We start from the raw sequence: 115343 nt of genomic DNA, 5'->3' as shown, positions 1-115343 counted from the left end.
GTCCACCCCCACCAGTTCCTGTTCAAGCCCCCGGCCACAACTAGGGCATGTTGATGACGTATGAGGCTTTAGAGACACGCCCTAGTCCTCCGGGGGAGGGGGCTCTTCGGCGCCTTCGCGGTCGTCTCGGTCGGCCCACTCCAGGAGTGGGGCGAGGTTGTGGGCCTTGTCGTCGATGGTGGCGTGCAGGTCGCCCAGCTCGGCGAAGCGGGCGGGGACGGTGGCGATGGTGAAGGCCTTGGGGTCGACGGCGTCGATCTCGTCCCAGTGGATGGGCGTCGAGACGGTGCCTTCGGGGTTGCCGCGGACCGAGTAGGCGCTGGCGATCGTGTGGTCGCGGGCGTTCTGGTTGTAGTCCACGAACAGCTTGGTGGGGTCGCGGTCCTTCCGCCACCAGGTGGTCGTGACATCGTCGGGCGCGCGCCGCTCGACCTCGCGCGCGAACGCGAGCGCAGCCCGTCGTACGTCGGTGAATCCGTACTCGGGCTCGACCCGCACGTAGATGTGGATTCCGGAGCCGCCGGAGGTCTTGGGGTAGCCGGTCATGCCGAGCTCGTCGAGAACCTCATGGACGGTGTGGGCAACGCTGCGGACGCGGTCGAACTGGCAGTCCGGCATCGGGTCGAGGTCGATCCGCCACTCGTCGGGCTTCTCGGTGTCCGCGCGGCGCGAGTTCCACGGGTGGAACTCGACCGTCGACATCTGCACCGCCCAGGCGACGTGGGCGATCTCGGTGACGCACAGCTCGTCGGCAGTCCGGTTGTACCGCGGGAACTTGACCTGCACGGTCTCCATCCACGGCGGGGCGCCGTTCGGCAGCCGCTTCTGATGCACCTTGTCGCCGGAGACCCCGGACGGGAACCGGTGCATCATGCACGGCCGCTCCCGCAGCGCGCGAACGATGCCGTCGGCCACCGACAGGTAGTACTTGACCAGGTCGAGCTTCGTCTCGCCGCGCGCCGGGAAGTACACCCGGTCCGGATTCGACACCCGGACCGTCCGCTCGCCGACCTCCAGCTCGATCGCCGGAGTCTTCTCCTTGGCCATGCGATCAACCTAACCGCCACCACAGACAAACGGCAGGTACTACGCCAGTCGCGTCAGCCAACCGCGCGTGTCGGGCACTCGCCCGTACTGAACGTCCAGTAGCGCGGTGCGGATCTTCTGGGTGATCGGGCCGGTGTCCTCGCTGATGGTGAGGTCGCCGTCGGGCCAGGCCAGCCGGCCGATCGGGGTGATGACGGCTGCGGTGCCGGAGGCGAAGACCTCGGTGATCTCGCCGCTGCGGACACCGTCCTTCCACTCGTCGGCGGAGATCTGGCGCTCCTCCACCTCGTGCCCGAGGTCGGCGGCGAGCTCGAGAACCGAGGCGCGGGTGACGCCGGCCAGGATCGAGCCGGACAGCTCCGGGGTGACGATCCGGCCGTCGGCGTACACGAAGAACATGTTCATGCTGCCGATCTCCTCGAGCCACTTGCGCTCGATGGCCTCGACGAACGCGACCTGCTCACAGCCGTTGGCGGTCGCCTCGGCGAGGCCGACCAGGCTGGCGGCGTAGTTGCTGCCGCACTTGGCCGCTCCGGTCCCACCTGGCGTCGCACGGACGGTGGAGGTGGTCAGCCAGATCGAGACGGGCCGGGGGCCGGTGTCGAAGTACGGGCCGGCCGGTGACGCGATGACACCGAACAGCACCTCGTGGGCGGGCCGAACGCTCAGCGCGGCTTCGGTGGCGATCATGTAGGGCCGCAGGTACAGGCTCGTCTCGCCGTCCATGGCGGACGGCACCCACACCTCGTCCACTGTCACCAGCGCTCGCAGCGCGGCGATGAACGCGTCTTCGGGGACCTGCGGCAGAGCGAGACGCTGGGCGCTCGCAGTGAACCGGGCGGCGTTGCGCTCCGGCCGGAACGCCCAGACCGATCCGTCGGCATGCCGGTAGGCCTTCAGGCCCTCGAAGATCTCCTGTGAATAGTGCAGTACGGCGGCGGCCGGGCTGACGCGCAGCGGTGCATACGCAGTCACCTTCTGGTCGTGCCAGCCACCGTCGACCGTCCAGTTTGCTACCACCATGTGGTCGGTGAACGTCAGCCCGAAGGTCGGCTTGGCCAGGATGGCCTCCCGCGCCTCAGCACTGGCCGGATCACTCCGCAGCTCCACCGCGAAGTCCCACACGTCACTTGCCGTCGCTTCTGCAGTCACCCCGGCACGCTACTCCCGACCGCGGCCCCACGACGACCCGCTGCCCACACTGCGGCCGATGCCTGCGCGCCGCGCCACCAGACGCTCGAGGTCGTGCAGACCGATCAGCCCTGGCTCGCATCGCCGCACACCGGCCAGCACTCGCTCTGCTGCGGCATATAGATACGTCGTGTGCCACTCATCCGGCAGCTCGATCAGCACGCGCAGCGCGGTGGCCAGCGCTGCCGCGCCTTGGCTGTCCCGGGCGAAGCACTCGGCCATGGCCAGCTCCAGCAAAGCCCGCTCGTCCAACCTGTCATCAGGGCAGAGCTCCAGCGCCCGCGCGAACATCAGACAGCCCGCAGTCCAATAGCCAAGGCTCGCGCAGACACTGCCTTCCAGCGCATGCACCTCGTACGGCGTCGGTCCGCCGCCGGTGCTTGCCCAGGGCAACTCGTTGGCGTGGCTGAGCACCTCCGGCAGCAGCTCGTGAGCCTCGACGACTCGGCCGAGCTCGGCGAGGATGCGTGCCCGCGCCGAGCGTGCCCTGAGCACCTGCCCCGGGTTGCGCGGCTCCTGCAGTGCGAGTGTCAGAGCTTCGTCGGCCAACTCCAGCAGTGGCTGTGCTGCGCGCCCTTCAGCAAGGTTGCTGATCGCCCCGCGACTGCGCACGCTGCTGCGCAGCGCAGGCTCGCCGAGCGCGTCGGCCAGCTGACGAGCGGCCCACCACCAGCGCCGAGCCTCGACGGCCCGCCCGCAGGCAGTCAGGGTCTCCGCGACCAGCAGGCTGAGCTCTACCTGCCGGGTGTCGTGCGCGGCCCGATCGCCGGTCTGCGGTTCACCCAGCTCGCGCACCAGCTCCGGAAGCCGCCACGCGGCGGGGAGGCTCTGCAGGCCACCGAACCGCTCGCTCTCATCGCTCTCCGGACCGGTGATCGCAAACGCACCCGGCAGCGCGGATGCCAGTTGCGCCCAGGCGGTGTCCAGCGAATCCGGCCGGGTGGTGGCGGCGACCGTGCGGGCCTTGGCGGGTGTCCGGCGATAGGTCTCGGCCAGCCGGTCGCCGGTGCCGAGCTCGCCGTCGCAGCGACGCGCCAGGTCGTCCGATCCCTGGCGTTGGCCGCGCTCGATCTGGGACAGGTAGCTGTGGTCGTACCCGAGGCGGCCGGCGAGTTGGCGCAGGCTCAAGCCGGCCGCCTGCCTGCACTGTCTCAACTGCACGCCGAATGGAACGGATTCGGTTTCGGTTCGGGCCTCGGTCACAGGATCGCCCCCGTTCGTGGTGCGGGCCCTCCGGCCCGCTCACTGCTACGCCTGGTGGTTGCGGTGCGTGTCGTGCAACCTACAAGGCCCCTCCGACAAAACCGGTGGTGCTGGAGCCGACCGCTGGTGGGTGCCTTGTTTTGTTGGGGTGTGGGCTGTTCGGGGAGCCCACTGCTCACACCTGGTGGGGCAGGTCGCAGGTGGGCAATTCTTACGGGCATGAACACGATGCGGCGGCAGGCTCGGCTCTTCCGGCTGGTGCGGCATGCCGACGCGTCCGGGCTGCGGGGGACCGGCACGCTGGCCGAGGGCGTCGAGTGGTCCGACGGCTCCGTCGCGCTGCGGTGGCGGGGGCCCTGGGCAAGCACCTCCACCTGGGACCGCGTCGAAGCGCTCCTCGCCGTGCACGCCACGGACGGGCGCACGCTGCTGCACTGGTCGTCCGACGCGGTGTCTCCGGCGCCGATCGAGCGGGTTGCCACCGCACCGCCCGGGTCCCAGAGCCCGGCGAGCCGAGCCGACCAGCCGCAGGCGGTGGTGTGGCTGCCGGCGCCGGGCCTCGACGGGCTGTGCCTGCGGTGCGGTCAGGGGTGGCCGTGCCTCAGCTGCGGGCCCTAATGTCCCCGCCGCCGCTGGCGGTGATCGGACAGCGGCGGTAAGCCGACAGGCCCGGAGCATTGACCCCGGAGTTATAAAGCCTCTCTACTAAATGCACCCCAACCGCCCCCGGGAGGTCCATCATGCGGTCCTGGCGTTCACGGTTCCTGGCTGTCGTCGTCGGTTTGCTGTTGATAGTCGTCGGCGGGGCCCAGACCGCGCAGGCGGCGAACATCTTGACCAATCCGGGTTTCGAGAGCGGTTCGCTGAGCGGCTGGACCTGTTCGGGCGGCTCAGTCGTCAGCAGTCCGGTGCGCAGCGGGGGCTTCGCGCTGAACGGCGCAGTGTCGAGCGGCGACTTCGCCCAGTGCAGCCAAACAGTCACGGTGCTGCCCAACACGGCGTATTCGCTGTCCGGCTGGGTGCGCGGGTCCTACGTCTATCTGGGAGTCACCGGGGGCTCCTCCACCTGGACGCCGTCGGCCGCGAGCTACACGCAGCTGAGCGTCTCCTTCACTACTGGCGCGAGTCAGACGTCGGCGCAGATCTACGTCCACGGCTGGTACGGCCAACCGGCGTACCAGGCCGATGACATCAACCTGGATGGGCCGGGTGGGCCTTCCAACCCAGGTGCACCGGGTGCTCCCGGCACGCCGAGCGTGACCAGTACGACGAATGCCGCGATCGGACTGAGTTGGGCCGCCCCGGCCGGCGCAGTCACCGGCTACCGGGTGTACGAAGGCGCAACCGTCGTACAGACGGTGACTGGGACGACGGCGACTGTCAGTGGTCTCGCCGCATGCACCAGTCACAGCTACACCGTTGCCGCGTACAACAGTGTGGGCGAGTCGCCCAAGTCAGGTGCTGCCTCTGCCACAACAAGTGGGTGCACCAGCACCGGGCTGCCGAAGCATGCGCTGATCGGTTACCTGCATGCGAGTTTCGCCAACGGCTCCGGGTATGTGCGGATGGCCGACGTGCCGAGTGAGTGGAACATCATCAACCTGTCCTTCGGAGAGCCGACGTCGGCCACGTCCGGCGACATCCGGTTCAACCGCTGCCCGGTGAGCGAGTGCCCGAGTGTGGAGAGCGATGCGGACTTCCTGGCCGCTATCAAGGCCAAGCAGGCCGCGGGTAAGAAGGTCCTGCTCTCGATCGGCGGACAGAACGGACTGGTCCAGCTGACCACTGCCGGCGCCCGGGACACGTTTGTGAGCTCGGTCAGCGCGATCATCGACCGCTGGGGTCTGGACGGGCTGGACGTCGACTTCGAGGGCCACTCGCTCTATCTGAACGCCACCGACACCGACTTCCGCAACCCGACCACTCCGGTCGTGGTGAACCTGATCTCCGCGCTGAAGTCGCTCAAGGCGAAGTACGGCACGAAGTTCGTGCTCACGATGGCGCCGGAGACGTTCTTCGTCCAGATCGGCTACCAGTTCTACGGTCCGGGCACGAACGGCGGTGACGCCCGCCGGGGCTCCTACCTGCCGGTGATCCACGCGATGCGGGACGCACTGACCGTGCTGCATGTCCAGGACTACAACTCCGGACCGGTGATGGGGCTGGACAACCAGTACCACACCATGGGTGGAGCGGACTTCCACATCGCGATGACCGACATGGTCAAGGCCGGCTTCCCGGTCGGGACCACCGGACAGACGTTCCCCGGGCTGCGTGAGGATCAGATCGCCTTCGGCGTACCGGCCGCGACCAGTGCGGGGAACGGCTACACCTCGCCGGCGGACGTGCAGACGGCGGTGAACTGCCTGGTCAAGGGCCAAAGTTGCGGCGGTTACACGTTGCGCGGCGGCATCTCACCGGCGTTCCGTGGGCTGATGACGTGGTCGATCAACTGGGACAAGTACTACAACTGGGAGTTCCGGAACAGCCACGCACCGTTCCTCGCGGCCCTGCCGTAACGGGGTCGAGGCGACAGACCCCGACGTTCGGTCCGCGCCCCGCCCCCGCGGACCGAACCGGGGCCTGTGGACAACCGATCCCTTGAGGGGATGTCGCCTCGTCCTGTGCGTGCTGCGCTGCACTCGACGGCGCACCTCGCTGCACTGGTGCAAAGACCACGATGCTCCGCATCGAGGCCTTCGCCCCAGCACACCGAGCTACACCCCCGAGCACATGCTCGCGACTGCACAGGACAAGGCGACATCCCCTTTTGTGGGTTTTCGCTGGTATCAATGAGGCATGACAGCGTCGACTTCCCGCCCGGTGATCCTCACCGTGGACGACGACCCGGGCGTTTCCCGGTCGATCGCCCGTGACCTCCGCCGGCGCTATGCCGAGGAGAACCGCATCGTCCGGGCGGAGACCCCGGGCCAGGCCCTGGACGCCCTGAAGGAGCTCAAGCTCCGGGGTGAGCCGGTGGCGCTCCTGCTGGCCGACTACCGGATGCCCCAGATGTCCGGCATCGAGTTCCTCGAGGCCGCCATGGATCTGTATCCGCTGGCCCGCCGGGTCCTGCTGACGGCCTATGCCGACACGGACGCGGCGATCCAGGCGATCAACGTGGTCGACCTCGACCACTACCTGCTCAAACCGTGGAACCCGCCGGAGGAGAAGCTCTACCCGGTGGTCGACTCGATGCTGGAGCTCTGGAAGTCGACACCGGCGGTGTCGTCCGACGAGACCCGGGTGATCGGTCACCGCTGGTCCGCGCCGTCGTTCGCGGCCCGCGATTTTCTGGCCCGCAACGCCGTGCCGTACCAGTGGCTCGGTGTGGACGACGACGAGAGCAAGCGGCTGCTCGAAGCGGCCGGTGTCGACGGTGCGACGCTGCCCGTGGTCATCACGCCGGACGGGTCCGTGCTGGTCGCGCCGACCGAGGCGGAGCTGGCAGACAAGGTCGGTCTGGCGACAAACCCGGCCAAGGAGTTCTACGACCTGGTAGTGGTCGGCGGTGGTCCCGCCGGTCTCGGTGCAGCCGTGTACGGGGCTAGTGAGGGACTGCGGACCGTTCTGGTCGAGCAGGTCGCCACTGGTGGTCAGGCTGGTCAGTCGAGCCGGATCGAGAACTACCTGGGCTTCCCGGACGGAGTGTCCGGTGCGCAGCTCACGGACCGGGCCCGGCGGCAGGCCGTCCGGTTCGGGGCCGAGCTGCTGACGGCCCGGCAGGTGGTGGGGTTGGAGACGATCGGTTCGGCCCGGCGACTCACGTTCTCCGACGGTAGCGAGATCTCCGCGCACTCCGTCATCCTCGCGACCGGAGTGGCCTACCGGCAGCTCGCAGCACCCGGTATGGAAGACCTGGCCGGCCGCGGCATCTACTACGGCGCGGCCACGACCGAGGGGCCGAGCTGTGCCGGCCAGGAGGTCTACATCATCGGCGGAGCCAACTCCGCGGGGCAGGCTGCGGTCTATTTCTCGAAACACGCTTCGCGCGTGCATATGCTGGTAAGAGGTCCCTCACTCGAGGCGACCATGTCGTCGTACCTGATCGATCAGATCGCCGGCATCGACAACATCGAGGTGCACACCTGCACGCAGGTGGTCTCCTGCAAGGGTTCGGAACACTTGGAGCGCGTGACGCTGGTCGACAGCGCGTCCGGGGAGAGCCGGGAGGTGGACACGGAGTGGATGTTCGTGTTCATCGGAGCGGCCCCGCGGACGGACTGGCTGCCCGGCGACCTGCTGCGCGACGAGCGCGGCTTCGTGCTGACCGGACCGGACCTGCGGGGACGACCACCGGGCTGGGCGCTGGACCGCGACCCCTACCACCTGGAGACGAGCATGCCCGGCGTCTTCGCGGCCGGGGACGTGCGGGCCGAGTCCGTCAAGCGGGTCGCCTCGGCGGTCGGTGACGGCGCGATGGCCGTGACCTTGGTGCACCGATACCTGGAGATGCTCTGATGACTGTGCCCAACACTGCTGCCGATACCGAGGCCGGCGAGCTCCGCCGGATGACTCGGGACGAGCTGCGCACGCTGTTCCTGTTCGAGGCACTGAACAACGAGCAGCTCGACTGGATCGCCCGCGAGGGCTACGTCATCCATGTCGAGGAGGGCCGGGTCTTCCAGGAGGGCGCGGAGGCGACCTGCTGCTTCATGCTGCTCTCCGGGACGCTCAGGATGTGCAAGCTCCTGCAGGGCGAAGAGGTGGAGACCAACCGCAGCTCGCAGCGCGGTGTCTACTCAGGTGCTTTCAACGCCTTCTTCGGCGACAACGAGAGCAACACCTACAACGCCTCGATGTATGTCCTGGAGCCGTCGGACTTCTACGTGATCGACGCCAAGGTGATGGCCGCCATGGTCAGCACCTGGTTCCCGATGGCGATGCACCTGATCGAGGGCTTCGTGATGGGCACGCGCCGCAGCAACGAGACCATCGGGCAGCGTGAGCGGCTGCTGGCGCTCGGGTCGCTGTCGGCCGGTCTGACCCACGAGCTGAACAACCCGGCCGCCGCCGCGGTCCGGGCGGCGGCGACGCTGCGGCAGCGGGTGGCCGGTATGCGGCACAAGCTGGCGATGCTCGCCGACGGGACTCTCGACGCGACCAAGCTGCACAAGATCGTCGCGATCCAGGAGGACGCGGTCGAGCGCGTCGCCAAGGCCCGCGACATGTCCGTCATGGAGCAGAGCGACGCCGAGGACGAGCTGTCGGACTGGCTCGACGACCATGGCGTCCGTGACAGCTGGGATGTCGCGCCGGTGCTCGCCGCGGTCGGCCTCGACGCCGACTGGATGGAGGGCGTGCGCGCAGCGGTCGGCGACGAGTATCTCGAAGGTGCTGTCCGCTGGCTGATGTACACGATCGACACCGAGTCGCTGATGAACGAGATCGACGATTCGGTGACCCGGATCTCGACGCTCGTCGGGGCGGCCAAGCAGTACTCGCAGATCGACCGAGCGCCGTACCAGGTGGTTGATCTGCGCGAGCTGCTGAAGTCGACGCTGGTGATGATGTCGGGCAAGCTCGACGGGCTGACGCTCGTCAAGGAGTTCGATCCCGAGCTGCCGCAGATCCCGGCGTACGCCGCCGAGCTCAACCAGGTCTGGACGAACATCATCGACAACGCGGTCCAGGCCATGAACGGCTCGGGGACGCTGACCATCCGGACCCGTCGCGACGGTCAGTACGCCGTCGTCGAGATCGGCGACACCGGGCCAGGCATCCCCGCCGACATCCGGACCCGCATCTTCGAACCGTTCTTCACCACCAAACCGATCGGCGAAGGCACCGGCCTCGGCCTGGACATCTCCTGGCGCATCGTCGTCAAGAAGCACCACGGTGACCTGCGGGTCGAGTCCAAACCCGGCGAGACCTGGTTCAAGATCGTCCTCCCGATCGACCCCGAAGCCGAGATCCAGGCCCAGGGCGACCTGATCTCCTGACCCCGGTACGGCGCGCGCTCCGAGGGCGCGCGCCTATCCGTGGTCGGCGACCTGGCGCAAGGTCGCGCGCAGGGCGCCCGAGTCGTCGCCGAAGACGGCGCGATCGATGTCGCGGGCGAGTTGAGTCGCTTGCCGGACGAGGTCGCGGCCCTCGGTGGTGAGCTGCAGTCGCAGCATGCGGGCGTCGGTGTGGTCGCGCTCGCGCGTGAGCAGAGCGCGTTGTTCGAGGGTGCTGATGACCTTGGACGTCATCATCCGGTCGGTCCCAGCCTCGGCGGCGACCTCCTGCTGAGTCGGCGCGGGGCCGACGTGCGCGAGCCAGCCGACCGAGGCGAGCAACAGGAACTGGGTGTGGGTCAGCCCGAGCGGCTTGAGCGCCTCGCTGAGCCGTGCGCGCCAGGCGAGCGCGGCGTGATGGAGCCAGAAGCCGGTCGAGACGGTGGGCCCTGAATCAGGACGATCTGTCATGCCGTCGGCACGCGTCGGCGAGCAATCTCCTGCTCGAGGGCGGACCACGTGAGCGTCAGGTCGGCTCGGATGCGACGCCCGAAGTACAGGGCGAACAGTGGGACCAGGGGCCCGGTGACGGTGATCAGCTTGTGGCAACGAATCTGCCCGGAGCCGGCGGTCGTGAAGGTCGACGTGCCGCGCATCATCCCGCCGGGGAGTCGGCACTCGGAACTCCACCGGTGCTCGGGCTCGACCTCGGTGATCGTCCACTCCGTCCCCGGCCCGGATCGCGGTTTCGACCAGCCGATCGAGCCCGCCTCGAAAGGACCGTCCAGTCGCGCGTCCTGCTCGTGCGGGTCCCAGCTCGGCCAACCTGCGACGTCGGAGGTGATGGCCCAGGCGTCGGAGAGGTCGCCGGTGATGACGCTGTCCGCTTCGATCGTGTACATGCCGCTCCTCAGGTGGGGTCGTGGCTCCCAAGCTAACTGTTGTCGCGACAACAATCAAGGGGAGATATCGCGTCGACAGCCGGTGGGTTGGGCTGGATGATCGGGGGATGGCGACTCAGGAGATTCGGTTCGTGGAGTTGTCGCCGGCGGCGATGGGGTCGTTGCTGGCTGGGGATCTGGTGGCGGCTCGGGCGTCGACCGGGGTCGAGCTGGGGGAGCTGTTCGTCGGTGATCGGGCGAAGTGGCTGTGGGGTTACCGCCTGAAGCAGCTCGAAGACCACCCGGAGGACGCGGTCTGGATCGCGCGGGTAGTGGTCGCTGAGCCGGAGGGTGTGGTGGTCGGGTACGCCGGGTTCCACGGCGGGCCGGATGAGCGCGGGATGGTGGAGGTCGGGTACACGGTTGATCCGGCGTACCAGCGACGGGGTTATGCGACGGCGATGCTCGGGGCCATGCTCGAACGAGTCGCGGGCGAGCCTGCCGTACGGGTTGTGCGGGCGTCGATCAGTCCGGACAACGTGGGCTCGCTGGCGACGGTGGCGAAGTTCGGGTTCGTGCAGGTGGGCGATCAGTGGGACGACGAAGACGGGTTGGAGCTGCTCTTCGAGTTGCCGGTCAAGTGATCGGCTGGGTGGCCTCGACGTCCGCGATGGCTGCGCGGGTTGCGGTGGTGAAGGCCCAGAAGATCGGCAGGGTGGTGTTCTTGCGGCCGGCGCGGGTGTTGGTGCCGAACATTGCGTGACGCAGTGGCGTGGTGATTTCGAGTTGCGCGCCTGCGCCGCGGAGAGTTCGGTTGGCGATGTTGGCTGGGTCGTCGCCGTTCAGGTCGGGGACGTTCGCGGCGTCGATCGCTCGGATGCCGGCCGTGGTCAGCCTGGTGATCAGCCGCGACTTGAAGGCGGAGTTGCGGCCGCCGACGAGCACGGCCTGCGTACCATCGGGCAGTCCGGCCTGGGATTCCTTGCAGCCGTGCAGGCCGATGGCGTTGAGCGAGCCGGCGGCCAGTGCACGCGCGACGTGGTCGTCGCAGTGCGCCGAGGTGACATGGAGTTCGCCGTTGTTGGCCGCGCGGAGGCCCTCGAACATCCAGTAGTCGTGGACCGGGTTGCTGGGTGTCAGGTCGGCGGGGTGATAACCCGCGATCGCCAGGCAGAGCTCCGACGTACCGGTCTCGATGCCACCGCCATGCGGAGCCAGGATCACCGTCCGCTGCACGCCGTACCGCTGCGTCAGGTCGTCGTCGAACCACTCATGCCTGCGGAAGCGACGCGCGTAGTCGACGCCTTCGGTCAGCGCGGGGTCGGCGTACAGGGCTGTGTTCGACGGATACCGGTCTGCCGCCGCCGAGGCCGTCAGCATTTGCGAACCCGCGGCCGCGACCACGGCCATCCCCAGAAAGCCTCGCCGAGAGCTGCCCATCCATCTACTCTGCTGGCGCCGGTACGTCGCAGTCCCGGCCGAGCGGCGTGTCGTGTAGGAGACTCAGGGCATGTTCAGCTTGGAGCAGGTCGACGAGATCCATGACCGGTTGGGGAATGCGTCGACGCTGGGCGCGTTCCTGGAGGCGCTCCGGGAGATCGGGGTGGTCACCAGCGACTCGTACGTGGCCGACGGGCACACGACGTACTTCGGTCTGGACGGGCACGAGGTGTCGACCGGACCCGCACATGAGGTGTTCGAGGTAGCGGCGACCAGCGACAAGGACCGGTTCCTGGCCGACCTCAAGCGGGTCGAGGAAGAGTCGGTCGGCTACGGCGACATGTCGCGCGCATTCGCCGAGGCCGGAGTCGAGAAGTGGACGTTCGACACCCAAGCGCGGACGATCACGTACTACGACCGCGCCGGCTCGGCTTTGCTGGCTGAGAAGGTGTAGCCAGCGGGAGGAAGAGGTCGTCGACGATGGTGCGGATGCGGGCTGGGGTGGGGGGCTCCCGGTGCATCACGAGGTCGTGGCGGATCAGGTCGAAGGGTAGGTCCAGGACGGCGTCGGGGATGTGAGTGAGGTCGAGTTCGCCTCGGTCGTGGGCGCGTTGGTAGATGGCGCGGACCCGGGTGAGTGCCTCGGGGTCCATGACCTTGGTGCGGACCTCGCCGGGGGTCAGGCCGCTGCCGGCCAGGAAGCCGGAGAAGGAGGCGGCCGTGGCGATCGCGAAGAAGCCGGCGAGGGCTTGGCTTACGGACGCCAGGTAGGTGAGCAAGTCGGTGCGTAGGGCGCCGGTGTCGGGGGCGGCGATCGGGTTGTCCTTGCGGTGGCGTTCGAAGGCGGCGAGGACCAGTTCGTCCTTGTTGGCCCAGCGGCGGTAGAGCACGGGTTCGCTCGTGTGGGCACGGACGGCGACCGACTCCATGGTCAGGCGCGCGTAGCCGGTCTCGATCAGCTCGTCCCACGCGGCCGTGAGCAGGGCGGCTTCGAGCTCGGCGCCGTACCGGCGGCGGGGTGGGGTCACACCTCACCGTAGAAAGGTTTGCCTTTCTTGGCAACTGAGCGTAGAAAGGAATAACTATCTAGAGGGGTGATCGGGATGACCGAGGTACTGATCGTCGGCGCGGGGCCGACCGGGCTCACGTTGGCCTGTGTGCTGGCGCGGAGCGGAGTTTCGGTCCGGGTGATCGAGGCGGCGGCGGGGCCGCAGGCCGGGTCGCGGGGGAAGGGGATCCAGCCGCGCACCCTCGAGGTGTTCGAGGATCTGGGGATCGTCGATCGGGTGCTGGCCAACGGGCGCCTGGCGATGCTGATCCGGTCGACCGGGCTCGATGGGAGTATTCAGGAGAGCGGTGGTGAGCCGCGTGCGAAGCGCCCGGACACCCCCTATCAGTCGTCGCTGATCACGCCCGAATGGCGGACCGAGGAGGCGCTCCGGCTGCGGCTGGCGGAGCTCGGCGGCGCGGTGGAGTTCGGTACGGCGCTCACCAGTTTCGAACAGTCGGACGACGGGGTCTCGGCGGTCGTCGTCAAGGACGGAGCGCCCGAGACCGTCGATGCGCGGTGGCTGGTCGGGTGCGACGGTGGGCACAGCATCGTCCGTAAGCAGGCCGGGATCGCGTTCGTCGGCGAGACCCTGGACGAGATGCGGATGATCGTCGCCGATGTCGAGGTGGACGGGCTGGACCGGGACGCGTGGCAGATGTGGCGGCACGCGGAAGGCCTGCTCACCCTTTGCCCGCTGCCGTCGACCGACCTCTTCCAGTACCAGGCCAGCATCGGTCCCGGGCAGGATCCCAGTCTGGAGCTGACCAACCTGCAGGCGACGCTGGTACGGCGTACCGGGCGCACTGACATCCGCCTGCACGAACCGCAGTGGGTGACGCTGTGGCGGGCGAACATCCGGCTCGTCGAGCGGTACCGCGACGGGCGCGTGTTCCTGGCCGGCGACGCGGCGCACATCCACTCACCCGCTGGTGGGCAAGGGATGAACACCGGCATCCAGGACTCGTACAACCTCGGCTGGAAGCTCGCGGCGGTCGCGCAGGGCGCAGCACCTGCACTACTCGACAGCTACGAGGAGGAGCGACGGCCGATCGCGGCCGGCGTCCTCGCGTTGTCGAACGCGCGCCTGGCGCAGACCGCTGCGGACAAAGGGATTCCGGTCCGCAGCGATGCGCAGACGCAACAGCTGAACCTCAACTACCGCGGCACCGCCCTGGTCTGGGACGACCGTGCTGACAGCGATCGGCTCCGGGCCGGCGACCGTGCTCCCGATGCGACCGGTCTGGTGACGCCGGACGGCGTGCGACGTCTCTTCGAGCTCACCGGACGTGGCCAGTTCACACTGCTGAACTTCGGCTCGCCAGTCCAGGCTGGTATCAGGACACTGCAGGTCGATCCGGGTAGTCAGGTCGGCGACTTGTACGGCGCGGGCGACCGCACGCTGGTGCTGATCCGGCCCGATGGGTACATCGCGGCTATCTCGGATGCAGGCGATCTCGACGCGGTACTGCGGCATCGCTAGCCAACCGCTTGGTCCGTCGTACGGCGAGAGCCCAGGTCACGCTCGCTGTGATGGCTCCGGCGACGATTGCGATGGCGGCCGCCAGTAGGGGTGGTGGGGTGGCTGAGATCTCGGTGATCAACCAGGCCAGGCTGGCTGCGACCAGTCCGGAGGTCAGGCTGTCCATGGCGCGCCAGCGAGTGGAGGGTCGGGAGCCCGGCGGCCAGTACAGCACTGCGGCCGGCAGCCACAGCGCTAGTGCAGTCAGGAAGACGATCACCGGCGGATAGAGGTCAGGGTCCAGTGGTGGCTTGTACTGCAGGCTTTGGATGACTGCCAGTGCGGTGACCAGGCTGCCCAGCAGTGAGGTCTGCAGCAGCGTCAGGGCCTCCTGCCGTGCGCGGCGCATGTCGTCGACGGCAGCCTTGGTCAGGGCGAGGACATGCGTGACCCGGTCGGTCGTTGCTTGTAGGTAAGTGCGTTCGAGCTCGGCCTGCTGCAGAGTCCAGTCGATCAGCTGCTGGTCGCTACTCAGGGCAGGCGGAGGAACGGTGACCGGCGCCGAGTCCATGGCTCGGGTCATGTTCCGCTGCGCTGTTCGTACCGTGCCGTCCAGTGCCTGCAGTCTGCTGTTGGCCACGAGCAATCCAGTGCCGCTCGTCTGCAGGCCGGTCAGAGTGCGGACGGTCTCCCGCAGGCGTTCCGGTGGCACGCTGCCGCGTTCCACCTCTGCGGTGAGCGACGTACAGAGGGCGTCGGCTTCGCTGATCAGTGATCGGAGCTCTGGAAGGTCGCGTACGAGCACTGCTTGTTCGTAGCGCAGTTTGCAGGCGTGCAGCAGGTAGCGGGTGAACGGCACCAGTCCAGGCGTTGGGCCACTCCACAGCCACCCGTCCAGACTGGCCTCGCCAGCGACGGGTGAGAGCGCCAGCAACCGTCGGTGTGTGGCGGTGGTGTCCAGCGGCAGCTCCCACAGGCAGATGCCGTCATGGAGGCGGACAGCCTGCTCGTCCCAGTCCCCAGCAGCGACGGATGGCAACAGCGGGCGGTAGGTGCGCGCTGTGGCGGAAACTGCCTTGGGCGTGGTCAGCGCACGCTTCGTCTGACCGATGAACAGCGTCGCCGAACCCAGTACGCCGTCGGTGTCCGCTACTGCCGTCCAGCGCGCGGACAGGTCTGCCCAGGAGGAGGGTGGGCGCGGAGCGAGCATGACGCTGACCATGATCACGTCGTGGGTCTGCACCACGATCGCCTGCTCGATGCCTTCGCCGGCTGAGGCCCGTGCGCCGAGAACAGTCAGCCGTTCCGGGAACAGCTCAGGAGTTGGTGAGAGCAGCTCCGACGGCAGACCGGGCACGGGCTGATCCAGACCGAGTGCGGCCACCGCTGCCCAGGCGCGGGACAGCAACTCGCCGCTGCGGATGACGTCGTCGACTGCGAACCACAGGTGCGTCAGCAGCGCGGGCTGCAGTGGCTCGTCACTCACCGGACTCACCGGGAGTGAGCCGGTCGACAAGAGTGTTGAGGAGCTCCGCGACGTCCTCAGGCACTGTCCGAGTCTCATCGGTCGCAGCGATCTCAGGGTTGATCGGCGTACTGACTCGCGACGGTCCAAGCAGGGCGAGACCCGTGACATCACGCCGTACGCCGACCAGGTCCGCGCGATCGAGGCTGCCGGCAATCAGGGTCAGCAACTGCTCGATCTGCCCCCAGGCGTGCGCGTCGACCCGCCAATGCAGGACCTCCGCCAGCAATTGCCGGTCGAGCCAGTGTCCATCCACAGCGGTCAGCCTTTCACGTCCTAGCGCCTTAAGCACCGAGATGGATGTACGCCGCCCAGCTGGAAACCGCCTCTGGGTTGGCAGCGCGAAGCTGTTGCACTGAGGTCGCCAGAATGCGGGCTGCGTCCGCTGCCCGCGGCTGCTCCCGTCCGCTGTTGGTCAATCGGTCGTAGAACGCATCGGCGATCACTAGCGCGGTCGCGTCGGGCACCGGCCAGAGGGTACCGATCACCTGCCGGTAGCCGGCGGTCTGGAAGGCCGAGGCGAGGTGAACGCCTTGGTCCGCGAGGCTTCCGGTGGCCAGTGCGGTGACACAGGCAGACAGGAAGGCCAGCTCGGCCGCAGGGAGTTCCCACTGCTCGATAGACGCTGCTGTCAGTGGGTTCGTCTCGTGATCGAACAGCATCAGCAGACTGTCGCCCGGATCGCTGACGCTGAATGCACCGTGGCATGCGAAGTGCGCGATCCGGTGCCGCGGCAAGCCTTCGTGGACACGGGCAAAAGTAGCGTCGCCGGCGACGAGCTGCTCCGAGCCGGGGATCAGTGCGGCGATCCGGTCGGCCTCGCGGACGCTGTGTGGCAGTCGGGGTTGGCCGGGCAGATCCGGAACCGCGACCACCAGCGCAGTGTTCGCCGTACCGGTGTTTGCCCGGCGGGCGTACTCCAGTGCGCGCACAGTAGTCACGTACGACGAGACAGCCAGATCCAGCACCGACCGACCGGGCTCAAGGTGATGGCCGGATGCGTGTAGCGGCAGACTGGCGATTCCGCCGAGCGCGTACCACCAGATCCGCGGTTGCTCATCCACCGGACACTGCGTGAAGCCCAGGTACTGCATGATGCGCCCGGTGACGTTGTCCCAGGTCCACTCCAGCACCTCCCGCATGGCCTGCTGCGTTTCACCCGGACTGCTTGAGGTAGTCGCTGCGGCGACCCAGGCCTCGACGAGCTTGAGTCCGGACATCACTGCGGTATGGCGGCCGTGCAGGGGAAGCGGGAGGACCTCCACCCCGTCCGGGGTGATGATGAGCGCGTCGCTGCGCCACTCCGTGTTGTAGAGCATGACGATCGGCCCGTCGCTGGACTGCCGTTGCAGCCTGGCGAACACCATCGGTTGCAGGTAGGTCTCGTGCCCAGGCAGCTGCCTGATCCGAGTGGTCACCTCAGTGAGCCGACTGGTGACGGTCGCGAGGTCAGCGGTCAGTCGGTCGGTCGCTGTCTCCGCCGTAGCGGGGTCCGTGGTAGCCAGTTGATTGCCCCACAGTGCGTACTCCAGGTCAGCCTGGCGGTCACGCAACCGAGCAACCTCAGCGGCCAGGTCCGGGGCATCCCGCTGTGCCGCGCGGTGGTCCTGGCGCTGCTGCAGCGCCTCCGCCTGAAGGATGCTGCGGAACTGTTCGGCCAGCTCAACCGCTCGCTCAGGCCTGCCTGCCAGTACGGCGCACGCGGCCGACTCCTGCGCGAGTCCGTCGAGGAACGACTGGCGGTACTGCCGGTCCGCACGCAGCAGTAGCCGCGGGCTCAGGGTGGCAGCGGCGACCAGTGCTTGCTCGAAACAGGCCAGTGCCCGGTCCGGCTGCCCCTGCGTGAGATGGCACGCCGCCAGCCCCCGATAGGCGCCCAGTCGGGTGACCGCCATGGCCGGCAGCGCGAGCGCCTGCTCGAACAGTTGCTGTGCCTCAGCCGCCGTACCAAGGTTGAGCAGGCTGGCTGCAGTGACGCACAGGGACTCCGGAAGTGTCAGGTGGTCCGGCGGCAGGAGCTGGACGGCTTCTTTGCCTAGGGCAACAGAGCGCCGCGTGGCCTCGCTGTCGTCGAGCAGCCGGCCGCGCATCTCCAGGACGCGGGCGAGCATGATCAGCAGGCTGGGGCGCAGTGGGTGCTCGACAGGCGTTCCGGCGACGGCCAGTTCGCCGTACCGGACCGCGTCGCCCATCAGCTCCTCACCATGTCCGAGCTCGAACTGCGCGAAGCGGACCTGGCTCAACGCGTTCAGGAGCGGTACCTGGACCGGATGACTGTCCGGGAGCACGGCCAGCGCGTGCTCGCCGAGTCTGGCGGCCTCGGCCAACGCGGCCTCGGCAGCGCCGCGCTCGGAGTACTCCTTCAACGTGATGACGACGTTGAGAGCGACCATGGACCAGTTGGAGTGGTTCGTGTCGAGTGAGTCGAGCGCCTCCATCCCCGCGTCGACCGCCTCCTCGATCAGCGCCAGTTCGTTCGTACGGGCGTACTGGGTGAGCAGGGCGATCTGCAGGTTCATCAGGAACCGGAAGCTGTCCTCACGGCCGCCACCGGCCTGCAGCGCGTCGCGGCCGAGCTGCACTGCTTCGACGAGAGCCGGAAGATACCCGGTGCGCAGAAAGACGTTGCGGCGCACGATGCCCAGGTTGCCTACGGCCATCGCCCAGGGGATCGAGCCGGCGGGCTGAAGGGCGATCGACTGGCGGCCTACCTCCTCCGCCTGGCCGAGTACGTCCAGGTCGCCTTCGGCCCGGTACGAATGGAACAGGGCTGAGCTGTAGCCGCTCAGCAACGCACCACGGAACGGATGCCCGAGCGGAGTCTCCTCGACAGCCTCACGCCAGATCGCGAGCGCGTGGTGAAGCTCCTCCGGTACGCCGTTGTGCAGGTAGAGCGTGAGGATCGCATTGGCAAGGCTGTTACAGACAATGGGAACCTCGTGCTCGGTGGACTGCTCGGCCGCCTGGAGTCCGGCGGCGATGGCCTCTTCGAGGACGTCGACGTCGCTGGTCTGCTCGAACCACAGCCGTCCCGCCGTGCAGAGCGCCAGGAGGCGGCCGGTGCGGTAGCGGGAGCCAGGTGGGGTAGTCGCGATCGACGTGCGTGCTGTCTCGATCGCCTCTGCCAGCACGGTGAGGTCCGGGCGTAACCGGAACCGCTCGATCAGGGCGCGGCTATAGGTCCCCAGCAGTGCGGCCTGCGGTTCGCCGCTGCCACGAATCGCGACCGCGCGGCGCAGTAGCTCAGTGGCTTGCTGGAGCGCCTCACGGTCGCCCTTGGCCTCGTACTGGCGCATCTGTTTCATCGCGCGCGTGTACAGCGCGTTCTGCCGGAGTACCCCCACTGTCAAAGGCTATCGACGTACGGCGAAGCGTCGCGGGGCCAACGGCGTGGCTGGCTACTGTGACCCCATGGGGCTTCCTGGTGCGGAACTGCAGGCGTTGGCGGACAGCCTGGTTGCGGCTGGCGAGGTGCCCGGGGCAGTGGTCGGAGTGACCGACGGGCGGGAGACCTGGCTGGGGTCGGCCGGGGCCGATGGGCCGGGCGGTACGGCGCTGGCGACCGATGCGGTGTTTCGGATCAGCTCGATGACCAAGCCGCTGGCTGCTGTGCTCACCCTGCGGCTGGTCGAGCGCGGGGTGTTGGATCTGCAGGCTCCCGTTGAGCGGTGGCTGCCGGAGCTGGCAGGACAGCGCGTCGTACGGCGGCTTGCCGGGCCGGTGGACGACACCGTGCCCGCGGAGCAAGCGGTGACGGTTGAGGACCTGCTGCTGATGCGGCTCGGGTTCGGTTTCGCGTTCGAGGTGGAGTCGTGTCCGGTGGCTGCCGAGGCAGCTCAGGCTGGGCTGGGGCTCGGACCGCCGAAGCCGTCCGAGGTGATGCTCGATCCGGACCGGTGGATCGCGCGGTTCGGCGAGCTGCCGTTGATGGAGCAGCCGGGCCGGTACTGGCGGTACGAGCTGGCGTACGCCGTACTCGGGGTGCTGTTGGCGCGGGCGAGCGGAGTCGAGTTGCCGGAGCTGTTCCGGCGCGAGCTGCTGGAGCCGTTGGGGATGAGTGACACCGGCTTCGCCGTACCGGAGCATGCGCGGGACCGGTTGGTGCAGAGCTTTGCGGGCTCCGACTTGTTTGATGCGGCGGCGACGAGTGACTGGTTGGTGCCGCCAGTCTTTCCGCATGCGGGCGGTGGTCTGGTGTCGACGGCCGGTGACTACCTGCGCTTCGTCTCCGCGCTGCTCAACGGCGAGCTGCTGCGCCCGGACCTCGCTGCGGCGATGGTGACCGACCACCTGACCGCCGAGCAGCGCTCCGGGTCGTCGGCGCAGACCTTCCTCGACGGCGGCGGCTGGGGCTACGGCGTACAGGTGGTTGGAACGCGGTACGGGTGGGGCGGTGGGCTGGGAACGCTCTGGTATTCGAGGGATGGCGTCGGCGCCGTCCTGATGACGCAGGTCCTGCCACCGTCGCCTGCGGTGGTCTCAGCGTTCGTGGATACCGTGGAGACATGGCCTTCCGCCGCAGCCTCCGGTCACACCGCCTGACGCGTTTGGCAGGAACTGTCCATACTGCGCCTCGACGTGCTCGTTGCTGACACGATCGCGCGGGTGGAGGACTCGTCGTGGACTCGGCCGCAGCGGTTCGCGGTGGCGGCGTACGGGGTGTGGGTCAGTGTGCTGACCGTTGTGCTGGCTTTGTGGCTGGAGAATCCGCACCGGAACGTGGGTGCGATGCAGCGGCATGGGTTGAGCTCGGCGGAGATCCAGCGGCGGTTGGAAGGACACGGGTATCGGCAAGGGCTCGTGGCCGTCGCCGTTGAGGTGGTCCTGTACCTGCTGATCGCGTACGGCGCCTATCGCAATCGCAACTGGCCGTTCTGGCCGGCGGTGGTGCTGTTCGGTATCACCGGACTCGGAGCTGTCTGGGTGCCGTTGCGGCCGGAGGCGCATGCCGGGCTCGGTACTGGGTCGCTGATCGTGCATGTCCTCGCGGATCTGCCCGGGCTGTTCGTGGCCTCGTGGTTGCTGGTGGGGCTCGTTCGCTACCGCCACACCTGGGCGCGGCGTTAGCGGAGGGCGGTGCCTTGGGCGTGGGTGAGGAGGGTGAGGTCTTGGCGGGTGGGGAGGGATTCCCAGTCGCCGAGGGCGGTGACACAGAAGGCGCCTGAGGTGGTGGCTCGGGTCAGGCAGTCTTCTGGGGGGAGGTCGTCGAGGGTGGCGGAGAGGTAGCCGGAGACGAAGGCGTCGCCGGCACCGATGCTGTCGACGACGGTGACGGGGAGGGCCGCGCTGTGGAGGGTGCCGGATGAGCTGTGCGACCAGGCGCCTTTGCTGCCGGCGGTGACGACGACCTCGGTGGCGGTGCGGAGAAGGTCGGTGATCGGGTCTTCGGCGGTGGTGAGTAGGTCGAGCTCGTCGTCCGAGGCGAAGACCGTGTGCACGTGGGGGAGGAGCTCGCGGAGGGCGGTCGCTTCCTTGCGGGACCACAGGCGAGCGCGATAGTTGACATCCAACGAGACCTGTACGCCGGATTCCGCCGCTGCCTGTACGACGGCCAACGTGGCGGCGCGGGTGGTCTCGCAGAGCGCGGGGGTGATGCCGGTGACGTGAAGGAATCGGGGTCGGACTGCTTCCAGAGCGGTGATGCACTCGGCTGGGGTGAGCGTGGAACCGGCGGAGCCGCGGCGGTGGTAGCTCACGCGGGTGATGTCGTGCGAGGGCTGGTCGAACGCGATGAAGCCGGTGAAGTCCGTGTCGGAGAAGCGCATCCAGCTGGTGTCGACGGCTTCGGCTCTGAGCGTGCGCTCGATCAGCCGGCCGGGCTCATCGTTGCCTACAGCACCTAACCAGGCGGCGGTGTGGCCGAGGCGGGCGAGGCCGATCGCGACGTTCGTCTCGGAGCCGGCGATCGACAGATGCGCGTCGCCGCCGAGCCGCATCGCCCGCGGCGTCCGCAAGGACACCATCGTCTCGCCGATGGTAAGCAGGTCGGTCATCACAGTCCTCCGAGGTTAGCCCGAGCGCGGGAGGTGCATCTTTGGGACCCCACCAACCGTTTTCAGGCCGAGGAAATGGTTGGTGGGTACCCAAAGATGCGGTTGGTGCTCAAGGTTGCGGTTTGCGCCCGAAGGTGGGTTGTCGTGTCTTTGGGTGGGGGGTGCGTCTTTGGGTAGCCACCGACCGTTTTCGGGGTGGGGAAGTGGTTGGTGGGGTCCCAAAGATGCGATTGGTGCTCAAGGGTGGGCGGGCGTGTCTTTGGGCGCGAAGCGCGAGGTGCGGGGGATTAGAGGTTGAGGGTGGTGCGGAAGGTGTGGGCTCGGGTCGCTAGGTCGGAGAGGGGGCCGCCGGCGCCGGCGTTGCCTAGGAGGGGGGAACCTACGCCTACTGCTAGGGCGCCGGCGGCTAGGTATTGGGAGGCCGACTCGGCGTCTACGCCGCCTACTGCGATGAGCGGGGCGTGGGGGAGGGGAGCGGCCAGTTCGCGGAGGTAGGAGGGGCCGTGGACTTTGGCGGGGAAGATCTTGATGGCGGTGGCGCCCAGGTCGAGGGCTGCTACTACTTCGGTCGGGGTGAGGGCTCCGCACAGCAGCGGGAGGCCCAGCGTGACGGCTCGGTGTGCGCCTTGGGTGATGGCGGGGGTGACCACGAAGGTGGCGCCGGCGGCGGCGACCTCGTCGGCCTGGGCGGGGGTGAGGACGGTACCGGCGCCGATCAGGATCGTCGGGTCGTGGTCGGAGCGGGCCTGGGCGATGGCTTCGGCGGCGCCGGGGGTGGTGAGGGAGATCTCGAGGGCGGTGATGCCGGCCTCGACGAGCGTGTTGACGCAGGCGACGGCGCGTTCGGGCGAGTCCGCCCGGATGATCGCGAGGATCTTGCGCCGGCGGAGTTCGGCTAGCAGGTCCATGAGGACTCCTGAAGACATAGGACGTCTGATGTGCTCTGGTTCGAAGCGCTGAAAGAAGCTAAATTACTGCGAGAGCAACCCGTGAGGTTGTTTACTTTCCGTTCACTTGGAGGCATCCGCCCATGCCCAAACGCCTTCCACTGCTCATCGCGCTCAGTCTGCTGCTGCCGACTGTGCCGATGTACGCCGAAGCCGACAACCAGCCTGCTGCGATCACGCAGACCGTGCTGTTCAACAAGGGGGACGCCGGTTACGGCTGCTATCGCATCCCCGCCATTGTCAAGACCAAGACGGGAGCGCTGCTCGCCTTCGCCGAAGCTCGGCGGACCTGGTGCGACGACTCGCAAGAGATCGACCTGGTGCTGAAGCGGTCGGACGACGACGGTCGCACCTGGTCGGCCGCGAAGACCGTCCTGGCCGGCAGCGACACCGACCCGAACGCTCCGGTGACCCGCGGCAATCCGGTGCCGATCGTCGATCAGGACACCGGCCGGATCGTGCTGCTGACCACGATGGACCCCGGTACGTCGAGCTACCCGCGGACGCCGTACGTCCAGTTCAGTGACGACGACGGTGCGACCTGGAGCAAGGCCAAGAACATCGGTAGTCAGATCGACGACCCGGCCTGGGGCTGGTACGCGACCGGACCCATGCATGGCATCCAGTTGACGCGCGGTGCGCATGCGGGCCGGATGGTTGCCGGGACCAACTACGACATCGGCGGGAAGGATGCCGGGCAGCTCGTCTACAGCGACGACCGCGGCGAGACCTGGCACAAGGGCGCCACGGATCTGCGGACGGATGGTCAGGTCCCGCAGGAGATCAGCGTGGTCGAGAAGGTCGACGGCGGGATTCTCGCGATGGCGCGGAACAACGCCGGCGGCCCAGGTTCGAGCCGGATGACCGCGGTCAGCAACGATGGTGGCGAGACCTACACCGCGCCGTACAAGACCGTGGACGGCCTGACGACGCCGACCGTGCAGACCTCCGTCCAGCGGTTGCGGGCGGTCGATGCCGGGGACAAGTACAACCGGATCCTGTTCGCCGGACCGGCCGATCCGGAACGCCGCCGGTACATGACGATCCGGTCCAGCTTCGACGAGGGCAAGACCTGGCAAACCGTTGCCCAGGGCACGCGCATCACCAGCGACTGGTCGGGCTACTCGGACATGGCGGTTCTCGACACCGGCGAGATCGGCTTGCTGTACGAAGGCGGTCCGGTCGATGCCCGGGATCAGATCCGGTTCACCCGCTTCACCGAGAACGACATCGGTCACCCGGACGCGCCGCTTGGTACGACGACCCCGGACGTCTCCGGTCTCGGCAACAACAGCTACCTGCGCGGCGGTACGACGTCGGTCGCGGGAAAGTTCGGCCAAGCCCGGGACCTCGACGGGACCGATGACGCGATCCAGCTGCCGTTCGCCGAATCGCTGGCGGTCGGTGCCGGTGACTTCACCGCGATGGCGTGGATCAAGTACGGCGCCAGCACGGGTCCGCAGGCGATCTTCTGGGGCTACAACATCAACGAGTTCTCGCAGTTCTGGCTGCGGGCCGAACCGGCGGACGGCCGGATCCGCGGGCTGATCACCACCGGCGGGAACACCGCGGTGGTGGCCACGACCAAGGCCTACAACGACAACGCCTGGCACCACGTCGCCCTGCAGCGGAAGGCCGGGACGCTGGCGATCTGGGTCGACGGGGCCGAGGTCGCGTCCGTTGCCGCGCCCAACGGTTCGGTCAGCCCGGGGCGTCCGTTCAAGATGTTCGTCGGGCAGCGGATCGACGGCGTTCATCACTTCGACGGCTCGATGGACGAGGTCCGGCTCTACAAGCGGGCGCTGACCGCGGCCGAGATCGGCAGCATCCGCACGAGCAACAGCACGACGGTGCCGAACGTCGTACTGGATCTGCCGCTCGGCTGACATCAGACCGGCCTGGCGGTGAGAGTCAGCCGCCAGGCCAGTTCACCGCTCGCCGGTACGACGGCCGCGTCGCCGGGGCCCGCCTCGCCCAGGTCGAAGACGCGACCGAGCATCGGCTCGACGCCAAGGCTCCGGTACGGCGCCTCGACCGGAAAGCCGCCGAGGTTGCGCCAGAGGGCGGTGGAGACTGGTTGCCCTGGGCAACTGAGGGTCGTGGTGAGCTCGCTCCCGCGGTCGCGCACGGTCGCCGACGGGCAATCGACCAGGACGGCGCCGATCGCCGTACCGTCGGACTCGCCGTAGGTGTCGAGGCCAAGGGCCGGCCAAGCGGCGGCGACCCAGGGCGCGTCGGCCGCGGCCTCGGGGTAAAGGCGGCATTCCCTGGGGTGCGCCGAGATCGTGGCGCCTACAGCGCAGTCGAGCAACGCATGAGCCGCCCAGATGAACTCGAAGCCGGGCGGTGCGGTCAGGTGGTAGTCGACCATGACGCTGTCGGCCTCGGTGCTGAATCTACGGGACAGGACAGTGTTGTCGTAGGCAACCGAGTCGGACCAAGGCTGGTTCCACAGCCCGCCGTGGTCAGGCTCGCCGCGCACGGTCGGGAAGCACTCGTCGAGACCGCCGGCGTCGGTGAAGATGGTGTGGCCGGTGCGAGGTCCGTCGACCAGACCGGGACCGGCCCACAACCACTCCCGTCCGGCGAGGCGGAGTGAGGTCCAGCGCCCGCCGTCGGAAGCATCGATCGTCACCATTCGGCGAAGGTGCCGTCTTCTTGGGTCCAGACGGGGTTGCGCCACGCGTGGCCCGTCTTGTCTGCGGCCCGGACCGCTTCCTCGTCGACCGTGATACCGAGACCAGGTAACGGGTTGTACTCGGCGTGACCGTTCACCCAGGTGAAGGGCGTCGGGTCCACGACGTACGAGGTGAGGTCGCTCGACACGTTGTAGTGGATGCCGCGGCTCTGTTCCTGGATCAGGAAGTTTGGTGTTGCGAACGAGACCTGAAGGCTGGCCGCCAGCGAGATCGGGCCCAACGGACAGTGCGGGGCGAGCATGGCGCCGTGGGTGTCCGCGAGGGAGGCGATCCGGCGGAGCTCGGAGATGCCGCCGGCGTGCGAGACGTCGGGCTGGACGACCGCGATGCCCGCGTTCAACGGTCCGACGAACTCGGAGCGGTTGTAGAGGCGCTCGCCCAACGCGACCGGCACGGTGGAGCTGCTGACGACGTCCGCCAGATGCAGCATGTGTTCGGGAAGCACCGGCTCCTCGACGAACATGGGCTGCAGGTCTTCGACTGCGTGCAGGATGCGGCGCGCGCCTGCGACCCCGACGCGGCCGTGCAGGTCGATCGCGACGTCCCGGGTGTCGCCCAAGGCGGACCGGGCCGCGGCCAACCGCGCGACGATGTCGTTGATCTCGGCAACGGACGGCGAGGGCGAGATGCGCCCGCTGCCGTTCATCTTGACCGCGGTCATCCCGGCCGCGACCTGTTCGGTGACCTGGTCGGCCACGGCTGACGGCTCGTCGCCGCCGACCCAGGCGTAGACGCGCGCCCGATCGCGGACGCGACCACCGAGCAGGGACGAGACCGGAGCGCCGTACACCTTGCCGGCGATGTCCCACAGCGCGTGGTCAAGCCCGGCGACCGCGCTCGACAGCACCGGGCCGCCACGGTAGAAGCCACCCTTGGTGAGGATCTGCCAGTGCCGCTCGATCTGCAGTGGGTCCTGGCCGATCAGGTACTCGGACAGTACGTCGATCGCGGTGCGGACGACCTCCGCGCGGCCCTCGACCACCGGCTCACCCCAGCCGACGACGCCGTCGCTGGTCTCGATCCGGCAGAACAACCAGCGCGGCGGGACGAGGAAGGTTTCGACGCGCTCAACCTTCACGATTCAGCACCGTATGCGCCGCGCACCTCGTGCAGGTCCTCGGCGGCCTTGGCCAGCAATTCACTCATCGCCAGCTCGGCCGCGACCGGGTCGTGCGCACGGATCGCTTCCAGTACCCGGCGGTGGCTCGGCACCGGATCATCCGACGGTTTCACCTTGTGCACAAGGCGGTCTCGATCGGCCAGGCCGGTCTCCATGATCACTTCCATCTTGGTCAGCAGTTCGTTACCCGTTGCTGCGAGCAACGCTCGGTGGAAGGCGAGGTCCGCGGCCACGGCAGCGAGGTCGTCGGTAGCCGACTCCATCGCCGCCATCGCGGTGTCCAGCGCCAGCAAGTGCGAGTCCTGAGCCCGTACGGCGGCCAGCCGGGCCGCTGCGGGCTCGACGATGCCGCGTACTTCGTGCAGCTCCTCCAGCAGCTCGGGCCGGACATCGGAGTCGCTGAAGTGCCAGCGGATCATGTCCGGGTCGAGCAGATTCCAGTCCGTGCGCGGCCGGACGAACGTGCCGCGCTTCTGCCGCGCGTCAACGAGCCCCTTGGCTGTCAGGACCTTGAGCGCCTCCCGGACCGCGGTCAGGCTGACCCCCAGGTCGGCCTGCAGATCGGGCACATTGATGGTCGCCCCCTCCGGGATCGTCCCGGACAGAATGCGCTGCGCCATCACCTCCACGATCTGACCGTGCAGTCCCCGCTGTATCCCCGCCACACTGCTCTCCCTCATGCCGAATCCTTCGCAGCGGACCAGCCGCCGTCGACCACGATGCTCGCGGCGGTGACGTACGACGCCTCCGCCGACAGCAGGAACGCAATCACCTGTGCCACTTCGTCCGGCGCTCCGAGTCGCCCGGCCGCGGTCGCCCGCGCGCTGCGCTCGAGATCCTCCGGACCGTAGCGATCCCACGCTGCCGTCTTGATCGGCCCGGGCAACACCGAGTTCACCCGGATCGAACCGCCGTACTCGACGCCCAACTGCCGAGCGAGCGCGACCAGCGCGCCCTTGCTCGCCGCGTAGGCCGCGTGCCCGGGGATCCCCGCGAGCGCGTGCACCGACGACACCAGTACGACGGATCCCTGCTGGGCCGCGAGATCGTCGTACAGGGCGCGGAAGCCGAGGAACGAGGCGCTCAGGTTCACATCGAGCTGCCGCTGCCAGGAGGCCGGCGTCATCTCGTGCGCCGGCCGGACGTCGGAGACATAGGCGTTGCTGACGAACCCGTCGATCGGCCCGAGCTCGTCGCGGCCGCGGGACACCACCTCCGCCCAGGTATCCGGCGAGGTGACGTCACCGACCACGCTGAGCGCCTGGCCCGGCACCTCCGGGGACGGGTGGATGTCGACCCGCACCACCTTGGCGCCCTCGGTCAGGGCACGCTCCGCGCACGCCGCGCCGATCCCCGACGCGGCCCCGGTCACCACGATCACCCGTCCAGCCAGCCGCACGCGCGTGCCTCCTCCGAAGTCAGCTCTACCCAAGCACGTGGGCGGGACTCCTCCAACGATGAACGAGGCATCAGTTGATCGTGGTCAGGCGATCACGTCAAGCTATTTCCTCGTAATTTACGAATTAATATTGACACCTGGGATCGCTCGCCGCAAGATCGTCGGCAACACACCACTCACTCGACTGGCACGCTGGTCGAGCAGATCTCAGGAGTTCAGGCATGACGGGTCTGGCAGCAGATCGGCGTACTTTCCTCAAGGGTCTCGGGCTGCTCGGAGCGGCTGCCCTGGTCCCCGGATGTGCGACCACAGCATCGAGCCCGGGGAGCGGCGGCGCGAGCAGCGGGGCAACTGGTGAGCTCTCGCTGCAGTCCAACCTGTCGGCCGTCCAGGCCAAGGGTGCGATGGAGAAACTCGTTGCCGCGTACAACAAGACCGGCGGCGCCCAGGTCAAGCTCAACACGGTCGCGTCCGAGATCTACCGGACCCAGCTCCCGACGTACCTGACGAGTGCCAACCCGCCGGACGTCTACACCTGGTACGCCGGATCGGTCGCCGACTCGTATGCGAAGAAGGGCCTGCTGCTCGACGTGTCGAGCGTGTGGGAGGGCCTCGGCAACTACCCGAAGGCGATGCAGTCGCTGTCGACCAGCACCTCCGGCGAGAAGATCTTCGTGCCGACCAGCTACTACTGGTGGGGCATGTTCTACCGCAAGTCGAACTTCGCCAAGTGGGGCGTGACCCCGCCGAAGACCTGGGACGAGTTCCTCGCGGTCTGCAAGACCATTCAGAGCAAGGGCGTTCCGCCGATCGGCATCGGTCTCGGCGACACCCCGTGGGTGGCGTCGGCCTGGTTCGACTACCTGAACATCCGGATCAACGGTGCGCCGTTCCACCGCGACCTGCTGGCCGGCCGCGGTCGGTTCGACGACCCGAAGGTCAAGGCGGTCTTCACCAAGTGGCAGGAGGCGTTGCCGTACTTCGACCCGAAGGGCAAGTCGTTCCCCTTCCAGGAGGCGACCTCCGCGCTGCTCGGCGGCAAGACCGGCATGTTCCTGATCGGCACCTTCTTCGCGGACTCCGCGCCGAAGGACGCGCTGGACGACATCGACTTCTTCCAGTTCCCGATCATCGACCCCGCGGTCCCGGTCGCCGAAGAGGCGCCGACCGACGGCTACTTCGCCTCCAAGAAGGCCAAGGACCCCGAAGGCGTGAAGAAGTTCATGACCTGGCTGGCCACGGCCGAGGCGCAGGAGATCTACGTCCAGAGCTCCTCCGGTACGGCGATTCCGGCGAACCCCGACGGTAAGTCCGCGGACACGCCGCTGGTGAAGAAGGGCAAGGCGATGATCGAAAGCGCCGCCGAGCTCACCCAGTTCTTCAACCGCGACTCCAGCGACGCGCTGCAGCCCACCGCCGATGCCGCGCTGACCAAGTTCCTCGACAAGCCCGACCAGATCGACAAGATCCTCAAGGACTGGCAGGCAGCAGCCGAGAAGGTCTTCAAGGCGTGACTGTGACCGAAGCGGTGACCACCTCCGACCGAGCTGCTAAGCAGCCCGGCGGGGGCGGCGATCGCCGTATCAAGAAGGTGTGGAAGGTCTCGCCGCTCATCCTGGCGTTCGTCTTCGTGCCGTTCGTGGTCGAGGCGGTGTGGGTTTTCTGGCCGGCGTTGCAGGGGTTCTGGCTGGCGTTGACCAAGTGGGACGGGTTGTCGGCGCCGACGTTCGTTGGCTTCGGCAACTTCAAGGACATGGTGTCGGATCCGATCTTCCGGACCGCGCTGAAGAACACGGCGATCTGGCTGGTGCTGTTCGGCGGGCTGAGCGTCATCGGCGGATTCGGGATGGCGTTGCTGTTGCAGCGCGAGCGTCGTGGCGTGGGGATCTACCGGGCCGCGCTGTTCACGCCGGTTGTGTTCTCGCTGGTGGTGACTGCGCTGATCTGGCGGGTGTTCTACCAGCCGGACGGGCTGGTCGACTCCGTCCTGCGCGGGATCGGCCTCGGCGACTTCATCCGGCCGTGGCTGGCTGATCCCGATACCGCCTTGTACGCCGTGATTCTGCCGGCGCTGTGGCGGCAGATCGGGTATGTCATGGTGCTGTATCTGGCCGGTCTGAAGGCTGTTGATCCGGCGCTGTACGAGGCGGCGAAGGTTGATGGTGCGTCGGCCTGGCAACGGACTCGGTATGTGACGATCCCGCAGTTGAAGGGGGTCAACTCGGTCGTGCTGTCGGTGATCGTGATCGACTCGCTGAGATCGTTCGACATCGTCTGGTCGATGACCAAGGGCGGTCCGTACCACTCGTCGGAGCTTCTCAGTACTTATATGTACTCGACCGCGTTCCAGTCCACCCAACTCGGCTACGCCTCCGCGATCGCCGTGGTGATCTTCATCCTCGCTCTGGCCGTGATCCTCGGCTACCTGATCCGTGCCTTCAAGGAGGAAGCGTGAATCGGCTGAAGACGGGCGGCTACCACCTGTCGATGGGGTTGGTGTCGCTTCTGTGGATCGCGCCGATCCTGTGGGTGATCGTGATCTCGTTCCGCAGCTTCGACGACGTCGCGGCGAACGGGCTCGGATCGTTGCCGCATTCGTTCACGTTCTCGACGTACAAGCAGGCCTGGCAGGACGCGGACGAGTTCCGGGCCCTGATCAACAGTCTGCTGGTGACGATTCCGGCGGTGCTGCTGAGTCTCGGGCTGGCGTCGATCGCGGCGTACGGGCTGGCGCGGTACAACATTCCTTTTCGGCGGACTGTGTTGTTGCTGATGCTGATGGGCAACCTGCTGCCGCCGCAGATCCTGCTGATCCCGATCTCGCGGTTCGTGGAGTTGATCGGGTACTACGACACGCTGCTCGCACTGATCGCCGTGCATGTCGGGTTCGGGCTCGGGTTCTACACGTTCGTGCTGCATGGGTTCATGCGGGATCTGCCGCGGGAGATCCAGGAGGCGGCGACGATCGACGGCGCTGGGCCGGGGAAGATCTACGCGAGTGTGATCTTGCCGTTGACGCGGCCGGCGATGGCGGCACTGGGTGCGCTGTCGTTCACCTGGATCTTCAATGACCTGCTGTGGTCGATCACGGTGATCCGCTCCGGCGAGAAGATGCCGGTGACGCCCGCGTTGCTGGGCCTGCAGGGGTTGTTCGTGTCATCGTGGAACGTCATTGCCGCTGGCACCGTGATCGCTGCCGTCCCCACCGTGGCGGTGTTCCTGCGGTTCCAGAAGCACTTCGTCGGTGGATTGGCGATCGGAGCCGTCAAGTGAAGACCTGGACGTTGCGCGGGGCAACCACGTCGTACGTCGTCGGTGTACCCGCGCATGGTGAATGGGCCCAGCTCGTTGCCTGGGGCCCACATGCGGTTGCCGAAGGCCCGTCAACCGTCGCCCCCACCGGCACCGAGCACTTCCTACCACGAGCCGACGTCGAGCCCCTCGAGTACGCCGTCCGCGGCGTCCGCTACACCGCGCCAGTAGACCTCGTCGTGAGCGGCGAGGACGGGATCGACGAACTCCGACCGGTCTTCACTGATGTTGTTGGTGGAGAAGACAGTCTTGAGTTGGTGTTTGTTGACGGTGTGCGCGGGGTGCGGCTTTCTCTGCATTACCGCGTTGAGGGGGATGTGGTTGAGCGGTGGGTTGCTGTGCGGAACGACGGGGGCGAGACGCTCACGTTGCATCGGCATGACTCGGCTGGGTTCACCGTGCCTAGTGGGAACACGGTCAAGTACTTGTGGGGCGAGTGGAACAGTGAGTTCCAGCAGTCGGCGATCACGCTTGAGCGTGGGCGGTTCACCGTGGGGAGCGCGCAGGGGATCACCGGGCACTCGTATTCACCGTTCCTCGCGATCGACGGCGACCTCGCGTACGGCGTACAGCTGGCTTGGAGTGGTTCCTGGGAGATGACCGCGGACGCGGATACCACGGGGACCGTCCGGATCCAGGCTGGTCGGATCTCGTCGAGCCAGGGGCTGAAGCTGCGGCCGGGGGAAACGTGGACTTCGCCGAAGGCTGTCGGGGCTTGTAGTGCGGAAGGCGCGGACGGGCTCGCGCGCGTGTTCCACGAGTACGAGCGGGCGCGGTCGCGACGCCGTACGCCGAAGGTGCTCTACAACTCGTGGTTCGCGACCGAGTTCGACATCCGTGCCGAGCACCAGCTCGAACTGGCGCGGCGGGCGGCCGGGATCGGCGTCGAGACCTTCGTGGTCGACGACGGCTGGTTCACCGGGCGCGTGGACGATGCCGGCGGGCTGGGCGACTGGCAGGTCGACCCGGCCAAGTTCCCCGAAGGGCTCGACGGGTTCATCGGTCAGCTGAAGGAGCTCGGGCTCGACTTCGGCCTGTGGGTGGAGCCCGAGTCGGTCAACCCGCGGTCGCGGCTGGCGGCGGAACACCCGGAGTGGATCCTGCGCACCCCCGACCGGGAGCCCGTCCTGGTCCGGAACCAGTTGTTACTCGACTTGAGTCGTGATGATGTAACTGCATTCGTGACATCAACACTTGATCAACTGTTGTCAACATATGACATCAGCTACCTGAAATGGGATGCGAACCGGCCACGCCTGGACAGCGGCGACCAGCGCCGCGATCTGGACGGCAAGGTCGTCACCAACCTGTACGCCGTACTCGATCGGCTGCGCGACGAACACCCGAACGTGCTCGTCGAGGGATGCGCCGGCGGTGGCGCCCGGGTCGACCTGGGGATGGTTCAGCGGGTCGACACACTCTGGCCGAGTGACAACACGGCTCCGCTGGATCGGCTCAGGATCCAGCAGGGCTTCCGGACCGGGTTCGCGCCGCACCTGATGAGTTCGTGGGTAACCGATGCCGAAGGTACCCATGACGGGCGCGAACGGTCCCTCGACTTCCGCTTCCATGTCGCGATGGCCGGCGTACTGGGAATCGGTGCGGACCTCTCGCGCTGGACCGACGACCAGTTGAAGACAGCCGCCCGGCACATCGAGCAGTACAAGGACATTCGCGACCTGGTCGTCGAAGGCAAGGTTTACGGGCTACAGGGCGGCGTCCAGTACGTCGGTGCCGACCGGTCCGTGGTGTTCCAGTGGGAGACCGGCGACGGCAACGTCCGAGGCACGTTGCCGACCCGGCCACGGCGGGTCCCATTGGCCGGGCTCGACCCGGCGAAGAACTACCGGGTGGGGTCGGAGATCCTCCCGGGCAGCTACCTGCTGCAGGTCGGCGTCGCGTTCGACGACGCCGACTCGCACTGCCTGGTCGTCGAGGCTCTCGACTGACCCCGTTCCGCTCAACGGCAGCAAAGGAAGAGACATGAAGCGACTTTTGGATGGGGTGATCGCGGCTGCCCTGGTGGTCGGCGCGCTCGCAACCACCACGACCTCAGCTGTGGCGGCTCAGGCCACAGCTCCGGTACTCAGCCCGACGCCGTACATGGGCTGGAACACCTACTACGGGCTCGGTGGCGACTTCACCGAGGACACGATCAAGTCGGTCGCCGACTCGCTGGTCAGCCGCGGGCTGGCCAAGGCCGGGTACGACGTCGTCTGGCTGGACGGCGGTTGGCAGGCCGACCAGTCGCGGAGCGCGGCGGGTGACCTGGTCGCCAACCCGGCCAAGTTCCCGAACGGGCTCAAGCCGCTGGTCGACTACATCCACAGCAAGGGCCTCAAGGCCGGTATCTACACCGATGCCGGTCCGTACATCCCGGGCAAGTGTGGCCTGGGAAGCGGCGGTTACTACCAGCGCGACGCCGACCAGTTCGCGGCCTGGGGTTTCGACGCGGTCAAGGTCGACTACCTGTGCGGGATCGCGGCGAACCTGGACCCGAAGACGGTGTTCACCGAATTCGCCCAGGCGCTGCGGAACAACGCGAGCCACCGGCCGATGATCTTCAACCTCTGCAACCCGGTGACCTCGCCGGACTGGGGCAACTACCCCGAGTCGCAGCAGTCGATCAACTCGTGGTCGTACGCACCGGGGATCGCGCAGTCGTGGCGGACCTACACCGATGTCGGCTTCCAGGGCGACATCAAGTTCAAGGACGTGTTACGGAACTACGACGCGAACGCGCGGCACCCCGAGGTCGTGAAGCCCGGTGCGTTCAGCGACCCGGACTACCTGGCCCCGGAGCTGGGGATGTCGGACGAGGAGTTCCGTTCCCAGCTCACGCTCTGGTCCGTGGCCGCCGCGCCGCTGGTGGTCGGTAGCGACGTGCGGAAGCTGAGTGCCACCACGGTTTCCATGCTGACCGATCCCGACGTACTGGCGATCAACCAGGACAAGGCTGCCGTGCAAGCGGTTCGCGTCGGTGCTGCTGGTACGACGGAGACGTGGGTCAAGCGGTTGGCCGACGGTTCGCGTGCGGTGGTGCTGCTGAATCGTGGGGACAGCGCCAAGACGCTGACCACGACTGCGGCCGCGGTTGGGCTGCGTGGGCCGCGGTTCACAGTCAAGAACGCTTGGACGAACAAGGTGACCGAGAGCGCGGGCACGATCAGCGCTGCGGTGCCTGCACACGGTACGGCGCTCTTCCGGGTCTCGGCGGCTCATGGTCTGCCGGGCGCATCGCATGTGACGGCTGGGATTCCGCAGGTGACCAAGGTCGGAACGGATGTACAGCCTGAGGGTTCGGCACCGGTCGTTGCCGGTGGCGACGAGCTGACTGTGCAGGTTGCGGTTCGGAACGACGGGCTGCTGCCGGTGTTGAAGCCTGCGGTGACTGTTGCCGGCGGCACCGGATGGACGGTGAAGTCGTTGACCAAGGCTCCGATCTTGATTGCTGGGGGCAAGCAGGCGACCTTCACGTTCGCGATCAAGCTGCCCGCCACTGCCGCGCCTGGAACAGCGAGCTTGACGGCCGCGACGTCGTACGAGGCCCTTGGGTACGGCGGTCAGCGACTGACGACTGTGTTGTCGCCGGTCGTGGTTGCGCCGGTGCCGCCGGACGGGACCGTGGCGCTGTCGCACCACCAGTGGATCACCGCGACCAGCGGCTGGATGACGCCGGCCATCGACGAGAGCGTCGGCGGAGGCAACCCCATCAAGCTGACGGGAACGACGTACCCGACCGGGATCGGTGTCGCTTCGCCTTCGCTGGTCCGGTACTACCTGGGCAAGTCATGCACCCGGCTGAGCGGGACCGTCGGGATCGATGATGTCGTTGGCAACGTCGGGCCGGACGGTGGCACGTCCACCTTCCAGGTCGTCGGTGACGGCAAGGTTCTCTTCGACAGTGGCACGGTCGACCGCTTCACGCCGAAGCCGTTCGACGTCGACCTCACAGGAGTCCGCGTCCTCGACCTGATCGTCGGCGACGCCGGCGACGCCGGCGACGGCGGCTACAACGACCGCGCCGACTGGGCAGCCCCCACCGCCACCTGCTGAACTCTTTGAGCACCCATCAACCACATTTCGCCTCGGCGAATGGTTGGTGGGTGCTCAAGGCCGCCGAAAGCCCGCGCCTTGAGCACCGATCAGTCATTCCCGGCGCCTCGAAATGGTTGGTGGGTGCTCAAGGCCAGGGTGTGTCGGTCAGGTGGGTCCACAGCTCGGGCATGCTGTGCACGACGTGCGGCTGGAAGCCGGGCTCGGGGTGGGCGTCCGTGTCCTCGCTGTGGAAGAGGATCGGCTCGAATCCGGCTATCTGGGCCGCGAGCAGATTGGTCGCGCGGTCGTCGACGAAACGCGTCCGGGCCGGGTCGAGCCCCGGGTGGGCGACCACCGGCCGGTAGGCGGCCGGCGCCGGTTTGCGAGCACCGATCTCGGAGCTGACGAACCACTGTTCGACGTACGGCGTGAGATCGAATCGCCGGCGCAACTGTTCGGACCAGGGTGCTGCGTCGTTGGTCAGCACCAGCGGGGTGAGGCCGGCTCGTTTGAGATTCCTCAAGACCTCCGGCGCATCTGGCGTCAACTCGTGTCGCTGGCAATAGTCGGCGTCGGTTGCCGCTACGCCGAGGATTTCCCAGAGCTCACTGGTCGAGATCTCGCCCAGGGTGCAGCGGCGGTAGACCTCGCGGATCTCGGATTCGGTCCGAGTGCAGCCGTGCTCGCGGAGGTAGGGGAGAAGCACGCCGCGCACGACGTTGCCATGGCGGTAAAGGACGCCCATGGCGTCGAAGACGACGAAGCGTTGCGACACAGCCGTGATTCCTCCACCGGTTGACCCACCCGATCATCGCAGCAGCTCAACGCTTGCCCCTCTTCATGGTCAGGTCCAGTCGACTTCGGAGGACTGGAACCAGGTCCAGCCGCGGTTGCGCCAGGTGGGTGCCTGCCGGGCCAGGTCGGCTCCGTAGGTGGGCCAGTTGGTGGGGGTGGTGTGGGACCAGGCCTTCTCGGCGGCGCCGGGGAGGCGGGGGAGCAGCAGGAACTCGAGGTCGTCGCGGCTGGTGACAGTCTCGCACCAGACGGCGGCCTCGATGCCGGCGAGCTGGTCGTCGGAGGTGACGCCGGGGGTGTTGGTGACGGGGTCCCAGGCGACGCCGTCCTGGATGGTGGCCGGCGGGTACGCGCGGAGGCCGACGCGGGCTCGGTCCTCCTCCTGCGCGGGGTCTGCCGAGGGGGCGGCGTGCGGGCGGTCGAAGTACAGGTAGGTGGTGGCGGAGACGAGCAGTTTGCCGCCGCGTTCCAGGGCTTTCGGTACGTCGTGCCGGGCCTTGGCCAGGTGTTCGATCAGGAAGGCCGGGACCTCGGGTCGCTCGGAGATCGCGTCGATGTCCTGGATGTCCAGCCAGTACTGCGTGAGGTCGGCCGGGTCGACGTCGGCGCGGGCGATCTCCTGCCAGCCGACGACCCGCTTCCCCTTCGCGCGGACGAGCTCCGCGGCACGCCGTACAAAGGTGGCATGGGCCTCGTCGGACATGCCCCAGGCCTCGTCGCCGCCGATGTGCAGGTAGGCGCTGCGTGGGAACTGCGGGAGGACCGCGTCGACGACGTCCTCGACGAACGTCCAGACTTCGGGGTCCGCGGGGTCGAGTGAGTGGAACTCGAGGGTGGCGCCGTTCGGCAGGGGGATGCCGGGGAGCTCGGTGGTGAGTTCGGGGAATGCTTTGGAGACGGCGCCGGTGTGGCCGGGGAAGTCGATCTCCGGGACCAGCGTGACGAAGCGTTCCTCGGCGTACCGGTTGAGGTCGGCTAGCTCGAGCGAGGTGTAGTAGCCGCCGGGGCGGTCGGCCATCGCGCCGAGTGAGCCGAACTTGACCAGCTCCGGCCGGCTGGCGACCTCGAACCGCCAACCCTGGTCGTCAGTGAGGTGCAGGTGCAGGACGTTCAGCTTGTAGAGCGCGCACATGTCGATCACCCGCCGTACCGTCTCCGGCGGGTGGAACGTGCGCACCACGTCGAACGAGAGCCCGCGCCAGGCGAAGCGTGGTCCGTCGACGATGCGCTGGCAGGGGATCGATTCGCCGTGTACGGCGATGAGCTGGCGGAGCGTGGTGAGCCCGCGATACACGCCCTCCGTGGTCGCGCTCCAGACGCGGATGCCGTCGGGGGTCACGTCGAGCCCGTACCGCTCGTCCACTTCGGCGCCGTCCGCTCGAACCCCAGCGGTCTGCGGTACGTCGTCCAGTCCGTCCGAGCTGAATACCAGCCGCACCCCACCCGAGGCCGCCTCGACCGCCGAGCCCGCCTCAGCTGAGCCCGCTGCGGTCGCTGGGCTCGCCTCGGCCGAGCCTGCCGGGTTCGCTGAGCTCGCCTCGGCTGAGCCCGCTTCGGCCGCTGAGCCTGCAGCGGCCGCTGAGGTTGCCTTGGCTGCGCCCGTCGCGGCTGAGAACGCCAGCAGGTGCGGGGAATCGAGCCTTGTATCCGCGACGAACTGGGCGGCGACAGCGGTCAGCTCGGAGGATCCGGTGGTGATGGGCGTGCTGCCGGTGAGGGTGAAGGTGCCCTCGCCAGGTGTGGTCGAGGTAGGGGTGGGGATCATGTCGTCCTCCGGCGGTTGAGGATGGTCGTCGAGGTCGGGCCGGGGCGGTTGGTGCCGTGCATCAGGTTCGCACGACTTGGGGCAGGTGTGAGGGGGCGTTCGTTAGCCGGTGGATTCTGGTCATGGGGAGGCTGTTGCAGAATCGGCGTGGCGTTGGTGCCTGCAATCCGGTGACTGGTCGGGGTTGGAGCGGGTTCACGGATGATTGCTGCCGGTATTTGGCAGTAGAACTCCGTGGACCTGTGGCTGGGCGGGGTTTGTGCGTGTTTGCGGGGAGCTGCTGTCGCTGGGTGGCAGCAGATCCCCGCAAAGCGGGGTTGGTGTGCCCCCGATTCGCGCCGCACCGGACAGGCCGGACACGTAGCCGGTGGCTGGTCGCCGCGGCGGCCGATTTTACTGAAGCGCTAGGCGGGCGTCGCCTGGGGCTGAGGGGGATGGTGAGCCCGGTGACCACGGTTTCGGCTGCTTGAGCTTCCGGGCTTGGGTTGCGGTCGCGGAAAACGAGGGGATCTCCCCGCAAGTTGCTGGTTCTCCCCCCATTTTTTGAGCAGAGAAGGGCCCATTTGAACGGATATCCAGCGAAATTTCACACGCTGGCAGCCGACCCGAACCGCACTGGACAACCACGGCGGCGAATCACCTGACAGGCCTCCTGATCGGCGGCGGAAGCCACAGCCCGCCAGCCACAGGCAACCCCAACCGCGGTCACCGACCGCACCATCCCCCTCAGCCGAAGACCGCACCAGCCACCCGCATCAGGTAATACCGGCCGCAGCGGCGACCAGCCACCGCGTACGAAATCGGCCGGATCCGAGCGGCCGGATGGGACGAGCACATTCGGGGAGGCGGAGTTCCTGGCCGGCCAAAGTCCTCAGCCACCGCGACCGATCACGTGCGGCGATATCGCAACAGGCACAGGACACCCACAATCCACCGAATAGCGCGGTATCGCCTGCCTGGTTTCGTTAGCCGGTGGATTTTCGTCGCGGAGCACCCAAAATCCACCGGATAGCGCGAGATCCTGCACCTCGGCCACAGCCCGGTCAGGCTCAGGCATCGGGAATCGCGGTCGCCGGCCTCGGCATTCGGCTCAGCCGTCGGCTCTGCTCGCCGTGCTGGGTTGTCGGCTGGCCTTGGCGGTTGGGCGGGGTGCAGACCGAAATGGCCTCGGCCGGGGGTGTGGGTTTGTGGTTGCTCGCCGCGACCGGCCGATCTGAAAGACAGCATGGCTGGGCGCCGCGGTGGCTGGGGTGGATGGCGAGGCCGGTTCCCGCGTTCGCGTTGCCTGTGGCTGGCGGGCTTTGGTTGGGGTCCGGGAAAGACGCCGGCGACCACGTTCCCGTCGCCTTCGGTTGCTGTCCTGTGCGGGCGATTTCGGGGGTTATCCGTTCAGGTTGCTCCTTCTCCGGGCGCCGGCAGGCGGGAGAAGGGGCGACTTCCGGGGGTTATGCGTTCAAATTACGCGCGGGGGGGGCTGCCTGGTTTCGTTAGCCGGTGGATTTTCGTCGCGGGGCACCCACAATCCACCGGATAGCGCGAGATCCTGCACCTCGGCCATAGCCCGGAGGCTGAGGCGACGGGGAGCGCGGTCGCCGGGCTTCGGTTGCGGTCCGGCTGTGGTTGTGGCCAGTTCTCGGGGGCGTGGAGGGTGCACGGTGGGTTTGAACAAGTAATGACCTGTTCGATCCCACCAGTTCCTGTTCAGCCCCCGGTTTTCGGCTCGGCCGGGGGACGTGTGCGGTGCTGGGCGCTGCGGTGGTTGAGGGGTGGTCAGGGGAGGGGGCGGCAGTTCAGGGCGTCGGGGGTGCCGGGGGAGGTGGGGCGGGTGGTGAAGGCTATGCCGGCGATGTATTCGTGGTCGGCGCATTGGCCTTTGTAGTTGGAGGGGGCGAAATCGCCGCCGTGGGCGGTGCCGCGGCTGTCGGAGCGGTCGAACCAGAGGGTGCGGTTGGTGGTGCCGAGGGATTGGGAGGTGGCGGTGCAGAGGATGGAGGAGAGCTTGGCGCGGCGGACGGCGTAGCCGGTGACGTAGTAGCCGGGGGCGCATTGGTACTTGGTGTAGCCGGAGGCCCAGTCGGTGGTGACGTGGCGTTCGTCGTACACGACTTCGTAGGGGCCGGACGCAACGGGTGTGCCGGAGGTGCAGAGGCCGCGGTTGGCGGTGTGGGAGATGCCGATCAGGCGGAGGCCGTCGGGGCAGGCGGTTTTGCGGGCGCCGTTGTCCCAGTCACCGGCGGCGCGCATCCGGAGGGATTGGATGAAGTCGCCGTGGTCGGGGCTGAGCATCTTCCAGACGGTCGACGACGGGATCGGCCCGGTGCGGGAAGGCGCGTTCATCAACCGGGTCCAGGCAGACGCGCGCCAGTCGTCGCCGTCGTACAGGCCCATTCGTTGGCCGGCGGAATCCCAGTGCAGCAAGGCCCAGCCGTTGCCGGTGCGGTTGGTGTGCCAGCCGACGAGCGGCCAGTAGGCGAAGTCGGCGTCGGTGCGGATGAGTTCGTCGACGAAGCGTTCGAACCAGGCGCGCGGCAGAGCACCGGTCTCCTCGCGGCCGCCGACGCCGAACTCGCTGATCCACACCGGCGCGGTGAAGTGTCCCTCCTCGCCGGAGACGAAGAAGGCCTGCCGGTTCAGCTCACTGACCAGGTCGGTGGGTGACAGATCCTGGTACCGCGGATCGCTCGTCTCACCAGTTCCCGTTGCACCGCTGTGCCGGGGACCCGTGTAGCCGTAGAAGTGAGCGGCGTACACGAGCTTGTTCGAGGCAACCAAGGTGTGGGAGAGCCCGCGGGTCGGAGTTAGGGTCGGCCGGTCGTGGGGGAAACCGTCGACCGGGATGCCGGTCCAGTTGATGCCTTCGACAACGATCAGCAGGTTCGGGTTGGCCTCGGTGAGGATCCGGTCGCCGAGATGTTGCGAGGCGGCGAACCAGTCGTGGTCGTTGCCCCAGCCCCAGTTCGGGTCGTCGAGGACATTCCGGCGTACCTCGTTGTAGAGGTCGGCGCCGACGACGCGGGGGTTGGTCTTGTAGCGGTTGACCATGAACAGCCAGTCGGTCTCCCAGGTGGCGGTTGACTGGCTCGTGTTCCAGCGCTCGTTCCCGTCCACGCCGCAGCACCACTTGGTGGTTGCGGTGTGGTTGTTCAGGATCACCGCGAAGCCTGCCGCGGTCAGCTCCTGTACGACGACGTCGTACACCTGCAGGGGAGTCTTTCCGCGCAGGCCCGGGTTCGCGGCGACAGCGGCGTCGGGGATCGTGACGGCGTCGTGGATCATCTCGTTCGAGAACTGGAGCCGGATGCTGTTCAGACCGAGCTCCGCGAAGCCGGAGATGATCGAGGCCATCGGGGCCCGGTCGAGGCCGAGTGGGATCCGGTTGCTGTTCTCACCGGCGTGGTGGTTGGCGTTGTCGGCCTGGTCGCCGGATCCGTTCCAGGTCCCGGAAGCACCGTGCCAGTTCCCGGACTTCAACCGGAACCGGTTCCCGTCCGCGTCGACGATCCACCGCCCCCGGGTGCTCAGGGGTGCGGTCCACCCACTCACCAGTTCGCGCACATGCCCCGCCGGAGCCGGTACGGCGGTTGCCGGGTTCACGGCCGTGGACACGATCAGCAGTACCGCGGTCAGAGCCGCCCGAACGATTCCGCGCATGGTCACCCGTCCCCAGATCGGTGCACTCGGAGCCCGCCATGATGACCGATCTGCCCCCGCCCGAACAGACCGAACCCCGAACTGTCGGAAACCCGTCGCGAACGACATGAGGTGCCTCGTGATTCGGCGTCCCGCAGGGGAACGGGCGCCGGGGTGATGGCCGGAGGCTTCGCGGGACCACCGGCCACCACGGGGTTATTGGATCAGATGGGGCGGGCGGTGGGGAGGGCGGTGGAGACGGTGGATTCTTTCGGGATTCGCCGACAGGCCGTTTGGTAGTGACATCTGGTTCATGATCGGGCACTCTCATTTTGTCGGAAAACGCTCGCCAAGACCGCCTTGGAGGCATTAATGCGCAAACTGACCGCGTTGCTGGCGACTGCAGTGGTGGGGGTGGCGCCCACTCAGGCTGTGGCGGCGCCCGATCCGGTGCCGGTTCAGCTGGTTTCGATCACCGACTTCCATGGGTATCTGCGGCCGCCGTCGGTAGCGGATGGCGGGACGATTGCGGGGCCGGACGGGAAGGCCCAGGTGGTCGGTGGGGCGGCGTACCTGGCGACGCATCTGCAGGGCATTCGGGCCGGGCATCGCAACTCGATTCTGTTCGCCGACGGGGACAACTTCTCCGGCTGGCCGTTCGAGGTCGACGCGCATGCGGACGAGCCGACGATCGAGGCGCTGAACGCGCTCGGGATCGAGTTCTCCAGCGTCGGCAACCATGAGCTGGACGTGTCGAAGAGCTTCCTGGTCGACCACATGACGCGCGGGAAGTGCTTCGGCAAGCCTGGCGTGGACAGCTGCTTCAAGGACTCGACCGGCCGCCGCTTCCACGGGGCCGACTTCGAGTTCCAGTCGGCGAACATCGTCGACGCGAAGGGCCGGCCGATCGTCGCGCCGTACACGATCCGTTGGGTCCGCGATCACGGCCGCAGTTACCCGGTCGGCTTCATCGGGCTGACCGTGCCGGACACGCCTGTCGGCAGTACGTCGTACCAACCGGATCTGAAGGCACTCGACCCGGTCGAGTCCGCGAACCGGGCAGCCGCCGAGCTGACGCGCAAAGGCGTGAAGGCGATCGTGCTGAACATGCATGACGGCGGCACCGACGCGTCGGCGACGTACGACAACTGCATCAACCCGACCGGCCCCGCGATCGACCTGGCCCGCAAGGTGACTCCGCAGATCGACGCGATCGTGACCGGGCACTGGCACGCGGCCTTCAACTGCAGCATCCCCGACCCGGACGGCAACCCGCGGCCGGTCGTCGAGGCGGCGAACCACGGACGCTTGATCAGCGAGATCAACCTGCAGCTCGACCGCCGGACCGGCGAGGTCCTGCGGGACCGGACCACTTCGACCAATCATGCGGTCACGCGCGACGTCACGCCGGATCCGAAGCTGCAGAAGATCGTCGACTACTGGGCGGCCGCCGGCGAGCGCAAGTACGCCGAACCGGTCGCCACCATCACCGGCGACTTCACCAGGACCGCCAACGCAGTCGGCGAGAGCACACTGGCGGATCTGGCGGCCGACGTACACCTCTGGACAGCCAAAAAGGCCGACCTCGGCCTGATCGCGGCCAAACCGGCGATCGGCTCGACCGCTCTCCGTCAGGACCTGATGGTTGCCAACAGCAATAAACCGGGCGACGCGGACGGCCGGGTGCTGCTCGGCGAATCGTGGGAGGCCTACGGGTACGGCAATCCCGTGCTCACCGTGAGCCTCACCGGCGCCGAGCTGGACGCCGTACTGGAGCAGCAGTGGCAGGGCAACAAATTCGCCCCGCTCGCCGTCTCCAAGAACGTCAGCTACAGCTTCGACGCGAGCCGCCCCGAGGGTGACCGGATCGACCCCAAAGACATCCAGATCAACGGAGCCTCACTGGATCCGGCCAAGACCTATCGTGTCGCCGCGCTCGCCTACACGGTGATCGGGGCCGACGGTTACACAGCGTTCAAGAGCTACTACCGCGACCCCGTCCGCACCGACACTGATCACGAGACCTTCGCGGCGTACCTGCGCGCCCACAAGGTCCTGACGCCCGCACCGCTCACAAGAGTGCTTCAAAAGGGCTGACAACCGTTGCCCCGGACGCTCCGTACTCATCGGTGACGGAACGAGTGAGGGGACAGTGGATGGCACGGGATGAGGAGTTCAGCGAGTACGTCGCTCAGCGGCGTACTCAGCTGCGCCGGATCGCCTTCCTGCTCTGTGGGGACGTGCACAAGGCGGAGGACCTGGTCCAGACGGCGTTGATGAAGCTGTACGCCGCCTGGCACCGGGTGCGGCGCGAGGGCAACATCGACGCCTATGTACGGCGGATCCTGGTGAACTCGGGGATCGACGAGAGCCGCCGGCCGTGGCGCCGGGAGGAGTCCGGGCTGGACGGGCTGGATCCGGCCGCCGAGGAAGGTCTCGCGGTCGAGGACCGCCGGGTGCTGCTCGAGGCACTGGCCGAATTGCCGCCCGGCCAACGCCGGGTGGTGATCCTGCGCTACTTCGTCGGCCTGTCGGTCGAGGAGACGGCCGCCGACCTCAACTGCGGTACCGGCACGGTGAAGAGCCAGAGCGCCCGTGGCCTCGCTCGACTGAACGACATGCTGACTGCCCAGTTTCGGGCTGTAGGAGGACACCGATGATCGACGAGCAGCAGCTCATGGACCGACTGACCGACGCCGCCGCCGCGCAGGACGACCTGCTGCCGCGCGCGCTGGCCGACGACCTGAACGCCGGCCGCCGACGCCTCCGCCGGCGCCGCTTCCTGGTCGCCGGTACGGCGGTGGTCGCGGCCGGTGCGGTAGCCGTCGCGACGATCGGCGTGAACGGCGTACTGAAGGACACCGCGCAGCTGGAGCCGCCGGTCGCCACCCAGCAGGCGCCGGTCAACACGCAGAGCGCCGAGGACGCGATCGTCAAGGCGCGCACTTCGGGATTCGACGCGCTGATGAAGAGCCTGCTGGTCAAGCACCTCGATCCGGCCAAGAAGCACCTGGACTTCAGCGTCGGGCCGTTCGTCGTTGGCTCCGACATCGGCGCCCATGGGACCGGACGGAAGGTCGGCTGGAACGTTGCCGGCGACAAGGGTCAGGGCATGCTGTTCGTCAGCCTCTTCCCGTACGCCAAGGGCGGTGACGTGTGCGGCGGCGACGGTCAGCCCGTCGTGACCTGCCATCAGATCACTCTGACGAACGGCCGGAAGGCGATGTTCGGCCGCGACGGCAAGGCGGCGCAGCTCAGCTACGTACAGCCGGACGGCGAGACAGCCTTCCTGTCGATCGATCCGCTGTTCGGCAACAACACGACGATCCCGGTGAAGAGGCTGGACATCACCGACGAGCAGATGATCGCCTGGGCCACCGACCCCAGGCTCAACCTTCCGCCGCTGTCGGCCGGCGACCAGGCGAAGGAGGACAAGCTGAAGGACTTCGCGCCCACCCGGGACCAGATCGTGCTGGCGACTGCTGAACGGATACCAGGCAAGTACGTCTCCAAGCGGTTGGACGACCTGCCGACCATGATCGAGGTCGTCCAGAACTGGAGCAGGGGTTCCACCACCGCGGAGGTGTCGGTCAGTGTCTACGCCGCGCCCGTGGCGATGCCGTGCGTCGACGCTCCGTCGGGTAAGAAGTGCCTCCCGGTGAAGCTGCCGAACGGCGGTCAAGGGGAGTTCTACGAGGCCCCGCACACCTACCAGGGCGGCCCGATGTACGAAATGCAGGCCGCCTTCACGCAGCCGGACGGCGACCAGGCCCGGGTGCGTGTTCTGTACCCGGGGAAGAAGAAGCCGCCGAATGCGATCACCAAGGAGCAGATCCTTGCTCTGGTGGCGGATCCGGCGCTGGATCGCTGACTGATCGTCCTGGGGTGGCGGGACATCCACCCCAGGACGCGGCGGGTCAGCTCTTGTCGCGGTGGCGTTCGACGAGTTCCTTCAGGTAGAGGGCGCTCTGCTTCGGGATCCGGGCCTGGGTGTCGTAGTCGACCCGGACGATGCCGAAGCGCTTGACGTAGCCGTAGGCCCACTCGAAGTTGTCGAGCAGTGACCAGGCCAGGTAGCCGCGGATGTCGGCGCCCTGGTTGATCGCGTCGGCGACCGCGGCCAGGTGGGTGGTGAAGTACTCGGTCCGGCCCTCGTCGGCGACGAACCCGTTCTCGTCCGGGTGGTCCTCGAACGCGGAGCCGTTCTCGGTGATCACCATCGGCAGGTTCGGGTAGTCGCGGGCGATGCTCAGCAGCAGGTCGGTGAAGCCCTCGGGGACGATCTCCCAGTCCATCGCGGTCTTCGGCCGGCCGAGCGGAACCGTCCGGCTGATCGGCAGGCCCTTCTCGTCGACCGTGCTGCCGTCCTCGGCGTACCCGCTGAACTTCTGGCTGAAGTAGTAGTTCACACCCAGTACGTCGATCGGCGCCGAGATCAGCTCGAGGTCGCCGTCCTGGACGGGGATCTCGGCGCCCTCGAGCGCGAGGTCCGCGACGATGTCGGCCGGGTAGCGGCCGTGCACGATCGGATCCAGGTAGATCCGGCGGCCCATGCCGTCGGCGCGGCGGGCGGCCTCGACGTCCGGCTCGGCGTCCGTGGCCGGGTACGCGGTGGCCACGTTGAGGGTGATGCCGATGTCGAGCTTGCGTGGCGAGGCCTCCCGCATCGCGGTGGTGGCCAGGCCGTGCCCGAGCAGCAGGTGGTGCACGGCGGCGATCGCGGCCGGGTACTCCTTGCGGCCCGGCGCGTGCAGACCGTAGGCGTACCCGAGCATCGCGGAGCACCACGGCTCGTTCAGCGTCGTCCAGGTGTCGACCCGGTCCTTGAGCGCCTCGAAGACGAGCATCGAGTACTCCGCGAACCGGTACGCCGTGTCGCGGTTCGGCCAGCCGCCCGCGTCCTCGAGCTCCTGCGGCAGGTCCCAGTGGTAGAGCGTCACCCACGGGTCGATGCCCTGGGCAAGCAGCTCGTCGACCAGCTTGTCGTAGAAGCCGAGACCGGCCGGGTTCACCGGGCCCTTGCCGCGCGGCTGCACCCGCGGCCACGCCACCGAGAACCGGTAGGTGTCGAAGCCGAGGCTCTTGATCAGCGCCACGTCCTCCGGCATCCGGTGGTAGTGGTCACAGGCGACGTCGCCGATGTCACCGTTGTCGATCGCACCCGGAACCGTGCAGAAGGTGTCCCAGATGGACGGCGTCCGGCCGTCCTCGGCGATCGCACCCTCGATCTGGTACGACGAAGTGGCGACGCCCCAGCGGAAATCGGTCGGCAGACCCGCGATCAGATCAGCCGCCCCCGAGACGGACGTTGTGCTCATAAAAATGCTCCTATGTCAGTTACGTCCGAAGGAACGTAGTACCACGTACTGCGTTCCTTCGGACGTTGGAGGATTGGTCAGCCGACCGGAACGCGGCCGGGGAGCCAGCAGGCCACGGACCGGCTGGGGTCGTTGCGGGCCGAGGGGATCCCGAGCAGCGGGATCTCGTCGGAGCAACGGTCGAACGCGTGCGGGCAGCGCGGGTGGAAAGAGCAGCCGGACGGCATCCCGCGCAGGTCGGGCGGCGAGCCGGGGATACCGGCCAGCTCCTTGCGCGGGCCGCGCAGCGCCGGGAAGGACTTGAGCAGTCCTTCGCTGTAGGGGTGCAGCGAGTCCTTGTACAGGTCGGCGGACTTGGCTTCCTCGACGATCCGCCCGCCGTACATGATCGCGATCCGGTCCGAGAACTCGACCAGCAGCGACAGGTCGTGGGTGATGAACAGCACCGAGAAGCCGAGCGTCTCGCGCAGTTCGACCAGCTGGGCGAGGATCTGCCGCTGCATGACCACGTCGAGCGCGGTGGTCGGCTCGTCCATGATCACGACCTGCGGCTCCAGTACGAGCGCCATCCCGATCATCACGCGCTGCCGCATCCCGCCGGACAGCTGGTGCGGGTAGGCGTCCATCCGGTCCGCGGAGATGCCGACAAGCTTGAGCATCTTCTTCGCCCGGTCGAGCCGTGCTTGCGGAGAAAGGTCCGGCTCGTGCGCCTTGATCACGTCGAGCATCTGGGTGGAGACCTTGTGGACCGGGTTGAGCGAGTTCATCGCGCCCTGGAACACGATCGACGTCTCGGCCCAGCGGAACGCGCGCAACTCCTGGTCGGTCAGCGCCATCACGTCGTACGGGTCGCGGCCCGGCGGGTGGTAGATGACCGAACCACCGCTGATCACCCCGGGGGGCGGCAGCAGCCGGGTGACGCCGTACGCGAGGGTGGACTTGCCACTGCCGCTCTCGCCGGCCAGCCCGAGCACCTCACCGCGGTGCAGCGTCAGAGTGACATCGCGAACCGCCCGCACGCCCTGCTCGCCCAGACCGTAGTCGACGTTGAAGTCCTTGATCTCCAGAACAGGCTCTTTCGCGTTCACTCCTCCACCTCGCTTCGCTCGGCTCCGTCATGAGCGCGGGGCGCTGTGCTTTTGGTTCTCTCGCTGCGCTCGTTCACGCGGCATCCTCCTTCTTCCGTACGACGGGAGTCGGAGCAACCGCCTTGTTGCCGAGTACCGGGGTGAAGCCGACACGCATCCGGACCGAGTGACCGTCCTTGGTCTTGATCCGGGTGTGACCGGCGCTCCGCAGCCGCGGGCTGACGAACTCGTCGATCCCGAAGTTGATCAGCGACAGCGCCGTACCGAGGATCGCGATCGCGAGACCCGCCGGGACGAACCACCACCATGCGCCCTGGGCGAGGGCCTGCTGGCTCTGCGCCCAGAACAGGATGGTGCCCCAGTTCCACTCGGAGATCGTCGAGATGCCGATGAAGGCCAGGGTGATCTCGGACATGACGGCGAAGATCACGGTACCGACGAAGCTGGAGGCGATGATCGCGGTCAGGTTCGGCATGATCTCGGCGGTGATGATCCGCCAGGTGCTCTCACCGGTCGCGCGCGCGGCCTCGACGTAGTCGCGCCGTCGCAGCGACAGCGTCTGGGCGCGGAGCACTCGAGCACCCCAGGCCCACGAGGTCAGACCGATGACCAGGGCAACCATCAGGTCACCCGCGCTCGGGATGGTCGAGGCGACGATGATGATCAGCGGCAGCGCCGGGATGACCAGGAAGACGTTCGACAGTGCGGACAGACCCTCGTCGGCCGCGCCGCCGAGGAAGCCCGCGCTGACACCGATCAGGACCGACAGCGCGGTCGCGACGATGCCGGCCAGCAGGCCGACGAACATCACGCCCCGGGTGCCGACGAGCATCTGGCTGAAGATGTCCTGGCCGAGGTGCGTCGTACCGAACCAGTGTTTGCCCGACGGGCCCTGGAGCGTGTCGTTGCTGCGTGCTCCCGCGTCGAACGGCGCGATCCACGGACCGATGATCGCGATCACGCAGAAGAACGCGAGCACGACCAGGCCGGTCGCGGCCTTCGGGTTGGCGACGAACCGCAACCGGCGCCGTTTGGCCGGGGCGGCCGCGACCTTGGGGCCGTCCGGGGTCATCGCGGTGATGGTGCTGGTGGGTGCGGACATCTCAGCCCTCCTTCCGGGTGCGGGGATCGAGCATCAGGTACGCGATGTCGGCGATCAGGTTCGCGACCAGGACGGACAGTGTGATGACCAGGAAGACGCCCTGCATCAGCGGGTAGTCCTTGGCGCCGACCGCCTGGTACAGGTTGTAGCCGATGCCGGGGTAGGAGAAGACGATCTCGACCAGCAGCGTGCCGCCGACGATGAAGCCGAGCGACAGCGCGAAACCGGAGACGTTCGGCAGCAGTGCGTTGCGAGCGGCGTAGCTCATCATCACGCGCTTCTCCGGCAGGCCCTTGGCGTGCGCGACGGTGATGTAGTCCTCGGAGGCGACCGTCACCATCATGTTGCGCTGGCTCAGGATCCAGCCACTCACCGAGGAGATCAGGATGGTGATTGCCGGGAGCAAGCTGTGCTGGATCGCACTGCCCATGAACTGGGGGTCCCATCCCGGCACCAGACCGGGCTCGTATCCACCCGATGACGGGAAGATGCTGTCCGGACCGGCCAGTACGGCGATCGCCAGCAGCCCGAGCCAGAAGTACGGGATCGACGACAGGAACGTTGTCACTGGCAACAGACCGTCCAGCCAGGAACCGCGTCGCCAGCCGGCCAGGATGCCGAGGCCGGTGCCGATCGCGAAACTCGCCAGCGTGGTCAGACCGACCAGGGCGATCGTCCACGGCAGGCTCTGCTCCAGGATGTCGAAGACCGGGGTCGGGAAGAAGTTGAACGAGATGCCCAGGTCGCCGTGGAAGATCTGGCCCCAGTAGTCGACGTACTGGCTCCACATACTGGCGTTCTTGTCCAGGCCGAACAGGACGTAGAGCGAGTGGATCGCTTCGGTGCTGAGCTGGCCCTGGTTCTTGGCGATCAAAGCGGTGACCGGGTCGCCGGGGATGAGCCGCGGGATGAAGAAGTTGATCGTCATCGCGGCCCAGGCGGTGAACAGGTAGAAGGCGATGCGCTGAAGCAGGAACTTCACTTCGCCACTCCTTCCTCGTAGAGCCAGCACGCGGCCCAGTGGTTCTGGCCGTCGGTGGGCCTGTCGTCAAGGATCGGCAGCTCGAAGCGCGGCGGCAGATCCGTCGAGCACTTCGGCATCGCGTGCACGCAGCGCGGGTGGAACCGGCAGCCGCTCGGCGGTGCGATCAGGCTCGGCGGCTCACCGCTGCCCTGGTCCTCCGGGGCGCGCAGGTCGCCGACCCGGTCCAGCCGGTCCGGGTCCGGTGCGCTCTCGATGAGCAGCCGGGTGTACGGGTGCGCCGGGTGCTGGGTGACGGTCTCGGAGTCGCCGCCTTCCACCATGCGGCCGGCGTACATGACCATCGTCTCGTCGGCGAAGTACCGGGCCGAGGCGATGTCGTGGGTGATGTAGAGGATGGCCAGGTTCAGCCGTTCCTTCAGGTCACGCAGCAGGTTCAGGACGCCGAGGCGGATCGAGACGTCGAGCATCGAGACCGGCTCGTCGGCCAGCAGCACCTCGGGATCGGCGCCGAGGGCGCGGGCGATCGAGACGCGCTGGCGCTGACCACCGGACAGCTCGTGCGGGAACTTGTCGAGGTACCGCTCCGGCGGCACGAGCTGGACGCGGAGCAGCAGGTCGCGCAGGTTCTCCTCGAGCTCGGCGGCGTTCTTGCCCGCCCGGCCGTGGATCTTGAGCGCGCGGGTCAGGTGGTACCGGATCGTGTGCGTCGGGTTCAGCGACGCGAACGGGTCCTGGAAGATCATCTGCACCCGGCGGCAGTACGCGCGGAAGGCGCGGCCGCCGTGGACCTTGACGGACTCGCCGCGCAGGCGGATGTCGCCGTCGGTGCGCTTGTAGAGCTGCGCGAGCAGCCGGGCCACCGTTGACTTGCCGGAACCGGACTCGCCCACCAGGGCGGTCACTCGGCCGCGGCGGAGCGTCAGGTTGAGGTCGTCGACCGCGTGGACGGCCTTGCGCTCGCGGGTGAACAGGTCACGCAGACCGCGCCGGACCGGGAAATGCTTGGTGAGGCCTTCGGCCTCGAGAACAACTTCAGGGACCACCGCTGGGGCCACCGGGTCGGTCACCGTCATGATCGAAAGACTCCTCGCATCGTGGCACCGCGGGCCGGGAGCGCCAGAGGCTCCCGGCCCGCGGTCCGCCTCACTGAGAGCCGGCAGGCTTCAGGTTCAGGACGATCTGCAGCGCGTTCTGCTGGGTGGGCTGCCCCGGCGCGTACGAGTTCTGCTCGTCCGGCCAGCCGATCCAGTTCTTCGTGCTGTAGAGGCCACCGACGTTGGAGGCCGAGGTCGGGATGACGGGCATCTGCTCGACCATGATCTTCTGCAGCGTGTTCAGCGCCGTGGTGCGGGTGGCGTCGTCGGTCGCGTTGGCGTACTCGTCCAGCGCCTTGGTCGCCTCGGGCGAGTTGAAGCGCCCGTAGTTACCGCTCGATCCACCCTTGCCGATCGGCTTCAGGATCTTGCCGTCCATGATGTTCTGGTAGATGTCGTACGGCGTCGCGCCGCCGTTCGTCCAGTGCATCGCGGCGTCGAAGTTGCCCTGGTCGATGTTCTTCGTCCAGGCGTCCTGGTTGGCCTTGTCGACGGTCGCCTTGATGCCGATCGTGGACAGGTTGTCCTTGATGATCTCGAGGTCGGTGACGTAGTCCGACCAGCCGGCCGGGTTGGTCAGTGTGATCGTGACCGGCTTGCCGGTCTTGTCCTTCAGGACGTCGCCCTCAAGCTTGTAGCCGGCCGCGGCCAGGTCGCTCTTGGCACCCTCGACGTCGACGGAGTGCTTCTTGTCCTTGAACTCCGGGGCGATGAACGACTCACCGGCCGGGGTCGGGATACCCGTGATCGACTCGACCTTCGGGTAGAAGTACCCGGCCTCACCCTGCATGAAGATGTCGTCGCGGTTGATGACCTTGTCCATCGCGCGGCGCAGCGCCGGGTCGTCGAACGGCTTCTTGGTGGTGTTGATCCACAGACCGTGGATGCCCAGGTTCGCCGGGAAGTACAGCTTGTGGTTCTTCGGGTCCTTGTCCTGGTAGACGGCCTTCACGTTCGGGACGAAGACGAAGCTCCACTCCGAGGCGCCGTTGGCCAGCGCGGTGGTCTGCGCGTTGTTGTCGTTGTAGGACGTGTACCGCAGCTCCTTGACCTTCGGGAGGTCCTGCCAGTACGAGTCGCGCAGCTCCAGCGTGGTGGTCTGCGGGGTGAACGACTTGATCTTGTACGGGCCGGTGCCGACCGGGTTCTTCAGGGCGTCCTGGGTCGGGTCCTTGATCGCCGACCACTGTGCCTTCTGGGCCACGAAGACGGTCAGGACCTTGTTCTGGTTGGTGAACTGCGACCGGGTGAAGGTCAGGTCGACCTTGTTGCCGGTCTGCGTGATGGTGCCGTACGGGATGGCGTCCGTGTTCAGCGCCTCGTGGTCCTTGCGCAGCTGGAACGTGTAGGCCACGTCGGCCGCGGTCATCGGCGTACCGTCGGACCACTTCACGCCGTCGCGGATGGTGAACGACAGCTTGGTGAAGTTGGCGTCCCACTTCCACTCGGTCGCCAGCCAGGGCTTGCCCGGCTCGGCCGGCTTGATGCCGTTGATCATCACCAGTGGCTCGAAGATCATCCACCGGTACCCGAGCGAGGCACCCGCGGAGGAGCCGAGGAACGGGTTGTTGTTGTCGGTCTGCGGCCCGTTCGGCATGCCGACGTTGAGCACGGTCGCGGCAGCGCCGGAACCGCTCCCGTTGGTCTTTCCGTCCCCGTTGTTGCAGGCAGCCAGCGTGGCTGCCGCGAGCAAGCCCGTCAGGGCCAGCGCGACGCTCCGTCGTGCTCGCATCGGTTCCTCCTGTGAATCTGTGTTTGGCGGATGGTCCACCCCTGAGCCTGGGTGGGCCAGTGCATCGTGGCGTGAAAGCGCTCTCATCGGAAGAGCGGACGCCTTAACGGATCGGTATCGAGGTGTTCACCGGCGGCGGAGCAGGGGCAGCTGCCCCGCCGCCGGAGCCTCAGTGGTGGGACCTGGTGCTCTGCGTCAGGGCACTAGCGGCTGGGGCGGGCGCGCTGGTCCTCGGGGTGGACTTGGGAGCGGTTGAGCTGCGGACGATCAGCGTCGTGGGCAGCACTTGGGGTTGCTCGGGCAGCGGGGTGCCGCCGAAGTAGCCCATCAGCATCCGGGCCGCGGCCTGACCCATCTGGCGCATCGGCTGATGCACCGTGGTCAGCGGCGGTTCGGTGTGTTGCGCGTACGGGATGTCGTCGAAACCGACGACCGACACGTCGTTCGGCACGTTCCGCCCGGTCTCCCGGACGGCCTGGATGGCGCCGCCGGCGGACAGGTCGTTGTGCGCGAAGACCGCGTCGAAGTCCAGACGCTGGTCGAGCGCCTGCTGGACGCCGTGGCGTCCGCTCTCGTGGGTGAAGTCGCCCTCGTACACGAGTCTCGGGTCGAGCTCGATGCCGGCTTCGGCGTAGGTGTCGCGGAAGCCGTCCAGGCGTTCGTGGGTACAGCCGAACCGTTCGACACCGGTGATCACCAGCGGCCGGTGCCGGCCGAGTTCGAGCAGGTGCCGGGCGGCGGACTGCCCGCCGGCGTAGTTGGTGGTGGCGACGGACGGGAACTGGGGGCGGTGGTCGCGGTCGTCGATCAGTACGACGGGCAGGCCGCGGGCATGCAGCTGCTCGATGTAGGTGAGCGTGCCCTCGGGCTCGATCACCAGCAGGCCGTCGAACGACTGCGCCGACACCTGGGAGGCGAACTGGTGCATGGATTCCGCGCCGCGGTTGAAGGTGAACAGCAGCAGGCCGTAGCCCTCACTCTCGACCACGTCGACCGCGCCCTGCAGCACCTCGCCCATCCAGGGCCAGGTGAGCGACGGAACCAGCATCCCGACGACCCGGGTCCGGCCACGGGCCAGACCGACCGCACGAGCACTCGGCACGTAGCCCAGCTCGGCGATCACGGCGCGGACCCGCTCGGCGGTGCGCAGGTCGAGCTCACCCTTGCCGTTCAGGACGCGCGACACGGTCGTCTTGCTGACGCCGGCACGTGCTGCGACGTCGGCGATGGTGATGGACACGCGGAATCTCCCCTCGGGCGGTGGGGTGGCGGATGTTGCCGGCTTGTTGCGCTCCCGTTGCGGAACCGGTTTCGGAAGCGGTTCCGTAGAGTGAAGCCGAGTGACCCAGGTCTCGTCAATCACGGTGCGGTAACGAATCAGGACTTAATTCACGACTTGGAGAAAGTCACCCCTTCCGGGCCGGAGGTTCGGCGTGATGGACTCGGGTCCAGCGGCCGACCGGAGGCCGGAGCAGGCAGGGGCTGGGGCAATGGAGTATCGGCGGACGACGGTGCGGGACATGCGCCGGTCCAACCGATCGGTGATTCTGACCGGCATCTACCGCGACGGACCGCTCAGCCGGCAAGAGCTGAGTGTCCGTACGTCGCTCAGTGCGGCCAGCGTCAGCAACCTCGTCACCGAGCTGATCGCCGAAGGCGTCGTGGAGGAGGCCGGCTCGGTCGAGTCCGAGGGTGGACGCCCCCGGGTGCTGCTGCGGGTCGCGCGTGAATTCCGGTACGTCGTCGGCGCCGAGGTCGGTGAAACCCGGGTCCGGGTCGAGTTGTTCGACCTGGCGCTGAACGTGCTCGCCACGGTCGATCATCCGATCGACGCGCCGGAGCCTGAAGTCGTCGTGAAGCACGTGCTGGAAGGGCTGACGACCGTGATCAGCACCTCCGGCGTACAGCCGTCGCTGGTGCTCGGAGTCGGCGTCGCGGTCTTCGGAATCGTCGACGCGGCGGCCGTCGTCCATGCCCAGACGCTCGGCTGGGACGCCGTACCGTTCGGGCAAATGCTTGCCGAGGGCACCGATATTCCGATCCTCGTGGACAACGGCGCGAACACGCTCGGCCAGGCCGAGATGTGGTTCGGCGCCGGCCGCGGCGCGACGGACGCGGTGGTCGCGCTGGTCGGCTCAGGTGTCGGCGCAGCCCTTGTCACCGGTGGATCCAGCTACCGCGGCACCCGCAGCAGCGCGGGCGAGTGGGGACACACCACGATCATGTACGGCGGCCGCGGGTGCCGGTGTGGCGCCGAGGGATGCCTCGAGGCGTACGTCGGGGCCGAGGACGTGCTCGACCGCTATCGCCAGGCGGGCGGGGAGCTGTCGGCCGAGGACGAGGAGGCGGCGTTCGCCGAACTGCTCGAGGCCGCGGAGAATTCGGAGGTCGCGGCAACGATCGTGGCGGACACGATCGGCTATCTCGCGGCCGGCTTCGCGAATCTGGTCAACCTGGTCAACCCGGAGCGGATCGTCCTGGGCGGCTGGGCCGGACTGTTGCTGGGGGAGCGCTACCTGCCGCGCTTGCGCGAGGAGGTCGGCAGGCACGCACTCCGCCAGCCGTATTCCCAGGTCTCGATCGTGCTGTGCGAGTTGGGCCGCGACGCCGTCGCACTCGGCGCCGCGACCCTTCCGATCCTGCGCTTGCTGCGGAACGGCGGCGCACTACCGTCGTCCCGCGTGCCTACCCACTAGGCGATATTCCACTTCTGGTTGGCGCCGCCGCCGCAGGTCCAGATCTGCGTCGGGGTGGCGTTCGCCGCATTGTTGCCGGTGACATCGAGGCACTTGCCGCGGTTCACGATGTCGTTGTTGCCGTAGGACCATTGCTGAGCTGCGTTGCCGTTACAGGTCGCTATCTGGACCCGGGTGCCGTCCGCCGTACCGGCGTTCGCCACGTCGAGGCACTTGCCGAGGGCACGGATCGTGCCGTCGCCCGGACGGGACCACTGCTGGGCTCCCGAGCCGTTGCAGTCGTAGAGCTGCACCGTCGTACCGTCGGCGGGGTTGGCGCCGGCGATGTCCAGGCACTTGCCGGCCAGACCGGTGATCTGGCCGGTGCCGCCGCTGCTTTCCAGGGTGGAGACGCGGACGTAGTCGATCGTCATCGTCTGCGGCATCTGGGTGGAGCCGTCGGGGTAGCCCGGCCAGTAGCCGCCGACCGCGACGTTCATGATCATGAAGAACGGGTGGTTGAAGACCCACTGGTCGCCGCCCAGGTCAGCGGGCGTCCGGCGCTGGTACTGCACGCCGTCGACGAACCAGGTGATCGAGTTCGGCGCCCAGTCGACCCGGTAGGTGTGGAAGTCGTTGCGGAAGGGCTGGCCGTTCGGTGAGTTGTACGCCGCGCCGATGCCCTCGGCGCCGGAGTAGCCCGGGCCGTGGATGGTGCCGTGCACGGTGTTCGGCTCCCGGCCGATGTTCTCCATGATGTCGATCTCGCCGTTGTTCGGCCAGCCGCCACCTTGGGCGCCGAGCATCCAGAACGCCGGCCACACACCCTGGGTGCCCGGGATCTTGATCCGGGCCTCGAAGCGGCCGTAGGTCTGGCTGAAGGTCTGGGCGGTCAGCAGCCGGGCCGACGTGTACTGGCACGGGCCGTAGTGGCACTGGAAGCCGCCGTTCTCCTGGCGGGCCGTGATCACCAGGTTGCCGGCGCCGTCCTTGGCGGAGTTGCGGGTGCTGTTGGTGTAGTACTGGCGCTCGTCGTTGCCCCAGCCGGAGCCGCCGATGTCGTAGCGCCACTTGCTGGAGTCCGGCGCCTGGCCGGCCGGTCCGTCGAAGTTGTCCTCGAAGGTCGTCGCCAGTACGGCGTCGGCGGCCTGCGGGGCCTGTTGCTTGGCTTGCGCGGGTGCTTGCAGAAGGCTGGTGCCGACGATCGCGGCACCGATCGCGACGATCGCCGCGACGCGGGAACGCTGGAGTCTCATGCGTGCCTCACTCTTTCAAGGGGGCGGAGTTCACGGGGGCGGAGCAGGAACGAGACAGGGATTGGTCCGGGAGCTTGGCGTGAGAACGCTCTCAGGTCAAGGCCGGGACTAAATAAAAGACCTGAAAAAAGTCCGGGCTGTGGCGTTGACACCGGTGACCACCGATGGTTCCCTCGTGCTGACACACCGTTGCGGCGCGGGCAGACGCCACAACACGCCCCCTGTCTGTATTTCCTTGCTCACAAGGGAGACCGCCCATGCCCGCGAACGGGTTTCATCGTCATGCCCGCAGACGCCGCGTCCTGCCGGTCGCCGTGGCCGCGCTCAGCGTGGTCGCTGCCGGCCTCGGAATCGGTACGGCGACCGCACCCGCGGCCCAGGCCGCCGGTGAGCAGGTCAACGTCTACCTGACCACCACCAACGACTCGGCCGGCCAGAACGTGACCCGCGGACTGCAGCAGCAGACCCCGATCAACTTCGGCCCCGCCGGCGGTTCGGCGAACCAGACGGTCACGGTCAACGAGAACACGACGTACCAGTCCTGGGAGGGTGGCGGCGCGTCCTTCGCCGACAGCTCCGCGTGGCTGCTGAACAGCAGCAACACGATCTCGGCCGCGACCCGCAACCAGGTGATGAAGGATCTGTTCGACCCCGTCAACGGGATCGGGCTCTCCTTCACCCGGAACCCGATGGGCGCCTCGGACCTGGCCCGGTTCAACTACTCCTACGACGACACGTGCTGCGACCTGAACGACTTCAGCATCAATCACGACCTGGCGGACGTGGTCCCGCTGACCAAGCAGGCCAAGCAGCTGAACCCCAACCTCAAGGTGATGGGCTCGCCGTGGAGCGCGCCGGCCTGGATGAAGGACAACAACAAGTTCACCAACCGCGGTTGGCTGAAGGCCGAGTACTACCCGATGTACGCGCAGTACTTCGTCAAGTACGTCCAGCAGAACGAGGCCCAGGGCAACCACATCGACTACGTGACGGTCCAGAACGAGCCGACCTGTTGCGGTACCGACGACACCGGCTACGCGTCGATGAACTGGAACGGCGCCGGCCTGCTGAACTTCACCAAGAATCACCTGTTCCCGGCGTTCCGGGCGGCCGGGATCAGCACCAAGGTGATGGTGCTGGACTACAACTGGGGCAACTACAACGACCTCGGCTCGGTCCCACTGGCTGACGCCGGTCTGCGCAACGACCCGCTGTTCGGCGGAATCGCCTGGCACGGGTACGGCGGTGACGTGAACCTGCAGACGCAGATCCACAACCAGTACCCGGCGGTCAACGCCTACATGACCGAGCACTCGGGCGGCACGTGGATCGGGAACCAGCAGGTCGAGGACATGAACAACCTGATCGACTACACCCGCAACTGGGACAAGTCGTGGATCAAGTGGGGTCTCGCACTCGACCAGAACCACCTCCCGTACGTCGGTGCGGGGTGCAACGTGTGTACCGGCTTGGTGACGGTGCAGCGTGGTGGCAGTCGTGCGGGGCAGGTGGACAAGACCGTCGAGTACTACACGATGGGACACCTGACCAAGTTCGTGCGGCCGGGCGCGCTGCGGATCGACTCGACCGCGAACGCGTCGGTGAAGAACGTGGCGTGGAAGAACCCGGACGGGTCGAAGGCGCTGATCGCGTTCAACACGACCGGTGGATCGCAGTCGGTGCGGGTGAACTGGGGTAGCCAGTCCTTCACCTACACGCTGCCCACGAAGACCTCGGCGACCTTTGTCTGGAGTGGCACGCAGGGCGGCGGTGGCACCGGTGGTCAGATCACCGGTCTGGCCGGCAAGTGCATCGACATCGCCGGAGCGAACCCAGCAGACGGTACGGCGGTTCAGCTGTACGACTGCAACGGGTCGACGGCGCAGCAGTGGACCCGCTCCGGTAACACTCTCCAGGCGCTGGGTAAGTGCCTGGATGTCTCCGCCGGCGGTACTGCTGACGGCACGCGAGTTCAGCTGTGGACATGTGTTGCCGGGAGTCCCAATCAACAGTGGACCTACTCGAACAACGATCTGGTGAATCCACAGGCTGGGAAGTGTCTGGACGTGACCGGGAACAACTCGGCCAACGCGACGCCACTCCAGCTCTGGACCTGTGGCGGCGGCGCCAACCAGAAGTGGACCATCTCCTGAGCTAGCAGTCTCTTCCTGCTCGTCCTGCCATTTGCCCGCCCGGCCGCCCCCGGGCGGGCCTTGGTAGTTGACCCTCCGGCTACCGGAGGGTGCAAGCTTGCGACATGACGGCGACAGTGACGGTCGGCGAGTTCTCGCGGCTAACTCATTTGAGTGTGAAGACCTTGCACCACTACCACGAGATCGGACTGCTCGCGCCGGTCGCCGTGGACTCGTCGTCCGGTTACCGGCGTTACAGCACGTCGCAGGTCGCCACCGCGCTGCTGATCCGGCGGCTGCGCGACCTGCGGATGCCGATCCCCGACGTACAGGCGTTGGTATCGTCGACCGACGAGGCTGCTCGTGAGGAAACCCTGCGCGCGCATCTCGACCGCATGGAGCGAGAGCTCGCGGTCACCCGCGACGTCGTCACCTCGCTCCGCACTCTGCTGACGTCGTCGCCGGAGCCGATGCAGGTCGAGTATCGGTACATTCCTCCGTTCCGGGCGTACGGAGTGCGTGGTCACGTCGAGCGGCCGGAGATCGGTCCGTGGTGTGTCGATGCCTTCGGTCGGCTGGATGCGTTGGCCTCGGCCCACGAGATCCGGGCGACGGCGGGGGCGACGTACAGCGACGACTTCTTCACCGAGGACGCGGGTGAGGTGGTCGCGTTCCTGCCGGTCGCGCCGACGCAGGAGCCGGCTGATGGCTTCTCGCTGGTCGACCTGCCGGGTGGGTACTTCGCTATCACTGTGCATGTCGGCGCGATGGCCGACTTCGATCGCACGTACGGCGCTCTTGGTTCACACGTTGCTGAGCATTGCTCGGTCGCGCCCGGGCCGATCCGCGAGCTGTACGTCGTCTCGCCGGGAGACACTCCCGACGAGTCCTCCTACCGTACCGAGGTCTGCTGGCCGATCCAGCAGATTCCCCTGCCCTGAAAGGTTTGAACCATGTCCATCACTCTCGAGAACATCGCCTTCGACTGCGCCGACGCAGCCACCCTGGCCGCCTTCTGGGCCGGCGTCCTGTCGGTCGACGTAGATGCTGAAGGCAACGAGTTCTTCGCCACCGTGAACCGCGCCGCCGACGGGCCCACGCTGATGTTCCTGCAGGTCCCCGAAGCCCGCACGGTCAAGAACCGCCTGCACCTCGACCTCGCCACCGCCGACTGGTCCACCGAGCTCGATCGCCTGATCGCCCTCGGCGCCAAGCGCGTCGACGAGCACAACGAGTACGGCACGCACTGGATCACCCTCGCCGACCCCGAGGGCAACGTCTTCGACCTCGCCGAACACAAGGCCTGATCAGAACCGCTCGTCGATCCACGTTGTTGCGTGGTCGACGAGCGGACGGGCGGGGAAGAGGTGGCAGTCGGCACCGAAGACGTCTGCTTGGCGACCGATCCCGGCGGCCAGTGCTGACTGGGCGATCGCCTCGAGGTAGTTCGATTCGGCGTAGTCGTAGGCGCCGGCTGAAGTGTCGATCTCACGGAACTGCTGCCAGACGGTGCCGTGGTCGGTGCTGACCGGCATCTCGTAGGTGGCCCAGCGTTTGGGTTCGGCGGTTGCGATGCGTTCGGCGTGATGGATGAGCGTGATGCTGTCCAGCGGTGCGCCGAGCATGAGCACGGTCGCGTCTGCCTCGACCAGCCGGGCGAGGGGCGATCCGGGTCCCCACGGATCATCGGCGTACCGGCTCTCGGTGAGCCAGCCGGCTTGGGGGCCGACGGCAACGAGGTTCATCTCCGGGTGTGCGCTGCGGTAGGCGCCGGGCCAGGTGCGGATGCGTTCGGGCAGCCGACCGTGACTGCGGCGTGCCTCGGAGATCGCGGAGTCGAAGGGCGGCAGACCAGCCCGATACGCCGCCTGCCGCTGCTCGGGCCATTCGGCCAGGTGGAACGGGTTGTCCTCCCAACCGGCGTACGCGGCGATCGTTCCTTGCGTTGCGGTGAGGAGCGCTCGCAGTACCCCCTCGACCCCGCCAACAACCCAAGGCAACGCCGACAACCGACTGTGCACCATCACGATCCCCCCAACCGGCACTCCAGATTCGGTAAGCGCCCCGGCAAGCTGGTCTGCAGTGATCCACTGCGGCCTCTCCATCCCCCAATCCTCCCCAATCCCACTAACGTCCGAACAACCGCAGTACACCGTCGGCGTGTTCGCGGACACTAGCCGCCCTCGCCCCCGCTTTGCGGTAGATCGCTGCCGTCGCGCCAAAGGTGGGTCGGCTGCTCTTTGTGCGCGAACGTCATCTTTGGGCACCCACCAACCGTTTCCGGGGCCTGCTGATGACTGGTGCGTGCACAAAGATGCGCTTCGTGCACAAGGGTGCGGGGGCTGCTCTTGGGGCAGCCGCGAGTCCGCGGAGCCACTGCCGCCAATCACCCACCTCAGCCCTAGCCTGTCAGCCGCAGGCGACGGGATCGCGGTCGCTGGGTTCGGCATCCGGCTCAGCCATGCGCTCTGCTCGCTGCGTGTTTCAGTCGGCCGGTGTTGGCGGTCGGGCGGGTGCAGACCGAAAAGCCTCGGCCAGGGGCGTGGGTTTGTGGTTGATCGCCGCGACCGGCCGATCTGAAAGACAGCATGGCCGGCCGCCGCAGTGGCTGAGGTGGGTGGCGAGGCCGCGACCGCGATCCCGTCGCCTGGGCTTCCGGACTTTGGTTGCGGTTCAAGAGCGCAGGCCACCGGGAGCTGCCCCGATCTCCCTGCGCGCTTTTGCTTGCCCGTGTTCGTTAGCCGGTGGATTTTCGTCGCCGGGGCCCCAAAATCCACCGGATAGCGCGGCGCTCTGCGCCTGCACCGGCGCAACCACCCGAAACGACGCCGGGTGGCCCCTGGTCCAGCCGTCTCGCGGACCGCCACCACTGACCAACCTCCGCCGGGTCCACCTCGCCACGCTCAACCGACGCCCGAAAACCCTCGTCGGAGTGAGTTGGTCAGTGGCGCAGGTCCGCCGCGGCCATTCAGCTCAGCGCCGACCTGGCCCCCACGGCTTCTTTGGTGGCCGTCTTTGGTGGTTGAGACGTGGTGCAGACCGAAAGGCCTCGGCCGGGGGCGGGGCTAGGGGAGGGGGTGGGGGGTGCGTTTTAGGAGGGTGTAGGCGCCGGTGGTGAGGGCGGCGAGGGTTAGGGCGGCGGCGCTGAGGCTTAGGGACCATTTGATGCCGATGGCGGCGCCGGTGAGGCCTACGGTGAGGCCGCTGCCGATGCGGAGGCCGCCGGAGGAGGTGTTGTAGAGGCCGATGATTCGGCCTCGGTCGGCGGGTGGGGCTTCTAGTTGGACGACTGTTTGGGTGACGGACATGGCGACGAAGTTCGTCACGCCGCTGATCATCAGGACGATGAGGGCCAGGACGTAGTTGCTGGTGAGGGCGAAGACGACGATGCTCAGGCCGTAGAGGACGGTTCCGACGACTGCGGTTCGGACGGTCGGGCGGAGCCAGCCGGTGGCTTCGATGACCAGGCCGCCGACGACTCCGCCGAAGCCCGCGGCGAACAGCAGAGCGCCGTACGTGATGCCGGCCGATCCGGCGCCGAGTTGTTCGGCGAACTCTGGCATCGCGGTTTGGATGGAGGCGCCGACGAAGAAGGAGCCCAGGCCGGCCAGGATGATCATGCCGCCGATGGTGGGGCCGATCGAGGCGCCGCGGGCGGCGCGGAGGGCGGCGATCGGGCCGGTTCGTGCTCGGGAGGTGACGCCTTCGCGGACGTGGCCGGTGAAGCGGGTGCGGAACAGGAAGATCGTCAGCGGTAGGTAGACCGCGATGTTGGCGAAGATGCCACCGGTCGGTCCGAGCAGGAGCAGGAACAGGGATCCGACGACCGGACCGCACAGTACGCCGAGACTGCGGAAGGTCGCGTTCAGGCGGACGGCGCTGGGGAGATCATCGCGGCCGACGAAGTCGTGCAGCATCATCTGCTCCGCGGGACCCCACAGTGCGCCGGCGCAACCGTGCAGCACGAGTAGGACGCAGGCGTGCCAGATCTGGAGCGAGTCGGTCAGGAAGAGCAGTCCCCAGCAGAGCGAGACGAACATGAACAACGCCTGCGCGGACTGGATGATGCGGCGACAGTCGTACCGGTCGGCCAGTGAACCGGACAGCACGGAGAAGAGCAGGAACGGCAGCCAGTGACTGATCACCTGGAACCCGGCCAGCGCCGGTGAATGGAACTCGCGCCACAGCACCCAGTACGTGATGACGTGCTCGATGTTGTCGCCCATCATCGCCAGGCCGGTGCCGAACAGGTACGGCCTGGAGTTCCGGTTCCGGAGTGCGGCGAAGCGTGGCACCTGGGCGGGTTCCGGCTGGTGGTCGGTCGAGCCGCAGGCTCGGCACATGTGGTCCTCCTCGCGAGGCACTGTGCCTCGTGCAAGCAACCCTAACAGATTCGAGACACGGTGTCTCGATACTGGATCTCAGTCGCAGTTCTGCAGGTGGGCGGTCTCGTTGACGGCGAGGACCTGGTGGCTGTGGTGCGAGTCGTTGCGGCGGAACGTGGTGATGCCGCCGGAGGTCAGAGTGAAGTAGCCCCGGTCGGCCGAGGCCAACGGCATCCCCAGCCAGGCGGTGATCAGGTAGCTCGAGGCGGAGCCGTGGGACACCACGATCTGGGTCTCGGCCGGTCGGCGGACGATGTCCTCGAGGGCGGGGTAGAGGCGCTCGAGCATGGTCAGCCGGGTTTCGGCGCCGGCCGGGCCGTCGTGATGGCCGAGGCGATCGCCGTACTCGGGCATCGGGATGCGGCGCTCGGACAGCCAGGCTTGCGGGCGGCCGTCGGCTTCGCCGTTGGATCGCTCGCGAAGGCGGGGATCGAGCTGTACGTCGACGCCGAATCTGCGCGCGATTCGCGCTGCCGCCTGGCTGGCTCGGCTGAGATCGGAGGAGTGGACCTCGACCGGCTGGTCGCCGATCTTGCTCACCAACGCGTCGGCGATGCATTCGGCCTGCTGGTGGCCGCGGGGTGTCAGTTCCGAGTCGTACCAGCCGCCGACCAGGCCGTCGATGTGGTGTTGTGACTCGGGATGCGTGACGAGGTAGATGTGTTTCATGGCCCCATTCCTTCGTGTGAAGGTCCCGAGCCTCTCACGGGTTCGCCCTCAGAGCTGGGGGGATTTTCGAGCGGTTGATGGCACCGGCCTCGTCGCGGGCCAGGTTGGTGATCGCGGTAGTCAGGCGAGCGGCGTACTGGTCGGTCAAGGACGCGATGGGCTCGTCAGGGGAGGGCATGGTGCGTCCATGTGCCTGCTCGCATGGTGGCTTGGACTGTTAGGTCGGGGGCCAGGATGGCTAGGTCGGCGTCGTAGCCAGGCGTGAGGCGGCCTTTGCGGTGGGCGAGGTTGAGGACTCGCGCGGGGCGGGTGCTGGTGGCGGCGACGGCTTCGGGGAGCGGCCAGTTGAGGGTGTGGTGGAGGTGGGTGAGCATGCCGTCGAGCGGGGTGGTGCTGCCGCCGAAGGCGCTGGCGCCGACGACCATGCCGACGCCGGAGGCGACCTCGCAGTCGATGACGCCGAGGCGATAGCGGTAGCCCTCGGGCATGCCCGCGCCGGCCGTGGCGTCGGAGACGATGACCAGGCGGTCGCCTAGGCAGCGGCGAGCGATCTCGATCAGGGTCGCCGGAAGATGGTGGCCGTCGGCAATGATTTCGCCGATCAGGTGGGTGGAGGCCAGGGACTCTTCGATGAGACCGGGGAGCCGCCAGGGGCCATCTCGGATCAGCGTGGACTGGCAGCTCCACAGATGGGTCAGATGGGTGAGGCCGTTGTCGACCGCGGCGGTGAGCTCGGGGGCGCGGGCTTCGCTGTGGCCGGCGGCAACGACCACGCCGGCTGAGGTGAGGCGGCGGGTGAACTCGGGGATGCCGGGGAGCTCGGGAGCGACGGTGACCATGGTGATCAGGTCGTTGCGGGCCAGGATTTGGTCGGCTTCGTCCGCGGTGGGCGGGCGGAGGGCGGCTGGGTCGTGGGCGCCACATTGGGAGACGGCGAGATACGGGCCCTCGAGATGTACGCCGTACAAGGCTGGGTTGGTGCTCTTCGTTGCGGCGAGGGCGTCGAGTTGGCGGTCGAGGTCAGCGGGGAGGGCCGAGACGAGAGACGCCTGCAGGGTGGTGACGCCGTGGCGGGCGTGGAAGTCGAGCACCTGCTGGTGAGCGGCCGGGTCGGCGTCGTCGAAGGAGTGTCCGCCGCCGCCATGGACGTGCAGGTCGATCAGGCCGGGGACGATCGTGTGGCCGGTCAGGTCGTGCGCTTGCGCGGAGGCCGGTACGTCGGACGCCGGGATGATCGCTTCGATCCTGCCGTCGCGGATGACCAGCGCGCTGTCCTCGACGAGCGTGTCGTCGAGCACGAGGGTGGCTCCGGTCAGGATGGTCAACGCGGGTCCGATTCGGTGTCGAGGAAGAGGCGGACCCTCGCGTGCGTGCGGAGCGCCGTACCGGGGTGGTCGGGGCCGATCGGGCGGGTGAGCGTGTCGTGGACGGCTTGACGTTTCGGGGCGCCGGGGACGGAGGCGATCACGTCGCGGGTGTTCAGCAGGCGCGGGATGGTGACGGTGACGGCGTGCGTCGGTACGTCGGACGGGTGGGCGAAGTTGCCTTCGTCGACCTGCTGGCGGCGGCTGGTGTCGTCCAGGGCGACGACCTTGGCGGCGCGCGGGTCGTCGAGGTCCGCGGGCGGGTCGTTGAAGGCGAGGTGTCCGTTGACGCCGAGCCCGAGCAGGACCACGTCGAACGGGGCGTCGCCCATGAGCTGCTCGTAGTGTCGGGCGGCGGCTTCCGGATCGGTGCCGGGGGCAACGGGGTGGAAGGTTGCTTGCGGCACCTGGTTGAGGAAGGTCCGGTGCAGCCAGGTGCCGAACGCTTGTGGAGCTGCTGCGGGGAGGCCGACGTACTCGTCCATGTGGAAGAACTCGACGCGGCTCCAGTCGAGGCCCGGGGCTGCTGCGAGAGCTTTGAGGGTTTCGGCCTGGCTCGGCGCCGCGGCCAGCATGACGCGCGCGCCGGAGGTCCACTCGATCGCCTGCCGGATGCGCTCCGCGGCCCAGGTCGCGGCAGCCTGCCCGAGCGCGGGGCGGGTCGGGTGGGTGCTGATCTGCGGGGCATGGTCGATGCCGACGGTCATGCAACTTCTCCTTGGTTGGCGGCTATCACAGTACGTCGAGGGTGGCGTGCACGGCTGAACACTCGGCGGCAGCGGGGGCGGCGCTCGGCGGTGCGGGCCTTCAGCCCACCCTCATGTCAAAGGTTTGCACAGATTGACGTGCTTCGTCATGCAGAAGCAGGTCTTCCGTGGGTTGACCGAGGGAGCGCTGAAGGGATGAGTACGCCGACGGTCGCACTGGTCGGTACGGCGGCGTTGGTCGACCTGACCTTCGACGCGGAGACGCGGCGACTTGTCGACATAGCGGGTGCGGATCCGCTGATCGACCTGGACGCGGTGCGACCGTTCGTTGCTTTGGTGAACCAGGCGGTCGAGGTGAACCGGTACGCATTCCTGGCAGCCTGCGCGACGGAGTGCGTTGCCTGCCGGGTATCTCGGACCTCAGCGATCGGGGTCGTCGACGCTGGTAGCCTCTTCGCCGAGCTGGGATCCGGCTGGTCCCGTCGGCCGGTCGATCCCGTGGACCGGGAGGCAACGAGATGACTGCAAGGACCAAGCCGGCAACGCTGAAAGACGTCGCGCTGGCTGCCGGGGTCTCGATCTCGACGGTGTCCCGGGTGTTCTCCAGCCCGGGCCGCATCTCGCCGGAGACCTCCGACCGGGTCCGCGAGATCGCCCACAAGCTGCGCTTCACGCCGAACGTGATGGCCCGCTCGCTGATCACCGGTACGTCGCCCAACATCGGGCTGGTCGTCCCGGACATCACGAACCCGTACATGACCACGCTGCTCAAGGCGGCCCAGAAGGTGTCCCGCGGTCACCAGACCGGCATTTTCGTCGCGGACACCGACGACAACGCGGATATCGAACGCGAGGTCTGCGAGCAGTTCGCCCAGCAGAGCCGCGGCGTGATCCTGTGCGCGCCCCGGATGACCGCCTCACACATCCGCGAGCTGAGCGGGATCGTGCCGCTGGTCCTGGTCAACCGGGTCGTCGAAGGCATCCCGAGCGTCTACACCGATTCCCGGGCGGCGCTCCGCGAGCTGCTGGACGAGCTGGTCGAGCTCGGGCATCAGTGCGTCGGCTACCTGCCGGGTCCGGCGGGTTCCTGGTCGAACAAGCAGCGCGCCCGGACAGTGGCCGACCGAGCCCGGACGCACGAGATCGAGCTGGTCCGGCTCGATCCGACGGACGGTACGCACGCGGACGGCGTACTGGCTGCGGATCAGGTGATCGAGCTGGGGATCACCGCGGTGCTGGCGTTCGACGACGTACTGGCTGCTGGTCTGGTCGAAGGGCTGCGGCGGCGTGGCAAGTCAGTGCCTGAGGACGTCAGCGTGACCGGGCACGACGACATCCTCTCCGAGCTCGTGCATCCCGGGCTCACCACGATCGCCGGGCAGAGCGCCCGGGTCGGGCAGCTCGCGATCTCACGGCTCCTCGGCGGTTCGGGACCGGACGCGGGGTCGGGCCCGGAGTTTGGCGTGCCGCTGGACGAATCCGTGGGCGTCAAAGCCACGGTCGTCCGCCGGCACTCGACGGCCGCACCGCGGTCGCGTTCCGACTGATCCTTCCGCTTCCGAATCGCAGTTGCTGTGATCGCCGTGGTGTCGTTGTTGTCGACCGGGACGGCGTCCTGCGGGACACCGACGACCTGAGCATCTCGGGCACGGTCATCGTGCCGAGCGACGGTACGGCGCCGTTCCGCGTTGGGACGCGCGATTTCCTGTCCTGTTTCCAGGGCGCGGTCGGCAAAGTGGCCGTGTACACCAAAGAACTGACGGCTGGTCGGATCGTGGCTCACCACAGCGCTATGTGAGAGCGACTCAGGGTTGTCCCTGATGGGTACTTTGTGGAAATGACTCTCCTCCAAGCGACCCAGGAACCGACCGGTCTGGCCGGGTGGGCCACCGATCTGATGGAGAAGCTCGGTGCGCCCGGCGCCGGACTGGCCGTCGCTCTGGAGAACCTTTTTCCACCGTTGCCCAGTGAAGTGATCCTGCCGCTGGCCGGGTTCGCGGCCAGTCGCGGCGACCTCGGCCTGGCCGCCGCGATCATCTTCACCACGCTCGGCTCGGTGGTCGGCGCCCTCGCCCTGTACGGCGTGGGCGCGGGCCTCGGCCGGGAGCGGACCCGCGCGCTCGCCGGGAAACTGCCGCTGGTGAAGGTCGAGGACGTGGACAAGGCCGAGGACTGGTTCAACCGGCACGGCGCGAAGGCGGTGCTGATCGGGCGGCTGGTGCCCGTGGTCCGCAGCCTGATCTCGGTGCCGGCCGGGGTGGAGCGGCTGTCGGTGCCGCTCTTCCTGCTGCTGACCACGGTCGGGAGTGGGATCTGGAACACGTTGCTGATCGTGACCGGGTACCAGTTGGGCGAGCGCTGGCACGTGGTCGAGTCGTATGTCGGCGTCTTCCAGTGGGTCGTGGTGGCCGGTGCCGTCGCCGCGGTCACCTGGTTCGTCGTTGTCAAGCTTCGGGCGCGCAGCTCAGCATCTGAGAAAGTCAAGTAGCGGGCTGGACTTTGATTACGCTCGACCCATCACTTGCTTCACTTGCCGATGTCAGGAGCTGGGTCAGATGCCCTCAATCGCGTTCGAACCGCAGGTCGTCCCGGATCCGCCGGTGTGGCCGCAGTCGGTGGTCACCGTGGTCGGCAACCCGAAGGCCGGTTCCCGGACGGCGGCCGCGGCGGCCTCGGTCGCGGAACTACTCGCCTCCGAGCTCGGAACGCCGTACCGGATCGACGAGCTCGTCGACCTGGTGACGATCGCCCCGGCGATCTTCCAGGGCGACGCGGCTTCGGAGGCAGACCGGATCGCATTGGAGAGCGCGATCGAGCTGGCGGCTTCGGCGTCGGTGATCGTGATCGCGACTCCCGTCTACAAGGGGAGTTACACCGGGCTGCTCAAGAGCTTCCTGGACGTGCTGCCGGCTCGCGCGCTGGCCGGCGCGGTCGTCGTACCGGTCACTGTGTCTGCTGCGCCGAGCCACAAACTGCTCGCGGATCAGCACCTGCGGCCGGTGCTGGCTGAGCTCGGCGCGAGCGTGCCGGTGCCTGGCGTGATCCTGGAAGAGCGTGACCTCGAAGACCTGCAGGTCGTGCTGGCTAGTTGGCTGCGCGCCAACGCCGGCATCATCCAGGCCACCACGATCGCCCTGCAGCCCGTCGCCGAACCCACACCGGCGCACTAGCAGTTGGGGTATTTGCTCTCGTCGAGGTCCAGGTAGGCGTCGCTCACGTAGCTCTGCCTGTGGGTGTTGTTGTCGGTGACGAAGTACCAGATGTTGCTGACGCCGTAGGGGCCGGACACCACCTCGCCGAACACCTTGCAGTGCACGGTCAGATGCGGAGGCGGTGCGGCAGCGGACGCGGGCAGCGCCATGGTCGTCAACGCAGCGGCGGCAAGGGCCAGTTTCCCCAGTGTCTTCATGCCTTCGACTCTCGGGCCGCAGCTGATTGTGGGCAACCAATTCCATCGAGGCCGAAGGCCCTTTGGGGCAACCTGGTCGCGGGTGATCGAGGCGGGATCTACCGTGGCGGCATGGATGAGCGCGTGGAACAGAACCGGGCCGGCTGGGACCTCCGAGCCGAGGCCCATTCGAACGGCGCGAGCCTGTACGACGTGGACGGCTTCCGCGCGGGCGGCAGTTCGCTGCGGCCGTTCGAGCTCGAGGCGCTGGGCGACGTACAGGGCAAGCGACTACTCCACCTGATGTGCCACTTCGGCCTCGACACGTTGTCCTGGGCCCGACTCGGCGCCGAGGTCACCGGCCTGGACTTCTCCGGCGAAGCCATCGCGGCGGCCCGGCGGCTGGCAACCGAGGTCGGGTTGCCCGCCCGATTCGTGCAGGCGGACGTGTACGACGCGGCGGATGTACTGGATGAGCAGTACGACATCGTGATCGCGACGTACGGCGTACTGGTGTGGTTGCCAGACCTCGACGAATGGGCGCGCGTCGTAGCGCGCCTCCTGCGACCGGGCGGCACACTCTTCGTCGCCGAATTCCACCCCCAGCAAGGCCAGGTCGACGACGACCTCCGCGTCACGTCCTCCTACTTCCGCACCGCGCCTCGCGAAACCCAAGTCACCACCAGCTACACCGGCCAACCAATCGAACCCCACACCCAAACCACCTGGCCCTGGACCATCAGCGGCCTCGTCAACGCCCTCATCACCGCCGGCCTCCAAATCACCCGCCTCAACGAACTCCCGGTAGACCTCCGCCAACGCCGCCCCACCATGACCCAAACCCCCGACCACCTCTGGCGCCTCCCCGGCGACCCCATCCCCTTACTCCTAACCTGCCAAGCCCAAAACCCCTAGCCAGAAGGGAAACCAGGCAGGCGATCCCGCGCTATCCGGTGGATTGTGGGTGCCCCGCGACGAAAATCCACCGGCTAACGAAACCAGGCACCCACCCCCGCGCGTAATTTGAACGGATAACCCCGGAATTTGCCCCTTCTCCCGCCTGCCTGCGCCCGGAGAAGGAGCAACCTGAACGGATAACCCCCGAAATCGCCCGCACCGGACAGCAACCGAAAGGCGACGGGAACGTGGTCGCCGGCGTCTTTCCCGCCCGCAACCAAAGCCCGCCAGCCCCAGGCAACGCGAACGCGGGAACCGGCCTCGCCATCCACCCCAGCGACTGCGGCGCCCAGCCATGCTGTCTTTTCAGGTCGGCCGGTCGCGGCGAGCAACCACAAACCCACGCCCCCGGCCGAGGCCCTTTCGGTCTGTACCCCGCCCGACCGCCAAGGCCAGCCGACAACCCAGCACGGCGAGCAGAGCGCATGGCTGAGCCGAATGCCGAGGCCGGCGACCGCGATTCCCGATGCCTGAGCCTGACCGGGCTGTGGCTGAGGTGCAGGATCTCGCGCTATCCGGTGGATTGTGGGTGCTCCGCGACGAAAATCCACCGGCTAACGAAACCAGGCAGGCGATCCCGCGCTATTCGGTGGATTTTGGGTGTCCTGTGACGAAAATCCACCGGTTAACGAACGCGGGCCTGCGACAGCGCGCGGCGAGGTCGGAGCAGCTACTGGTCGGCGCACCTCTTGATCCGCAACCAACGCCCGTCAACCCCAGGCAACGGAAACGCGGGAACCGGCCTCGCCATCCACCCCAGCCACCGCGGCGCCCAGCCATGCTGTCTTTCAGATCGGCCGGTCGCGGCGAGCAACCACAAACCCACGCCCCCGGCCGAGGCCATTTCGGTCTCACCCCGCCCAACCGCCAAGAGCAGCCGACAACCCAGCACGGCGAGCAGAGCGCATGGCTGAGCCGACTGGCGAGCCCGGCGACCGCGATCCCGATGCCTGAGCCTGACCGGGCTGTGGCCGAGGTGCAGGATCTCGCGCTATCCGGTGGATTTTGGGTGCTCCGCGACGAAAATCCACCGGTTAGCGGACTGGGCAGGTGGGGCTGCAGGGGTGGGCGGGTAGGTGGGGGTTGGTGCGGCGGAGGATCTTGAGGATTTGTACGGCGGCTGCGCAGGGGCGGGCGGTGATGTCGAGCCAGCCGTAGCGGAGGGTGGTTTCGGCTCGGAGGGTGGCTCGGTTGTCGCGGTCGAGGTCTCGCCAGCGTTGGTTGGGGACGAGGTGGAGGCGGCCGTCCAGTTCTACGTCCAGGCCGAAGCCTTCGTAGTACACGTCGGTGAACTCGCGGTCGATGGCCCGTTGGCGGTGGCCGGTGGGGAGGCCGTGGCGGCGTTCGACGTTGTGGAGGTAGCGGAGTTCGAGCAAGGAGTGCGTGCCGGCGGCGACGTCGGTGAGGATCGGTCGGAGCAGGCGACCGTGGCGGAGTCGGCCTCGGGTGGTCAGGGCGGTGGCGATGTCGCCGGGGTGTACTCGGCCGGATTGGCAGGCTTCGGCGATGATCGCGGCTGCCTGGTCGAGCGTTCGGCTGATGCCGACGATGTCGAGTACCGCGTGGGCCGCAGTACGGCGGGGTGGCGTGGAGCGCGCGAGTCGGTCGGCCCAGTGGATGTCGCGGTGGATGACGAGGCCGGGGCGTCGGCTCAGGTTGCGGTGGTCGGGGACGGCCACGTGGACGGGCCGATCCGGGGAAGGCTTGAGGAGCCCGAGTTGTTCGGCTGCGGTGTAGTGACTCCAGGCGGCGTCGGGGCCGGCGTGCAAGAGGGCGGCGATGAGGCGTTCGTCGTACCCGAGGGGGCCGCTGTGAGTGGAGTAGACGCCGGGGTGGATGGTCTGCCAGCGACGGTTGCGGATCCGGTGCCTGATGCGGTCGGTGGTCCAGCCCGCAGCGAGCAACTGGACCCGCGACACGATCTGGTGCTGGCTCCGGATCACCGCCTGGATTCCTTGTTCGGTTAGTTGTCGGTGCCACCACCAGTCCATCCACCCCAGCATGGGGCAAGCGGCGTACTGCTGCAGGAGGGGTTGTGGATAACTAGTCGGCGTGGGTGGGTTGGGTGGGGGAGTGGCGGAGGGTGAGGGCGGCTGGGAGGAGGGTTGAGGTGAAGGTGAGGGTGGTGGCGGCGGTGATGATGAGGAGGTAGATCCAGAGGGGGCCGGTGGGGAGGGAGTTGGCGACTTTGGAGGCGTAGGGGAGGAGGGAGGCCAGGGCTACCAGGGTGCCTAGGGTGATGCCGGAGAGGGTGATGAGGGTGCTTTCGGCGGTGAGCATGCGGAGGACCTGGTTGCGGGTGGAGCCGGTGAGGCGTTGGAGGGCGAATTCGCGGCGCCGGCGGAGGGTGGTGGAGACGAGGGTGTTGACGACCGAGACCGCGGTGTAGGCGATGAGCATGCCGACGAGCATGTAGTTGACCCAGGCTTGGGTTTTCTGGTCTTCGGCGTTGGCGGAGACGAGGGCTTCACGATCAGCGACCTGTACGCCGGGGTGCGTGGCGGCGAGTTTGGTCAGCGCTGGAGTGACCTGGGCTCCGGGGGTGGTGCGGACCAGGATCTGGCGGATCAGACCGTCGGTGGTGTGGGCGGTGACCAGGGCTGACGGGAGGACGATGCTTTCGTAGCCGCGTTCGGCGGCGAAGATCGCGACCACGCGGAGGGTTTCCGATGTGCCGTCGCCCAGCGTCATGGTGATCGTCGAGCCGACGCCGCGGTTGATCTTCTGGGCGATGTACTCGGGGAGTGCGACGGTCGATCCGGTCAAGCCGGACAGGGATCCCGCGGTGAGACGGACCGGCGCCGTACCGTTCGGGCCTTGGGCGTCGATGCCGATCAGTGGGGCGCCGTCGTCGTCGAGGGGTGCGCCTTGGGGTTCGTCGATGACGCCGGTACTGCGGACGTACGCCGACGCACCGGCCACACCGGGGACTGAACGGACCTGCTCGACCAGCTGAGGCGCCATACCGACGGTCGAGGTCAGGACGATGTCGGCGTTGAGGTCGCGGGTGAAGGCTTTGGCGGAGGCGTCGACCTGGGTGGTCTGCATGTAGAGGTTCGCGGTCGAGATGCCGACGGCAAGCATCACCGGCATCACCGCGGCCGACATCGCGACCGAGCGGACGGAGACGTTCCGGATCGCCAGCCGGCCGTTGACACGGCTCAGCAGCTGGACCGGCCAGCGCCACAGTGCGAGCGCGAGCTTGGTCCAGAACGGGCCGAGCAGCGCGACCCCGATTGCCCAGCAAAGTACGGACGGACCGGCGGTCGCGCCGGCCAGCGGGCCGACCATGACGGTTGCGGTGACGATCAGCAGGGCCATACCGCCGCCGAGGAACAGCAGCCCGGCGATCAGCCGCACCCAGCTGAACCACTTCCGCTGCAGCGACGACTCCATCAGCGCCTGCACCGGCTTGATCTTCGCCGACTTGCGAGCCGCGATCAGTGCCGCACCGATCACCGCGAGCACAGCCCCGCCGGCACCGGCCGCGAACGGAATCAGGCCTTGGTAGAAGGTGATCAGCGGCGAGGCGACGCCGTGTTCCGCGAGCTGGTCGAACAGGAACCGGCCGAGCAGCATTCCGGGCAGGATGCCGAAGGCAACGGCCGGCAGGGCGACGAGCATGCCTTCGCCGAGGATCATCCGCCGTACCTGACCGGGGGTGGTCCCGATCCCACGCAGCAGGGCGAACTCGCGCTCGCGGTGCTGGGCGGACAGTGCCAGCGTGGACGCGACGACGAACATCATCGTCATCACCGCGATCCCGCCGAACGAGCCCGCGATCGAGATCAGCGCGGTCCGCTGGATCCCGGTGCCGGGGTGCTCGGCCAGCCCGCGGTCGATCCCGGTGCGGACGGTCAGATCCCCGAGCGCCTCGATCCGCTCGCCGACCGCGTCGAGGTCGGTGCCCGGAGCAACCAGTACGCCGATCGCGGCGTACCGATCGGCCTTCGGGGCGAGCCGGGTTGCGTCGCGCTCACTGAAGAAGGTGTGACCGGCTGGGCCGGTTGCGGTCCCGCTGACGGTGAAGCTCTGCGGTACGCCGTGCACCAGGACGCTCACTTTAGAACCGACCTTGGCGCCAGCGCTGACGACCTCGCCGACGCCAGGCGCCCGACCGCTCATCAGCTGGTACGGCGCCAACGCGACGCTCGCCCAATTGTGGCCTTCGGCAACAACTGGTCCGGATGGCGTGACGATCGGTGCCGGGAAACTGCGGTCGCCGATCACCCCGGTGACACCCTCGACCGCACGAATCTTGGTGAGCAGGTCGGCCGGTACACCGGCGACCTCGGTCAGCGGAAACGCGTCGAGGTCCTCGTCGGCCCCCGCCGGCTTGTGCGACTGCGGCCCGCTGACCACGATCGGAGCAGCGGCAAATCGTTCGGGAGCCACGTTCGAGCGGATCCCGGTCTCCATCAGACCGCCGCAGGCCATCACGATCGCCGTACCGAAGACGACCGCGACGAAAGTGGCGATGAACCCGCCCTTGCGGAAGCGCAGGGTACGGATGGCGAGGCGCATCATCCGGCCACCGCCAGCTTGCCGCGCGCGCCGAGGTGGGTCATCCGGTCGGCGACCTGTTCGGCGGTCGGGGCGATCAGGCTGCCGGCGAGGCGGCCGTCGGCGAGGAACACGACCTGGTCGGCGTACGACGCGGCGACCGGATCGTGGGTGACCATCACGACGGTCTGCCCCTGGGTGCGGACCGGCTCGCGCAGCAGCTCGAGGACGTCGGCCGCGGTCTGGGTGTCGAGGGCGCCGGTGGGCTCGTCGGCGAAGATCACCGCCGGGCGTGCGACCAGTGCGCGGGCGATCGCGACGCGCTGCTGCTGGCCGCCGGAGAGTTCGCCGGGGCGGTTCTTCTGCTTGTCACTGAGGCCGACGCGCTCGAGGACGTCGCGGACCGCGGTCTTGTTCGGCCGGCGGCCGTCGAGCTCCTGCGGGAGTACGACGTTCTGCCAGACGGTCAGCGCGGGCAGCAGGTTGAAGGACTGGAACACGAAGCCGATCCGCTCGCGGCGGAGCTCGGTGAGCTGGCGCTCCTTCATCCCGGCCAGCGGTAGGCCGTCGATCATGACCGAGCCCGAGGTGGGCTGGTCGAGCCCGGCCGCGCAGTGCAGGAAGGTGCTCTTGCCGGAACCGGACGGCCCCATCACCGCGGTGAACGTGCCGCGTCCGAAACCGATGCTGACCCCGTCGAGCGCGGTCACGGAATTGCCGCCACGACCGTAGACCCGTCGTACGTCGGAGAGAACCACCGAATGCTCGCTCGGGAGCACGGCTTCGTGCCGCTTCTTCGTCATGCTCAGGACGCTACGGATCGGCGGCGCCGCGCCCCAGGGTGCTGGGTCGTCGGCGATGGTGGTGGAAACCCCACCTACACCGCTACTCGGCGAAGAAGCCGTCGGTGCCGAGACTGCGGCCGAAGCGGCCGGCGTACTGGCTGAAGAAGATCTTCGACGTCAGCTCGCGCCGGCTCGAGACGCCGACCTTGTCGAAGATGACCTTCAGATAGTCCTGCACCGTGTACGGCGACAGGTGCAGCGCGGCGGCGATCTGGTTCGTACTGTCGCCGAGCAGGACCTGCTGTACGACGTCCTGCTCGCGGTCGGTCAGTCCGTACGCGGCGACGATCAGCGGAATCACCTTCGCGGCTCCGGCACTCTCGATCGTCACCGCGATCTGACCGGTGAGCCCGTCGCGGTCGCGGATCGGCGTACCGTGCAGGGACAGCCACTCGCCGGAGCGGGCCCGCATCCGCAGGCTCGGCACGTAGGTGGTGGATCCGGCTGCGACCGCGCGGGCCGCCGCGGCGACGGTGGTGACCGACGACGGCAGGCGCTGCCAGAGGTCGCCGCCGAGGTCGGCGATCCGCTGTTCGGCCGTGCCGGTGGCCGAGACGACCTGGTTCCGGTCGTCGAAGATCACCACGCCCGCCGAGGGATCGCTGGTCGCCTGCTCGGTGCCGGACACCAGCAGCCCGCGCCGCAACCCCAGCGTCATGCTGGTCTCGATCCGATGCATGAACTGGCTCTCGGCGGGTGAGAACCCGACGCGGCCGGCGGAGCGGTAGAGCGAGCAGACCCCCCACATCCGGCCGCCGCTCCGCATCGCGCTGCGGAGTTCGTGCTCGATGCCGACGCTCGGCAGGTAGTCGCGCTGACGCGGGCTGTGCAGGGTGTTGCCTTCGGTGGCGTCGTCGAGGATGCCGACCGCGACGTCGCGGCGGGCCAGATCGGCGAAGTGGTTGAAGTCGGCGATCTCGTACTCGTACTCCACGAACGTGTGTTCGTCGGAGTGCTGCAGGTTGAGCATCACCCGGCCGCTGAGCAGGTTGGTCGCGGGGTCGGCCGTCCCGACGCAGATCGAGTCGAAGGGGATCGCCCGTTCGAGCAGCTCGATCGCGGCGTAGCAGAACTCTTCCCACGACAGCCCGGCATCCGCAGCCGCTTCGAGCCCGGCGCGCGCGGACTCGGCGTGATACGTCTTCACCCCTCCAGTATGGGCAGATGCCTGCGGCAACAAGAACCCCAGAAAGTTGGGGTGGTGGACGGACAGGCACCCGGGTGACGCTTGGTGACATGATCGAACCATTGCGCGAGGTCCTGACCGGCCGGGTCGTTGTTCCCGGCGAGGCGGACTGGGAGGCCGTGCGAACGGCGTGGAACCTGGCCGTCGACCAGCAGCCGGTGGCTGTTGTCGAGGCTGCTGGAGCAAGTGATGTGGAACTGACCGTGGCGTTCGCCGCCGCGCACGGTCTGAAGGTCGCGGCGCAGGCGGGTGGGCACGGCGCGACCGGTGCTCTGAACGGCACGATCGTGCTGCGGACGAACGCGCTGACCGAGGTGTGGGTCGACTCGCACGCTCGGATCGCCCGGGTCGGTGCAGGGGTGCGGTGGGGTGCCTTGCAGTCGGCGCTGGACGGAACGGGGCTGACCGGGCTGCTCGGCTCGACCGGTGACGTCTCGGTCGTCGGCTTCTGCACCGGTGGCGGCATGTCCTGGTTCACCCGTCCGTACGGCATGGGTGCGAACAGCCTGCGGGCCGCTGAGGTCGTGGACGCGACCGGTGCGCGGCGCTGGATCGATGACTCCACCGACCCGGACCTGATGTGGGCGCTGCGCGGGGGCGGTGGCAACTTCGCCGTTGTCACCTCGGTCGAGGTCGACCTGTTCCCCGCCGAAGAACTCACGGGTGGCCGACTCATGTTCCCGATCGGGCAGGCTGAGGCCGTACTGGCGGCGTACCAGCAGGCCACTGAGGCGGCGGCCGAACAGGTGACGCTGTGGGCCTATCTGGTGCACTTCCCGGACGCACCGTTCATGCCGGAGCCGATCCGGGGCCAGTCGTTCTGCATGATCGACGGCGCGGTCCCGTACGGCGCGGACGCGCTGCAGGCGGCGCTCGCTCCGATCCGTGCAGCCGGTACGGCGGTTGTCGACTCGGTCGGACCGCAGACTGCCGGGTCGATGGCCGACATCACCCAGGAGCCGGTGCAGCCCACTGCGGTCGTGGTCAACGGGGCCAGCTTCGAGGAGCTGACGCCCGAGTTGATCGGTGTGTTGCTCAAGCACGCCGGGCAGCCGTCACCGATCTTCCAGGTGCAGCTCCGGCATCTGCGGGGCGCTACCGCGGCAACCCGGCCAGGTGTCGCGTCGGCAGACCCCGCCGGACAGTACGTCCTGACCGCCCTGTCGATCCTGCCCTTCCCGGAGTTCGAGCAGCCGGCGCGGGAGGCGCTCGGGGCGCTGATCGACGCGGTCGGTCCGTGGCGGTCGGGTGGGACTGTGCCGTCGATGCTGGGCACGGACGACTCGTTGGCGGATGCTTTTGGCGAGTCGGATCTCCTCCGGCTGCGGGAGATCAAGCAGCAGCTGGACCCGAGCGGCGTACTGGTCGGGAACTTCTCACTCGGCCAGTAGGTGGTTGCGGACGCCTGCACACAATTGCGAGACCAGGGGCTCGGTCCAGTCCGTCCCGTCGCCGCTGAAGTGTCCGGTGAGGGCGTTGTCCATCGTGGGGCGGAGGCGGATCCCAAGGATGTCGGCCAGGCCGGTGTCCTTGGGGCCGGCCACGGCGGCGACCTCAGCGCGTACTGGGCCGAAGTCATAGCCGGACGGCCAGGCTTGGGGGACGTACTCGAAGAACGGCGACCTGGCCGGGACCTGGGCTTCGAGGACGGGGAAGCGCGCATAGCGGCTGCAGCCGACCACTGCGTCCCGGACTGCGGGGATGTCGGCCTCGAGCGGGATGGCGAGTGCAGACGGCACTATGCACGGGCCCAGGACCCGCTGCCACTGTGGTCGGTCCCGCTTGCTGAACAGGGTGTTGAACACCAGGGTGTCTCCGGTGCCGACGTACGGCGTCATTCCGGTGGCCAATGCGGCCAGCAACGTGACGAGCGGCGTACTGCGCTGTCGCAGGGTTCGCTGGTCTACCGCAGCCAGCTCGGTAGAGCTGAGTAGCTGTTCGCGGTAGGCAAACTGCTTGGCTGGCTGGGCCGGGGGTTGCGGGCAGGGTTTGGCGTTGGCGATCCGGGCCTGCCACCAGTCGCTGGCCGGACCGCGTTGCTGCTCGACTAGTGCGGCTTCGTTGAGCGTGTAGTCGGCGTACTGCGCTGCCGGTGGCGGTGTGTCAGGGTCGGAGTAGAGCCTGGCCAGCTCGTCCAGCGTGGTCCAGAGGGTCACCGGGTCGGCGATCATGTGGTGCAGGTGTAGTGCGAGCCGGTTACCCGCAAGCCGCAGCCGGACTGGTGCTGCGAGTGGTACCTCGGCATGCGTCTCGACCGCATCGACCAGCTCCAGCTCAGCCGTTGGCTGCGGATGGACCAGCTGGCCGTCAGTGATTTCAGTGCGCAGTACGTCGTGCCGCCGCTGCAGCTCGTCGAAAGCAGTCGCGAGCGCGCTGTGGTCCAGAGCGCCATCCAGCTCGAGTACGGCGTTCATGGTGAACCACGGACCGCGGGCGAACCCAGGTCGTTGTGAATCGAGGTGGAGTGCGAAGGTCTGCCACAGCGAGGTCGGAAGGATCACAGCAGCGCCTCCGAATAGTCAGGCACCTCCGCCTTGAGCAGTGCCTCGTGCAGGTCCTCCAGCACCTCGACTGCGAAGTCCTTGCGGGCCCAGTCCTCGAAGGCGATGCCATAGCCGAGTGAGATCCACAGGTCCGCGTTGCGCTGCTCGTGGGCGCCGAATGGTTCCAGCAGCACGAGTGGGGTTGCCGACCACAGCGAGTCCAGCAGAGTGCCGCCGCCGGGCTTGCTGACGGCGGCCAGTGCTTGGCGACACAGGTCGAACGAGCCATGGTGGCCAGTGCGCTGTTCGAACGCCTCACCAGCGAGTCCGAACGGGGGATAGCCGTCGTCGAGCCACGGGTGCCAGTCCGGGTCGATCATGAAGTACCGGACGCCGTCTGAGGTCAGGTCCTGCTTCTCGTACGCGACCACGTCCAGAGCGAACCCGACGGTGCTGAGCTCCGCGGCGTACTCGCGGTAGGTGCCCATACCCCAGCCGCCACCGTGCACGAGCAGTCGGCGGTCTCGGTTGGCCCAGGGGATCGGTGCGTCCCGGCTGACCGGGATGCTGCAGGGAATCGTGCCGGCGTCCGCATCCGCCAGCTTGACGTGCCGGACCGGGTACGGCGGCGTACCGACCTTCTGGAAGGACGGTGAGACGACCGAGTCCACGTGGCAGATGTCTACTTCGACCGGTCCGTGCTGTTCGACGTACTCGGTGAGCAGGGTGAGCCAGAACCCGGAGAAGACGATGAAGCGCGTCACCCCGCGTTCCTCCCAACCTGCGTAGAGTGCGGCGACCGCTGCGGGGTCCGCTGCGCGGGAGGCGTTTCCGGCGAGCTTCTGACCGGCCATGGCGACACGGAAGTCGCGGTGGAACGCCAGCTTGGACTGGGCTGTGGTCTCCAGAGTTTTGGCAGGCATGAGCCGCTCTAGAACCGAGACGGAGACTTGGCCGCCCTGCTCACGGATGCGGTCCGCCAGCAGCAGACCGGGAACGTGAACGCCCAGTGCGACGCCGGAGGTCAGGATCTCGATCACAGCGTCGCCAGGTCTCGGGCCAGGTGCTGCTCGACCAGCTTGACCAGACTGGCGTGCCACGCACCTTCGGAACCGCGCGGTGTCCCCTCGATCAGCATGATCAGGTAGAGGTAGACGCGGTACAGGGCTAGTCGCTCGCGGTCGACATCCGCGCCGTACCCGGCGATCAGGTCCGCGTCGACATCGCGGAACTGAGCCAAGGACGCGAACTCCGCCACGGGATCGCCCCAGAACGCGCGCTCACCGTCGATCAGCCCAGTCACCCGGCCGTCCTCGACCAGGATGTTGCCGTCCCACAGGTCGAAGTGGATCAGCCTCGGTACGGCGACGGAGTCGAGCAGGGCGGTGCGGTCGGTCACGAGCTGCCGGGACACCTTGGCCGGGAGCGCGACGTCGTACCGGTCGGCGTCGGCGAGCAGGTCGTCGAACATGCCGAGGAAGGCCGCGCTCCACGAACTCTTGAGACCACGCTGCGGGTAGCCGAAGCCTTCGGTGCCGGTGACCTCGTGCAGGCTCGAGACGATGGCGCCGAGCTCACGCTGGTACTGCGCTCGATCGGCGGAGACGCTGTGGAGAGTTACACCGGGGAGTGCGGTCATCAGGAGGAAGTCCGGACCGGAGTGGACCACCTCGGGAACCGGCGCTTTGCCCAACGCCGCTTGGTAGAACGCAGCTTCGGTCTGGATGAGGTCCTGTTCGTAGGTGAGCCCTGGACCCGTTGGCGCGACCTTGAGGACCAGGTCGCCGCTAGTCAGCTCAAGCCGATGGACTGTGTTGTACGTGCCGTCGGCAAGCTCGGTGACCGCGGTCAGATCGTCCGGATTGCGGCCGGCGGCGACCAGCAGCTCTTTGGGGTTCACAGGGTGGCCTTTCGGCGGCGGGCGTCGGCGTAGATGGCACCCATCAGTTCGATCCGGGGGATGGCATCGGCCAGGCCCGAACCACCGTCGACGAAGTTCGTCAGCTGGCGTTCGTAGTAGGCGACCGGGGCGAAGCTGATCACCTCACGGTTGCCGTCCGTGGGGGTGACCACCAGATTGAGGGGTACGGCGCCCAGCACCGGGCGGAGGAAGTTGCGGAGCTTGACCGTGGCCTTCTCGAACTCGAAGACGTGTTCGCTGACGTGAGTCGGGCCGGTGGTGCACTCCAGCGTGGCCGTGGTTTCTGGCCAGGACAGCGTCGCCTGGAAGGACCTGTCCACGCCGTTGGGACCGTCGAACGCGGACTCACCGGTCACCTCGACCGCGTCGGTCTCCGAATCCAGACCGACCGTCGCCTGGATCGCCTGAAGCCAGTAGCTCGCGCAGTCGTAGAAGATGCCACCGCCCAGCTCGGGCCGGTCGCGATAGCCACCGGGCTGCGGCTCGGCGAAGGTCATCCGCGTCTGGACGGCGCGCAGCACGCCGTACCGGCCGTCGTCGATGAAGGAGCGGACGACCTGCTGCCACTCGTGGTTGGCCGTCGCGACCGCCTCGGTCACCTGGACGACGCCGTCGGCGGCGAACTCGAGCTCGGCGACCTCCTCGGCCGTCAAACAGAGAGGTTTCTCGACGATCACGTGTTTGCCGGCTACCGCCGCCCGGACCGCCCAGCGGTGATGGGCAGAGTTGTGCAGCGAGATGTACACCGCGTCGACCGACGGGTCGGCGAGGAGCGCGGCGTAGTTCTCGTGGACGACCTCGATCCCGTGCTGGTTGGCGAACTCCTTGGCCCGTACGGCGTCGCTGGCGGCGACCGCGCGGACATGGGCGTTCGCCGTGGTGGCCGGGGCCAGCATGGTGCGGGCAGCGATCCCGGTGGCTCCGATCAGCCCTATCTCAAGCGGCATCGGTGGTCATCCCTCGTGGTGTCAGGCCGGCGGAGTCGACCGCGGTCACCAAGCGGCGTTGCCACTGGCCGAGGTCGTCCGGACGGCAGAAGATCGCTAGGTACACCCGGCCACCGGGCGCGGCGAGGGTGCTTCCGTTCAGCACCTGTACGCCGGGCCCGTCGCCGGTGCTGAGCAGACCGTCGAAGGCGGTCAGCACGTCGGCAATTCCCTTGCCTGGAGCAACATTCAGTTCGACCTGCCACAGGTGCGCGGTCAGGTCGGTCCGCCGGTCCAGGTGCAGGGTCAGCAGACCCAGGGACTGGCGGGCGTTGATTTCGAGCACCGGGACGATGCTGCCGTCGGTGAGCAGCATCGCGTCCACCCCGACCGGTCCCCAGTAGCCGGCCTTCGTGAGCGCGTCGGTCACGCCGGCCAGCGAGTCGGCGTACCAGCCTTCGTCGACGAGCGCCGCCGGTGGGCGGTGCGAGCCGAGATGGCGAAAGCCCTTGTTGGTCATCTGCTGCAGACCGAGGAACTCCGCCGTACCGTCCTGGTCGAGCAGTAGATGACCGGAGAAGTCGTGCAGCTTCGGCAGCTTCTCCTGGACGAGCAGCTCGACCCGGCGATCCTGCCTGCGGAGGACCCGCTCGATCGCCCGCAGGATGCCCGGGGTGGAGATCTCGAGCAGCGCGCGGCCCGAGACGCCGTACGGATCCTTCACCAGGGCTCGGAAGTCGAGCGCGGTGACGGCCTCCACCAGTTCGTCGGCCGAGTGAACGACTCGGCCCGCGCCGGGCAGGCCGAGTTCGATCACCAGCTCGTTGGACCAGGTCTTGGAGTTGACCAGGGCAACGACCTCGCTCGGCGGCAGGCTCCCGCCGACCAGCCGTGACGTGTCCGGAAGTACGGCGTACGGCGCGACTGGCTCATCGCGAACCAGCTCGGGTCCGAAGTACCGCTCGACCGGACCGGGGCCCGGGTTGTCCACCGCCAAGTGGCGAACCGCGTGCCCAGCCAGGAGATCTGGGTGCATCGGGTACCTGGTGATGAGCAGGTCGCCCGGCGCACAGAAACCCAGCAGCAGCTCGTCCATCGCGTCGACGGAAGGGTCGCCGAAGCCGACCGATGGCAGCTCGGCCAGGTCGTCAGGCCGCCACCAGGTCTCCGCGTCGAAGGTGCCAAATCGAACCGTCATTGCACGGGTGCCGCCAGCCGTTCCACAAAGGTGCTGAACTGCCGCACCGATCGCAGATCATCCAGCTGCAGGTTGGGATAGTCGAGCTCGAGGTCGAACTCGTCCTCGATCGCCAGCAGGAAGGTGATCGTCTGCAGCGAGTCCAGGCCGTACTCCTCGACCAGGTCCGCGCCGGGGCCGATCTCCTCGGGCGTGGTGCCGTTGTCGAGCACCTTGGCGAGCACGACCTTGACCCTGTTCTCGATCTCCATCGGTCATCACACCCCGTTCAGGTAGAGAAGAATGCACTTCGAGCAGACCGGCATCATTCCGTTCTCGGACATGATCCGGCGGACCTCACGGAACGACTGGCTCTGCCACAGGTCGTTCACCGACTGCTCGTAGAGGTTGCCGACCACGAACTCCGGGAAGAACTTGCAGGAGCTGACCGCGCCGTCCGCGTGCACCTCCATCCGGTTCGAGACCGCGAGGCACTTGCTGCGGTGCTGGGCGGGCCGCGACGTACCGAGGATGAAGTCGGTGACCTCGTCGTCCTCGAGCTGCGGCTGGTAGCGCAGCCGGACGTTCCAGGCGCGGGACGCCAGCCGGGCCATCGACTCGCGCAGCGCGGGCAGCTCCTCTTCCGGCAGCTGGTACGTGTACGAGTGCCAGGTCGGCTTCTTGGTGTCGGTGTTCGGCTCCAGCCACGCGAACGACTGCTCGTACAGGCGGTCCATCGCCTCGGCGACCTGCGGGCTGATGTACCAGGGGAACTGGAAGTAGACGGTGTTGACGCCGAGCTCCTCGGCCCACTCCATGAACTCGTACATCTTGTGCACGGTGACGTGCGAGACCATGCAGGACAGGGACAGCTCGCCGTCCCACTTCCCGTCGCGCTTGAGGTCCAGCATCATCTGGATGTTCTCCATGGTGCGCTTGAACGTGCCGCGGCCGCGGAGTGCCTCGTGGTCCTCGCCCAGACCGTCCAGACTGACCAGCAGGTTGAGGTTCTCGCCGATCCGGAGCAGGTCGTCCAGCTTGCGCTTGAACAGCAGCCCATTGGTGCACATGTTGACGGTCCGCGGGTACTTCTCGAGCAGCTTCGCGACCTCGTCGAACTTGGTGTGCATCAGGGGTTCGCCACCCCACAGGAACATCTTGGAGCGGACCTCGGCGGTCGTCCGCAGCACGTCCTCGATGACGGACAGGTCCAGCTCGGTGCGCTGGCGCTCGGAGCTGAAGTCGCGGAAGAAGCCCTGCTCGTTCCACTGGTAGCAGTGGGTGCAGCGCAGGTTGCAACGGTAGGTCAGTTGCAGACTGACCTCCTGCGGCAGCGGAGCGGCGTACTCGGGGTCGATCAGCAGGTTCTTGCGAGCCTTGGACCGGATCGAGACGGTGTGCAGGATGTCGGCGAACTCTTTGTTGTTCAGGGTGCGGGTCGTTGTGGGGCGCATCAGACCTCCCGTGGTTCGGTGGCGACGAGTAAGGCACTGCTTCCGGCGATCACACCTCCTGTCGCGAGGACGAGCACGAGGCCGGTCGCGGCCCCGAGCTGAGAGCTCAGTACGCCGCCGGCGAATCCGCCGGTGAGTGCGCCGAGCGGGACGGTGGACGAGGTGAGCGTGCGGGCGGTCGCGTGCACTGTGCTCTGCAGTGCGGCCGGAGTGACTTGCTGACGGACACTGGTCGTCACGACGTTCCACACCGGCAGCCAGCCGCCGGCTAGGACGCGGATCAGTACCAGCGTGATCGCAGGTGTGGTGACGAGGCAGAGTGGAATCGCCAACCAGCACAGGGCTTCTATGCTCGTCATCAGTAGCACTCTGCGGGTGCCGAGCTTGCTGGCGAGGCGGTTGGCGACGAATGCACCGAGCAGGCCGCCGACTGAGCCTGCTGCGATCAACAGGCCGCCGGTGAGGCTGGAGAGCCCGAGAACGCGGTACGCGAACAGCAGCAGGACGGCGTCGACCATGCCGGAGCCGAAGCTGCGCACCGCGGCTGCACCGACCTGTCTGCGCAGGACGGGGTGGCGTCGTACAAAATCGAAGCCGGTGTGGATCCGTTGCAGGATGGGCTCTTGGGTTGCCTCGACCGGCGGCTCGATCGCAGTGATCCGAGTCCGCCCGTACGCCGAGGCCAGGAACGGCAGTGCGCTCAGCAGCATGCCAATGGTGGAACCGGTGGTCCGCAGCAGCAGACCGGCGAGTGCGGGACCAACGAGCTTGGAGCCGCTGTCGGAGCTCTGCAGTTTCGCGTTGGCACCAACGAGGTTCTGCGGCTCGACGAGGGCCGCCAAGTAGGACTGGCCGGCGACGTCGACGAACACCATCGCGACTCCGGCGACCGCGACCACGACGAAGAGCTGGCCGATCCCAGCGCCACCGAACGCCGCGGCCAGCGGGATCGTCGCGAAGGCGGCGAACCGGACGACCTCGCCGGTGATCATCACGCGGCGGCGCGGGATGTGGGGGAGGGCCGCGCCGGCGACCAGACCGAAGGCAGGGTAGGCGAACCAGCCCAGCGCGGACAGCACACCGACCTCGGCACTGGAGGCGTTCAGCGTCAGGATCGCGATACTCGGCAAGGCGAATCCGGTCAGCCGGTCACCGACGAAGCTCGCCGTCTGACTGCTCCAGTACCACGTCGGATCAGCGTCCGAGCGTGTCTGTGTGGTGATTCGTCCGCGCACCCGTCGACTCCCCAGAGGTCGTTGGCTGACTCGGCTTTCTTCAAGTCCTGAATGAAGTGCTCGGACAACTTAACCGGGTAGGTCGCGCTACTCAAGAGCTGCTTGATGAATTCCTGGCGGGACGGGACAAGTGGTACGGACTCTCAGTTTCGGGACATCAGATGACTTGAGTTGACCCGGCTCAGTTGCGTAGCAGCGCGCGGAGGCCGGCGGTGTAGGTCCCGGCGCTGATGTCGCCGATCAGCAGGCGCTGCAGGATGAATCCGGGGACGAAGCCGAACAGGACCTGGGCGACGTGCTCGGGATCGACGTCCGCGTCGATGGTGCCGTCGGCCTGGGCGCGGCGGGCAACCTCGGCGAAGCGGCCGCGGAGCATCCGGTACTTGCCCTCGGCGATCGTCTTCACTGCCGGGTTGCGCAGGGATTCGGCCCACGCCTGCAGGGCGATCCGGGTGACGTCGCCGCCCGGCCGCTCGGCGACCGAGACGATGTGGTTCAGAACGCGCTCGAGGACCAGTAGTGGGCTGAGCGGATCGTCGGTGACCAGGACGTTCGCGAACAGCTCGTCGACGCTGCTGAGCGCCTCCTCGGCGATCGCCTCGACGATGTCTTCCTTGCTCTTGAAGTAGCCGTAGACGGCGCCCGCGGACAGGCCGGAGGTCTGGATGACGTCGGCCATCGTCGTCTTGTGGAATCCCTCCTCGGCCACGCAGGTCCGGGCCGCCGCCACGATCTGGGCGCGGCGGGCGACACGGTGTTCCTCGGTGACCTTGGGCATACCGCGAACATAAAACGAATGTCCGTTCTTGACAAGGCGACGACCCGTGCGGCACGCTCGGAGCTAATAAAGAACAACCATTCTGTTTGGCTCGAGAAGGAGTCCCCCTCATGAGTGCTGAGGCGCAGGCCGAGCACCGCCAGCCATCCCTGATTGCCGTCGTGCTGCTGCTCACCGCGGTGCTGAGCGTGCTGCTGATCGCGTTCGCCTGGCCGTCGGCCCGTTCCGCGCCCCGCGACGTACCGATCGCGGTGGTCGGTTCGAGTCAGGTCGTCGATCAGGTCAAGGCCGGGCTGGAGAAGGCGATGCCGGGCGGGTTCGAGGTCACCGCGGTGGCCGATCGGGCCGCTGCTACGGAGCAGATCGAGAACCGGGACGTGTACGGCGCGATCGTGCTCGACCCGGCGCAGCCCGAGGTGCTGACCGCCTCGGCCGGCGGACCGGCGATCGCCCAACTGCTGGCTCAGCTGGCGACGCGGTTGTCCCCGGAACACCCGGCGAAGGTGACCGACGTCGTACCGCTGCCGGCTGATGACCCGCGAGGTGCCGGGCTGGCCGCGGGTGCACTCCCGCTGGTGATCGGCGGGATCATGACTGCCGCCGTACTGACTATGCAGATCAGGTCCGGTAAGCGCCGGATGATCGGCGCGGCCGGTCTCGCGGTGACTGGTGGGCTGGCGCTCGGCGCGATCCTGCAGTTCTGGCTCGGATCCTTCGAGGGGAACTACTTCGCGAACTCCGGTGTCATCGCGCTCTCGATCGCGGCGATCAGTCTGACGTTGCTCGGGCTGGAGTGGTTGTTCGGGACGATCGGGCTCGGCGCCGGCGCCGCGGTGATGATCCTGCTCGGCAATCCGCTGTCCGGGCTGGCGACCGCACCGGAGATGCTGCCGAGCGGGTGGGGCGCGTTCGGTCAGCTCCTTCCGCCCGGAGCAGGCGGTACGGCGTTGCGCTCCGTGAGCTTCTTCGACGGTGCCGGGGCGGGGTCAGCGTTCGTCGTACTGAGTGCGTGGCTCGCGCTCGGGCTGTTCCTCTGTGGTCTGGGCGCGATGCGGTCGCAACGCTTCGTCCATGGCCGTCACGAGGAAACGCCCGTTACTGTCTGAACCAGGTTCCGGCGCGGTGACCTGATTGTTATGACATGGTCACCGCGTTACCGCCTTGCGACCGCGACAACGTTGTCTGTCACCCATTGACTTCGCAGGCTCCAGCCTCCTAAGTTCGCCAAAAGCCCGCTCTGTTCGGGCCGCGGTACCGGGATGACAACGATTGCCCGAAGGTGGACCTGATGGTGACAAGGAAACGTTTCAAGGCGGTCGGCGCGCTGACCGTGTCGGCGCTGCTGCTGGCGGTCTCGGCCTGTAGTCAGGGGTCGTCGACCAAGCAGCCGGAATCCGGTGGTCAGAGCAGTGGCCCGGCGAACATCAAGATCGCCTACCAGCAATGGGGCCCGGGCACGACCATGAAGAACTTCCTCGGCGGCGTGAAGTCCGAGTACGAGGCGGCCAACCCCGGCTCGACCGTCGAGATCCTGCCGATCGTGGCTAGTGAGAACGACTACTACACCAAGCTGCAGCTGATGATGCGGTCGCCGAACACCGCACCGGATGTGGTCTACGAGGACACCTTCCTGATCAACTCCGACATCACCGCGGGCTACCTGCGGCCGCTCGACGAGTACATCTCGAAGTGGGACCAGTGGAGCCAGTTCCAGGACTCCGCCAAGGGTGCGGCCAAGGCGCTCGACGGCAAGACCTACGGCGTACCGGACGGCACGGACACCCGAGCCCTTTGGTACAACAAGGAGATCTTCGCCAAGGCCGGGCTGCCGGCCGACTGGCAGCCGAAGACGTGGGACGACGTCCTGAGCGCGGCCCGGACCATCAAGGCGAAGGTCCCCGGTGTCACCCCGTTCAACATCTACTCGGGCAAGCCGATGGGTGAGGGCTCGGCCATGCAGGGCTTCGAGATGCTCCTGTACGGCACGAAGGACACGCTCTACAACAACGAGCAGCAGAAGTGGGTCGTCGGAAGCCAGGGCTTCAAGGACTCGCTGAACTTCATCAAGACCGTGTACGGCGCTGACGGCGTCGGCCCGTCGCCGAAGCAGGCGCTCGACCCGAACATGGGCTCCAAGGTCGGCACCGAGCTGTTGCCTGGTGGCAAGCTCGGCATCGCCCTGGACGGCTCGTGGATCTACGGCAACTGGCAGAAGACCGGCGCCAAGCCGTGGCCGCAGTGGACCGACGTGATGGGCCAGACCGCGATGCCGACCCAGGACGGCAGCGGCAAGGGCAAGGTCAGCCTCTCCGGTGGCTGGACCTGGGCGATCCCGGCCAAGTCGAAGAACCCCGACGCGGCCTGGAACCTGATCAAGACGCTGCAGACCCCGAAGAACGCGGCCAAGTACGCGACCGACGGCGCGCAGATCGCCGTACGGAAGGATGTCGCCGCGGACGAGGGCTACAAGAGCTCGTCGAAGAGCACGCAGTTCTTCACCGACCTGGTCTCCGTCACGGTGTACCGGCCGGCCTACGCGGAGTACCCGAAGGTCTCGAACGAGATCATCACCGCGATGGAGGCGGTGATGACCGGACAGTCCTCGGTGGACGAAGCCGCGAAGAACTACGACGAAGCAGTCGAAGGCATTGTCGGCAAGGACAAGACGACCTCCGGTCAGTAGCCTCCCGGCGAAGGAATCGACCCTGTGACGACGACTGTCGCTCCGACTCCCGTTGCGTCCAAGCCTGGGCGCAACGGGAAGCCGCGGGCCGCGAACCTGTTCAAGATGCTGCCGCTCACCCCGGCCATCGGACTCATGCTGGTCTTCCTGGCCGGCCCGATCCTGTACTGCGTCTACGCCGCGTTCACGAACATGGCGCTCACCGGCACCGGTGCCGCGAACGTGACGTTCGTCGGCCTGGACAACTTCCGCAAGGCCTTCGGCAGCGGCGCGTTCACGAACGCGATCTGGCTGACCCTGATCTTCACCCTGCTCTCCGCGATCGTCGGCCAGAACACGCTCGGGCTCGGGCTGTCGCTGCTGATGCGCAAGTCCACCAAGGTGGTCCGCAACTTCGTCGGTACGGCGGTCATCGGTGCGTGGGTGCTGCCCGAGGTGGTGGCGGCGTACCTGCTGTCCGCGTTCTTCAACGACGACGGCACGCTGAACGTGATGCTGCACGCGGTCGGCCTGCCCGGCCAGGACTGGCTGTACGCGGCGCCGATCATCGCGGTCTCGCTGGCCAACATCTGGCGCGGTACGGCGTTCTCGATGCTGGTCTACTCGGCCGCGCTCAGTGAGGTGCCGAAGGAGATCGAGGAGTCGGCCGAGATGGACGGTGCCGGTGGCTGGCGGCGGCTCGTGTACGTGACGCTGCCGATGATCAGCCGGGCGATCATGACCAACCTGATGCTGATCACGCTGCAGACGCTGAGCGTGTTCGGTCTGATCTACGCGATGACCCGCGGTGGACCCGGGACGAAGTCCCAGACGCTGCCGCTGTACATGTACGAGCAGGCGTTCAGCTTCTCCCAGATCGGCTACGGTACGGCGATCGCCCTGGTGATGCTGGCGATCGGCGCGGTCTTCTCGCTGATCTACCTGCGTGGACTCAACTCGGAGGCAGCGTGATTGCCCGGGACCGGCTGAGCAAGCTGGCATCGAACCTGGTGCTGCTTGCCATCGGCATCTTGTTCGTCCTTCCGCTGCTCTGGGTGCTGTTCGCCTCGGTCAACCGGACGGCGGGGCTGCGGGTGGAGTTTCCGACGCATCCCACGCTCGGGAACTTCAAGGCGGTGCTGAACACCGACACGACGTACCGGCCGGTTCTGAACGGTCTGGTGCTGTGTGGTGGGGCGGCGTTGCTCACCATGGTGTGTGCGGTGCTGGCGGCGTACCCGCTGTCGCGGTTCAAGTCGCGGTTCAACCGGCCGTTCCTGCTGACGGTGCTGTTCTGTACGGGGTTGCCGATCACCGCGGTGATGGTGCCGGTGTACGGGCTGTTCGTGCAGCTGAACCTCGTGGACACGCTCGGTGGCACGATCATGTTCATGGCGACGAGTTCGCTGCCGTTCGCGATCTGGCTGACCAAGACGTTCATGGACGGGGTACCGATCTCGCTGGAAGAAGCGGCGTGGGTTGACGGCGCCACCAACATGCGAGCGCTGAAAAGCATCGTGCTGCCACTGATGTGGCCGGGGATCGCCGTGGTGCTGATCTTCACCTTCATCGGCATGTGGGGAAACTTCTTCGTCCCCTTCATGCTGCTGCTCTCCCCGGAACGCCTCCCGGCCTCCGTCAGCATCTTCACCTTCTTCGGCCAGTACGGCGAACCCAACTACGGCCAACTGGCGGCGTACTCGCTCATCTACACCATGCCCGTCCTGCTCCTGTACCTGCTCCTCAGCAAGAAACTAGGCGGCGCCTTCGCCCTCGGCGGAGCAATCAAGGGCTAGTCGTTCCAGCAAGCCGCCGCGCAGCGGGGGTTGGGAGGGCGCGCGGGGGGCTTGAACAGGTAATGACCTGTGCTGGGCCACTGGTTCTTGTTCAAGCCCTGGGTTGGTGGCTTGGCGGGAGGGGGCGTGGTGGTTGGCGGCGCGCCGGGGTGATTGCGGGGGGCAACGGGTCGACTTAGGGTGCGGGGGAGGAGGCTTGATGAAGGGGATCGTGCTGGCTGGTGGGTCGGGGACGCGGTTGTACCCGATGGCTCGGGGGATCTCCAAGCATCTGATGCCGATCTACGACAAGCCGATGGTGTACTACCCGTTGGCCACGTTGATGAGTGCGGGGATCGACGAGATCCTGATCATCACCACCCCGGAGGACCGGGCGGGGTTCGTGCGGTTGCTGGGGGACGGGGCGCAGTTCGGCTGCTCGTTCAGTTATGCGGAGCAGGCGCGGCCGAACGGGATCGCTGAGGCGTTTCTGGTGGGGGAGGAGTTCATCGGGGACGGTGCGGTGGCGCTGATTCTCGGGGACAACCTGTTCTACGGGGACGGGTTCGGGGCTGAGCTGCAGGCTCAGGCGGATCCTGATGGTGGGGTGGTTTTCGCTTACACGGTGGCGGATCCGCGGCGGTACGGCGTAGTGGAGTTCGACGCGGACGGCCGGGCGCGCGGGATCGAGGAGAAGCCGGGCGAGCCGCGGTCGAACTTCGCGGTGGTCGGGCTGTACTTCTACGACAACGACGTGGTGGAGATCGCGCGGTCGCTGCGGCCGAGTGCGCGCGGGGAGCTCGAGGTCACCGATGTGAATCGGGAGTACCTCCGGCGCGGCAAGTTGCAGGTGCAGAAGCTGGATCGAGGTTCGGTCTGGTTGGACACCGGGACGATCGAGTCGCTGGCGGATGCGTCCGATTTTGTGCGGGTGCTGGAGAATCGCACCGGGCTCAAGGTCGGCTGTGTCGAGGAGGCCGCGTGGCGGCAGGGGTTCATCAGCGATGACGACCTCCGCCTGCTCGCCGAACCGCTGCGCAGCTCGGGCTACGGCGAGTATCTGTTGGCCTTGCTGAAACAGCCCCGGACCAGCGCGGTGGTGTAGATGGACCGGATCCTGGTGACCGGAGGTGCCGGCTTCATCGGCGCCAACTTCGTGCAGTCGTCGGTACGGCGGTTGCCGCATCAACGCATCACGGTCCTGGACGCGCTCACGTACGCCGGCGATCGGCGGAACCTGTCACCGGTGGCTGATGACATCGAGTTCGTGGAAGGCGATGTCGCCGACCCTGAGCTGGTCGACCGGCTGGTCAAGCAGTCCGACACGGTCGTCCATTTCGCGGCCGAGTCCCACGTGGACAACTCGATCGGTGATCCCGCGCCGTTCATCCGGACGAATGTCGTCGGCACGTTCAACCTCCTCGAGGCCGTACGCCGGTACGACGTCCGCCTGCACCACATCTCGACCGACGAGGTGTTCGGCGCGCTGTCCCTCGACACCGACACCCGCTTCACCGAAGAGACGCGCTACGACCCGTCGAGTCCGTACTCGGCCACCAAGGCGAGCTCGGATCACCTGGTGCGCGCGTGGACCCGCTCGTACGGGATCGCGGCGACGATCTCCAACTGCGCCAACAACTACGGCCCGTACCAGCATGTCGAGAAGCTCATCCCGCGCCACATCACCAGCGTGCTCACGGGTATCCGTCCGAAGGTCTACGGCGCCGGCGCCAACGTCCGCGAGTGGACCCACGTCGACGACCACAACGCCGCCGTACAACTCATCCTGCAGAACGGCCGCCTGGGCGACACCTACCTGATCGGCTCCGGCCAGGAGCGCTCCAACAAGCAGGTCACCGAGACCATCCTCCGCCTCCTGCACCAACCACCCGACGCCTACGACCTGGTCCCCGACCGCCCCGGCCACGACCTCCGCTACGCCACCAACTCCCACAAACTCCGCACCGACCTCGGCTGGACCCCGCAGTACGACGACTTCGAATCCGGCCTGGCCAACACCATCACCTGGTACCGCGAAAACCGCTCCTGGTGGCAGACCGCGAAGCTCACCACCGAAGCCCGCTACGCAGCCAACCCGCCACCTGCCAACAGCTAAAGGACGCGAATCGCGCCTTTGTGGTAACAAATGTGCGCCCAGCGGCCGCAGGATTCCACAAAGGCGAGCGGATCCGCGCTCTGCCGGTGATTCGGGGGTCTGCGTGGTGGTTCGGCCGCCGTCCAGGGGGCAAGTCGTCTCGTGGATGCAGGTTTGCGGAGTTCTACTGTCACCCAGTGCCTGTTGCGATTTCGCCGCAGGTGATCGGTCGCGGTGGTTGAGGACTTTGGCCGGCCAGGAACTCCGCCTTCCCGAATGTGCTCGTCCCGTCCGGCCGCTCGGATTCGGCCGGCGATGTGCGCGGTGGCTGGTCGCCGCTGCGGCCGGTTCTCCTGATGCGGGTGGCTGGTGCGGTCTTCGGCTGAGGGGGATGGTGCGGTCGGCGACCGAGGTTGGGGTCGCCTGTGGCTGGCGGGCTGTGGCTTCCGCCGCCGATCAGGAGGCCTGTCAGGTGATTCACCGCCGTGGTTGTCCACTACGGTTCGAGTCGGCTGCCAGCGTGCGGCATTTCGCTGGATATCCGTTCAAATGGGCCCTTCTCTGCTCAAAATTTGAGGGGAGAACCAGCAACTTGCGGGGAGATCCCCTCGTTTTCCGCGACTGCAACCGAAGCCCGGAAGCTCAAGCAGCCGAAACTGTGGTCGCCGGCCTCGCCATCCCCTCAACCCCAGGCGACGCCCGCCTAGCGCTTCAGTAAATCGGCCGCCGCGGCGACCAGCCACCGGCTACGTGTCCGGCCTGTCCGGTGCGGCGCGAATCGGGGCCACACCAACCCCGCTTTGCGGGGATCTGCTGCCACCCAGCGACAGCAGCTCCCCGCAAACACGCACAAACCCCGACCAGCCACAGATCCACGGAGACCTACTGCCAAATACCGGCAGCAATCATCCGTGAACCCGCTCCAACCCCGACCAGTGACCGGATTGCAGGCACCAACGCCACGCCGATTCTGCAACAGGCTCCAGGTGGCAGTAGAAACTCCGTGAACCGGACAACCTGTGGGCATCGCGGCTAACGTCCGAAAACACGCCGACGTCGTACTGCGATCGTTCGGACGTTGGCCGAGTGGACTCACCGCCACCAAAGTGCCTTGCTGGGGTGGAGGGTCAGTCGGTGCTCAGGTCTTCGTAGGTTTCTTGCCAGAACTCCAGTTTTTCGGCGAAGGGTTCTTCTACCTGGGGGTCTGGGGTGCCTTCGGCGAAGGCTTCCAGGGCGGCGGGGATGAGGGGGGCGGCCTCGGGGGCTTGGGTGAGGATCAGGGCCAGGCGGACTACGAAGGTGACCAGGCGGGTGAGTTTGTTGTGGTCGATGGGGGTGTCGCGGCCCAGGGGGTCGTGGATGATTTCTTGGGACTTGATCTGGTCGCGGATCGTCTTCAGGGTGCGGGCGGCTTCTTTGTGTTCGGAGCGGCCGGGGGTGGCGGAGACGGCGTCGGTGGGTAGGCCTAGGAGGTCGGCCAGGTCGGTGGACGGCGGCTCGGTCGGGGTGCTCTTGCCGAAGAGGCCGGGCTTGGTCGACTGGAGGTGGGTCTCGATCTGGTCGACGAGCTCCGTCAGTCCTCTGAGGAGGGCCGGGACGAAGTTGTCGGCTGTCTTGCGGCGGTTGGTGGTGAGCGCTGTGGTGCGTTCGTAGTCGGCTTCGACCGTGGAGCGCAGGGCGTCCGGCCAGTCGTCGAGGCCGGCCAGGCCCGAGTGCTGCGGCGCGGACGGGTTGAGGTCGCTCGCGGACAGTGGTTTGGCGCCCGAACGAGCGGCGTCGATCTCTTGTTCGAGCTTCTTCTGCGGACCCGGCACGATTGAACTCACGCGGGTCAGCCTACTGGTGCGTGGTCCAGCCGGCGCAGCTTCCAGATCGACGGTACGACGAGGGTGCCGACGATGATCAGCACGTACAGCGTCACGCCGTACAGCTCGACGGCCTTTACGGAGAGGGCGGCGGCGAGGTAGCCGACGGTCAGCTGGCCGATCGGGAGGGCGATGAACGAGCCGAGCATGTCGTACGACGAGACGCGGGACAGCTTGTCGAGGGGGACGTGCTGGCCGAGCGCGGTCTCCCAGCCGATGCCGAAGATCTCGAAGCCGAGGCCCATCACGAATGCCGCGACCGCCACCGTGATCGCCTGCGGGAAGAGCGCCAGGCAGAGGATGATCGGTGCCCCGAGCAACATTCCGGCCATGCCGGCGCGGAGTGGGTAGCGCGGTTTGAGGCGGAGCATCAGGAGCCCGCCGGCGACCAGGCCGGCACCGAAGCAGGCGCTCACGACGCCCCAGGCGGTGCGGCCGAAGGTGTTGTCGGCGATCACCGGGCCGAGGGTTGTGTAGCAGGCGGTGAAGATGACGTTGAGCAGGCCGAACGCGAGCACGACGACCCACACCCACTGCCGCGAGGCGAACTCGCTCCAGCCCTCGCGAAGGTCGGTGAACATCGAGGACGTCCGGCGCGGGACCGGTGGCAGCTTCAGCCGCGAGATCAACGCTCCGCCGAGCAGGAAGGTCGCGGCGTCGACGGCCAGCCCGACGCCTGGACCGGTCAGTCCGACGATGACGCCGGCGACCGCACCGCCGCCGATCAGCGCTGCCGAGCGCGCGAAGCCGGAGATCGCGGTTGCCTGCGGGAGGTCGGCCTTGTCGATGATCGAGGGGAGGACGCCGGTCATCGCCGGCGTCACGAAGGCGGCGGCAGCGCCGTTGACCGCCTCGATCGCGGCCAGCTGCCAGATGCTCGCGTGACCGGACAGCACCAGCACGGCCGCCAGAGCCTGGGTCAGGCCGCTGAGTGTGTTGGCCACGAGGATGACGAGGTGGCGGGGCAGGCGGTCGGAGATCACGCCGCCGACCAGCAGGAAGATGATGTTCGGGATGCTCCGGGCCGCGAGCACCGTGCCGACCGCGCTCGCCGAGTGCGAGATGTCCAGCACCGCGAACGCGAGGGCCACCGGCGCGATCGCCGAGCCGAGCATGGACACGAACCGTGCGGAGATGAAGAGCCGTACATCCCGATGCCTCAGTACGCCGAGGTCCTGCCGCAAGCCCATCGATCTCCCCTCGCCGGTACCAAACTTCACGATCTTAGGGATGTATCGATCGAAACGCCTCTGGATTATCGGCGGATCGTTGCCGTCGGCACCTCGTGAAGAAGTTCACAACAGCGGGTGACATCGTCGTCACCCAGTGTTTCTGAGATGAGACCTGCCGCGTCAGTGGTCTTTTCGCTACCTTGGGGTATTGGTCCCCCCTCGATCTGCAGGAGGCTCCGTGAAGATCAACGACGTACTGCGCGGCAAGGGTAACGAGGTCGTCACCATCTCGCCGCAGGCCACCGTCACCGAACTCCTTGCCCTGCTGGCCGAGCACAACATCGGCGCGGTAGTGGTGAGCGCGGACGGTTCCGCGGTGGACGGCATCGTCTCCGAGCGTGACATCGTCCGGCTCTGGAACGGCACGCCGGACGCCGGCGACGTCCGGGTCAGCGCGATCATGACCGCCGAGGTCCACACCGGTACGCCGGAGGACCTGATCGACAACATGATGCGGCTGATGACCGACCGCCGGATCCGGCACGTGCCGATCGTCGTCGACGGTGCCCTGACCGGCCTGGTCAGCATCGGTGACGTGGTCAAGTCGCGGATCGGCGAGCTGGAGTTCGAGAAGGAACAGCTGTCCAACTACATCTCCAGTTAATACCGGTCAGCCGGCATCGGGGAGAAACGTCGGTCCGGGGGTTTACAGTCCCGAGCATGAGTGAGACTCCGCCCCCGGCCGGGCCCCCCGGCGGGCAACCGCCCCAGCCCGGCCAGCCGCGGTACGGCGGCCAACCGCCGTACGGAGGACAACCGCCGTACGGCGCACCGGGGCCGGCGGCGTACGGGATGCCGCCGATGCGGCCGGTCCCGGCCGGGTATCAGGGGTCGCCGCGGGGCACCAACGGGTTGGCGATCGCGTCGCTGCTCTTCGGCATCGTCGGCGGGGTGCCGCTCAGCGCCATCTTCGGCTTCGTCGCGCTGAACCAGATCAAGACCCGCAACGAGGGCGGCAAGGGGCTCGCGACCGCCGGTCTCGTGCTCTCGGGAGCGTGGCTCGCGCTGTTCGGCATCGCGATCGCGATCGGGATCGTCGCCGACGGCGAGCCGGAGCGGGACTCCTCGGGGCAGGTGACCACGACGACGAACGTGAGGCCGTCCAAGCTGAAGGTGGGCGACTGTGTCGAGAGCGTCCAGGACAACGTCGAGGTCCGGGGCATGAAGCTGGTGCCGTGCAGCGGGCCGAACGGCGGCGAGGTCTACGCGGCGTTCGAGTTGCCGGCCGGCGCGTGGCCGGGCATGCCGGCGGTCCAGGACACCGTCGGGAAGGAGTGCAGCGCCCGGTGGGACGCGCTGAACCGGACGGTGGACAAGCCCTCCGACCTCTTCGTGCTGGGCCCGGTCGAGGCCAGTTGGCGGCGCGGCGACCGTGGCGCGAGCTGCCTGCTGATCCCGAGCAAGTAGCTCAGCCGGCGCGGTGGTGGTGAGCGCGGAGCAGCTGTCCAACTACATCTCCAGTTAATACCGGTCAGGCGATAGTTCCGGAGAACGTCGGTCCGGGGGTTTACAGTCCGAGCATGAGTGAGACTCCACCCCCGGCCGGTCCTCCCGGCGGGCAGCCGCCCCAGCCCGGACAACCCCAGCCCGGACAACCGCAGTACGGAGGACAGCCGCCGTACGGGGGTCAGCCCCAGTACGGAAGCCAGCCTCAGTACGGCGCACCGCCACCGGGGCCGGCGCCGTACGGGATGCCGCCGATCCAAACCGTGCCTCCGGCGCAGTACCAGGGGCCGCCGCAGGGCACCAACGGGTTCGCGATCGCGTCGCTGATCTTCGGCATCATCGGCGGGGTGCTGCTCGGCGCGATCTTCGGTTTCGTCGCGCTGAGCCAGATCAAGAAGCGCAACCAAGGCGGCAGGGGACTCGCGATCGCCGGTCTGGTGCTGTCCGGGTGCTGGCTCCTGCTGTTGGGTGTGGGCGTGGTGGCGGCGATCCTGAGCGACGACGAGCCGGATCGGGACGCTTCCGGACAGGTGACCGCGACGACGAACGTGGAGCCGACCAAGCTGAAGGTGGGCGACTGCGTCGAGAGCGTTCAGGAGGACAAGGAGGTCCGGGGCATGAAGCTGGTGCCCTGCAGCGGACCGAACGGCGGCGAGGTGTATGCCGCGTTCGAGCTTCCGGCCGGGAAGTGGCCGGGGCTGCCGGCGGTTCAGGACGCCGTCGAGAAGGAGTGCACCACTCGGTGGGACGCCTTGAACCGGAAGCTGGACGAGTCGTCCAGCATCTTCCTGCTGTCGCCGGTCGAGAGCAGTTGGAGCTTCGACCGGCACGCGAGCTGCCTGGTGGTCCCGACCAAGTAGCTCAGACTGCCACGAACATGGTCAGCATGAGTACGAGGAAGAGCAGGCCGGCGGCGATCAGCGCCGTACCGATGATGCCGAGGATGCGGCCGGCCTGCGCCATGCCGCGGTTGCTGTAGACGCCGGGCGCCGCGTCGATCTCGGCCAGCGACTGGCTGCCGAGCCACCAGACGACCGGCGACAGGAAGAGCAGCCCGGTGCAGAGGGCGATCGCTCCCAGGACGACCGCGACGGTCGCCTGGGAGTTTTCCTGAAGGATGCCGTACGCCGGCTGCTGCGGGGAGCCGGGCTGGACCGGGTAGAAGGTGTGCGTCCGGTCGGTGGCGTCGGTGTACGACATCCGTGGCTCCTCAGGTCAGGTCGATCAGGTCCCCCAGCCCGAGCTCGGTGAGCTGCGGCCGGACTTCCTTGGCTTCCCCTACGACGACGACGAGCAGCCCGTTGGTTCCCACGAACTCCCGGTACGCCGCGGTGGCCCGCTCGGCCGTGGTCGCGGCGATCCGCTGCATGTAGGTGTCGGCGAAGTCGATCGGGACGCCGTTGGCGATGTTGCTGCCGACCTGCTGGATGATCGAGTCCGCCTGCTCGTAGCGCAGCGGTGCGGTCAGAGTGAGGCTGTCTTTGGCCTCCTGGACCTCCTGCTCGGTCAGCCCGTCGCGGGCGTCGCGCAGGATCCGCAGTGCGTCACCGATCGCCGCACCGGTCACCTCGGTGCGGACAGCGCCGCCCAGAGTGAACGTGCCGCCCTTGCGCGGTGCCGAGAAGCTACTGCGCGTGCCGTAGGTGTAGCCCTTCTCCTCGCGCAGCACAGTGTCCACGCGGGAGGTGATCGTGCCACCGACCACGTGGTTCGCCACGGCTGCAGGGCCCCAGGCAGCGCTGCGCCTGTCCGGACCGGCGCAGCCGATCACCAGCTGGCTCTGCACCGAACCCGGGCGGTCGACCAGCACCAGGCGGTCGCCCGGCAGGTACAGCGGCTCCGGAGTCTCCAGTGCGGGGCCGACCTCGGCCCGCCAGTCGCCGAACGCGTCGTCGACGATCGCGGCCACGTCCACACCGGTCGCGTCGCCGGCGAACAGGATCTGCGCCCGCGCCGGACCGATGTTGCTGCGGTAGAACTCGGCGACCTGGACGTTCGTCAGCGGGCGGATGGTGTCCGGCGTCCCCGCGGTCGGCCGGGACCGGCGCGTCGACGCGTCGAACAGGTGCGCGGCGAAGGCCTCGCGGGCCCGGTAGCCGGCATTCGCCTTCTCCTGGTTGATCTCGCCGAGCCGGATCGTCACGTGCCGCCCGACGTCGGCGACGTTGAACGCGGGCCGGGTGACCGCCTCGGCCAGCAGCTTCACGGCCGGTGCGAGGTGCGAGACCGGGACCGAGATCTCGACGTGCAACGCGTCCGAGCTGACGTCGACGCCGTACGCCGCGCCGTGCCGCTCGAGAGCCGCTGCGAAGTCGTTGGCCGAGTGCAGCTCGGTGCCTTCGTCGAGGGTGCGGGACATGATCGTCGCGACACCCTCGAGCTCACGCGGCTCCGAGAACAGCGGCATGGCGATGGTGACGCGGACAGTAGCGACGTACTGGCCCGGGCGGTCGAAGATGTGCACCGGTGTCCCGGCGCTGGTCGTCGTGGCCGTCGACTCGGGGAACTTCCACGGGCCCGGCGGGCTGACCGGCGGGGGAGTGGTCAAGATCTGGTTCATGCTTCCTCCTCCGTACGGCGGTAGGTGACCTGGGCGCGACCGGCTGCGCGGATCCACTCGCGCGCCGCCGCCTGGACCTGCTCGGCCGTGACCGCGCGGACCTGGTCGATCCGGGTGTTGATCCGGTTCGGGTCGCCGAACAGGAGTGCATGGTGCGAGATCTCGTCAGCGCGGCCCGCGCAGGTCGACAGCTGCTCCAGCCAGTCCCGCTCGGCCTGAGCCTGGACGGTGGCCAGCTCGTCGGCGGTGATGCCGCTCTCGGCCAGCTTCTCGACCTCTTCGAGCAGTGCGTCCTCGACCAGCTGCAGCTCCACGCCATCCGACGCGATCCCGGTCAGCGTGCCGAAGGAGACGCCACCGACCAGCGGCAGCGCGCCACCGGAGACGGACTGGGCGATCTGCTCATCCCGAACCAGTCGCCGGTTCAGCCTGCCGCTCTGACCCGCAGCCAGTACGTCGAGTGCCAGCCCGGCCGCATCGAGCTCCGGAGTCCCGTCCGGAGGCAGCCGGAACATCATCGTGATCAGGTCGGACGGCACGTCTTCCCGTACGTCGTCGCGCAGCACCTCGGTGAGCGGCCCGATCGTGCCGTCCGGGGCGGGCGGCGGGGTCGGGATCGCCTGCAGGTGGCCGAAGTACCGCTTGGCGGCGTCGAAGGCGTCCTCGACGGACACGTCACCGACGATCGTCAGGACCGCGTTGTTCGGGCCGTAGTACTTGCGGAAGAACGCGTGCACGTCCTCCAGCGAGGCCGCGTCCAGGTCGGCCATCGAGCCGATCGTCATGTGCGCGTACGGGTGGTTCTCGGGGAAGAGCAGCCGGACCAGTCGCTCGTACGAGTCGCCGTACGGGCGGTTGTCGTAGCTCTGCCGCTTCTCCTCCTTCACCACGTCGCGCTGGTTGTCCAGGTTCTCGAGGGTGAGCGCGTCGAGCAGATAGCCCATCCGGTCGGCCTCCAGCCACAGGGCCAGATCCAGGCCGCCGCTCGGCAGCGACTCGAAGTAGTTGGTGCGGTCGAAGAAGGTGCTCGCGTTCAGGCTGCCGCCCACCGTCTCCAGCAGGCTGAAGTGCTGGCCGGACTGGACGTTGCGCGACCCCTGGAACATCAGGTGCTCGAACAGGTGCGCGAACCCGGTCAGACCGGGTGGTTCGTGACGCGAACCCACGTCGTACCAAAGGTTGACCGCGACGATCGGAACGGCGCGGTCGGAACTGACCACGACCCGCAGGCCGTTGTCGAGCGTCTGCTCAGCAAGGGGGTAGTTCAAGGGCATGCGGCCACCCTACGTGGTCACGCTAGGCGCTTCAGTACCTCATCGTGCAGTCGGCCGTTCGTGGCCAGCGCGTTCGGGCCGTTCGGGCCCGGAGTGCCGTCGACCGAGGTGAACTTGCCCCCGGCCTCCTCGACGACGATCGACAGCGCGGCCATGTCCCACAGGTTCAGCTCGGGCTCGGCGGCGATGTCGACCGCGCCCTCGGCGACCAGCATGTACGACCAGAAGTCGCCGTACGCGCGGGTCCGCCAGCAGTCATCCATCAGGCTGGTCCACTGGTCTTTCTTGTCGAGCTTGTCCCAGCCCTTGACCGAGGAGTAGGACAGCGAGGCGTCCTCGATCCGGCTCACGTCGCTGACCCGGCATGGCTGTGAGGAGTGCAGCGAGCGGCCGGTCCAGGCGCCGTCGCCGTACGACGCCCACCAGCGCCGGCCGAGTGACGGAGCGGAGACCACTCCGACGACGACCTGGTCCTCGATCATCAGACTGATCAGTGTGGCCCAGACGGGGACGCCCCGGATGTAGTTCTTGGTGCCGTCGATCGGGTCGACGACCCAGCGGCGCGCACCCCAACCGCTGGTGCCCTCCTCCTCACCGACGAACGCGTCCCGCGGACGCGCCCGGGAGAGCGTCTTGCGCATCACATCCTCGACCTTCTTGTCCGACTCGCTCACCGGCGTCAGATCAGGCTTGGTCGCCACGTGCAGGTCGAGTGCCTTGTAGCGGTCCATCGTGGTCGAATCAGCATCGTCGGCCAGGATGTGGGCGAGCCGCAGGTCATCCGTGTGCGAGGGCATAGCCGGAAGGCTAGCCGAATACCTTCCCCGCCCCACCGCCCCGGTCTTGCGGCGAGGTTGAACCGAATACGGGTTCAGATCGTGTGGAGTGGTACAGAACCGTACGACTGCCTTTGGAGGCGTCACATGTTCGAGCGCTTCGGGGATCTACCGCTCCACGTGCTGGTGATCCATGCCGCGGTGTTGGTGCTCCCGGTGTCCGCCCTGATCGCGATTGTCTTCGCCCTCGTACCGCGCTGGCGGTGGCTGCTGCGCTGGCCGGTGCTGCTGCTCGGGCTGGGCTCACTGGTGCTGGCGTATGTCGCCAAGGAGAGCGGTGAGGCTTTCGTTGCCGCAGTGCCGACTCTGCAGAAGGCGGTCGAGGTGCACCAGGAGCGTGGCGATCTGCTCTTCTGGTTCTGCCTGATCTTCGCCGTGGTCGCGGTAGCCGCGTTCGTGCTGCTCAGCGGTCCGTCTGCGCTGGCCAGCGGCAAGGGCGCCAAAGAGGGACGCGGTCGCCCACTCGAGCTGGTGACCAGCGCCGCGGTGGTGGTGATCGGCGTACTGGTGATCTACCAGACCATCCGCACCGGTGACGCCGGCGCGAAGGCGGTCTGGGACGGGCAGCTGCCTAAGTAGCTTCGGGGTCCTTCTGCTCGCGCCCTTCCCGGCTGGCGAAGAGGCGGCGGAACGACGTGACGCGGTCGGCGTCGGCGCGGCCTTCGGCGACCGCTTCGTCCAGCGCGCAGTCCGGCGCCAACTCGGTGTGCGTGCAGCCGCGCGGGCAGTCCACGGTGATGTCGGCCAGGTCCGGGAAGGCGTTGATGAGCTTCTCCGGCGAGACATGGGCCAGTCCGAACGAGCGGATGCCAGGCGTGTCGATGATCCAGCCGCCTTCGGGCAGCCGCAGTACGACGGTGTTCGTGGAGGTGTGCCGACCGCGGCCGGTGACGTCGTTGACGACACCGATGGCCCTGTTCGCCCCTTCGATGAGCCCGTTGACCAGAGTGGACTTGCCGACGCCGGAGTGACCGACCAGAACGCTGGTGCGGTCGTCCAGCTGCTCGCGGAGTGCGTCCAGGTCGCCACCTTGCTGGGTGGCGACGGACTCGACCCCGAGTGGGCGGTAGATGTCCAGCAGCGGTGTGGGGTCGGCCAGGTCGGTCTTGGTGAGACAGAGCAGCGGTCGCATGCCGGCGTCGTACGCGGCGACCAGGAAGCGGTCGATCAGGCCGGTGCGGGGCTCCGGGTTCGCTACGGCGACCACGATGACCAGTTGGTCCGCGTTCGCGACCAGCGGGCGCTCCACCGGGTCGTCGTCATCGGCCGAGCGGCGCAGGAGCGTCGTACGGGGGACTACCTCGACGATGCGGGCCAGTGTGCCTTCGTCACCGGTGGCGTTGCCGTCGAGCTTCACCTGGTCGCCGACGATCACTCCGGTCCGGCCGAGCTGGCGGGCCTTCATCGCGGTGACCTGCCGACCGTCGACCCAGCACGTGTAGCGGCCACGGTCCCGCGTGGTCACGAAGCCGATCACGGCGTCGTCGTACGCGGGACGGTCCTTGGTCCGCGGCCGGGTCCGGCGCTTGGGCCGGTCGTACTTGGCCTCCTCGTCGTACCGCGACATCAGCTGACGAGCCCCGACCAGAGCTCGGGGAACTCCGGCAAGGTCTTCGCCGTGGTCCCGATGTTCTCGATCAGCAGCCCGTCGACGAGCAGCCCGACCACAGCGGCCGCGTGCGCCATCCGGTGGTCGTGGTACGTCGCGAACAGCCCGCCCTGCAACGGCTTCGGGCGGATCTCCAGCCCGTCCGCCGTCTGGGTGACGTCACCGCCCAGTGCGTTGAACTCGTGCTCCAGTGCGGCCAGCCGGTCGGTCTCGTGGTTGCGCAGGTGCGCGATACCCCGCAGCCACGACGGTCCGTCCGCGAAGGCGGCGACTGCCGCGATGACTGGGCTGAGCTCGCCTACCGCGCTCAGGTCGAGGTCACAGCCGTTGACGCGACCAGTGCCGCGCACTGTGAGCCCGTCCGCGGTCTGAGTGACCTCTGCGCCGAAGCGGGTGAAGATGTCGGGCAGCTGACCACCGGGCTGCGTGGTGTGCTCCGGCCAGCCGGTCACGGTCACCTCGCCGCCGGTCAGCACGGCCGCGGCCAGGAACGGCGCTGCGTTCGACAGGTCGGGCTCGATCGCGGTGTCCAGCGCGCGAATGGGGCCGGGGGCAACCACCCAGCGGTTCGGCTCGGAGTCGTCGACCTGGACGCCGCGCTCGCGCAGCATCGCCACCGACATGTCCAGGTGCGGCTGCGACGGCACCGGCTTGCCGTCGTGACGGATGTCCACGCCCTCGTCGTACCGGGCGCCGGCCAGCAGCAGTGCGGAGACGAACTGGCTCGACCCGGAGGCATCCAGCGTGACCGTGCCGCCACGGACCGATCCGGTGCCGGACACGGAGTACGGCATCCGGCCGGTGCCACCGTCCTCGATCTGCACGCCCAGGGCGCGCAGCGCATCGAGGATCACACCCATCGGGCGCTCCCGGGCGTACTCGTCGCCGTCGAACTCGACCACACCGTCAGCCAGCGCGGCCACCGGCGGGACGAAGCGCATCACCGTGCCGGCCAGGCCACAGTCCACACTCGCCGGGCCCTTGAGCGAGCCGGGAGTGACGGTGACGGTGGAGCCGTTGTCGGCGATGCCGACGCCCAGTGACGTGAGCGCCGTCCGCATCAAAGTGGTGTCACGCGCGGCGAGCAGGCCCGTCAGGTGTGACGGGCCGTCCGCGATCGCTGCGAGGATGAGTGCGCGGTTGCTGATCGACTTCGACCCCGGCACCGTGATCCGGCCGCTGACCGGCCCTTCGGCCCGCGGTGCCGCCCAGCCCTGCTCCTGACTCATCCCACTCCCTACGCTCGTTTCCGACCCCTTGAGCCTAGGGCATCGCGCTTACTGGGCCTTCCAGCCTTCCGGGAGGGTGATGGTGAGCGTGTTCGGGCTGTTGCCGAACTTCGGCACCGGCAGCGTGGTCGGGTAGCTGTAGTTGACCACCTGGATGGTGTCCCGCTTCATCGCCGGCTCACCGTTCTGTGCGGGGGTGTCGATCCCGCTCTCGAACGCGGCGACCGGCAGCAGGGTGGCAGGGTCCAGGTAGTAGACCATGTGGATGCCCTCGGTCAGGTTGAACGGGTTCGACCACTTCCACTCCACCGGATCGGCGCCGGCCTCGCGCAGCGCCCACATCAGGATCGCCGAGCCGTAGTAGTTGTCGTCGGCCCGCGTGATCGGCTTGAAGTCGACGACCTGGCGGACGAAGGTCTTCCCGCCCGCGGTCAGCAGCGTCGGCTGCGCGGGGTTCACGAAGCCCTTGCTGTCCCGGAGGTAGGCGATCACCTTGTCCGCCTGCTCGGCGCTCAGCCCGGTGGACACGATGCCGTCACCGCCGCCCTGGTAGGGCATCTTCTGGCAGGCGAGATCGTCGAACGTGCTCCGCTGCCAGTCCTTGCTGTAGTTCGACCAGACCATCGGCTTCGGGTCGCCGGTGCAGACGCTGTTCGTCGGCTTCTGGTCTGCCCGGCCGTCGAGGATGGTTTGGGCGTAGTAGTACTTCTTGGTCTGCCGGTCGACCGCCATGTCCGTGATCGACCAGAGCGGCTCACCCGTGGCGAACTTCTGCGGGTCGCCGAACACCGAGGTTTTGAGCCGGCCGATCGGAGTGGTCATCTGGCGCTTCATGACGCTCTCGTGGAACGCCTGCGGGTTCACCTCGCTCAGCGCCTGCGCCGTGACCGGCTGACCGGGCTCGATGATCTTGGCGTCCTTGGGCGGTGCACCTTTCGCAGTGCCGCCGTCGTCGGAGCCGGTGTTCTTCCAGATCACCACGCCGCCGATGCCGAGCACCAGCAGGAGCGCCACGGCTCCCGCGACGAGCAGGAGCAGCGTGCGGCTCTTCTTCGGCGGTGGCTGCTGCTGGTAGAAGCCCTGCGGCCCGCTCGGGTACGACGGTTGCCCGCCGGGGTACTGCTGTTGCGGCGGGTAGGGCTGCTGCTGCGGACCGCCGTACGGCGGCTGTCCCGGCTGCGGCATCGGTTGGCCCGGCTGCTGCTGGGCCTGCGGACCGGGGTACGGCTGTTGCTGCGGCGGCGCAGGTGGCTGCTGCGTCACGGGCTGCCAGGCGCGCCCGTCCCACCACCACTTGCCGTCGTCACTGTAAGTGGGCACGGCCTCCAGCGTAGGGCCGAGTCAGGTCAGCCGAGGTGTAGCTCGGCCCGCGCGAGTCGCGCCGCGGCCTTCGCGTCGCGGGCCAGCTGGCGGGCCTCGCGCTTGGCCGCCTTGGCGCCACGCTTGGTCTCCCGCTTGGCAGCCTTGGCGCCGTGGCCGGCCCGCCAGGCGACGCCCGGCTTGCCCTCGGTGTCGACGGCGGCGAGCAGCAGACCGCCCATCAGGCCCAGGTTCTTCATGAACTGGATCCGCTGCTGGGCCTTGGCAGACTTGTCGTCCTCCTGCCAGAACGCGTGCCCGGCCAGCGTGGTCGGCACCAGCGTCGCCGCCAGCAGCGTCGCGCCGAGCCGACGGCCCTTGCCGGTGGCCAGTGCGAGGCCGCCGAGCACCTGGGCGGCGCCGTTCAGCCGGATCAGGTTGACGGTCGTCTCCGGGATCCGGTCGCCGATCTGGGCCGGTGCGGCCTTCTTCAGCACCGGCACCAGCCGGTCGGTCACGGGCTGCGCCTTCGACACCAACGGCTCGGGGTTGCGGACCGAGTTCGCACCCTGGACGACGAAAATGACGGACAGCAACGGCCTGGCCAGTGCACGCACGACAGTCATGCCTCCTTCATACACCACGTGTTGAGGTGTTCCCGGTACCCAGGCCCAACCGTCAGATCGGGCAGCCGTCCGGACCGCAGGTGGCATCGTCGGCGGCAGCACCGGGTGCAGTGATGAGCGTCACCGGCTTGCGGTCCGCGTTCGCCCGCCGCAGGGCTTCTCCGAAGACCTCTGCCGGCTGAGCGCCGCTCACGCCGTACTTCTCGTCGATGACGAAGAACGGCACGCCGTTCGCGCCGTACGCGAGGGCTTGTGCCTGGTCGGCGGCCACGTCGTCGGCGTACTCGGTCCCGGCCAGCACCTCGGCCACCCGGTCGGCGGGGAGGCCGACCTCTGTTGCCAGGGCGGTCAGAGTGGTGTGGTCACCGACGGGGAGACCGTCGGTGAAGTATGCCTTCAGCAACCGTTCCTTCAGCCGGCTCTGGATGTCCAAGCCGTACTCGAGAGCCAGGTGCAGCAGCCGGTGCGCATCCACGGTGTTGACCGACTTCGCCTGGTCCAGGTGGTACTCCAGACCGAGCTCCGCGGCCACCTCCGTCACGTGCTCGTTGGCCTGCACGCCCCAGGCACGGTCACGGCCGTACTTCTCGCCCAGCCGCGTCGGCAGGTCCCGCGGGTCGTCATTCGTGGAGGACGGGTCCAGCTGGAAGCTGTGCCAGACAATCTCGGCCCGGTCGCCACTCGTCGCCAGCGCCTCTTCCAGGCGCCGCTTGCCGATGTAGCACCACGGACACACGACATCGGACCAGACATCAATACGCATACCTCGGAGAACCTGTCCTGGTCCGAACCCATTCCCCGTGTGACGCGTCTGACGCCGCATGGAGATCACTGAAGACCTCGTCCGGCACCTGCTCCGCGACCAGCACCCGGACCTGGCCGAGCTGGAGCTGCGCGAGGTCATCGGCGGCTGGGGCAATCAGATGTGGCGCCTCGGGGAGGAGTTGGCCGTCCGGATGCCCCGTCAGCAGCGTGCGTCGGAGCTGCAGGAAGTCGAGTACCGGTGGCTCCCGACTCTGGCTGAACGGCTCCCACTACCAGTACCGACCCCGGTACGGCGAGGTGCGCCATCGGAGCGGTTCCCGAACCCGTGGCTGATCACCCAGTGGGTGCCCGGTGAACCGGCAGACCGGGAGTTCATCACGGCGGACGAGTCGGGCACCACGCTGGCGCAGTTCCTGCTCGCACTGCACCAGCCCGCGCCGGCCGACGTACCGGCGAGCAATCGGACCGGACCGCTGCAGCTGAGCGACATCGACCACTTCTTCGACACCGTGGCACCCGGCGACGCCGTACGCGAGATCTGGGCAGACGCCGTGGCAGCGTCGGCTTGGGACGGGCCGCCGGTCGTGGTGCACACGGATCTGCACCCGGCGAACATCGTGGTCGCAGGGGGTCGGCTGGCTGGGGTGATCGACTTCGAGGACCTGGGGAGCGGTGACCCGGCCATCGACCTCTCCGCAGCGTGGGTGCTGTTGCCGGATGCTGCCGCCAAGCGGTTCTTCGCGGCCTATCCGATGGATGACGCGACCTTCCGGCGGGCCAGAGGCCACGCTGCGATGAAGGCGCTGTTCGTGCTGGCTATGGCAGTCGCGGGAGACAAGGGCCTGCCCGGTGGGAAGCCGACCTGGCGGGCCGCGGGAGAGCTGGCTATGCAACGCGTCGTCGGCCGGCCCACCCAGTGAGGGGTGGACCGGCCGACAGGTGACTTCAGCGAGCGGCTTGCTCGATGGTGTGGGTGACCAGCGACGGCTCCGACAGCATCACCAGGTGCGAGGCTCCAGGCGCCTGGACGATCTTCGCTCCGGCCCGCTTGGCCATGAACTGCTCGGCCGCCGGGGCGATGGCCCGGTCCTTGCCCGGAAGGACGGCGTACTTCGGCAGTCCGGCCGGTGCGCTCTTCAGGACGGTCTCGGTGAAGACCCCTGCCGAGACCGGTCGCTGCGACGAGGCCAGTACGGCGGCCTGGCGGCTGGGCAGGTCGGCGGCGAAGACCCAGCGGAACGCATCCGGCTTCATGACCAGGTCCACGCCACCTGGGTAGCTGATGGTGCTCGTGGTGTCCGGACCGATCTCGCTACCGGGGAACTGCGAGTTCAGCGCGCCGATGGTCTCACCGGCCTGCGGGATGAACGCAGCGACGTAGACCAGCGACTTCACATCGGCTGTTCCGGCGAGCTCGGTGATCAGAGCGCCGCCGTACGAGTGTCCGACCAGCACCTTCGGGCCGGGGATGCCGGCCAGGACGCCCTCGAGGTAGGAGGTGTCAGTGGCGATGGTTCGCAGCGGTACGGCGGGTGAGACGACGGTGTACCCGTCCCGCTGCAGCTTCTTGGTGACCTCGGACCAGCTGTTCGCGTCGGCGAACGCACCGTGAACGAGGACGATGGTGGGCTTGGGCTTCGGCTGGTGTGTCGCGGCGGCTGAGGTGGCCCCGGTGACGGTCAGCAGGACAGTGGCGACGGCTGCGGTGAGGCTACGGATGCGCATTACTTCGCACCACCCTCGACTGCGGTCGCAATGAAGGCCGCAACGGCCTTGGGCTGTGAGACGGCGACGGCGTGCGAGCCGTCGACCTCGATCGTCGTGGCCTTGGCACGAGCTCCCATGGTGCGCTGGCCCTCGGGGTGGATGGCCTCGTCGGCACTGCCGATCAGCTGGTAGACCGGCAGCCGCGTCCAGCTCGCCGGACCGGACTTCTCCTCGAACGCCGCGGCGGCGATCGGCCGCTGCGTGCGGGCCAGCAGGTCGTACTCGGCGACGTCGGCCGCGAAGAGGTGCTGGAACTTGGCCGGGTCGATGCTGAGGAAGGTCTCCTCGCCACCGTCGCCGGTCGGCAGCTGGTGCGGCACCAGTCCGGTGCCGAAGTCGTTGGCGGGGAAGCTGCCGAGCAGGTCCTGCAGGCTTTCGCCCTCATCCGGGATGAAGGCCGAGACGTAGACGAGGGCGGTCACGTTGTCGGCCGCGTTCGCGACGTTGGTGATCACCGCGCCGCCGTACGAGTGCCCGACCAGGACGACCGGGCCGTCGATCTCCCGGACCTGAGCAGCGATCCGGCTCCCGTCGTACTGGGGGCCGTGCAGCTCGTTGGACAGCGCCACCGCCGGGATGCCGCGGCTGGTGAGCTCGGCGATCACGCCGGTCCAGGACGAGTTCTCGGCGAACGCTCCGTGCACCAGGACGACGGTGGGGGTCTTGTCGGTCATCTGTCTCGTACTCCTTCAGTAGGTGATGACTGAAGGTTGCCGTGTGCGGGTGGTCCGGCGGATCAACCGATCAACTGAACTTCGGAGGGTCGACCTAATGCTTTCGGGTAACACTGCACCCAAAACTCATGTGTTCGGGGGAGGGGCGAACCGCTCCAGGACCAGACGGGTCAGTTGGACCCGCGAATTGACCTCGAGCTTGCTGAAGACCGACCGCAGATGCGTACCGACCGTGCTGGCCGAGACGACCAGCTCTTCCGCGGCAGACCGGTTGGTGTGCCCCTCCGCCACCAGCAGAGCGACGCGGCGCTCCATCGGGGTGAGCGCCTCCCACCCAGCCTCAGCACGAGCCGGTACGGCGGCCCACCGCCGCCGCCGTACTCCGGCCGACTGAAGCACCGCCTGGATCCGCGCGGCCGGTGCGGTTGCTCCGAGGGTGGTGAGCGTTTCCAGCACCTGCTCCAGTACGGCGACGCCGGTCGCGCGGTCGCCGTACTCCAGCTCGGCTCGGCCGTAGCGGTCGTCGGCCTGAGCGGACAGCAGCGGTCGGTCCACGCCACGCAGCTGCTCGGCCGCCGTGGCTAGCCGCTTCAGATCAGTACCGGCCGCCACCAGCTCACGTGCACCGAGAGCGGCCTCGCAAGGACTCGCTGCAACCTGTGCTGCCAGCAGGTCCTCAGCGTCGGCTTGCACCAGGATGCTGATCCGTTCTGGAAACCCATGCGGTACGTCGCGGAGCCGGGTGCGCGCTTTTGCATCGCCGTCGGTCATTGCGAGCAGAGCGTTGACGGTCGGGTCGGTGCCGGCGTGCTCCCGGGCCTTGGTGGGGTGGTTCCGCAGCAGTGCGATCAGTGCAAGCACCTGCTGCGCGACCGGAACCAGAGTGGTCTCGTGGAGGTCCTTCATCCACCGCACGCCGTTTCTGGCCTCCTCCTCGGCTGCGTCGAGGTCGCCGGCCGCGTACTCGAGCCGGGCGTGCAGAACACTCAGGTGGGCAGCGGACTGCCAGTCACCGGCGGTCATCAGCTCGCGGCTACGCTTTAGCGCGCTGGGGAGCTCGTCGGTCTCGGCACGGCAGTAGAGCTCGCCTACCTCCAGCAGGGTGTCGGAGAGGCTGCCAAGGTCTGTGGCTGTTTCGCGAGCCCCGACGTAGTAGTCGCGAGCCGTGGCATAGCGGCCCTCGTCCCGAGCAGTGATGGCGGCAGCTACTAGGACGACCGCCCGGGCGACCGGGTCGGTCAGGCGGTGGAGCAGGTCTGTCGGTGCGACCTCCTCCGGGGCGAGCAGAGTTCGGTAGGCCGTGAGGCGCTCGGTCAGGTGTGCGGCTGCGCCCGGTGCGAAGAGGTCCTGCCGCTCCAGACTGCCGGTGATCCACTGCCGCGGTGCCAGCAGTAGACGGATCGACGCACGCAGGTCCGGAGTGACCGGTCCGTGGTAGAGCGCCGTACCGCCCAGCAGGTCATCGGCGAAGGCCTTGGCCCGGTCGTACTGGAACGCGGCGACCAGGACGGTGACCACGTCGATGCCAACCTCGGCGCGCAGCGGGTCGTCTACAGCGGTCAGGTCGAACGCATGCTGGATGACCTCGGCAGCGGTGGTCGACATGGAGGGCAGCAGTTCGTGCGCAGCCTGACGCAGAACGGCGACGGCCTTCGTGTCGCCCTGCTGCGCGACGGCCAGCACATGCGGTGCGGCGGCGGCCGCGCCGCGACCAGCAGCGATCAGCTGAGTGGCGATGGCACCGTGCAGCGCACGCTGAGCCGACAGCGGCACGTCGGCCAGCGTTGCCGACCGCAGTAGTTCGTGCCGGAACCGCAGCGTGGCCCCGGCGTCCATCAGCAGCCCAGCCTGGATCGCCTCGTCCAGTGGGGCCGCCAGCTTGGCCACCGGCTCGGCCAGAAGCGCAGCCGTATCCTCGAGCCGGAACTCGCTACCGAAGACCGCAGCCGTCCGCACCAGCGTCCGGGCGACCTCTGACAGCCCAGCACTACGTCGTCGGACGCCCTCGATGAGTCCTGGTGCCAGTGGACCGGTGGGAAGGCCCACGGCGAGCAGCGGGCCGACTGGGCCACCACCACTGGCTGGCTCGGCGTTGGCGGCGGCGTTCAGATAGAGGCCGGCGATCAGCTGCTCGGCCAGAAACGGACTGCCCTGAACGTCGGCCAGCTGGCTAGCGAGATCGGCCGCTACCGGACCACCGAGCCGGTCCTTGGCTATGTCCTGGATCGCCTCCGCGCTGAGCGGTCCCAGCTCGATGAGCTGCACCGGGACCTGGGTGCGAACCGCGTTGACCAGCTGGTCGGCCACTCCGCCGGGAGCGGGCCTCGTGGCGACCAGCCACAACAGTTGGTGTCCGGAGAGCCGAGCGATCATGACCCGCAGCGCGAAGGCGCTCAGCGGGTCCGACCACTGCGCGTCGTCCAGCACGATCAGTGCCTTCGTCCCGTCCAGCCGACGCCCCACAAAGTCAGCCAGCCGCTCAGCCAGCCACAACGGCTGGGCGTTGAGCGTCGCCAGCTCCATGAAGTGCTCAGTGTCGATCAGCGGCTCGCGCCCAGCCCGCAACGCCGGCGCCAGCGACGAGAGCGGACTGATGTCATCCGTCTGCTGCGCCGTAGCCAGCGCAACCAGAAAACCCTGCCGCTCGGCCTGCTCGACCGCCGCAGCAACCAGCGCCGACTTCCCCAGCCCCGGCTCACCGGTCACAACCGCCAGCGACGCCGTACCGGCCTCAGCTGCCCGCAACGCCTCAATCAGCCGCCCGAGCTCCTCCGAACGCCCGCGCAACGGCTCCATGGTGCGTTTCTACCACCCCTCTGCTCAAAGGAGCGGTTAGAGGCAGCGGCGGAGGGCTAGGAGGGCGTAGGTGCGGGTGGCGTGCAGGACTTCGGTGAGGCGGACGTGTTCGTCGGAGGCGTGGGCGTAGCGGACGTCGCCGGGGCCGTACTGGAGGGTGGGGATGCCTGCGGCCGAGTACTGGCGCAGGTCGGATCCGTAGGGGGCACCGTTGACCGGTGGAGTTGCGGTGCCGGCGTCGGTGGCTGCTCGGAGGGTGTCTGGGAGCAGAGGGTCGTTGTCGGGGAGCAGACCGGAGGCGAACTCGCCGCCGGGCCAACTGACGATGACCGGGTGGTCGCGGAGCCAGTCGTCCTTGGCGCAGGCTTCCGCGACGGTGGCCTCGAACGCGCTCCGGGCTGCGTCGACGGACTCGCCGAGGCGGACGCCGTACCGGCCCTCGGCGATCAGTAGGTCGGGGACGGTGCTCGCCCAGTCGCCGGACTGGATGGTGCCGACGGACAGTGGGTTGGCTAGGTCGAGGTGGGCGAGTAGCGGGTGCGGATCACGGTTGCGCTCCGCTTCCAGCGCCTGCAGGGCGGTCTGGAGCACGGTGAACTTCTCGATCGCGCTCACGCCGCGAGTGCGCGTTGAGCCGTGCGTGGCGAGGCCGGGGACCTCCAGCCGGAAGGTGAGCGAGCCGGCGTTCGCAGGAATGACTGCACCCGCGGTCGGCTCGGCAATCAGGCAGGCCTCACCGGTGTGCCCTCGCTGCAGGGTTGCGAACGCACCGGCGCCACCGTCCTCCTCACCGAACACGGTGTGCACCGCCAGCGGCTTCCGCAGCTCCACACCGGCCGCAGCGATCGCCGCCACCGCACCGAGGATCGCCGCGACGCCGCCCTTCATGTCACACGTGCCACGGCCCCACATCACGCCGTTCTCAACCAGGGCCGAGAACGGATCGCGGTTGGGCCACTGCGCAAGGTCACCCGGCGGTACGACGTCGATGTGGCCGTTCAGGATGAGTCCCGGCGTACCGTCGCCGCCCAGGACGCCAACGCAGCCCCAGGCACGCTCCCGCTCGACCTCCCAGCCCGGAAACGCCGCATCAGCGGTCAGCGCAGGCAGGTCCACCTCCCAGTGGTCAACCGCCAGCCCCAGTGCCCCGAGCCGCTCGGCACACCAAGCCTGTACGTCGCCCTCGGCCGGAGTGCCGTCCACACTCGGGATCTGCACCAGCTCGCGCAGCTCCGCGACCACTCGCTCGTCGTCAACAGCGGCCAGGACGCTCTGCTCAACCTCACTCAGCATGCGCTCATCATGCATCGAGCAATTCGAGCACGCGCCGCGCGCCCACGGCCACCAGCTCCTCCGAGCCTGGGTAGAGAGTCGCGGCGAACTCAGCGATGGTCACGTACGCCGTGGCCGCGCAGATAGCGACTGTCGCCCGGCCACCCGCTAGCAACGCGGCCTCCAGGAACAGCTCGTCGATCCCTGGCGGCGCTCCGTCTCGCGCGGCCGAGGTGGCGAGGGAGACGAGATCGTAGGCCCGCGACCCTGCCCCGGCCGACTCGATGTCGATGATCCCCGTGACCTGTCCGTCCGCGACGAGCAGATTGCCGAGGTTCAGATCGCCGTGCACGAGGTCATCACTCGGCAGTACGGCGTCGCGGTACCGCCGGCAGAGTGCGTCATACCGATCGACGAGCTCGGTCACCTCACCGCCGTACGCGTGCACGCGCTCGTGCACTCCGTCCCAGCCGTCGAAGACGACACCATGGGCATAGCCTGACCAGTTCACGCGGTCCTCGGGCACGAGATCGCGCTGCAGCTCGCAGATCGCGATCAGCTGGCGCGCGAGCGGCTCGTCGACCAGCGATCCGCCGCGGACCGGCGTACCGGCCACGAATTCCTGAAGCTGGTAAGGCGATCCGGCCGCGGTCGTGCCGACGGCCAGCCACTCCGGAGTGGGGTAGCCGACGGCCCGGGCACGGCGGACTAGTTCGGCCGCCTGCCGGACCCTGGGCGCCCAGTCCGGTCTGTCCGTCCACTTCAGT

102 protein-coding genes (1 of these 102 only partly in view) are annotated in these 115343 nt (G+C 67.8%); 39 read left to right on the top strand and 63 right to left on the bottom strand.

The features are described 5' to 3' along the window. Positions 1-81 precede the first annotated feature (81 nt). From ligD to OG474_RS05825, 3 genes are read right to left on the bottom strand one after another with little or no spacing between them, the layout of a single operon-like run. Positions 82-1047, bottom strand: coding sequence for a non-homologous end-joining DNA ligase (gene ligD, locus OG474_RS05835; RefSeq protein ID WP_405061163.1), 966 nt, complete (start codon positions 1045-1047; stop codon positions 82-84). Positions 1048-1086: 39 nt separating this feature from the next. Continuing rightward, the gene (locus tag OG474_RS05830; protein ID WP_405061162.1) at positions 1087-2199 is read right to left on the bottom strand and encodes a branched-chain amino acid aminotransferase; all 1113 of its coding nucleotides are present in this window, start codon (positions 2197-2199) and stop codon (positions 1087-1089) included. A gap of 9 nt (positions 2200-2208) precedes the next feature. Next, a complete protein-coding gene (locus OG474_RS05825) occupies positions 2209-3399 on the bottom strand; it encodes a helix-turn-helix domain-containing protein (protein ID WP_405061161.1) in 1191 nt (396 codons plus the stop codon). 261 nt (positions 3400-3660) lie between these two features. On the opposite strand from OG474_RS05825, the gene OG474_RS05820 reads away from it, so the two are divergent. From OG474_RS05820 to OG474_RS05805, 4 genes are all read left to right on the top strand, one after another. Next, complete coding sequence (locus tag OG474_RS05820) at positions 3661-4059, top strand: hypothetical protein (RefSeq protein ID WP_405061160.1); 399 nt, start codon at positions 3661-3663, stop codon at positions 4057-4059. Between the two features lie 122 nt (positions 4060-4181). Next, a complete protein-coding gene (locus tag OG474_RS05815) occupies positions 4182-5960 on the top strand; it encodes a chitinase (protein WP_405061159.1) in 1779 nt (592 codons plus the stop codon). 280 nt (positions 5961-6240) lie between these two features. Beyond that, on the top strand, positions 6241-7902 hold the full coding sequence (locus tag OG474_RS05810; RefSeq protein WP_405061158.1) for an FAD-dependent oxidoreductase: 1662 nt from the start codon (positions 6241-6243) through the stop codon (positions 7900-7902). Next, on the top strand, positions 7902-9383 hold the full coding sequence (locus OG474_RS05805; RefSeq protein ID WP_405061157.1) for an ATP-binding protein: 1482 nt from the start codon (positions 7902-7904) through the stop codon (positions 9381-9383). Before OG474_RS05810 ends, OG474_RS05805 begins: the two co-directional genes overlap by 1 nt. Positions 9384-9416: 33 nt before the next feature. Here OG474_RS05805 and OG474_RS05800 read toward each other — a convergent pair whose 3' ends face one another. Next, positions 9417-9851, bottom strand: coding sequence for a MarR family winged helix-turn-helix transcriptional regulator (locus OG474_RS05800; RefSeq protein ID WP_405061156.1), 435 nt, complete (start codon positions 9849-9851; stop codon positions 9417-9419). Then, positions 9848-10282, bottom strand: a complete 435-nt coding sequence (locus OG474_RS05795; RefSeq protein WP_405061155.1) for an SRPBCC family protein — start codon at positions 10280-10282, stop codon at positions 9848-9850. Before OG474_RS05795 ends, OG474_RS05800 begins: the two co-directional genes overlap by 4 nt. A gap of 107 nt (positions 10283-10389) precedes the next feature. On the opposite strand from OG474_RS05795, the gene OG474_RS05790 reads away from it, so the two are divergent. After that, positions 10390-10905: a GNAT family N-acetyltransferase gene (locus OG474_RS05790; protein ID WP_405061154.1), complete on the top strand. Its 516-nt coding sequence runs from the start codon at positions 10390-10392 to the stop codon at positions 10903-10905. Here the strand turns inward: OG474_RS05790 and OG474_RS05785 are convergent. After that, positions 10898-11701: a poly-gamma-glutamate hydrolase family protein gene (locus OG474_RS05785; protein ID WP_405061153.1), complete on the bottom strand. Its 804-nt coding sequence runs from the start codon at positions 11699-11701 to the stop codon at positions 10898-10900. The two genes, OG474_RS05790 and OG474_RS05785, sit on opposite strands and share 8 nt — an antisense overlap. Positions 11702-11771: 70 nt before the next feature. Here OG474_RS05785 and OG474_RS05780 point away from each other — a divergent pair, with 70 nt between their 5' ends. After that, positions 11772-12155, top strand: coding sequence for a DUF1398 family protein (locus tag OG474_RS05780; RefSeq protein WP_405061152.1), 384 nt, complete (start codon positions 11772-11774; stop codon positions 12153-12155). On the opposite strand, the gene OG474_RS05775 is transcribed toward OG474_RS05780, so the two are convergent. Next, complete coding sequence (locus OG474_RS05775) at positions 12106-12729, bottom strand: TetR/AcrR family transcriptional regulator (protein ID WP_405061151.1); 624 nt, start codon at positions 12727-12729, stop codon at positions 12106-12108. The two genes, OG474_RS05780 and OG474_RS05775, sit on opposite strands and share 50 nt — an antisense overlap. Before the next feature lie 75 nt (positions 12730-12804). Here OG474_RS05775 and OG474_RS05770 point away from each other — a divergent pair, with 75 nt between their 5' ends. After that, positions 12805-14232, top strand: coding sequence for an FAD-dependent oxidoreductase (locus tag OG474_RS05770; protein WP_405061150.1), 1428 nt, complete (start codon positions 12805-12807; stop codon positions 14230-14232). On the opposite strand, the gene OG474_RS05765 is transcribed toward OG474_RS05770, so the two are convergent. Genes OG474_RS05765 through OG474_RS05755 form a run of 3 tightly spaced genes read right to left on the bottom strand, consistent with a single transcriptional unit; the run spans position 14186 to position 19080 of the window. Then, complete coding sequence (locus OG474_RS05765; RefSeq protein WP_405061149.1) at positions 14186-15697, bottom strand: CATRA conflict system CASPASE/TPR repeat-associated protein; 1512 nt, start codon at positions 15695-15697, stop codon at positions 14186-14188. The genes OG474_RS05770 and OG474_RS05765 overlap by 47 nt on opposite strands. Next, complete coding sequence (locus OG474_RS05760) at positions 15690-15992, bottom strand: CATRA system-associated protein (RefSeq protein WP_405061148.1); 303 nt, start codon at positions 15990-15992, stop codon at positions 15690-15692. The genes OG474_RS05765 and OG474_RS05760 overlap by 8 nt, the downstream gene beginning before the upstream one ends. Before the next feature lie 28 nt (positions 15993-16020). Next, complete coding sequence (locus tag OG474_RS05755) at positions 16021-19080, bottom strand: CHAT domain-containing protein (RefSeq protein WP_405061147.1); 3060 nt, start codon at positions 19078-19080, stop codon at positions 16021-16023. Positions 19081-19147: 67 nt separating this feature from the next. On the opposite strand from OG474_RS05755, the gene OG474_RS05750 reads away from it, so the two are divergent. Next, positions 19148-20278, top strand: a complete 1131-nt coding sequence (locus OG474_RS05750) for a serine hydrolase domain-containing protein (protein ID WP_405061146.1) — start codon at positions 19148-19150, stop codon at positions 20276-20278. Positions 20279-20314: 36 nt separating this feature from the next. Then, positions 20315-20803 (top strand): hypothetical protein, encoded by a 489-nt coding sequence (locus tag OG474_RS05745; protein WP_405061145.1) that lies wholly within the window; start codon positions 20315-20317, stop codon positions 20801-20803. On the opposite strand, the gene OG474_RS05740 is transcribed toward OG474_RS05745, so the two are convergent. Further along, a complete protein-coding gene (locus tag OG474_RS05740; RefSeq protein WP_405061144.1) occupies positions 20800-21729 on the bottom strand; it encodes a sugar kinase in 930 nt (309 codons plus the stop codon). The genes OG474_RS05745 and OG474_RS05740 overlap by 4 nt on opposite strands. Before the next feature lie 287 nt (positions 21730-22016). After that, positions 22017-22637 carry a bifunctional 4-hydroxy-2-oxoglutarate aldolase/2-dehydro-3-deoxy-phosphogluconate aldolase gene (locus OG474_RS05735; protein ID WP_405061143.1) on the bottom strand — a complete coding sequence of 207 codons (621 nt, stop codon included), beginning with the start codon at positions 22635-22637 and terminating at the stop codon, positions 22017-22019. 122 nt (positions 22638-22759) lie between these two features. Here OG474_RS05735 and OG474_RS05730 point away from each other — a divergent pair, with 122 nt between their 5' ends. Then, positions 22760-24562 (top strand): exo-alpha-sialidase, encoded by a 1803-nt coding sequence (locus OG474_RS05730; protein ID WP_405061142.1) that lies wholly within the window; start codon positions 22760-22762, stop codon positions 24560-24562. A gap of 2 nt (positions 24563-24564) precedes the next feature. Here the strand turns inward: OG474_RS05730 and OG474_RS05725 are convergent, their stop codons facing one another. The 4 genes from OG474_RS05725 to OG474_RS05710 are packed head-to-tail and all read right to left on the bottom strand — an operon-like array spanning position 24565 to position 27894. Next, entirely contained in the window at positions 24565-25314 is a 750-nt protein-coding gene (locus tag OG474_RS05725; RefSeq protein ID WP_405061141.1) for a hypothetical protein, read from the bottom strand. Continuing rightward, positions 25308-26453, bottom strand: coding sequence for a galactonate dehydratase (dgoD, locus tag OG474_RS05720; protein ID WP_405061140.1), 1146 nt, complete (start codon positions 26451-26453; stop codon positions 25308-25310). The genes OG474_RS05725 and dgoD overlap by 7 nt, the downstream gene beginning before the upstream one ends. Continuing rightward, positions 26450-27175 (bottom strand): FadR/GntR family transcriptional regulator, encoded by a 726-nt coding sequence (locus OG474_RS05715; RefSeq protein WP_405061139.1) that lies wholly within the window; start codon positions 27173-27175, stop codon positions 26450-26452. The genes dgoD and OG474_RS05715 overlap by 4 nt, the downstream gene beginning before the upstream one ends. Beyond that, positions 27172-27894, bottom strand: coding sequence for an SDR family NAD(P)-dependent oxidoreductase (locus tag OG474_RS05710; RefSeq protein ID WP_405061138.1), 723 nt, complete (start codon positions 27892-27894; stop codon positions 27172-27174). The genes OG474_RS05715 and OG474_RS05710 overlap by 4 nt, the downstream gene beginning before the upstream one ends. Before the next feature lie 221 nt (positions 27895-28115). On the opposite strand from OG474_RS05710, the gene OG474_RS05705 reads away from it, so the two are divergent. The 5 genes from OG474_RS05705 to OG474_RS05685 are packed head-to-tail and all read left to right on the top strand — an operon-like array spanning position 28116 to position 35262. After that, positions 28116-29408: an ABC transporter substrate-binding protein gene (locus OG474_RS05705; protein WP_405061137.1), complete on the top strand. Its 1293-nt coding sequence runs from the start codon at positions 28116-28118 to the stop codon at positions 29406-29408. Beyond that, on the top strand, positions 29405-30349 hold the full coding sequence (locus OG474_RS05700; RefSeq protein WP_405061136.1) for a carbohydrate ABC transporter permease: 945 nt from the start codon (positions 29405-29407) through the stop codon (positions 30347-30349). The genes OG474_RS05705 and OG474_RS05700 overlap by 4 nt, the downstream gene beginning before the upstream one ends. Continuing rightward, complete coding sequence (locus OG474_RS05695; RefSeq protein ID WP_405061135.1) at positions 30346-31167, top strand: carbohydrate ABC transporter permease; 822 nt, start codon at positions 30346-30348, stop codon at positions 31165-31167. Before OG474_RS05700 ends, OG474_RS05695 begins: the two co-directional genes overlap by 4 nt. Continuing rightward, on the top strand, positions 31164-33155 hold the full coding sequence (locus OG474_RS05690) for an alpha-galactosidase (protein WP_405061134.1): 1992 nt from the start codon (positions 31164-31166) through the stop codon (positions 33153-33155). Before OG474_RS05695 ends, OG474_RS05690 begins: the two co-directional genes overlap by 4 nt. A 34-nt stretch (positions 33156-33189) precedes the next feature. Continuing rightward, entirely contained in the window at positions 33190-35262 is a 2073-nt protein-coding gene (locus OG474_RS05685; RefSeq protein WP_405061133.1) for an NPCBM/NEW2 domain-containing protein, read from the top strand. A 127-nt stretch (positions 35263-35389) separates the two neighbouring features. On the opposite strand, the gene OG474_RS05680 is transcribed toward OG474_RS05685, so the two are convergent. The 3 genes from OG474_RS05680 to OG474_RS05670 all read right to left on the bottom strand — a co-directional run bounded on the left by OG474_RS05680 (position 35390) and on the right by OG474_RS05670 (position 41455). Next, on the bottom strand, positions 35390-36019 hold the full coding sequence (locus tag OG474_RS05680) for an HAD family hydrolase (RefSeq protein ID WP_405061132.1): 630 nt from the start codon (positions 36017-36019) through the stop codon (positions 35390-35392). A gap of 69 nt (positions 36020-36088) precedes the next feature. Then, positions 36089-37804 (bottom strand): family 20 glycosylhydrolase, encoded by a 1716-nt coding sequence (locus OG474_RS05675; RefSeq protein WP_405061131.1) that lies wholly within the window; start codon positions 37802-37804, stop codon positions 36089-36091. A gap of 1770 nt (positions 37805-39574) precedes the next feature. Beyond that, positions 39575-41455: a glycoside hydrolase family 5 protein gene (locus tag OG474_RS05670; protein WP_405061130.1), complete on the bottom strand. Its 1881-nt coding sequence runs from the start codon at positions 41453-41455 to the stop codon at positions 39575-39577. A 351-nt stretch (positions 41456-41806) separates the two neighbouring features. Here OG474_RS05670 and OG474_RS05665 point away from each other — a divergent pair, with 351 nt between their 5' ends. Genes OG474_RS05665 through OG474_RS05655 form a run of 3 tightly spaced genes read left to right on the top strand, consistent with a single transcriptional unit; the run spans position 41807 to position 45305 of the window. Beyond that, positions 41807-43531 carry a bifunctional metallophosphatase/5'-nucleotidase gene (locus tag OG474_RS05665; RefSeq protein WP_405061129.1) on the top strand — a complete coding sequence of 575 codons (1725 nt, stop codon included), beginning with the start codon at positions 41807-41809 and terminating at the stop codon, positions 43529-43531. Positions 43532-43590: 59 nt separating this feature from the next. Beyond that, positions 43591-44094: a SigE family RNA polymerase sigma factor gene (locus tag OG474_RS05660; protein WP_405061128.1), complete on the top strand. Its 504-nt coding sequence runs from the start codon at positions 43591-43593 to the stop codon at positions 44092-44094. Continuing rightward, positions 44091-45305 carry a hypothetical protein gene (locus tag OG474_RS05655; protein WP_405061127.1) on the top strand — a complete coding sequence of 405 codons (1215 nt, stop codon included), beginning with the start codon at positions 44091-44093 and terminating at the stop codon, positions 45303-45305. Before OG474_RS05660 ends, OG474_RS05655 begins: the two co-directional genes overlap by 4 nt. 46 nt (positions 45306-45351) lie before the next feature. Here the strand turns inward: OG474_RS05655 and OG474_RS05650 are convergent, their stop codons facing one another. From OG474_RS05650 to OG474_RS05620, 7 genes are all read right to left on the bottom strand, one after another. Continuing rightward, positions 45352-46752: a GH1 family beta-glucosidase gene (locus OG474_RS05650; protein WP_405061126.1), complete on the bottom strand. Its 1401-nt coding sequence runs from the start codon at positions 46750-46752 to the stop codon at positions 45352-45354. A 77-nt stretch (positions 46753-46829) separates the two neighbouring features. Then, the gene (locus OG474_RS05645) at positions 46830-47840 is read right to left on the bottom strand and encodes an ABC transporter ATP-binding protein (protein WP_405061125.1); all 1011 of its coding nucleotides are present in this window, start codon (positions 47838-47840) and stop codon (positions 46830-46832) included. Between the two features lie 73 nt (positions 47841-47913). Beyond that, on the bottom strand, positions 47914-48942 hold the full coding sequence (locus OG474_RS05640) for an ABC transporter permease (protein WP_405061124.1): 1029 nt from the start codon (positions 48940-48942) through the stop codon (positions 47914-47916). Between the two features lies 1 nt (position 48943). Then, the gene (locus tag OG474_RS05635) at positions 48944-49924 is read right to left on the bottom strand and encodes an ABC transporter permease (RefSeq protein ID WP_405061123.1); all 981 of its coding nucleotides are present in this window, start codon (positions 49922-49924) and stop codon (positions 48944-48946) included. Continuing rightward, positions 49921-51000, bottom strand: coding sequence for an ABC transporter ATP-binding protein (locus tag OG474_RS05630; RefSeq protein ID WP_405061122.1), 1080 nt, complete (start codon positions 50998-51000; stop codon positions 49921-49923). The genes OG474_RS05635 and OG474_RS05630 overlap by 4 nt, the downstream gene beginning before the upstream one ends. 70 nt (positions 51001-51070) lie before the next feature. Further along, positions 51071-52753 carry an ABC transporter substrate-binding protein gene (locus OG474_RS05625; protein ID WP_405061121.1) on the bottom strand — a complete coding sequence of 561 codons (1683 nt, stop codon included), beginning with the start codon at positions 52751-52753 and terminating at the stop codon, positions 51071-51073. A 169-nt stretch (positions 52754-52922) separates the two neighbouring features. After that, entirely contained in the window at positions 52923-53993 is a 1071-nt protein-coding gene (locus tag OG474_RS05620; RefSeq protein WP_405061120.1) for a LacI family DNA-binding transcriptional regulator, read from the bottom strand. A 250-nt stretch (positions 53994-54243) separates the two neighbouring features. On the opposite strand from OG474_RS05620, the gene OG474_RS05615 reads away from it, so the two are divergent. Next, positions 54244-55449, top strand: a complete 1206-nt coding sequence (locus tag OG474_RS05615) for an ROK family protein (RefSeq protein WP_405061119.1) — start codon at positions 54244-54246, stop codon at positions 55447-55449. On the opposite strand, the gene OG474_RS05610 is transcribed toward OG474_RS05615, so the two are convergent. Continuing rightward, complete coding sequence (locus OG474_RS05610; protein WP_405061118.1) at positions 55446-56684, bottom strand: family 16 glycosylhydrolase; 1239 nt, start codon at positions 56682-56684, stop codon at positions 55446-55448. The two genes, OG474_RS05615 and OG474_RS05610, sit on opposite strands and share 4 nt — an antisense overlap. A gap of 257 nt (positions 56685-56941) precedes the next feature. On the opposite strand from OG474_RS05610, the gene OG474_RS05605 reads away from it, so the two are divergent. The 3 genes from OG474_RS05605 (at position 56942) to OG474_RS05595 (ending at position 60123) form a co-directional block, all read left to right on the top strand. Beyond that, the gene (locus tag OG474_RS05605) at positions 56942-58837 is read left to right on the top strand and encodes a ricin-type beta-trefoil lectin domain protein (protein WP_405061117.1); all 1896 of its coding nucleotides are present in this window, start codon (positions 56942-56944) and stop codon (positions 58835-58837) included. Positions 58838-58941: 104 nt separating this feature from the next. Beyond that, positions 58942-59757, top strand: coding sequence for a GyrI-like domain-containing protein (locus tag OG474_RS05600; RefSeq protein WP_405061116.1), 816 nt, complete (start codon positions 58942-58944; stop codon positions 59755-59757). Between the two features lie 12 nt (positions 59758-59769). Continuing rightward, positions 59770-60123 (top strand): VOC family protein, encoded by a 354-nt coding sequence (locus OG474_RS05595; protein ID WP_405061115.1) that lies wholly within the window; start codon positions 59770-59772, stop codon positions 60121-60123. Here the strand turns inward: OG474_RS05595 and aac(3) are convergent, their stop codons facing one another. The 6 genes from aac(3) to OG474_RS05565 all read right to left on the bottom strand — a co-directional run bounded on the left by aac(3) (position 60124) and on the right by OG474_RS05565 (position 65941). Then, on the bottom strand, positions 60124-60921 hold the full coding sequence (aac(3), locus tag OG474_RS05590; RefSeq protein WP_405061114.1) for an aminoglycoside 3-N-acetyltransferase: 798 nt from the start codon (positions 60919-60921) through the stop codon (positions 60124-60126). Positions 60922-61881: 960 nt separating this feature from the next. Continuing rightward, entirely contained in the window at positions 61882-63159 is a 1278-nt protein-coding gene (locus tag OG474_RS05585) for an MFS transporter (RefSeq protein ID WP_405061113.1), read from the bottom strand. A gap of 78 nt (positions 63160-63237) precedes the next feature. Next, a complete protein-coding gene (locus OG474_RS05580; RefSeq protein WP_405061112.1) occupies positions 63238-63870 on the bottom strand; it encodes a histidine phosphatase family protein in 633 nt (210 codons plus the stop codon). Between the two features lie 34 nt (positions 63871-63904). Then, the gene (locus OG474_RS05575) at positions 63905-64048 is read right to left on the bottom strand and encodes a hypothetical protein (RefSeq protein ID WP_405061111.1); all 144 of its coding nucleotides are present in this window, start codon (positions 64046-64048) and stop codon (positions 63905-63907) included. Continuing rightward, positions 64035-65195, bottom strand: a complete 1161-nt coding sequence (nagA, locus tag OG474_RS05570) for an N-acetylglucosamine-6-phosphate deacetylase (protein WP_405061110.1) — start codon at positions 65193-65195, stop codon at positions 64035-64037. Before nagA ends, OG474_RS05575 begins: the two co-directional genes overlap by 14 nt. Then, positions 65192-65941 carry a 6-phosphogluconolactonase gene (locus tag OG474_RS05565; protein WP_405061109.1) on the bottom strand — a complete coding sequence of 250 codons (750 nt, stop codon included), beginning with the start codon at positions 65939-65941 and terminating at the stop codon, positions 65192-65194. The genes nagA and OG474_RS05565 overlap by 4 nt, the downstream gene beginning before the upstream one ends. Positions 65942-66136: 195 nt before the next feature. Between OG474_RS05565 and OG474_RS05560 the strand changes: the two genes are divergently transcribed. From OG474_RS05560 to OG474_RS05545, 4 genes are all read left to right on the top strand, one after another. Next, positions 66137-66463, top strand: a complete 327-nt coding sequence (locus tag OG474_RS05560; protein ID WP_405061108.1) for a hypothetical protein — start codon at positions 66137-66139, stop codon at positions 66461-66463. After that, entirely contained in the window at positions 66460-67488 is a 1029-nt protein-coding gene (locus OG474_RS05555) for a LacI family DNA-binding transcriptional regulator (RefSeq protein WP_405061107.1), read from the top strand. The genes OG474_RS05560 and OG474_RS05555 overlap by 4 nt, the downstream gene beginning before the upstream one ends. A 290-nt stretch (positions 67489-67778) precedes the next feature. Beyond that, a complete protein-coding gene (locus tag OG474_RS05550) occupies positions 67779-68429 on the top strand; it encodes a DedA family protein (RefSeq protein ID WP_405061106.1) in 651 nt (216 codons plus the stop codon). 67 nt (positions 68430-68496) lie between these two features. Continuing rightward, positions 68497-69111 (top strand): NADPH-dependent FMN reductase, encoded by a 615-nt coding sequence (locus OG474_RS05545; protein WP_405061105.1) that lies wholly within the window; start codon positions 68497-68499, stop codon positions 69109-69111. Here the strand turns inward: OG474_RS05545 and OG474_RS05540 are convergent. Continuing rightward, positions 69108-69350: a hypothetical protein gene (locus OG474_RS05540; RefSeq protein ID WP_405061104.1), complete on the bottom strand. Its 243-nt coding sequence runs from the start codon at positions 69348-69350 to the stop codon at positions 69108-69110. The two genes, OG474_RS05545 and OG474_RS05540, sit on opposite strands and share 4 nt — an antisense overlap. Positions 69351-69461: 111 nt before the next feature. Between OG474_RS05540 and OG474_RS05535 the strand changes: the two genes are divergently transcribed. After that, complete coding sequence (locus OG474_RS05535) at positions 69462-70244, top strand: class I SAM-dependent methyltransferase (protein ID WP_405061103.1); 783 nt, start codon at positions 69462-69464, stop codon at positions 70242-70244. Between the two features lie 1076 nt (positions 70245-71320). On the opposite strand, the gene OG474_RS05530 is transcribed toward OG474_RS05535, so the two are convergent. The 4 genes from OG474_RS05530 to OG474_RS05515 form a co-directional block, all read right to left on the bottom strand. Next, a complete protein-coding gene (locus OG474_RS05530) occupies positions 71321-72277 on the bottom strand; it encodes a hypothetical protein (RefSeq protein WP_405061102.1) in 957 nt (318 codons plus the stop codon). Between the two features lie 52 nt (positions 72278-72329). After that, complete coding sequence (locus OG474_RS05525) at positions 72330-74813, bottom strand: FtsX-like permease family protein (RefSeq protein WP_405061101.1); 2484 nt, start codon at positions 74811-74813, stop codon at positions 72330-72332. After that, a complete protein-coding gene (locus OG474_RS05520) occupies positions 74810-75592 on the bottom strand; it encodes an ABC transporter ATP-binding protein (protein ID WP_405061100.1) in 783 nt (260 codons plus the stop codon). Before OG474_RS05520 ends, OG474_RS05525 begins: the two co-directional genes overlap by 4 nt. An 82-nt stretch (positions 75593-75674) precedes the next feature. Then, entirely contained in the window at positions 75675-76781 is a 1107-nt protein-coding gene (locus OG474_RS05515) for a helix-turn-helix transcriptional regulator (RefSeq protein WP_405061099.1), read from the bottom strand. Positions 76782-76870: 89 nt separating this feature from the next. Between OG474_RS05515 and OG474_RS05510 the strand changes: the two genes are divergently transcribed. Further along, the gene (locus OG474_RS05510; protein WP_405061098.1) at positions 76871-78211 is read left to right on the top strand and encodes an FAD-binding oxidoreductase; all 1341 of its coding nucleotides are present in this window, start codon (positions 76871-76873) and stop codon (positions 78209-78211) included. Here OG474_RS05510 and OG474_RS05505 read toward each other — a convergent pair. From OG474_RS05505 to OG474_RS05465, 9 genes are all read right to left on the bottom strand, one after another. Next, positions 78197-79321, bottom strand: a complete 1125-nt coding sequence (locus tag OG474_RS05505) for a condensation domain-containing protein (protein WP_405061097.1) — start codon at positions 79319-79321, stop codon at positions 78197-78199. The genes OG474_RS05510 and OG474_RS05505 overlap by 15 nt on opposite strands. Then, positions 79318-80343 carry a hypothetical protein gene (locus tag OG474_RS05500; protein ID WP_405061096.1) on the bottom strand — a complete coding sequence of 342 codons (1026 nt, stop codon included), beginning with the start codon at positions 80341-80343 and terminating at the stop codon, positions 79318-79320. Before OG474_RS05500 ends, OG474_RS05505 begins: the two co-directional genes overlap by 4 nt. Further along, positions 80340-81203 (bottom strand): aminoglycoside phosphotransferase family protein, encoded by an 864-nt coding sequence (locus OG474_RS05495; protein ID WP_405061095.1) that lies wholly within the window; start codon positions 81201-81203, stop codon positions 80340-80342. The genes OG474_RS05500 and OG474_RS05495 overlap by 4 nt, the downstream gene beginning before the upstream one ends. Beyond that, on the bottom strand, positions 81200-82171 hold the full coding sequence (locus OG474_RS05490) for a Gfo/Idh/MocA family protein (RefSeq protein WP_405061094.1): 972 nt from the start codon (positions 82169-82171) through the stop codon (positions 81200-81202). Before OG474_RS05490 ends, OG474_RS05495 begins: the two co-directional genes overlap by 4 nt. Next, entirely contained in the window at positions 82161-83348 is a 1188-nt protein-coding gene (locus OG474_RS05485) for a hypothetical protein (RefSeq protein WP_405061093.1), read from the bottom strand. The genes OG474_RS05490 and OG474_RS05485 overlap by 11 nt, the downstream gene beginning before the upstream one ends. Further along, entirely contained in the window at positions 83345-83599 is a 255-nt protein-coding gene (locus OG474_RS05480) for an acyl carrier protein (protein WP_405061092.1), read from the bottom strand. The genes OG474_RS05485 and OG474_RS05480 overlap by 4 nt, the downstream gene beginning before the upstream one ends. A gap of 6 nt (positions 83600-83605) precedes the next feature. Further along, the gene (locus tag OG474_RS05475; RefSeq protein WP_405061091.1) at positions 83606-84781 is read right to left on the bottom strand and encodes a radical SAM protein; all 1176 of its coding nucleotides are present in this window, start codon (positions 84779-84781) and stop codon (positions 83606-83608) included. Beyond that, entirely contained in the window at positions 84781-86016 is a 1236-nt protein-coding gene (locus tag OG474_RS05470) for an MFS transporter (RefSeq protein ID WP_405061090.1), read from the bottom strand. Before OG474_RS05470 ends, OG474_RS05475 begins: the two co-directional genes overlap by 1 nt. Positions 86017-86197: 181 nt before the next feature. Continuing rightward, entirely contained in the window at positions 86198-86794 is a 597-nt protein-coding gene (locus OG474_RS05465; protein ID WP_405061089.1) for a TetR/AcrR family transcriptional regulator, read from the bottom strand. 110 nt (positions 86795-86904) lie between these two features. Between OG474_RS05465 and OG474_RS05460 the strand changes: the two genes are divergently transcribed. The 6 genes from OG474_RS05460 (at position 86905) to rfbB (ending at position 93347) form a co-directional block, all read left to right on the top strand. After that, positions 86905-87900, top strand: coding sequence for a hypothetical protein (locus OG474_RS05460; RefSeq protein ID WP_405061088.1), 996 nt, complete (start codon positions 86905-86907; stop codon positions 87898-87900). Between the two features lie 182 nt (positions 87901-88082). Then, positions 88083-89477, top strand: coding sequence for an extracellular solute-binding protein (locus OG474_RS05455; RefSeq protein WP_405061087.1), 1395 nt, complete (start codon positions 88083-88085; stop codon positions 89475-89477). Between the two features lie 24 nt (positions 89478-89501). Continuing rightward, the gene (locus OG474_RS05450) at positions 89502-90428 is read left to right on the top strand and encodes a carbohydrate ABC transporter permease (RefSeq protein ID WP_405061086.1); all 927 of its coding nucleotides are present in this window, start codon (positions 89502-89504) and stop codon (positions 90426-90428) included. After that, entirely contained in the window at positions 90425-91252 is an 828-nt protein-coding gene (locus tag OG474_RS05445) for a carbohydrate ABC transporter permease (protein ID WP_405061085.1), read from the top strand. Before OG474_RS05450 ends, OG474_RS05445 begins: the two co-directional genes overlap by 4 nt. Positions 91253-91451: 199 nt before the next feature. Further along, positions 91452-92336, top strand: coding sequence for a glucose-1-phosphate thymidylyltransferase RfbA (gene rfbA, locus OG474_RS05440; RefSeq protein ID WP_405061084.1), 885 nt, complete (start codon positions 91452-91454; stop codon positions 92334-92336). Further along, the gene (gene rfbB / locus OG474_RS05435; RefSeq protein WP_405061083.1) at positions 92337-93347 is read left to right on the top strand and encodes a dTDP-glucose 4,6-dehydratase; all 1011 of its coding nucleotides are present in this window, start codon (positions 92337-92339) and stop codon (positions 93345-93347) included. A 1106-nt stretch (positions 93348-94453) separates the two neighbouring features. Here rfbB and OG474_RS05430 read toward each other — a convergent pair. Further along, the gene (locus tag OG474_RS05430) at positions 94454-95152 is read right to left on the bottom strand and encodes a hypothetical protein (RefSeq protein WP_405061082.1); all 699 of its coding nucleotides are present in this window, start codon (positions 95150-95152) and stop codon (positions 94454-94456) included. A gap of 5 nt (positions 95153-95157) precedes the next feature. Next, positions 95158-96381: an MFS transporter gene (locus tag OG474_RS05425; RefSeq protein ID WP_405061081.1), complete on the bottom strand. Its 1224-nt coding sequence runs from the start codon at positions 96379-96381 to the stop codon at positions 95158-95160. 220 nt (positions 96382-96601) lie between these two features. On the opposite strand from OG474_RS05425, the gene OG474_RS05420 reads away from it, so the two are divergent. The 3 genes from OG474_RS05420 (at position 96602) to OG474_RS05410 (ending at position 98729) form a co-directional block, all read left to right on the top strand. Continuing rightward, on the top strand, positions 96602-97027 hold the full coding sequence (locus OG474_RS05420) for a CBS domain-containing protein (protein ID WP_405061080.1): 426 nt from the start codon (positions 96602-96604) through the stop codon (positions 97025-97027). Between the two features lie 56 nt (positions 97028-97083). Next, positions 97084-97830 (top strand): DUF4190 domain-containing protein, encoded by a 747-nt coding sequence (locus OG474_RS05415; RefSeq protein WP_405061079.1) that lies wholly within the window; start codon positions 97084-97086, stop codon positions 97828-97830. 113 nt (positions 97831-97943) lie between these two features. Next, a complete protein-coding gene (locus tag OG474_RS05410; RefSeq protein ID WP_405061078.1) occupies positions 97944-98729 on the top strand; it encodes a DUF4190 domain-containing protein in 786 nt (261 codons plus the stop codon). Between the two features lies 1 nt (position 98730). Here the strand turns inward: OG474_RS05410 and OG474_RS05405 are convergent, their stop codons facing one another. Genes OG474_RS05405 through hisN form a run of 4 tightly spaced genes read right to left on the bottom strand, consistent with a single transcriptional unit; the run spans position 98731 to position 102500 of the window. Next, complete coding sequence (locus tag OG474_RS05405; protein ID WP_405061077.1) at positions 98731-99069, bottom strand: hypothetical protein; 339 nt, start codon at positions 99067-99069, stop codon at positions 98731-98733. A gap of 10 nt (positions 99070-99079) precedes the next feature. After that, positions 99080-100429: a M16 family metallopeptidase gene (locus tag OG474_RS05400; protein WP_405061076.1), complete on the bottom strand. Its 1350-nt coding sequence runs from the start codon at positions 100427-100429 to the stop codon at positions 99080-99082. Continuing rightward, positions 100426-101703, bottom strand: a complete 1278-nt coding sequence (locus tag OG474_RS05395; RefSeq protein WP_405061075.1) for a M16 family metallopeptidase — start codon at positions 101701-101703, stop codon at positions 100426-100428. Before OG474_RS05395 ends, OG474_RS05400 begins: the two co-directional genes overlap by 4 nt. A 17-nt stretch (positions 101704-101720) precedes the next feature. After that, the gene (hisN, locus tag OG474_RS05390) at positions 101721-102500 is read right to left on the bottom strand and encodes a histidinol-phosphatase (RefSeq protein ID WP_405061074.1); all 780 of its coding nucleotides are present in this window, start codon (positions 102498-102500) and stop codon (positions 101721-101723) included. A gap of 126 nt (positions 102501-102626) precedes the next feature. On the opposite strand from hisN, the gene OG474_RS05385 reads away from it, so the two are divergent. Next, on the top strand, positions 102627-103118 hold the full coding sequence (locus OG474_RS05385) for a DUF2231 domain-containing protein (RefSeq protein ID WP_405061073.1): 492 nt from the start codon (positions 102627-102629) through the stop codon (positions 103116-103118). On the opposite strand, the gene rsgA is transcribed toward OG474_RS05385, so the two are convergent. Genes rsgA through OG474_RS05360 form a run of 5 tightly spaced genes read right to left on the bottom strand, consistent with a single transcriptional unit; the run spans position 103111 to position 108065 of the window. Beyond that, positions 103111-104106 carry a ribosome small subunit-dependent GTPase A gene (rsgA, locus tag OG474_RS05380; protein ID WP_405061072.1) on the bottom strand — a complete coding sequence of 332 codons (996 nt, stop codon included), beginning with the start codon at positions 104104-104106 and terminating at the stop codon, positions 103111-103113. The two genes, OG474_RS05385 and rsgA, sit on opposite strands and share 8 nt — an antisense overlap. After that, the gene (gene aroA, locus OG474_RS05375; protein WP_405061071.1) at positions 104106-105377 is read right to left on the bottom strand and encodes a 3-phosphoshikimate 1-carboxyvinyltransferase; all 1272 of its coding nucleotides are present in this window, start codon (positions 105375-105377) and stop codon (positions 104106-104108) included. Before aroA ends, rsgA begins: the two co-directional genes overlap by 1 nt. A gap of 48 nt (positions 105378-105425) precedes the next feature. Continuing rightward, on the bottom strand, positions 105426-106697 hold the full coding sequence (locus OG474_RS05370) for a hypothetical protein (RefSeq protein WP_405061070.1): 1272 nt from the start codon (positions 106695-106697) through the stop codon (positions 105426-105428). A gap of 26 nt (positions 106698-106723) precedes the next feature. Further along, complete coding sequence (locus tag OG474_RS05365) at positions 106724-107302, bottom strand: DoxX family protein (protein ID WP_405061069.1); 579 nt, start codon at positions 107300-107302, stop codon at positions 106724-106726. A 52-nt stretch (positions 107303-107354) separates the two neighbouring features. Beyond that, entirely contained in the window at positions 107355-108065 is a 711-nt protein-coding gene (locus OG474_RS05360; RefSeq protein ID WP_405061068.1) for a DsbA family protein, read from the bottom strand. Between the two features lie 58 nt (positions 108066-108123). On the opposite strand from OG474_RS05360, the gene OG474_RS05355 reads away from it, so the two are divergent. Beyond that, on the top strand, positions 108124-108987 hold the full coding sequence (locus OG474_RS05355) for an aminoglycoside phosphotransferase family protein (protein ID WP_405061067.1): 864 nt from the start codon (positions 108124-108126) through the stop codon (positions 108985-108987). Between the two features lie 25 nt (positions 108988-109012). Here the strand turns inward: OG474_RS05355 and OG474_RS05350 are convergent, their stop codons facing one another. The 5 genes from OG474_RS05350 to OG474_RS05330 all read right to left on the bottom strand — a co-directional run. Continuing rightward, positions 109013-109792: an alpha/beta hydrolase gene (locus tag OG474_RS05350; protein ID WP_405061066.1), complete on the bottom strand. Its 780-nt coding sequence runs from the start codon at positions 109790-109792 to the stop codon at positions 109013-109015. After that, positions 109792-110508, bottom strand: a complete 717-nt coding sequence (locus OG474_RS05345) for an alpha/beta hydrolase (protein WP_405061065.1) — start codon at positions 110506-110508, stop codon at positions 109792-109794. Before OG474_RS05345 ends, OG474_RS05350 begins: the two co-directional genes overlap by 1 nt. Positions 110509-110634: 126 nt before the next feature. Next, the gene (locus OG474_RS05340; protein WP_405061064.1) at positions 110635-113304 is read right to left on the bottom strand and encodes an ATP-binding protein; all 2670 of its coding nucleotides are present in this window, start codon (positions 113302-113304) and stop codon (positions 110635-110637) included. Between the two features lie 36 nt (positions 113305-113340). Further along, positions 113341-114612: an ArgE/DapE family deacylase gene (locus OG474_RS05335; RefSeq protein ID WP_405061063.1), complete on the bottom strand. Its 1272-nt coding sequence runs from the start codon at positions 114610-114612 to the stop codon at positions 113341-113343. After that, positions 114605-115343 carry the 3' portion of a phosphotransferase family protein gene (locus tag OG474_RS05330; RefSeq protein WP_405061062.1) on the bottom strand. It continues 122 nt past the right edge of the window, so only the last 739 of its 861 coding nucleotides appear in the window; its start codon lies beyond the right edge, outside the window — the gene reads right to left on this strand; it ends in the stop codon at positions 114605-114607. The genes OG474_RS05335 and OG474_RS05330 overlap by 8 nt, the downstream gene beginning before the upstream one ends.

The sequence above is a fragment of the Kribbella sp. NBC_01505 genome (assembly GCF_045040285.1).
Classification (GTDB): Bacteria; Actinomycetota; Actinomycetes; order Propionibacteriales; family Kribbellaceae; genus Kribbella.
This window is presented reverse-complemented; position numbering and strand designations above follow the sequence as displayed.

Excerpts from the sequence above, each read along its gene's own strand:
- ligD (WP_405061163.1), bottom strand. The coding sequence starts at position 1,047 with ATGGCCAAGGAGAAGACTCCGGCGATCGAGCTGGAGGTCGGCGAGCGG.
- OG474_RS05820 (WP_405061160.1), top strand. The coding sequence starts at position 3,661 with ATGAACACGATGCGGCGGCAGGCTCGGCTCTTCCGGCTGGTGCGGCAT.
- OG474_RS05815 (WP_405061159.1), top strand. The coding sequence starts at position 4,182 with ATGCGGTCCTGGCGTTCACGGTTCCTGGCTGTCGTCGTCGGTTTGCTG.
- OG474_RS05810 (WP_405061158.1), top strand. The coding sequence starts at position 6,241 with ATGACAGCGTCGACTTCCCGCCCGGTGATCCTCACCGTGGACGACGAC.
- OG474_RS05805 (WP_405061157.1), top strand. The coding sequence starts at position 7,902 with ATGACTGTGCCCAACACTGCTGCCGATACCGAGGCCGGCGAGCTCCGC.
- OG474_RS05800 (WP_405061156.1), bottom strand. The coding sequence starts at position 9,851 with ATGACAGATCGTCCTGATTCAGGGCCCACCGTCTCGACCGGCTTCTGG.
- OG474_RS05795 (WP_405061155.1), bottom strand. The coding sequence starts at position 10,282 with ATGTACACGATCGAAGCGGACAGCGTCATCACCGGCGACCTCTCCGAC.
- OG474_RS05790 (WP_405061154.1), top strand. The coding sequence starts at position 10,390 with ATGGCGACTCAGGAGATTCGGTTCGTGGAGTTGTCGCCGGCGGCGATG.
- OG474_RS05785 (WP_405061153.1), bottom strand. The coding sequence starts at position 11,701 with ATGGGCAGCTCTCGGCGAGGCTTTCTGGGGATGGCCGTGGTCGCGGCC.
- OG474_RS05780 (WP_405061152.1), top strand. The coding sequence starts at position 11,772 with ATGTTCAGCTTGGAGCAGGTCGACGAGATCCATGACCGGTTGGGGAAT.
- OG474_RS05770 (WP_405061150.1), top strand. The coding sequence starts at position 12,805 with ATGACCGAGGTACTGATCGTCGGCGCGGGGCCGACCGGGCTCACGTTG.
- OG474_RS05750 (WP_405061146.1), top strand. The coding sequence starts at position 19,148 with ATGGGGCTTCCTGGTGCGGAACTGCAGGCGTTGGCGGACAGCCTGGTT.
- OG474_RS05740 (WP_405061144.1), bottom strand. The coding sequence starts at position 21,729 with ATGACCGACCTGCTTACCATCGGCGAGACGATGGTGTCCTTGCGGACG.
- OG474_RS05735 (WP_405061143.1), bottom strand. The coding sequence starts at position 22,637 with ATGGACCTGCTAGCCGAACTCCGCCGGCGCAAGATCCTCGCGATCATC.
- OG474_RS05730 (WP_405061142.1), top strand. The coding sequence starts at position 22,760 with ATGCCCAAACGCCTTCCACTGCTCATCGCGCTCAGTCTGCTGCTGCCG.
- OG474_RS05725 (WP_405061141.1), bottom strand. The coding sequence starts at position 25,314 with ATGGTGACGATCGATGCTTCCGACGGCGGGCGCTGGACCTCACTCCGC.
- OG474_RS05715 (WP_405061139.1), bottom strand. The coding sequence starts at position 27,175 with ATGAGGGAGAGCAGTGTGGCGGGGATACAGCGGGGACTGCACGGTCAG.
- OG474_RS05705 (WP_405061137.1), top strand. The coding sequence starts at position 28,116 with ATGACGGGTCTGGCAGCAGATCGGCGTACTTTCCTCAAGGGTCTCGGG.
- OG474_RS05685 (WP_405061133.1), top strand. The coding sequence starts at position 33,190 with ATGAAGCGACTTTTGGATGGGGTGATCGCGGCTGCCCTGGTGGTCGGC.
- OG474_RS05675 (WP_405061131.1), bottom strand. The coding sequence starts at position 37,804 with ATGATCCCCACCCCTACCTCGACCACACCTGGCGAGGGCACCTTCACC.
- OG474_RS05670 (WP_405061130.1), bottom strand. The coding sequence starts at position 41,455 with ATGCGCGGAATCGTTCGGGCGGCTCTGACCGCGGTACTGCTGATCGTG.
- OG474_RS05665 (WP_405061129.1), top strand. The coding sequence starts at position 41,807 with ATGCGCAAACTGACCGCGTTGCTGGCGACTGCAGTGGTGGGGGTGGCG.
- OG474_RS05660 (WP_405061128.1), top strand. The coding sequence starts at position 43,591 with ATGGCACGGGATGAGGAGTTCAGCGAGTACGTCGCTCAGCGGCGTACT.
- OG474_RS05655 (WP_405061127.1), top strand. The coding sequence starts at position 44,091 with ATGATCGACGAGCAGCAGCTCATGGACCGACTGACCGACGCCGCCGCC.
- OG474_RS05650 (WP_405061126.1), bottom strand. The coding sequence starts at position 46,752 with ATGAGCACAACGTCCGTCTCGGGGGCGGCTGATCTGATCGCGGGTCTG.
- OG474_RS05640 (WP_405061124.1), bottom strand. The coding sequence starts at position 48,942 with ATGTCCGCACCCACCAGCACCATCACCGCGATGACCCCGGACGGCCCC.
- OG474_RS05630 (WP_405061122.1), bottom strand. The coding sequence starts at position 51,000 with ATGACGGTGACCGACCCGGTGGCCCCAGCGGTGGTCCCTGAAGTTGTT.
- OG474_RS05625 (WP_405061121.1), bottom strand. The coding sequence starts at position 52,753 with ATGCGAGCACGACGGAGCGTCGCGCTGGCCCTGACGGGCTTGCTCGCG.
- OG474_RS05615 (WP_405061119.1), top strand. The coding sequence starts at position 54,244 with ATGGAGTATCGGCGGACGACGGTGCGGGACATGCGCCGGTCCAACCGA.
- OG474_RS05610 (WP_405061118.1), bottom strand. The coding sequence starts at position 56,684 with ATGAGACTCCAGCGTTCCCGCGTCGCGGCGATCGTCGCGATCGGTGCC.
- OG474_RS05605 (WP_405061117.1), top strand. The coding sequence starts at position 56,942 with ATGCCCGCGAACGGGTTTCATCGTCATGCCCGCAGACGCCGCGTCCTG.
- OG474_RS05600 (WP_405061116.1), top strand. The coding sequence starts at position 58,942 with ATGACGGCGACAGTGACGGTCGGCGAGTTCTCGCGGCTAACTCATTTG.
- OG474_RS05595 (WP_405061115.1), top strand. The coding sequence starts at position 59,770 with ATGTCCATCACTCTCGAGAACATCGCCTTCGACTGCGCCGACGCAGCC.
- OG474_RS05585 (WP_405061113.1), bottom strand. The coding sequence starts at position 63,159 with ATGTGCCGAGCCTGCGGCTCGACCGACCACCAGCCGGAACCCGCCCAG.
- OG474_RS05580 (WP_405061112.1), bottom strand. The coding sequence starts at position 63,870 with ATGAAACACATCTACCTCGTCACGCATCCCGAGTCACAACACCACATC.
- OG474_RS05575 (WP_405061111.1), bottom strand. The coding sequence starts at position 64,048 with ATGCCCTCCCCTGACGAGCCCATCGCGTCCTTGACCGACCAGTACGCC.
- OG474_RS05565 (WP_405061109.1), bottom strand. The coding sequence starts at position 65,941 with ATGACCGTCGGCATCGACCATGCCCCGCAGATCAGCACCCACCCGACC.
- OG474_RS05560 (WP_405061108.1), top strand. The coding sequence starts at position 66,137 with ATGAGTACGCCGACGGTCGCACTGGTCGGTACGGCGGCGTTGGTCGAC.
- OG474_RS05555 (WP_405061107.1), top strand. The coding sequence starts at position 66,460 with ATGACTGCAAGGACCAAGCCGGCAACGCTGAAAGACGTCGCGCTGGCT.
- OG474_RS05550 (WP_405061106.1), top strand. The coding sequence starts at position 67,779 with ATGACTCTCCTCCAAGCGACCCAGGAACCGACCGGTCTGGCCGGGTGG.
- OG474_RS05545 (WP_405061105.1), top strand. The coding sequence starts at position 68,497 with ATGCCCTCAATCGCGTTCGAACCGCAGGTCGTCCCGGATCCGCCGGTG.
- OG474_RS05540 (WP_405061104.1), bottom strand. The coding sequence starts at position 69,350 with ATGAAGACACTGGGGAAACTGGCCCTTGCCGCCGCTGCGTTGACGACC.
- OG474_RS05535 (WP_405061103.1), top strand. The coding sequence starts at position 69,462 with ATGGATGAGCGCGTGGAACAGAACCGGGCCGGCTGGGACCTCCGAGCC.
- OG474_RS05530 (WP_405061102.1), bottom strand. The coding sequence starts at position 72,277 with ATGGACTGGTGGTGGCACCGACAACTAACCGAACAAGGAATCCAGGCG.
- OG474_RS05525 (WP_405061101.1), bottom strand. The coding sequence starts at position 74,813 with ATGATGCGCCTCGCCATCCGTACCCTGCGCTTCCGCAAGGGCGGGTTC.
- OG474_RS05520 (WP_405061100.1), bottom strand. The coding sequence starts at position 75,592 with ATGACGAAGAAGCGGCACGAAGCCGTGCTCCCGAGCGAGCATTCGGTG.
- OG474_RS05510 (WP_405061098.1), top strand. The coding sequence starts at position 76,871 with ATGATCGAACCATTGCGCGAGGTCCTGACCGGCCGGGTCGTTGTTCCC.
- OG474_RS05490 (WP_405061094.1), bottom strand. The coding sequence starts at position 82,171 with ATGCCGCTTGAGATAGGGCTGATCGGAGCCACCGGGATCGCTGCCCGC.
- OG474_RS05485 (WP_405061093.1), bottom strand. The coding sequence starts at position 83,348 with ATGACGGTTCGATTTGGCACCTTCGACGCGGAGACCTGGTGGCGGCCT.
- OG474_RS05480 (WP_405061092.1), bottom strand. The coding sequence starts at position 83,599 with ATGGAGATCGAGAACAGGGTCAAGGTCGTGCTCGCCAAGGTGCTCGAC.
- OG474_RS05475 (WP_405061091.1), bottom strand. The coding sequence starts at position 84,781 with ATGCGCCCCACAACGACCCGCACCCTGAACAACAAAGAGTTCGCCGAC.
- OG474_RS05465 (WP_405061089.1), bottom strand. The coding sequence starts at position 86,794 with ATGCCCAAGGTCACCGAGGAACACCGTGTCGCCCGCCGCGCCCAGATC.
- OG474_RS05460 (WP_405061088.1), top strand. The coding sequence starts at position 86,905 with ATGAGTGCTGAGGCGCAGGCCGAGCACCGCCAGCCATCCCTGATTGCC.
- OG474_RS05455 (WP_405061087.1), top strand. The coding sequence starts at position 88,083 with ATGGTGACAAGGAAACGTTTCAAGGCGGTCGGCGCGCTGACCGTGTCG.
- rfbA (WP_405061084.1), top strand. The coding sequence starts at position 91,452 with ATGAAGGGGATCGTGCTGGCTGGTGGGTCGGGGACGCGGTTGTACCCG.
- rfbB (WP_405061083.1), top strand. The coding sequence starts at position 92,337 with ATGGACCGGATCCTGGTGACCGGAGGTGCCGGCTTCATCGGCGCCAAC.
- OG474_RS05425 (WP_405061081.1), bottom strand. The coding sequence starts at position 96,381 with ATGGGCTTGCGGCAGGACCTCGGCGTACTGAGGCATCGGGATGTACGG.
- OG474_RS05415 (WP_405061079.1), top strand. The coding sequence starts at position 97,084 with ATGAGTGAGACTCCGCCCCCGGCCGGGCCCCCCGGCGGGCAACCGCCC.
- OG474_RS05410 (WP_405061078.1), top strand. The coding sequence starts at position 97,944 with ATGAGTGAGACTCCACCCCCGGCCGGTCCTCCCGGCGGGCAGCCGCCC.
- OG474_RS05405 (WP_405061077.1), bottom strand. The coding sequence starts at position 99,069 with ATGTCGTACACCGACGCCACCGACCGGACGCACACCTTCTACCCGGTC.
- OG474_RS05400 (WP_405061076.1), bottom strand. The coding sequence starts at position 100,429 with ATGAACCAGATCTTGACCACTCCCCCGCCGGTCAGCCCGCCGGGCCCG.
- OG474_RS05395 (WP_405061075.1), bottom strand. The coding sequence starts at position 101,703 with ATGCCCTTGAACTACCCCCTTGCTGAGCAGACGCTCGACAACGGCCTG.
- hisN (WP_405061074.1), bottom strand. The coding sequence starts at position 102,500 with ATGCCCTCGCACACGGATGACCTGCGGCTCGCCCACATCCTGGCCGAC.
- OG474_RS05385 (WP_405061073.1), top strand. The coding sequence starts at position 102,627 with ATGTTCGAGCGCTTCGGGGATCTACCGCTCCACGTGCTGGTGATCCAT.
- rsgA (WP_405061072.1), bottom strand. The coding sequence starts at position 104,106 with ATGTCGCGGTACGACGAGGAGGCCAAGTACGACCGGCCCAAGCGCCGG.
- aroA (WP_405061071.1), bottom strand. The coding sequence starts at position 105,377 with ATGAGTCAGGAGCAGGGCTGGGCGGCACCGCGGGCCGAAGGGCCGGTC.
- OG474_RS05365 (WP_405061069.1), bottom strand. The coding sequence starts at position 107,302 with ATGACTGTCGTGCGTGCACTGGCCAGGCCGTTGCTGTCCGTCATTTTC.
- OG474_RS05360 (WP_405061068.1), bottom strand. The coding sequence starts at position 108,065 with ATGCGTATTGATGTCTGGTCCGATGTCGTGTGTCCGTGGTGCTACATC.
- OG474_RS05355 (WP_405061067.1), top strand. The coding sequence starts at position 108,124 with ATGGAGATCACTGAAGACCTCGTCCGGCACCTGCTCCGCGACCAGCAC.
- OG474_RS05350 (WP_405061066.1), bottom strand. The coding sequence starts at position 109,792 with ATGCGCATCCGTAGCCTCACCGCAGCCGTCGCCACTGTCCTGCTGACC.
- OG474_RS05345 (WP_405061065.1), bottom strand. The coding sequence starts at position 110,508 with ATGACCGACAAGACCCCCACCGTCGTCCTGGTGCACGGAGCGTTCGCC.
- OG474_RS05340 (WP_405061064.1), bottom strand. The coding sequence starts at position 113,304 with ATGGAGCCGTTGCGCGGGCGTTCGGAGGAGCTCGGGCGGCTGATTGAG.
- OG474_RS05335 (WP_405061063.1), bottom strand. The coding sequence starts at position 114,612 with ATGCATGATGAGCGCATGCTGAGTGAGGTTGAGCAGAGCGTCCTGGCC.